The organism is Propionispira raffinosivorans DSM 20765, assembly GCF_000381065.1.
In the GTDB taxonomy this organism is placed as follows: domain Bacteria; phylum Bacillota; class Negativicutes; order Selenomonadales; family Selenomonadaceae; genus Propionispira; species Propionispira raffinosivorans.
The window spans coordinates 1-115,343 of sequence record NZ_KB905846.1 but is presented as its reverse complement, the minus strand read 5'-3'; the positions used below and the strand labels follow the sequence as shown (position 1 = coordinate 115,343).

Below are 115,343 nucleotides of genomic sequence, written 5' to 3'. Positions count from 1 at the left end.
GTAAAGATTTGACTGCTGTACAGAGTTTACAGACAGCCCAGAGAGCCATTGCAAGAGGAACCAAGCCGGATAATCTACAGGCACAGATTAGTCTTGCGCGGCACATTGAGACTATTACTGACAACGTTGGAGGCAGTATTGATGTAAGCATTAAAAACATTCGTGACACCCGGAAACGGGAGCAGAGTAAACACCATAGAGACTATATGAAAGGAGCCAAACCATGATAAATTTTTCAGACATCATCAATGTTCTGCCTCGTATGAAGTCGGGAACTGATTTGATAACAGCATTGGAAGTATTGCCTAAATATAATCCGGCAAGCTGTAATGCGGATGCTCCCGTCAGGCTTATGGCGTTATCGGATTTATACAGGTTGTATATTCCATCACAAATGTCGCTGGAAATCTATAGCAAATTGTATTTGGCTCTTTTGCGATCTATGCAGAAGAAGGGAACGAAGTTGGCAATACAGCAGCAGAATCAAAACTATAGAGCTATCATACAGCAGGAATATAGCGGCATCATGGGCGGCTCTGACAGCTTTACGATTATTGGAACATCTGGTATCGGTAAGAGTTCTGCTATCAGCAGATCCATTAACCTGATTACAGAGAATCGAGTAATTGAAGCTGATAATCCCTATACGCATGTCGTTCCGAGTGTGATTGTACAATGCCCCTTTGATTCGTCAGTAAAGGGTCTGTTATTGGAGGTTCTGCGTAAAGTTGATGAAGTTTTAGATAGTAAATACTATCAGAATGCTTTAAGGGCAAGAGCTACAACGGATATGCTTATTGGCTCTGTCAGTCAGGTTGCTCTTAATCATATCGGTATGCTGGTGGTGGATGAAATTCAAAATGTAGCTAACAGTAAAAATGGAAAAAACTTGATTGGGGCTTTGACACAGCTTATCAATAATAGTGGAATTAGTATCTGCATGGTCGGTACTCCTGAAAGTAGCAGGTTCTTTGAATCGGCGATGCAACTTGCACGACGTTCCGTGGGATTGCAGTATACGACTATGAGCAATGACAAATATTTTCAAGAGTTTTGCAAAGTCATGTTCAAGTATCAATATGTACAAAAAAGAACGGAAATAACGGATGGAATCCTTGCATGGCTTTATGAACATAGCGCAGGAATTACATCGGTTGTGGTAGCGTTGATTCATGATGCACAGGAAATCGCAATCTTGAATGGCAAAGAAATTTTGAATCTGGAATCTTTGAACGAAGCCTATCAACAGCGTTTATCTCTACTTCATGGCTATATTCAGCCGTCTATTTCGCAAGGTAAGCAGACTTCTAAAATCAAGAAAAAAACGCTTGTCCACACGGTTGGAAATGAAACTTCAGATGCTCGCATTAGTATTGCTGATTTGGTTGCTAAAGCCAAGAATGAAAATATGGATATTGTGCAGCTTTTAAAGTCCGATATGTCTGTAGTGGAGGTAGCGGTATGATAGCTTATTTCCCTGCTGCATATCCAGATGAGCTACTTTATAGCCAGTTGGCACGATACTACACGAAATCAGGATATATGGCTTACAGCTTTGCGGCTGAAGAATTGTTTTTATCAAAGACTGCACGCCCAGATATGGATTTTATCAATTGTTATACTCCTGCCGCAGTACAGGCCATAACAAGGAATATATCCATGGAAGCAGTCATTGAAAAACATACGATGTTCCCTTGCTATGGGCGATTTCTGCCGAGAGAACGCAGACAAAAAGCATTTCAATCATTGGTATCTATGTTGGGGAATTACTATAATCTCTTGTCGATACCTCAAAGCAAGAATGGCAAAGTTCGTTGTTTGTGCTACTGTCCGGCTTGTGCAGCTCATGATAGAGAACAATGTGGAGAAGCATATTGGCATCGGATACACCAGATAATAGGAATTCATGTTTGCCCAGTTCATCGGTGTTACTTGATGGATAGCGGTGTGATGATCAGTGGGAAAGCTACGCCCTTTTTAAAAACAGCAGAGGAAATGATACCACAATCGGAATCATGCGTATTTGCGGATCATGAAATCGAAATTCGTGTTGCCGCATATATGGTAGAGGTTTTTCAGGCTGATGTTGACATGGATTCATGTGTTACGGTTGGTGATTTTCTTCATTCCAAAATGGCTAATACCCAATATCGTTCTGTACGTGGAGAGCAGCGTAATATTGCACTCTTTCATGCAGATTTTACAGAGTATTATAGGAATTTGTCCCAAAACTGGTTTACGGAGTTATGGCAGATACAGAAGGTGCTGACGAATGATAGAGTGAACTTCTATGAAATCTGTCTCATGGCTATATTTCTTGGTGTTACCACTGATGAAATGGTACATATGGAACTGCCAGAGAAAACACAACAACAGCTTTTTGATGAAGCGATTTACAGACTTCATGAAAAGGGGGTGAAGTATCCGGCTATTGCGAAAACTCTCAGTGCTCCATATGTGATTGTTAAGGCTATCGGTGAACGGAGGTATGGAACTTATCATAAGCCAACTAAAGTATCACTCAAAAGCGGCGCGAAGCCTCAAAACTGGAATCACATTGATGAGAATACACTACCACTTGTAAAAGAAGCTATCAGCCAGCTACAGGGTGATGGAACAACCAGACCTAAAAAGATTACTACTTTTACTGTTGAGAAAATCTTGCATCTTTCCAGTAAGAAAATATCTTTATATCTGCCAAAATGCCTTGCTGAAATACATCGGCATGAGGAATCACAGGAGCAATATTGGGCTAGGGAAGTAGCTTGGGCTGCACATCAGGTAGAAGATACGAGTGATGATTTGACATGGCGCAAGGTAAGGGATTTAACGAATATGCGCCGTAGAGATTTTGAAGCTTGTCTGCCATATATTTCTGATTATGCGGACGGTGAGCTTGCTGAACAGATACTACACCTGCTGTAAATTATGCTTTTAAAGATCAAGGAATAAAAATTGAATATCATGCCAACACTTAGCTTTCTTACCCTAGGGAAACACTGATTTAACCGAACAAACAGGCAATTGCACCGAAACGCCGAAACATATGGGGAATAGGCAACTATGTGAGGCGTGGGGGAATAGGAGCTGGATAAACAGACGTCCTTTAGCGAGTGGGAATATGCCGGCAAGAAAAAGCAGACGCGTCGTGACCGGTTCTTACAGCAGATGGAGAGAAGGGTTCCCTGGCGTGAATGGGTAGCTCTCATCGAACCCCATTATCCGCAAGGCAAACGTGGCCGTCCGCCAATCGGATGTGAACGCATGCTGCGTCTTTATCTACTCCAGGTCTGGTATCACCTTTCGGATGAAGGGCTGGAAGACGCTGTTTACGACAGTCAGGCCCTGCGCCAGTTTAGCCGGATCGACTTATCCAGTGAGTCAGTGCCGGATGCAACAACATTACTGAAGTTCCGCCACCTTTTGGAAAGTCACCATCTGACAAAAAAGATGTTCACCCAGCTTAGCGGGAGTCTAAGTGATCAAGGTATGCTCATGAAAGAGGGCACCATCGTTGACGCGACCATCCTAGAGGCACCCAGCTCTACTAAGAATAAACAAAACTGCCGCGACGGCGAGATGCATCAAACGAAGAAAGGGAACGAATGGCAGCAAAGCCTAGTAGATAAGTGTAAAATTAGTTGATTATACTTGGTTTCTTTCGGAAATTGGTGGTCTAATCCTTCAATAAAATCGAATCGAGGGGACGGTTCTGTTGAGTAGAAGGAAATTGTGAGGTCATGGGGGCACGACTTATTCGTTTAAGTGACTTATTTTGTAAAAAAAATCGCCTTTACCAATGATACGCAGAATCGTATCACTTGTAACGGCGAATAATGGCCTGAATAAAGATCAGGTTATTTTTAAGAGGAAAATAAGGGGAATAGGGTATTGGTAAAAAATAAAAATAGATAGTTAGAAAGACTTAAGCTCTTGTATTGAGGCTTAAGTCTTTTTTGTTACAGTTGATTTTATCGATGTGTGTTCCTTTTTCATCGTAAGTACCTAACATTTTTCTTCGTTGCTAAAAAAATCAATAAGTTGAGATTGGAAACGTTTGGCAGTAGAAGTTAACTCCCGGTCCTTGTGAACAATTAGACCATGGGTAAAATTCATCTTAGGGCTGAACGGTAAAACCTTAAGTTCTCCGAATTTCAGTTCTTTTTTTATAGCTATTTCAGGAATCAGAGCAAAGCTTTTACCACAGCTTACAATCTGTTTAATCATTTCAAGACTTGCTAGTTCTAATGCATCTTTGACCTGAACTCCAGATTTTTTTAAAACTTCACTTGCTTTAGTATGATACAAGCAAGACGTTCCGCCACTGATAAAGATCTCCCCGTTTAGAACTTGAACACCTAAATCTTTAACCTCCAGGGCTAATCTTGGTGATGCAGTAAATACGATATTTTCCTCTATTAACGGATAAAAAAGAATTTCATGACGATCTGGATTTTGAGGAACTATTCCAAAGTCAACAGCAAAATCTAATACTCCATCCAGAATATCTTGATAAAATCCCGCTTCCACACGTAGCTTCACTTCAGGACACTCCTTGATGTATCGCTGCATAAACGGCAACATGCGGGTGAGAAAAAAAGATTCCTGCATTCTGACTCGAACAGTTCCATGTGGCTGATCCAGTGCATCCATGCTTTCCTGAATACAGTTGCTCAAATGGATGTATTGGTAAGCATATTTAGAGAGTTTTACTCCTGCCTCTGTGGGCTTAACCTCACGAGGAAGTCGATGAAATAATCTTTGACCGCAGATTTTTTCTAATAACTGAATGTGGGTAGTTATAGTCGATTGAACATAGCCTAACTTATCAGCCGCACGGCTAAAACTTTTTTCCTCCAGTACAGCTATGAATGCTTGAAAAAAACGTCCTTCTAATGGATCAATCATATCATTTTACTCCTTGGTATTGCAATTTAAAATACCTAGCATTCTATTCATTCGTTGGTCAAATATATATGCTTATGGTATTATAACAACATAACACGTCAAATGCAACTTTAATAGCAATGACATGTCAGGAAGGAGAGCATGTAGAGACGAAGCGAGGATTCAGATTGAGGCCCGGTTGCAAGAAGAATGAATCCTGAACTTGGATGCATTTCTAATCCCCTGAGGCTGCAGTAAAACGGCAGTAAACGAATATTAGGTAGAATTGTATTTGACGAGAATTAATACGATAGACGCTTTGTACATTGCTAGCCAAATTGTAGGAGCATTATTTATGCTTTGAAAGAGTTACAAAAATTATAGAGAGGATGAAAAAAATGAATATTAATTATCGTACGCAAAAGGTTGGAAATGTTGAAGTTTTTTACAGGGAAGCTGGTCCAAAAGACGCTCCGGTTATACTGCTTTTGCACGGATTTCCAACTTCAAGTCATATGTTCCGTGACTTAATCCCAAAGCTCGCGGATCGCTATCATGTGATCGCTCCTGATCTTCCGGGCTTTGGCAATACAGTGGCTCCGCTGCGTGGTGAATTTGATTATACGTTCGACAACCTGGCCAAAGTGATCGAGGAATTTACCGAAGCACTTGCCTTTGACCGTTATGTACTTTATGTTTTTGATTATGGCGCACCGATAGGTTATCGTCTAGCCATGGCTCATCCAGAGCGCGTGAAGGCAATTATCAGTCAAAACGGTAATGCATATATGGAAGGTTTTAGCGATGCATGGGGGTCTTGGGAAACCTATTGGCATTTACCAACGCCTGCTAATCGTGAAGCATGCCGTGATTCCTTGGCTCCGGAAACGATTCGCGACTTTCAGTATCTTCATGGAACTAAAGCCAGCTTGGTTTCCCCAGATGGATATACATTGGACACAGCATATCTGTCTCGTCCTGAAGCAGAAGAAATTCAACTCGACTTGATTCTTGACTACAGAACGAATGTTGAACGCTATCCCGCGTTTCAATCTTATTTTCGCGAGTATCAGCCTCCTTTCTTGGCAGTTTGGGGAAAGAATGATCCTGCATTTATTCCTGCTGGAGCCAAGGCTTATCAACGTGATATCCCTTCAACAGAAGTACATATGCTTGATACGGGGCATTTTGCACTTGAAACACATGCTGTGGAAATCAGTGAGTTGATTCGTAATTTTCTAAAAAGGATCTCGGTCACTGATGATAACTCTCAAGGTTGACGTTGATAATTGGCAGGGGAGTAGGGAGGATAATATTTACCCAAGTCATTTTTACTCATGATAGATTGTAAAATGAAGTTTCTTACATACCATTCGACGGAAGTTTCAAAATGAGCGAATACCGAATACCGAATACCGAATACCAAGCACCTCTAGTTCATAAAGCGTACACTATCCACCGAAAGCTACGATTAGTAAAGAAAGTGCTGTTGATCTAAATAGAATTGCCCATGATGAAAGCGGACCTGCAGAGAATCTTAAAGCAAGAATTGATATCCTTGCTATTGAGGGTACGATCGCTTCCGCTCGTATAGTTTTAGAAAATGTGTATGGCGCGAACTATACTGATTTTCAACATTTGCTTAAAATAGACGGTGAGTGGAAAATAATTTCAAAAATATACCATCAGCATTTCTAGAGTGAAATAAACATGGAATGGATAGCGCATTGTTTGCAGGATTTACAGCTTATACAATGTAGCAATCTTTTTCTGATGTTACTTCCTACGCGTAGCTAGGCGCATAATAGGGCATAAGATAATAGGCAGAAGGGTAAATAGAAGTAAGAAGGAATTCCCTGTATAAAGTTATAATTTACTATACCAAGGTTACTTCATGTAAGAAAAATCAAAAAAGATGTGAGGCGATTCATATGGATACAATAATACCACATATCGTAAATCGTAGAAGTATCAGATCCTATACATCGAAAAAAGTAAGCCCCAGTGATATTACTAAAATACTAATGGCTGCTAACTGGGCACCATCGGGAAATAATCTTCAACCGTGGAGATTTTCTGTCGTCATGAATGATGAGCAGCTACTCGAAAAGCTTGCCTTACTTACAGTCTACCATAGTTGGGTACAAACGGCTCCCTGCTTGATAGCAGTCTTTCTCGATAAAAAAGTAATCGATCCTAACATCCACGGTATTTATCTCAAACACGTGCAAGCCATAGGAGCGGCAATACAAAATATGTTGCTTGCAGCCCATGAGCTTGGTCTGGGAACTTGCTGGATTGGAGAGATCTTAAAAAAGGAAGAGCAGGTAAAAGAACTAGTAGGAACAACAGATGATTTAGAACTAATGGCTGTGATATCGGTTGGTTACCCAAATAAAACTACTACATCCAGAAGAAGAGATATTTTAGAGAGCATCGTAAGCTGGTTATAAAAGGATCAAACATGAAATGTCATGACGACGAGGTTATAGACATTAACAAATAAGATAGACAGTCCTGATTACATTATGAAGAAGTAGAAAAAGGTATTCAGTAACTACCCATCCATAAGTAGTCACTGATGTCCATTTTATGGTAAACGACCTGAAACTCCATTTCATGAATTTTATAAATAAGACAAGCACTTAAAAATTACAAGTAGCTGTTTATTGGATAGAAATTAGTGGGACAAAGAACCTGTCCCCGTGTTCCTAATTATGCCCATAGATTAAAAAATATGCAACCAGCCAGGAGAAAAATCCTGTGTTGGTTATTCTTATTAAGGAGATGACTACAATGAGCTTAATAACGGTCAACGAAAGGTGTATTAAATGTGGACTTTGCATTAAAGAATGCCCAGTAGATGTTCTACAGATGGGAGAAAAAGGGCCGGAAGAAGTGGCAAGCACCAATTGCAATGCCTGTGGACATTGTGTTGCAATATGTCCTAATTCTGCAATCGATAACGAGAAAGCACCACTGGCGCTACAAGTTGATGCCAATAATTTTCCTAAATTAAATCCGCACCAGGCAGAGCATTTTTTAAGATCTCGTCGTTCTATAAGAAATTATCATGACAAGCCTGTATCAAGAGAAATGTTATCAAAATTAGTGAATATCGCTAGACTAGCTCCTACTGTGTCTAATAGTCAGGGTATATCCTATGTTATCGTAGAAAATAAACAATTACTTGAAAAAGCTGCTGAAATAACTATTCAGATGGCAGAAAAATCCCCTGTAAGGCATTTAATAGAAGTAGCGATTATAGGTTACAGGGAAAAAGGACTTGATTCAGTTTTCCGTGGCGCACCAAATTTAATTATAGCTATTGCAGACAAGAATTTTCCATATGCTAAAAATAATGCTATTTCATGCTTAACCTATCTGGAGTTATTTGCCCCTTCATTAGGACTTGGAACCTGTTGGGCTGGTATTTTTGAACATTTTGCAGCTATCGAAAATTCACCGTTATCTGATTTATTCAATATTTCAGAAGAAAAAACGGTAGTTGGTGCAGTTATGGTTGGTTATCCTAAGTATAAATATATGAGATTAGTAGATAGAAATTCACTAGATGCTACATACATAATTTAACACAGTTTTTTCCTGAAGCAATACTCTGGGTTCGTAATTAATGCGATGAGTGCGATTAATCTATTGGAGCAAATGAGGCTCGTAGAATTGTTGCTAATTTATGGAAGTTTCGTCGTTATACCCAATACAGAGAACAGTCTCACAAGTAACGGTAAGTTTTTGGCTGAACATCATGAGTCACATGGTAGATCGTGATTATGAACCAGTGTACGACTAATCAGTATAACTTGCGTGCATCCAGTATAACGTTTACCTGATATCGATTCAAATATTATAGATGACTTCACCTGCAAATTAGGAACAAAGCAAAAACGCTCGACTCATCGACATAGGATTGTTGAATTTACAGACTATGAAGGAAAAATAATCCGGGTAATTACTAATTTATATACCGTGACAGCTGAAATGATCGCAGGAATTTATAAAGCCAGGTGGGGAGTGGAGCTGTTTTTTAGATGGATCAAGCAAAATCCAAACATTCCGAGACTGTTTGGCACGACAAAAAATGCCGTCTATAATCAATTATTTTCAGCCCTTTTGACTTATGTCTTATTACAGCATACGCATACTTGGGTTAATAAAAACATTAGAGAAAAGCCACTTTCTTTGCTTAGTTTTACGCGTAAAAATTTTGAGGGAAAACTGCCAGTTGAATGGCAAGTTGCCATTCAACATTTTTGTGACCGATTCTTGAGAGTTTACTCGCTCAATATGGACATTAATGGTTAATCAACACGCGTGACCGAAAATAGAGCTATCCACGCAAAAACGCCGCCTTAGTGGGACTATGAGCGACGTTTTTGCGTGGATAGCGGTACTTCGGGTCAACTTGGCTCGGGGTACATAAATCCGCCTGACAGGGCAGCTTATTTATTTTGATTCCTTGCTCCCCATTCGCATAATCCTTCCAAAACAGGCAAGAGCGTTTCTGCTTTAGCTGTCAAACGGTACTCAACTTTAGGAGGAATTTGAGGATACTCTTTTCGTTCTATTAAATCATCTGATGCCAGTTCTTTCAATTGTGAACTCAATATCTTAAAGGTAATCGAGCCAATTTGTCTTTTTAGGTCATTAAAGCGGACTGGCTGGTTTTCTGCCAAAAGGTATATGATAACCATTTTCCATTTACCGCCAATCACTGACAAGGTGTATCCAAAAGGTGTATCTTGGATATTTTTTACTTGACCCTTATATGCAGCCATTCCCATAATTGACACTATCCTTTCTAATAGTACCTATCAATAAAGTGTGTACTATTTTTTTATTTACTGTCTTGTTATACTAAATTTACCTTAAAGTAAAGGAGAGAGAAAATGACTAATATTAAAACTTATAATCATAATCTTTGGGATCATGGCATTTCCCAAGCCTACAGCGTGAACGGCACGATTTATGTTTCTGGGCAATTTTCCCATGATTCAGAGGGCGCATTTATTGGCGAAGGTGACATTGAAACGCAAACTCGCCAGACACTTAAAAATCTTGACCATGTATTAGCGGAGTTTGGTGTCACGAAATCCAACCTCGCTTATGTGGAAATTTATCTGGCAGATGCTGGGGAGCATTCGGATTCCGTTATTAAGCTGTTCAAGGGATACTTAGGGAAGCACCGGCCAGCGGGAACTCTTGTAGGAGTGCCGTATTTTGCTTTTCCGGCACAATTAATAGAAATAAGTGCTGTCGCATATACAGACTAATGTATAAAACAATCTCTATCTGGCTGTCAGGTAGGGATTGTTTTATATAGGAATATCGAAGAATTGCCTGTTTATGTAGAGAAATTATACTTTAAAACAGTTGAAAAAACAAGAATTTTCAAATAGCAGTGTATTTAACTTGTGATAATGGCTACCTATATATATGTTTAATGAAACCTTCTCGGTTGCTCCGATACCAATTGGCTTTCCGGCAGTTCCCTTTAATCGTACAAACAATAAATTTAGCCAGAGAGAAATCCGTACGTAGTATGCACGTGATAACATACATGATATTGTGAGCGCCGGGGTAGGCACCTATCAATCTCTGCAGCTTTGCATGGATTGATCAGGCTCTACGCGTAATGACGAAAAAGGAGGCATTCCTAACATAAACGCATGTTTAATGATGCTCTGTTTAAGGTATTAGTGATGTTTTCACCCTCTCAGGAAAAATTTAAAAAAGTTATCTCCGCGCCCGTATGTGAACTGTTTTACCGAAGGGCGGGCTTGTTTATTCCGCTATAAAAATAAATGTTTACTAAGCGAACTTCAGTGATTTAATCGTTTGACCCAATATGGTCTATCAAATGAGCTGTATCTGAAACGATATATTATTTACATAACACCATAAGAATCCTCATGCCTTAACTGGCATGGGGATTTTTTTCATATGAAGGGGGAAGAAAATGGTCTTGGTAGAATGACTGTATGTGTAAACGATATCATTATTAATCTTTTGCTAAAAGATTTCCTAAATCGTCTGTCGCATGAAGTGATTTTTCACTTCTGCGGCGGCTCCTTTTTTCGGAACAAAACACTTTGAAGTCATTTTTTATATTGAATGATAAAAAAAGGCGCACGAAAACAGCCCACCTATTAATTGGTTTTTCGTACATCTTTTCTTTTAGGCTGCGTTATTTATAGGGAATAGATACTGTCCTGATCGGCTAGACTGTATTTTATGATGCATTTTTCCTATATTATGTGCCATTGCCATCAACATACTTTCTACTAACGCATTTACTTTTCCCCGTCCAAGAAAACGCCTAAACTGTAGGTCGGCTTTGCCATTTGCAAAGGTTCCTTCCGACTGAATGATCCGATTCACCCGTAGTTCAATCCCTTTCTTTGACGTAATGCGTTCCAAATCTTCTGCCCGTTTCTGCTGGAAAATCTTTGAGATTTCAAAATGTTTAGTTCGTGTTTCTATGGGCGTCTTGCTGCGATTCCCATGAATGCACTGTGCTTTTAATGTGCAGTTGCTACAATTTTCACACGAATATTGCGTCTTCCATGTTTCATAGCCTGTTTGGGTTTTCTGTTTTCGTTCGCCACTTACGATGATTTTCTTACCAGTGGCACATACTTAAAATTTACACGTACTCTCAGACGATTAAAAGCCTGGGAGTTTTTTTTTCAAAAAAAAGCTGCCGTACGTTTTTGTAACGTGCGACAGCCCCTTTGTTGCGAGGTTGGAAAAGAAGGATGATTCATATAATTGTAGATTAAAAGATTCAAGGCTAATTGAACTTGAAAGAGAATTATAGGAAAAAGATAATTTCTTGATAGTAGATAAGTGGGATTTTGGAGCATGATCAGAACATAAAGTGATTTCATTAAGTAGGCAGTATAATGGTATCAACATGTTTTATAAGGGAATTATCCATTTGAATATCAAAGATTTTTTGTTGAATAGCTGGTAGAGATATTTCTTAATATTACGATTTTCTAAACATCCCCACTACAAGATGAATCCCTGTGCCGTGATGGCATGGGGATTCATTATGGTGTCATGCTAAGCATATATCGTTTCGGATACCATATGCTGCCCTTATAGATAGAGACAAAGCAATATATCATTGACAAAATTTGTTTTTCTGGTATGGTACATATATCACATTTTTTGTCCTTCGTTTAGAACTTTGTTCATGAGGATACTGAGAAGTTAGTAACGATAGGATAGTTCCATTTCCAGAATTCGTGATTTGTGAATTTACATATTATAGAATACAACATATCAAAGCAAACAATCAGAAACTATTTATGCGTATATTTGATCTATATGAATAAGCTCCTGTGCCAAAGCAACGGTTAGATGATAATGCAGAACTCACACAAGATGAAAAAAACTAAAGAAATTTATCTGATAGATAACTAAGCCATAAAAATTGGCGCGGACACTTTTAATAGTACGGAGAAAGCTAAACTCGAAACTTTGTGCGATAACCGCACAGCGATTTTAATCAACAATTTCTAAAGGAGAATAAAATGTATGTATTGGTTTCAACTAGTAAAAAGCCACTTTACCAACAACTCTACCAACAAATCCGTGATAAAATTCTAAGCGGTGAACTCCGCGAACAGGCAAAACTACCTTCATGCCGATACCTTGCGACTGAACTTCATGTTAGCAGAAATACAGTGGATACCGCCTACCAGCAACTCTTCTCTGAAGGTTATATCATTGGAAAAAGCCGTAGCGGATACTATGTAGAAACAATTCATAATACTAAATATTCTGTTTCTACAGAAGTTATTCCAGATTCGACTACCAACGAATTGCACTTGGGCAGAATGTTATACGATTTTCGATATGGCAATCTAAGCCAGCAGTCCTTTCCATTTGCGCAATGGCAACAATTAACCAATTGCTGTTTGAAACAATACAAGGAACCATTTCTAAACTACGGTGACTTGAGAGGCGAACCAGGATTACGCCGAGAACTGACAAAATATTTGCATGAATATCGGGATGTCCGATGTACACCAGATCAAATATTGATTACTTCTGGAACTACTCAATGCCTTATGTTTATTTGTCAGCTTCTCAAAGATGAAATAGACACCATAGCCATGGAGGACCCCGGTTTCTCCGCTGCTCACTCAGCTTTTACCAATCGCGGTTTTCATGTCCCGCTAGTTCCGGTAAATTATCACGGTCTCAATGTTAAAGCCTTACGGAACACCACTGCTAATGCTGTATATGTGACTCCCTCACATCAGTTTCCAACGGGACGAACTATGTCGATAGCCCGAAGATTACAGCTTATTGATTGGGCCTATGAACGGAATGCCCTGATTATTGAAGATGACTATAACTGTCATCTTCGTTATGATGTAAAACCAGCACCAGCTTTACAAGGACTAGCACCAGATAAAGTAATCTACATTGGCAGCTTTTCCAAAATACTTTCTCCCTCATTAAGAATTGCTTATATGGTATTGCCGAAAAACTTAGCATTGTCCTTACAGCAAAAAAACGAAAGTTTTTCTTGTTCAGTACCATTCATTATTCAAAAACCGCTAGAGCTTTTCTTACAGGAAAATCTTTTTGAAAGTCATTTGCGAAAAATACTTCGTCAGTTTAAGAAAAAAAGAGATATTTTATTACGTGCACTACAAAAGCACTTCGGCGAAACCATTACAGTGTCTGGAGAAAATGCCGGCATTCATGTTCTGTTAGATTTAAACCAACCGATATCTTCAGCAATTTTGATTGACAAGGCACGTAAGGTGGGCATATATCTTTCTAGCAACAATATCTGGATAGAATCTTCACCCAGTAAAGCTGGTCGCGTTCTCCTAGGCTATGGAAGCATAAAAGATGAGGATATTGATCCGGCCATTCGTTTATTGTGCCAAATTTGGCTTAAGTGAGGTGATGTAGTTTATCTCCCAACGAGAAATCACCTCTTCTGAGAGATCCTTTTCACCTTACGTTTCTTTACCCCTTAATAGCACGTCCTTTAACGAACAAAAATCTTTGCCAATGATTTACCTAAGACAGCAAAATATTGTTTTAACTAACTTTTAAATGTGTGCTGATTCATCTAATGTTTCCCCCTCACCTATTGATAGAAGGAGGCTATACCACGAAGTTGCTTACGCTATTCTCACTATCAAGTTACGAACTGTATTGAGCAAACAATTCTAGGGAGAACAGTAAATCCTGTTCTCCCTAGAATTACAAACTATTTATATAAGTTTGGTTTCATGATCATAGCTAATCTCTATCTAGAATAATGATTCAATAGCTGCGACTGGACATAGTTTGGCACACGGACCTATACCGACACAACGTTCAGGTTGAATCATGAATTGGTTTTGTCCTTCTACAACCGCACCAAATGGGCAAACCTTCATGCATTTACCACATTTGATACATTTAGCAGTAATTTTTCGATGCACAGGTAGTCCAACCAACCGTCTTTGTACGCTTTTCCAAGCTTCACCATATTCCAATATTTCACCAGCTTTAAAAAAAGCATCCCGTCCAGCTGTTTTATAGGCAATATGCATTGCTGCATCGTACCCAGCCGTAACGCCAGCTGCCGTGATAATCCGACCATTATCAATAAATCGCTCATCTTTTTTCAGCGTTATTGTAGGATCAATAGCTAATAAAGCATCAAAAGCAAGATGATGTGTTGTAGCCGATGACTCTTTAAGTAATCCTGCCTTTGCAAGTAATAAAGCTCCGCTACACACAGAGAAGGTAATCTCTGCATTTTTGCTCTGATTTTGTAGCCAATCAATTACATTTGGATTAGATAAAAGCGCCTCTGTTATTCGGCCGCCAGGAACAACTAATATATCAATCGCAGGACAATCGCTAAAATCATATTCAGCCTTAAACACTAATCCCCCCGCGCTAACATGTATATCTTTTTTAGTCTCGCTGACAGTAAAAACGTCATACATGGCATGTGGTGTCTGATATAGCGTGGTTTGCTTTTCAGGATGTCCGGAATCTACAGCAGTAAATACATCATAAGGTCCAATGAAATCGGTTGGCTCAACACCATCAAACAAAAATATGCCTACTTTCAAGAACAATTTATTGTTATCCATAACTTATAACCCCCAATTTTTATTATCCGTGCACGTGATAGTTATATTAAAGCATGTAAACTATCTTTCGTAAAAGGGCCAGATTTGAAAAAAGGAAAGAGGCCAGTCTTTGAAAGTCAATATCAGTGACTCATTACATCAATATTATGCAAATTCGTAAATAAACTGGCAACTCATAAGATGTCATACTACCTGCTTTAAATTTGTCCGCAATAGCAAAATTAAATCATATTGATATCCCAATACCTAAATAACTTCTATGATCGGCCATCTGTAAATGGGAGCAAGGGGTTAATTGATGTTTTAAGTGGACGTGGAGGAACACGGTTAACGGAAATGGTCTAAAACCCGTGCCATATTAAAAAAAGAATTTAATAGGATGTAATTGAGTCGCAAAATTTAAACACATTGTTTTTGCAGAGGTTCTTGACAACTCAAATCAATTGTGTATAATATCATTAGATGTAATAAATAGTTTTCTAGGGTTCCGCAGTTCGCTGGTCTGGTCCGAGAGAAAACGATAGTCTACGACTATAGCACGGAGGGATAAAAGCCCGGGAGAATAGTTGCTGCAATATGGCAGCTTATTTTCCCGGGCTTTCTTTGTCCGTATTTCGTTATTACTAAAGAAGGAGGCAAGGCTATATGAACAAAATTTGGATATCAGTTGTTATTGCCGCTTTTTTTGAAGTGGGCTGGGTAATCGGGCTGAAGCATGCGGATAGTGTCTTGGAATGGGGAGGAACATTAATCGCCATAATCATTAGCTTTTATCTGATGATTATGGCTGGGCGTGACCTTGCTGTTGGGACAGTATATGCTGTTTTCGTTGGACTTGGAACCGCGGGAACCGTACTGGCAGAGACTATATTGTTCAATGTACCTGTTATACCTGCTAAGAGTGCTTTGATTGTACTACTGTTAAGTAGCGTTATCAGTCTTAAGATGCTAAGTAATCAGAAAGATAAAACGGTGCTATAAGATGGATTGGTTATTCTTAATCATGGCAGGCATCTTTGAGATGATGGGGGTTACAATGATTAACAAGTTGCATAAAGATCACAACTGGAAGGCGTTTGTTCCGCTGTTCATCGGATTTTGCCTAAGTTTTTTATTTTTAGCACTTGCTATGAGGACATTGCCTATGGGAACAGCCTATGCAGTGTGGACTGGAATTGGAGCTTCGGGCGGAGCGATATTGGGGATGTTTGTATATGGTGAACCTAGGAATTTATCAAGAATTATTTCTATAGCCGTTTTGCTAGGCTCTGCTGTTGGTTTAAAGCTGATTGAATAAACACAAATATCTTAAGCCAACAAATGATTCATAGCGCATGGATGAAACCTATCTTAAAATCAAGGGAAAGGCATCTTTGTATCGTGCAATCGATTCTTGATATTAATAACAAAACTGTATCAATTATGTAAATTTAGGGGGAATGGCAATGAGTGGTTTCACATATAAAGAAATTTATGTTGAAGAGGGGAAAAGAGTGCTTGAGGTGAATGTGCTCCCAGAGAAGTATTGCAACTTCGACTGCATATTTTGTCCTATTGGAAGGTCAAAATATAAAGTGGATACCCAAAAATCATTTAATGAAATGGATCGTTCGATGCTTGAACTAGGACGTATGATAGAGAATAAAAAAGCAGAATTAATCTTTATTAACTCAAAAGGAGAATCATTAATAAATGATAAAATTGTTGATATTATTGAATTTATCAAAGGGAAAAGTTTACCTGTAAGGTTGCTTTCCAATGGATATTTATTAGGTAAAGATGAATATATAAAAATTGCTAATAAATGTGATGAGGTTATTGGAGAATTAAAAGTAATAACAGAAGAAGATTTTCAAACAGTGCAAAGACCGATTAGAGAATATACATTAGAAGAATATATTTCAAACATGATTTCATTTAATAAACAATATGAAGGAAAATTTATCTTTGAAATTACTATTATTAAGGACTATAACGATGATGATAAATCAGTCCGGCAGATCAAAAATATCATTAAAAAAATATCTCCTGATAAGATAATTATTACAAGAATGGAAGATGAAAGATTTAAGAAAAAACTTGGTATAACGGATGAAATATTTAAGAAAATCTCAAATATTCTTTTATGATATAAAATTTTCCATTGCAGAGTAAGGTGTTCTTCATTACTAGTTCCTGTAGCGACAATGCCATATTCGTCACAATAGCAGAGGCTTTGCCGGGAATATGAAGTAGCAGAAGAACAAATCAAAATGTCGGCAAGTATAGGGATACTTCTTTATCCGCAGCACGCTGATATGTTGGAAGATATTATGGAAAAGACTGATGTTGCTTTGTATGAAGCTAAGGAATCGGGTGAAAATTGCTGGCGTTTTTTCTAACTACCATTACTGCAAAAAGCAGAGGATGCGATGCGGATGATTCATGCGAATTTTGTTAAATTAATTATTGCTATGAGTCATACTTTAGATATGAGGATTGTTGTTGAGGGCGTTTAAAGAAAAGAACAGCTGGCAAAATTGGCAGAATGTCAGTGCGATTACATTCAAGGCTATATTTTTAGTAAAGCTGTTTCCGCAAAAGCGGCGATGAATTTATGTTTGCAAGGATAATGAGGGTTTTCTTTTTTAGACAAAAAAAGCGCACAGAACAATAATCTGTGCGATCTAATAGGGAATAGATTTTGAAACTTAGGAGTTGTAATACTTGAGATTAATCTGTGGAGGAGTAATCCCTACAAATAGAATACCTCAATTTTATGACAATTTTGTGACAAATTAAACGTATCGTTCTATGAAATTTCGTGGTGTAAATTTTTTTTGCAGTCACCACAATATCCGTAAAGTTCTAGTTTATGATCTGAAATAAAAAAATTTGTTTTTGATTCCAACGATTTTTCAAATTTTTCTAAAGGGCAATGATCAATATAAATAATTTTTTTGCAATTTAAGCAAATTAAATGGTGCTGATGAGATAATCGTTTGAGCTCAAAAACACTCGTTGTATTTTCAAGAAAGTTTGATTTTTGGATAATTTGTTTTTTTGTGAATAAATCTAAGATACGATAAATCGTCGATAAATTCATTGTATTATCTTCTTGGAGTACTTTTAGATATAGAGTATCCGCTGTTAATAGTTCGTTGCTCTGATTGAGAAGTTTCAAAAGTAAATTTCGTTGTTTGGTACTTTTGATGCCATGCTGGTTTAAAAATGCTTTGTATTCGAAACTTTCTTCTTCCATCAGAATCCCTCTTTTCGTTTGCAATCATACAGTTTATTTTAGCCATATTTTTGAAATTTAGCAAATGTATATTGAATGGAAAATGATGATTTTGCAAAAATAATACGAAAGCCAAAACTAAGACGGACATTATCGCAATAACTCCCCCTGGTGCAGCATCAATCCAATAGGAAATCGTAATACCACTTATTATATCAATGAAACTAAATAAAACACCAAAGAGTAATGTCGTTTTAAAACCTTTTCTAAGCTGCAGAGCAGTTGCAATGGGTAACGCAATTAGAGAACTAATGACTAAAATGCCTACGATTCGAATCGATACCGAAATTGTTGCAGCGACCAAAACTGCAAAGGTATAATTAATGAATTTGATATTGATGCCGGAAATTTTGGCACCTTCTTCATCAAAAATCATGAACATTAAAGAGTGGTATAGCCGAGAAATGATAATCAAAGATAGGATACTTAAAAGCAAAACTATATAAAAATCTTCTCGTGTAACAGTTAGGATACTGCCAAATAAAAAGGAATCGATATTTGCATGTACAAGACCGGAACTAATGAGTGTAATGGCAATTCCGACAGATAGCGATAAGATAACAACTAAAATTAATTCAGCATAATTTTTAAAATGTCGTCGTAAAATTTCAATCAATACGCCAAATATAGAAGTTAAACAAAATGCACTTAAAATAGGATGTATATGAACCATCAATCCGGCGGCTACACCAGCGAATGAGGCATGGGATAAGGTATCACCCATCATAGAATAGCGCTTTAATACAAGAAACATACCAATTAGAGGACATAAAATTGAGATTAAAATGGCAATCATAAAAGCGTTTTGCATAAAATTATATTGAAACATAATTTTCAACTCCTGTATTTTCAATGAGATATTCGCGAATGTAATCTTGTGGATTGCAGATATGACCAACTCCTTGTGCAATATGATATAAAAGGGTGGAGTTTTTAATCGCAGCTTTTAGATTATGCTCTACACAAATAACTGTAATTTTTTTTTCTTGGTTTAGATTTTTTATCAATTGATAAATTTCATTTTGACTTTTTATATCAACCCCATTTGAAGGCTCATCTAAGATCAATAAATCCGGGTTTCCCATGAGTGCACGGGCAATAAAAATTTTTTGGCATTGCCCGCCTGATAAAGTTCCGACGAGGGATTTTTTATAATCCTGCATTTTAACGAGAGCAAGACTATCATCAATGATTTTTTTACCAGGAATATGACGTGCTTTTTGATAGCACGTTAAAATTTCCTCAATTGTTATAGGAAATTGTGTATTGAGGCTCTCAAATCGCTGCGGCACATAGGCTGTTCTTGTGAATGTATTTTCTATATGACCACTAGTTGGTATGAGTAAGTTTAATAAAAGTTTGATGAAGGTGCTTTTTCCTGAACCATTTTCACCTAAAATTGAAATATAGGAGCCGTCTTGAATTGAAAAGTTTAAATTTTTCAATATATATGAGCTTTGCTCATATGAAAAATACATGTTTTTGATATGAATCATTATATCCTCCGTAAATTTGTCACTTGACATATTTTTAATATCATTATATCCTATTTTTAGATGCAAATGCAAACTATTCGCATCTGAAAATAAAAACTGGAGTGATATTATGAAAAAATCAGGTTTTTACTGTTTGTTGTTCATTCTTCTGCTGGGCATTTTTGCGGGCTGTGGAACACCGAAAAATTCGGAACCAACCAAACAGGAAGATAATGGAAAGATAAAAGTGATGGTTTCCTTTAATGCCATGCGAGAAATCGTGGAGGCAGTTGGTAAAGAGAAGGTAGAGGTACAGACGATTATACCCGATGGAACGGAACCACATGATTTTGAACCAAAAGCAAGTGATTTAGAAGGGTTACATAGTGCTAAAATCTTTGTTTACAATGGCTTTGATATGGAAAAATCATGGGTTGATAAAGCTTTAGAAGCTGCAGACAATAAAAATTTGATTGTGGTTGAAGCGGCAAAAGGAGCTGAACCACTGCCAGCGACTGGAGCGGAAGAAATTGAATCAGGTGCACAAAATGATCCTCATTTGTGGTTAAGTTTAAAAGGTGCTGAAATAGAAGCAAAAAATGTACAAGATGCTTTAATCAAGGCTGATCCAGCGAATAAAGATTTTTATGAAGCGAACTATAAAATCTTTTATGATCAACTTGAAACACTTTATCAAGAATATAATCAAAAGTTTCAATCTGTAGCAAATAAGAACTTTGTTACAGGACATGCTGCTTTTGCCTACCTGTCACGTGATTTTGGTTTAAAGCAAAACAGTGTTGAAGACGTTTTTGCTGAAGGTGAACCGAGTGCAAAAAAACTGAAAGAGTTAACAGATTATTGTAAGACAAATCATATTAAAACTATTTTTGTAGAAGATATGGTTAGTCCAAAAGTTTCAGAGACTTTAGCTAATGAAGTTGGAGCAAAAGCCGAAAAAATTTATACTCTGGAAAGTAAAGAAGATAACAAGGACTATCTTCAAAGTATGCGCGATAACTTGGAAAAAATATATCAGAGTTTAAAATAAAAAGTGCAATTTAGTGTTTAGAAGCAGACGAAGTTATATTGTAAGACGCTTCAAAATGGGTAAGATTTTATAGAAATGTTGAATTTTTTTGGAAGGCGGGAATTTATACGCCTTCCTTTTTGTTATGCAAAAAAATCATGGTGCCTATATTTTGCTTTTTTATATAAATTTAGTATAATTATCAAATAGTAATATTACTAATGAATAAAATAATTAAGAGGTGGCTTTTGAAATGAAAAATAAATATCTATTTTACGCAATGATGATAGTATTCTGCTTGTTTATTTTACCGTCTGTCGCAGATGCACAGCCGGAAACCCCTGACGTGCAATACGAAAAAGGAATTGTGCTTTCCGTTCAACCTATAGACCAAGATTCCTCTTCAAAAATGAAGTTTGGCAAACAAGAACTGATTAAGCTGCAAATAACCTCTGGTGTTGATACAGATCAGGAAATTACGATAGTCAATTATCAACCAGAACGGTCGGCATTCGGAGTCATGGAACTTCACGAAGGGGATCATCTTATTCTCGAAGCTGTAAATCAAATGGGTAAGCTAGAATATCATATCAGTGATTTTCAACGCGATAATTATATTTATTTGCTTATTGGGTTATTTGTTTTTTGTTTATTGATTTTCGGCAGAGCTATTGGATTCAAGTCGATCCTTGTTATTGGCTGTTCCTGTTTCTTAATTGTGGCGGTTTTTATTAATCAAATTTTAAAAGAAAATCACTGGGAAATTGGATTCATGGTTTTTTTGTTGTGTACAATTATTTCAATAATTTCTCAAACATTAATTAGTGGATGGAATAAGAAAACATTTGCTGCTATTTTAGGGACATTGGGCGGTGTTGCAATTGCGGGTATTTTAGCTAAAATATCAATTTATTTAATGCATTTAAATGGATTAGCAAATGAAGAAGCGATTATGTTGAAGGCAACCGCTCTCCCTAATGTGGATTTTCAAGGCATTTTATTTGCTGGAATGGTAATCGGTGCATTAGGTGCTGTAATGGATGTAGCAATATCAATATCGTCATCCATTCATGAAGTTAAACAACATTCAAATGAAATTCATTTTAAACCATTATTTAAGGCGGGGATGAATATAGGGCGTGATGTCATGGGAACCATGTCAAATACGTTGATTTTAGCTTACGTTGGCTCATCTTTACCTTTGATTTTATTATTATCCGTACAAAAAGATCTTTCTTTAATTAAAATCATGAATTTTAATTTAATTGCCACAGAAATAGTAAGAGCTTTGACAGGCAGTATAGGATTGGTTTGTGCTATTCCTTTGACCGCATGTATTTCTGCTTATTTATTTTGTGACAAACGCAAGAGCTCTAGAAAAAAACGCATTGTTAACTCGTAAAGCCATTTTCATAGATTGACAACATTTGTTATAAATTCAGCTTTCTTTCATAAACATTGGTTAATATAGCTATAGTTTAGGTCAATCAGTAATATTACTAAATAGGAGATGTATGCTTTAGTGGGGAAGTCTAAATGGAATTTTTATGTGATTTTTTTTGTGCTTATTTTAATTTGCATTATTTTAAAATTATTATTTTTTAGTCAGCAGGGCATTCCTGTTTTGAATTATCATCAAATCAATAATCAAGATCATAATGCTTTAACGTTAAGTACGACTGAATTTGCTGCACAAATGAAAGATTTAGCGGAAGAAGGATATACAACGATTACGCCAGATCAATTGTTGGATTATTTACAACAAGGAATGACACTTCCTGAAAAACCGGTTTTAATTACGTTCGATGATGGTTATAAAGATAACTATTTCAATGCATATCCTATCCTAAAACAATATAAATTTAATGCAACCATATTTCTGATTTCTAGTCTTGTAAATAAAGATCACTATCTTTCTTGGCAGGAAATTCAAGAAATGAAAAACAACAATATTCTTTTTGAAGGACATACTTTTAGTCATCCACATTTAAATCAAGTAAAAGATGAGAAAATATTACAACAAGAATTACTTGATTCAAAGGAAGATCTAGAAAAAAATTTAGGTTATAAAATTGATTGTTTAGCATATCCTTATGGTGACTATGATCAACATGTTATTTCTATGGTTCAAAAATATGGATACCGTGCCGCCTTTACGGTTCATTTAGGTTCTGATATGGACAAAGATAATCCGTACACATTAAATCGGGTTCCTATTTTTCAATCGCAGACGCATACTTTTCTGCGATTCTGGATTAGTTTACATTTTCCTGCCTTTATGAATTATATACAGACTGAAAAAGTCAATTTTTCGTTATTACACATATAAATTGCAGTATCTTATATATGTTTTTTGTAAGGAGAACTTTTTGATGAATCGCCGAAAATTTTTAATATATACGTTTTATATTTTTAGTTTTTTTTATTTGTTCCCAGAAATTATAGTTAGTAAGAAAAGCTTTGCTGGGGTAAGAAAAATAAATAACAAATCTCCTTTTATTAAAGAAACTTATCTTAAATTTGCCAGTCCTTTAGTGGATCGTTCTGAAACCAATATGATTATTATTCATCATATTGGCGGCACAGATCGTGATGTTTCTGCAGCGGAAGTGCATCAATGGCATCTGGATAATGGTTGGGCTGGTATTGGATATCATTATATTATTCGAAAAAACGGAACAATTGAGCGCGGCCGTCCACAAAATGCAATTGGTGCTCATTGTTATCACTATAATCGTACTTCTATAGGCATCAATTTGGTGGGCGATTTTGAAAAGTCTAAACCTACGGAGGAACAAATACAATCCGCTTTAGAATTAACCACATTTTTATGTAAAACTTATAATCTTAGTCCTACAAACAAAACAATCTTGGGGCATCGAGATCTTAGTTCAACATTATGTCCGGGGAAAAATCTTTATGCACAACTTGGTGCCTTTCGACAGCGTATTGTTGATTCTTTAGCGTGATGTGGAAATTTCACGTTTGGTAGTACATATTGCCCTGCAAGGGGAATCGCAGACGTGAATTTTGAAATTTACGCATAGACAGGAGACTATTTCATGTGGCAGTCATTGTTAAATTTTAAAATGATCTTTTTCAGTATTTTGATTGATGCTTTACCTTTCATTTTAATTAGTGTTATTGTTTCTTCTTTCTTACATAATTTTATTTCTGAAAAATTAATTCAAAAAATATTACCAGCTAATAAAATTTATAGTATTTTATTAGCCTGCTTTTTAGGTGCTATTTTTCCTATTTGTGACTGTGGAACGGTACCCATTGTTAAAAAACTTATACAAAAAGGTGTACCAGCTTATTCAGCGATTGCTTTTATGTTAGCTGCACCGATCATGAATCCTTTAACAATATTTTCTACTTTTTATGCATTTAATAGTTGGGAAATTGCTCTTGTGCGTGTTACGACTGCTTTATTTGTTGCTTATAATGCGTCATGGATTATAAGCAAAAGTTTTAAGCAAACAGTCCTGAAAAATGCGTTGACCATATCACAACACGATAGTTCATGTTGTTGTCATATGCATACAGTATTGCCGACAACTTTAATTGGTAAAGTTTTAGTTTTTGTTTATGATGCATCAAATGAGTTTTTTGAAATGGGAAGATTCCTAGTATTGGGGTCTTTTCTAAGTACGATTGCCCAACTCTGTATTCCGCATGCAACACTATTAAATATAGGACATAATCCATTTTTTCCCGTTATTGTGATGATCTTATTTGCATTTCTGATTTCTGTTTGTTCGTCTGCAGATGCTTTTATAGCAGCTTCGTTTATAAGTAGCTTTAGTACAGAAGCTCTTATAGCCTTTACAGTTTTTGGTCCTATGATTGATATAAAAAATACATTGATGTTATTACATACATTTCGTACAAAGTTTGTAGTTTTTTTAATTACTATAGTTTTTATTTTGACTTTTTTAGGAAGTTATATTATGACAAATTTATTTTAAAAAGGAGTTTTGTATGAAATGACATATCATGTAAAAGATAACTGTGTGAAAACTTTAATATTATTATGCATGGTAAGTCTTCTTTCTTGGATTATTATAATGAATCAAGTGATTTTTTATGTTCATCCACGTTTTACTATTTTACTACAAATATCAGATATAATATTATTTATTATGTTGCTTGCACAATGTATGCATTTACAAAATAGTCTAAACCAAAATATTTTACGTCAAGAAGATTCAAATATTAAAAGTTATCATGTTGAAAAAGAAAAGTATAAACTTTTTTTCTATTATGTAACTTTTATTTTTTCTTTAGCAGTTGCCTTATTTATCCCTAGCACGTCACTTGATTCAAAATTAATTGAAAATAAAGGGTTAAATAATACTATATCGGATAAAGTAAAAAGTGGTATGAGTGTCCCGATAGATAATTTTCAAGATACAAAATTTATTAAAATATCAGATAAAAATTATGTTGACATGATACAAAATTTATATTGCCATCCGGCAGATTATGTTGGTAAAAACGTAGAAATAACAGGATTTGCTTACATAGATCCAACGACACAACGTGTTTCTATTGCTCGTTATGTTATTAGTTGCTGTATTGTGGATGCTTCAGCAGTTGGATTGGCAATCGATTCAGATGATAAAAATAATATTGTTGCTGGACATTGGTATGAGATACAAGGGACAATCCATACACTTGTTTGCAAAAAAGATGCTTCTCCTGTGTTAAAAGTTACTTGGTCTAATGAAATCAAAAAACCTTTATTCACATATATATTCGTACAAACCACTTGAAAATTTTTGTGGAAAGGAAAGCAACCTTGTTTTTCCGCTCTACTTTATTTTCATAGTTATAGTGGTATCAAAATTAAAAGTTTTAATGATGAAAAAAGGATTTCCCCTATAGTCCTGTCGAAATAAATATCAGACTGTAACATAGTGGATTCTTAAGATCCAAGCCTTTAGTGTGTAATCTATTCGGTGTAAAAAAGTCAAATTAGTATGAGCACTGTTTGAAAAACATATGGGTGGTATTTATGGATAAACAGTTGTGAATTGTAAAATTTTCTTGTGCTACAGTTATTATAGATGGTTTTAGGAAAGCAGGTGAAGTATGAAAAAAATTCGTATTATCATTGCTGATGACCATGCCGTACTACGAGCCGGATTGAAGGCCTTATTGCATTGCTATTCAGAATTTGAAGTCATTGGAGAGGCAGGAACTGGTATTGAAGCGGTTAGCCTTGTTAGTAAGCTGGATCCAGATGTACTGATTTTAGATTTATCAATGCCGGACATGAATGGGTTTGAATGTATTAAGGAGCTTCGTTCTCAAAATTTGGCATGTTCAATTCTAGTTTTAACGATGTATGATGATGATGAATTTGTTAAAGAGGTCATGAGTTCTGGAGCAAATGGATATGTGTTAAAACGTTCAGCAGATACGGAGCTGATGGAAGCTATTAAAAGAATTTCTGACGGGAAAAAATATCTAAACGAAAGCATCTCACAAAAACTTATTGAGACACTGCTTAAAAAACCAAATAAAGAGTGTGATACCAAGGACCCTTATACGATGTTAAGTGGTCGCGAACGGGAAGTTTTGCGTTCTTTAGCACAGGGGTATACCAACACGGAAATTGCGGAAAAACTTTTTATAAGTCCCAAAACCGTTGACACGTATCGTTCCCGAATTATGAAAAAATTAAGTATTCGTAAAAAATCGGAGCTGGTAAATTACGCGATTAAATATAAAATGATGGGAACCTAGGCAGTTAAACATAAAACAACGCTCATTGATGAAATACATGGATGAGCGTTGTTTTATGTTTAATAGTTTCTTTGTAAGGAATTATCCTACAGGTTGAATAAGACAAATCCTTACACTTTTTTACAGGGTATACCGGATTTACGAGTTTGCAAATTCGTGTAAAAATGAGACTATAGATTTTATATAAGGAGCATAAATTATGCAAACATTATATATGCAGGAATTCCAGAAAATTGTTGGAGCAGAGAATGTCCTTACGGGGCAGGAAGACTTATTTTGTTATTCCTATGATGCTACACCTGGATATTCACATTTGCCAGAGGCTGTTATAATTCCAGAGAATGTTCAACAGGTATCTGCTATATTGAAGCTTGCTAATCAGCATGAAATTCCTGTTTACCCGCGGGGATCAGGGACTAATTTGAGTGCGGGCTGTGTACCATTAAAAGGTGGAATCGTGTTGCTGATGAATCGTTTTGACCACATTATCGATGTCGATTTGGAAAATCTTGTAGTGGTAACAGAACCGGGGGTAATTGTAGCTGATCTGAATAATCTAGCAGCTAAGCATGGATTGATTTATCCACCAGATCCAGGTACAGTTGCTACAGCGACACTTGGCGGTACGATTGCTGAAAATGCGGGTGGTCTACGGGGGTTGAAATATGGAGTTTCTAAGCATTATGTTATGGGGCTGGAAGTTGTCTTGGCGAATGGAGATATCTTGCATACGGGAGGGCGAAATGTTAAAGATGTTTCTGGCTATGATCTGACAAAATTGTTTACTGGTTCGGAAGGTACGTTAGGCGTTATCACGCAAGCAACTTTGAAATTAGTACCAGCACCGGAATGTAAAAAAAGCATTATGGCAGTATTTAAAAATTTAGATAATGCTGGAAAAACGGTAGCGGGAATTATTGCGGCTAAGATTACGCCAGCTACGTTGGAAATTATGGATAATGCTACGATTCGTACGGTAGAAGATTATGCCCATGTTGGGTTACCACTAGACGCTGAGGCGGTATTATTAATTGAAGTCGATGGTATGCCTGAAGTGGTGGCAAAAGAAGCCAATGAAGTTTTGCGTGTACTGAAAACCAATCATGCGGATGCTATTCAAGTGGCACAAAATGACGCAGAAAGAGATAAACTGTGGGCAGCACGCCGGGCAGCACTGCCTGCACTAGCGAAACTAAGACCAACTACTTATGTGGAAGATGCGACTGTTCCGAGAAGTAAGGTGCCTGAATTTTTGCGCGAAGTTAGTAGAATAGCAAAAGAATTTAACGTAACAATTGGTACGTTTGGGCATGCTGGAGACGGCAATATGCACCCGACGATTGTTTGCGATAGTCGTGATTTAAAAGAAATGGAATCTGTTAAAAAAGCAATGAATGAAATATTTTTGTCAGCCATTAAACTAGGTGGTACATTGAGTGGTGAACATGGAATTGGCTTGGGAAAATTGCCATGGATGGAGCAACAACATGGCAGTAAAGTTATGGATGCCATGAAATCTATTAAACGAGCACTCGATCCTAATCTTATTTTGAATCCTGGTAAATTAGTGGGTGAGTGTTAGAATGGACTATGTTGCAATAAAAGAGATACAAAATAAAGATCAACGGCTGCTTGCTGATATCCGTGATGCCTTGGCAAAGTGTATGAAATGTGGTAATTGCATGGCGGTGTGCCCAATTTACAAAGAAACTAAAAATGAAGCATCTGTAGCCAGAGGAAAATTATCACTCATTGAAGGAATATTAAGTGGTGAAAATGAAATTTCAGCAGATCTTGACCATATTTTGTCAAAATGTTTATGCTGTAAGGCCTGCGCGGCTAACTGCCCATGTGGAGTGAAGGCTGACGAGTTGATTATTCGTGGACGTCAAGCTGTCGTAAAGGCACGCGGACTTCATCCTGTAAAAAAACTAGTATTCAAATTGCTGTCAAATCGCAAACTGTTTGATATTGCATTAAAAGCAGCTGGTCTATTTGGTCCTTTGAGTTTTAAGCGACTTCCAAGAAAAATGGCTGCTGTTGCCAGGTTTCCTATGCCGGGTATTGATAAAAAAAGAATTACAGCACCGTTTGCTTCAGTTCCTTTACGAAGTCGGTATCCAGAGGTAGTAAAGGTCGCGAATGCTAGGCATAAGGTTGGCTTTTTTACAGGTTGTATGATTAATTATATTTACACGGATGTAGGAGATGCCGTAATCCATGTGCTAAATCATAATGATATTGAGGTTGTGATACCGTCAGCACAGCACTGTTGCGGTACACCGGTATATGTTTCAGGCGATAAAGAACTGGCAAAGAGTTTTGCAAGACATATTATTAATGTTTTTGAAAGTTATGATGTTGATTATGTTATCGCAGCGTGCGGATCTTGTGCAGAAGCTTTGAAAATAGAATATCTCCACATGTTTCAAGATGATCCAGTCATGTATAAACGGGCAAAGGTGTTGGCAGAAAAGACTTATGAAATTAGCGAATTTTTAGTTGACATTGTTCCATTTCGTCGAGATGATTTGGGACAAATTTTGCAAACGGTTACCATGCATGATCCTTGCCATATGGCAAGGGGGATTAAAGTGACAAAACAGCCGCGAGAAATTCTGCAGGCTATTCCAGGACTTACCTTCGTGGAAATGAAAGATGCTGATCGCTGTTGTGGATCGGGCGGTTCGTTTAGTGTGGCAAATTATCCATTATCACGTAAAATTAATGATAGAAAGATTAAAAACATTAAAGAATCTTCGGCAGAAATTGTGGCAACAAGCTGTGGTACTTGTCGGATGCATCTGGCTGATGGATTGGAACAAAATAAAGTATATATAGAGGCTGTACATGTTATTCAACTTTTGGATCAATCGTATCAGGCGGGAGAAATCTAAATATCCATATTATACCAAAAGAACGGTATCTGTAATCATCAGATACCGTTCTTTTGGTATAATATGGACAAACTCGTTTATAACGTAAGTGGTTTACGGTTTATTGGAACTTCTATTTTGAGGCAGGTTCCGTGATTTATCGTGGAGTGAATGGAAAAATCGCCATCTAATCCCGCAATACGTTCTTTCATTCCATACAAGCCAAGGCAGGCATGATTGCGATGCTTGTAAACCTTTTGGCTATGAAAGCCGATGCCATTATCAAAAATTGTAAAGGATAATACAGAGGTTTTCTTTACTAAACTGACCTGAACTTCTGTTGCCTCGGCATGCTTAATAATATTAGTTAGGGCTTCTTGTAAAATGCGATAGAGATTGATTTCTAATTCGGGAGAAAACCGTTGCCGCAATAACTGAGGGTCAATTTTCGCGGTTACTTTGATCTTATATTTTTTGGAATAATCCTCGATATATTTTTGTGTGGCACTCACTAAACCCAAATCATCAAGGACTACCGGACGAAGCTGTACTGCCAGGCGGTGAACCGCATCAAGCGTATTGACTGCCAAATCGCGCATTTGTAATAATTCGGCTTTTTTAGCCGGCGTTGTTTCTGCCAGGACTCTGAGACCAACGATAATAGATGTTAAGGCCTGGCTCGTTTCATCATGAAGTTCACGGGAAATTTTTCGCCGTTCTTCTTCTTGAATATTAATAATTTTTTTTATATAGTGCTGATGGAGGGCTTGTTTTTCTTGCAGTGCGTTCACTAGTTTTTCTTGACGGAGATTGGCATTAAGTGCAGCTTCAACAAAATGGGCGGCTAAACGAGCGTAAGACGCAGATTCTTCAGAATTTCCAGTAACACCAATCAAGCCGACACATTCACTTTCAAGCCAAATTGGGACGTTAAATCCGGTGCGTACGCCGGAAAAATGTTGCTGATCATGTTCTGTGACAGAAAACTCATGAGCTTGTCCTGAATTTAGCATTATAGTACTTGCTTCATGACGCTGTCCAATTCGTTCCTTGCTTAACGAAGCGATAATGATGCCCTTTTTATCGACAATATTGACATTTTTATTTAATTCTGCTGCAATAATGTCTACAAGGGATTGGGCGAATTTAGGGTCTAGAGGTTGTGTGTTCATTCTCGTATTATTCCTCCCAATAAATTTGATTCTACAAAGTATAAATTACGAACGACTTTTAATTTTCATCCATCCAGTTAAATATGTTGTCATATATTTTGCTTTGGACAGAATTGCTGCTAACGGTACTTTTAGTTTCTTTATTGATTGTAAGCATTAGATTATTATTGGCATCAAAAAAACGCACGTTTTTTGTTAGCAGGGTTTTATCTGTTCGATTGTAAATGTTATAGGAAGTGCAATAGTTAATTCTGAACCAGCTAGTAGTATCGTATTGATTTTTATAGGCATCAATTAATTCTTGCAGCAATGTTGATGATAATACAGTCTTCATTTTGACACCAATTATATTATCATCCTCATCTGTGGCAGTATCAACCATGGTAATGGCGGCGATAGAAGCTGTAGCAGCTGTAGTACCCGTAGTATCCGTAGTATCCGTAGTATCCGTAGTATTTGTAGCATCGTCATCAGCGGGATCGTCATCGATGTGTGTTGTTTCAATGGTATGCAGCGTATTTGTGTCAAAATAAAAAATAGCACCGTTATCTTTATAAGCAAATTGCCAGTTTGGTGGCAGTTTCATGGCAGATGCAACACTTGAAAATAGGACAAGTGCTAATACAACTCCAGTATAAAAAAATTTATGTTTCATGAATGATATGCTCCTTATCGTATAATACATTTTTAAACCCTGTGTTTATAAAAAAGACCGCATCAGATGGTGCTGATACAGTCTTTTGCTTAGAAAAATATATTATTTAATTATAGCATGTATTAGAAGATCCTGTAAATAAAAAAGAATCGCATGGACCAGCAAGCCAGTGCGATTCTTTTTAGGACTTTTATGAAAAAACTCAAATCACCAATGACTCTAAACATCAATGATTCTAATGCTTATTCTATACTATGATTGTGACAACTTTATGACAACTTTGTGATATGTAAATTTGTCTTTTAGCTGTTTATAGAAGATTGAAAATAAAATATGAGTTTAGACCGAATATTTTGTTTGGGAAAATGTCATTTAAATGAATTAAAATGGCCGCTGTCTAAATAGTTGAATAACTATTTAGACAGCGGCCATTTTTTTAGGTATTATTTGCAATAATAACGCCGAGGACGGTTCCTACGATGCCGGCAGTAATAACTTCACCTTCAGAGTGACCTTCGGATGGAGCTTCATAGTGATGATGACGATGATGTTCATATCGTGGTCCATCATCTCGATAATGAGCTTCCGAAACACCACCGGAAATACCAGCTATCATTAAGCTGCAAAGAGCAAGTGAAATAATTTTTTTTGTTGGATTTTTCATAAGAGAGTCCTCCTTACATTTTGATTTGTAAAATTTTCTCTAAACATAATATAAAGCTTTATTATTAGAAGTCCATTTGATTTGTCTTTGATTTTAATTTTATTTTATATAAAGTTGGTTCGCGATATTATGCAACACATAAAGCAATAGGGTAAAAATTTTTTGCAAAAAAGCATAATCTCTGGGAATATAAGACGGTTTAGGGTTTTATTAACTGGTGCAATAAATATAGTATTGATATACTATTAGTAGGGATTCATCCAGCATGATTTATGCTTGCATAATATTTTTGCAGGGGATTATTAGATGTATCTTAAACTCTAGTGTATTTTAAAGAAAAAGGGTGCCAAAATCAAAATAGTAGGAGGTAATAGTATGATAAACATTAACGACGTCAGTTTTCATATTGGGATAAAGACTAAAATAGTAGGGCTGGCAGTTTGTTTAGCTGTTGCCATGACCGCTGGGATCGGAACTCAGCCAACTTTTGCCAATGCAACGTATGCTCATGGGCTGAATACTGTAGAGAGAAATCATGATTTGTATGTAGATGACGTTCATCAAGCAATTTTGAATTCTACAGATGATTATAATCTTGATAGTATTAATGGAGATTGAGTAAGAAGTAAGGGGCAGTACAAGTAGATTCCATCTACTTGTACTGCCCCTTTTTGCTTTAGCAATTATGCGTTATTTTCTTTAATTGCTTTTTCAGCTTCTTCACGGGAAATTTTACCACGGGCAATAAGTTCTTCGTACCAAGCTTCGTGATGTGCTTTCGCATAGCGTATATGGATATTACCGGCTTTCATCCCGCGCATGGAATCGGGATTAGCAAACATCGCCAAATAAAAATGTCCAATAAATCCAACAAATGCTAATCCAGCGGCCGCACTATGTATTGGAATCATCCAGTACATAGTTTCTTTTGCTAAAGAAGCTCCGCCAAACCATAGTGCAAGTCCAGAAACAACAAGCACGATCCAAGCGAATATTTGCAGGACAGAATTTAATTTTTCTCCTGCATTATAGAAACCTTGTTTTGGCATTCCGTTTGGATGTAAACCAAGAGCTTCTAGTGGGAAATAAATGAAAAATTTAATATCATCAATACCGACATCAATAATTTGTTTTGCCCAGTGCTTCATACTTTTTGGTGCAAGAAAAAGTGATAATATTGGTGTTACGATAAAGAGCACAGCAAATGTGCGGTGCAGTATCTGGAAGGTATACGGACTCAAGATTGTATAGAAAAAGTGAAAATACTCACTATAAAGAGGCAATGCAGTTAAGTACAGCATAATAAATGCCAGTGCATTAAGCCAATGGCAGATAATAAATCCTTTTTCATGGCGGTGGACGTATTTATGATCAATCAGCATCCGATTTCCCTCCTTTTTCATTTTTGTGTTTTTTAGCAATTGCTTTTGTTAAAGCATAAGCACCAGCTGCACCGACAATAGCACCAACACCCATTAACTGACCAGCTGGGCGAATGATATCTTTCCAAAGATCGATAGCATCGTTTGTTTTTGGGTCTGCAGGTAAACCGTATATAGCTGGGCTGTCTGTTAAAATATACATCATGTGTGTTCCACCTACGCCATTCTTATCAACGCCGTAAAGCTGCGCATTGGGGAATGATCCTTTGATGTCATTTAAACGGGAATGGGCAAGGGTTATCATATCATCTTTTTTTCCAAAATCGATCGCTCTGGCGGTGCAAGTTTGCGCACAAGCTGGTGTCATTCCATTTTCAATACGGTCAGCACATAAATCGCATTTTGTGGATTTATGTGTTTGCTCATCGACTTTTGGTACATCAAATGGACAGTTATCAGCGCAGTAACCACAGCCAATGCACTTTTCTTTATCTAACACGACAGCACCGCTTTCGGTTTTACGTAAAGCATTTTGGGGACAACCCTTTGCACAGGCTGGATGGGCACAATGCATACATTGAAATTTGATAAAATCCCAATGAAACGTATCATTTTCAGTCCGTTCCGTCATTTTTATTAGATTGTATGTTTTAGGACTTAATCCTTTATGGGATTGGAAATTGCCATCGAAAGGCGTGCTTTCAGCAGGCAGATCTTTCCATTGTTTGCAAGCTACCATACAGGCACGACAGCCGGTACATCTGGAAACATCATGCAGCATTGCCATTTCTGTTGCCATGGATATCACTCCTCTAGTTAGAACCAATTCTTAAAAGAATATAGTTTCATTAATTTATTAATAAAGAACTTCCTTTTTTGCTGAAACCTTCTTTTTCAGCTAAGAGATCGAGATGAAGGGTTGCCCAGTCTGCTAAATAAATAGCCTCTTGGCCTTCTTTGATATACGTTTTGATATAGGTATGACAATCTTCACATACATCAATTCGCATATCAGGTTCGGCAGCTGTTTCATATAAGCGCAGCTGGTTTAACTCTTCGTTGCCGCAATAAGCGCAGCCAATGCGTTTGTAAGTCCAGCTACTGTGACAACTGCCACAAATGAGATGGCGCTGGTGCCCATCATTCGCCTGTTTTAACTGTGCTAAGACCGGCAATGATCCACAAACTGGACAGTAATTTCTTTCCCAGCCTTTTCCTTCAACCCAGAGTTTAATAGGAAGGGCATTTTGTGATATTACATGACTTATAGAAAGCCATATACTAAAATTGGTGAATTTTTCGTCCAATGAATTTTTTTCGCAAAAAGTATGGACTTGATTTGTTTCTTGACGCAGTACATAACCAAGAATTTCGGCAATACTGTTGTTTTCAGCATAAAACTGCACCGCTTTGCAGCTTTTTTGAAAGGCTGCAGGAACTTGTGTTTCGCTCAGAACTTTAGTTAATGTCAGAAGTACTTGTTCGACTGGGTTAACTAAAGCTTTTTGCAATTCTTCATTTTGCAAAACAGGAATCCCTTTACCGAACGTTTCTTTGTACAAGTCCAAATCCGGTAGCTGGAGCGGTTCAATTTCAATTTTTTCCAGAATTTGAATAATGGAAAGATTCATTTCACCAATATCTTTTAAGAAAGTGTGCTTTTCTAACCATTGTTTGGTAAGTTCGTATTTATTGTTGGTCATTTTATTCACCTTATTATGCTTTCTTGACATCAACGAGACAAGCTTTAAATTCCTGAATTTGCACATTCGGGTCCAGCGCATCAATCGTGATATAATTTGTGCTTGGACCTTTGCTCAAGCCTTTAAAGCCCCAGCCATATGGCATCCAGACCATGAAAGTTTCTACACCGTTTATCATAAGTGGTTTCGCACGGTCTGTGACCATTGCTTTTACTTTTATTTCACCGCGGGTTGAACGGACTTTGACATCAGTGCCGCTTTTTATTGAGAGTTGTGCGGCAAGTTTAACCGGAATTTCAATGAAGGGTTCTTTTACGAGTTCGTTGAGCCATGGTACATTTCTTGTCACAGCACCGCTGCACCAATGTTCTGCAATACCAGACGTACAGAGAACATAAGGGAATTCTTCTTTTGTACCGATCTTTTGGAGCTCAGGAACACGCGGATAGATAACGCATGGGTTATTTTTTACTTTTGCATGCAATGCATTTTCGGTCGGACTTTCGATTGGTTCATAGAACTCAGGAATTGGACCATCAACTGGTGTGTAGGAATGATCTCGTGTCTGCATGGTAGCGTCCAAATCTTTATGCTCAGCAGCAAATAAACGACCGACCCCTTCACTCGCCATTCTAAATGGTTTTTGTCCATTTGGTGTAGAAGGTCCATCAAGAATATTGGGTACATCTGGCACATCATAGCCATCCCATTTTTTAGCAGATTCATCCCACCATACTAATTTGCGTTTTTCATCATATGGTTTACCGTTCTTATCACAAGAGGCACGGTTATAGAGGATTCTCATATTATCTGGCCACGTATAGGCGAATTCTGGGAAGATTCCTAACTTACTCGGATCGGTTCCGCCACGACGTTTCGATTTGTTGATACCATTACCAAATACACCGGCATATAGCCAAAGTCCGGCACTGGTAGAGCCATCATCTTTCATCTCACCGATTTTGTTTAAAAGTTTACCGGTTTTTAAATCATAGCCATTTATTTCTTTTAAAACGGTTTCAGCCGTATCTTTTTCAGGATAATTCCAAGTCCATTTTTGGATGATCTGATCTTTTTCTTGTGTTGAATCTTTATAGAGTTCACGAATTTTCTTAAATAAATGATTGCATATTTCAATATCGGGTTTTGCATCGCCAGGTGGATTCGGACCGGCATAACGCCACTGAATCATGCGGCTCGAATTGATAAGTGTACCTTCACGTTCCAGATAAGAAGCAGCTGGCAGGAAGATAACCTCTGTTTTGATTTTGGAAGCATCACAGCCAGGTCTTTGCCAGAAAGCAGCTGTTTCTGTAACGAAGATATCTTGGACAATCAATGAATCCAAATTTGCTAAACCTTTATCAACAATGGATAAATTCGCATTGGTAACTTGTGGATTTTGACCCGTGATATACATGCATTTAACGATACCTTCAACGGCTTTTTCAAAAGAAACATACAGAGAATCATTATGATATCCGTTTCGTTTTGATAAAAGATCAAAGCCGAAATTGTTTTCTTTCGTGGCATTTTCACCGAGCCATGCTTTTAAGAGATTGACCAATGATTTCCTACCAACTGTGCCGTTATCTTTAGTCCATTCTTCCAGTGTAGCTGTTTTGTGGGTTGGATAAGAAAGATAACCCGGGAAATATTGATACATGATACCAAAATCTGTTGAGCCTTGAACGTTTGGTTGACCACGCATTGCATCAACCCCTGCACCGGAACGACCGATGTTTCCCATTAAGAGCTGTACGATCGTAAAGCAACGAATATTTTGTACGCCAACCGTATGCTGCGTCATACCAAGAGCATACATGATTACACCAGGCTGGTATTTCACGAGCATGTCAGCAACTTCTTTGATTTTCTCTGCCGGTGCACCGGATATATTAGAAGCCATTTCAAAGGTATAACGTTTGTAGAATTCCTTTAATTTGCTAAATACACTGTCAGGATGATTCAAATCTGTTGTTTTGAGTGGTTTACCAGCAGCATCGACTTGATAACCCCAGGTTTTTCTTTCATAACTATGATTTTTCCCATTAAAACCGGAGAAAATACCATCATCAAATTTGAAATCTTTGTTAATTAAATGGTATGCATTTGTATGCGTAAGCATAAATTCTTCATTATAGAATTTATTTTCCATGATGTAATTGATGATTGATCCCAAAAATGCAATATCCGTGCCAGGACGCACTTGAACATGAAGATCGGCAATTTTTGAAGTCCGTGTGAATCGTGTATCAACATGGATGATTTTGGCACCACGTTCTTTAGCCATCATAATACCTTTCATGCCCATGGGGTGGCATTCGGCAATATTACTGCCTTCAATCAAAACGAGCTGCGTATTGCGTAAATCCGTCCAACTGTTGGTCATGGCACCGCGTCCAAATCCGGCATTTAAAGCTGGTGGTGTTGCACTGTGACATACACGTGTTTGGTTATCAATAAAGGCAATACCTAACGCACGAGCCATTTTCACCAATAAATAACATTCTTCATTATTTACCTGCGAGCCCCCAATAAAGCCAATAGCATCCGTTCGATTTACTTTGTATTCCTTACCATCTATTGTTTCTTTTTCAGTCCAGTTTTCATCACGGGCTTTTTTCAAGCTTTTGGCTGAACGTTCAATCGCTTCATCCCAACTGATTTCTTCCCAGTGATCGCTGCCTGGTGCACGATATAAAGGCTTTTTTGGTCTTTGATCTGAATTTGGAATTGCTGCATAGCCAACACCTTTACTGCAAAGGCTGCCTTCGTTCACAATGTGATCGGTTGCACCTTCTAGGTTAATGAGTTTACCATCCCGAACATGTCCGATTACACCGCATCCACATGCACAGAAATGGCAAACAGATGTAAATTCTTTGGCTTTGGTCAATTTGAAATCTTCTGTCGCAGCTTTTACTTTAGGGATATCAAAACCAAAATCTGCAAAGACAAAACCGATGCCGGTCAGTCCAGCAGTTTTAATAAAATCCCTTCTGTTTATGTACATTTTATTGCCTCCTTATAACTGAAATATATATGAGTAAATTTCTCTGTTGAAGTATTTTAGACGTAAAATCATTCAACCAGAAAAGCTCTCCAAAGGGATGATATATTATTTGTGATTATCGTAATGATAAAAATTGTTAATGATAAAAACAACAAATAATAAAATCTAGCTATAATATACGTTGCGACTATATAAATGTCAATCTGTATCAACCTTGAAAAACAAAGAAGAGTTAATAGGAATTTTTAAGTTTTTATCCTTTGCAGTAAGACAGCATAAGCGATAAGGGGGTTTTTGGAAATTTCGTAAGGGGGATTTTTGTCATATTTTTTAAAATTATTTTTTAAAATACCTAATTTTAGGCTTTTGACAGTATTATTGCAGCATTATATGCATATGATATCATAATGAAAAACAATAAAGATGTTTCTTTATTCTAGTAAAATTTATATGCTATAATGAAGAATCGGTTTTAAAAGTAAGGAGTGCAAAAATGGAACAAGGACAAATAGAAGCAATACAGAAATATGAAGCAACTCAATTTAAAAATGGGCTGTTTACGAAAACGGATCAATGGATATCGGAAGAAATGCCATTAACGGTTTATTTAAATGGTAAAGAAACAACAACAATGCTTTGTTCCCCGGTTGATCAAAAATATTTGATCATTGGGTTTTTAGTTTCTGAGGGCATGATTCAACAACTTGAAGATATAAAAGAGTTGACAATCAATGAAGAAGACGGTCTGGTTTATGTGGAAGCCGATTTAGTTGAACGAAAAGCAACGGATGGATATTTGCGGCGTTGCTTAACGACTTGCTGCGGTCGCGGTCGTGCTGGGTTCTATTTTGCCAATGACCATCAAACGACACGTTATATAGATAGTGCGGTTAGGTTTCAGGCAGCGGATATCTTAAAATGTGCGGCAACGTTACTGGATGAAGTCTCGGCAACGCATAGCAAAACGTATGGCGTGCATAGCGGGGCGGTTGTGGAAAGGGGCAATTTAATTGTATATTCAGAAGATATAGGCAGGCATAATATCTTTGATAAACTATATGGTAAATGTTTAGAGCAGAATCTTACAATGGACGATAAAATGATTGTATTTAGTGGAAGAATTTCATCAGAAATCTTGATTAAGGTAAGTAAAATGGGGTTTCCATGTGTCATTGCAAAATCGGTACCGACAACGCTTGCTTTAGGGTTAGCGAAAGATTTAGGTATTACAATTATTGGGCGTGTACGAAATGATTCCTTTTATATCTACACACATCCGGAGCGAGTAGTTTTTTAATAAAAAAAGGTATAGGGAAAATCTTCTCGAAGAATATAAATTAGATATAAGTTTTCAATGCAATGAGGAGATGTTTATTTTATATGAGTATGGAAGTCAAGATTGTTAACACTGCTTTGCATAATGAGAGCAGCAATAAAACAGTGGGAAAGAACCAAACGGAAGATGCTCAGACTACGTCAACGGAAATGTTAAATGAAGATGATCAAATGATGTATGATGAGCTCGAACATGCGGGAGTAGATTTAGTTAAAACTCCCCTGTCGTGGCAGAAACAGCATGTTAAATCTTTAGCTTTCCCTCCTTTTACTGCACCGGCTGCTGTGAAAAGGACATGGGTTGCAAAAATGGATCAACTATCAGCTGATCAAAAAAAACAGATACAACATGACTCTTCGACTTTGTGGCTTAATGCACTTAGAACAAATCAGTCACTCGAAACAGATGTACAGAAAACTGGATTTTCTTATGATGAATTTATGACGAAAATGATTCATAATGCAGAAAAAGTATCACATACTCTTTCGGATGCTGGAAGTACCATTGGATTTTTGCGTGAGTTCAAAAAAACACTGCAGGCATGAACGAATAAATCTTACAGAAAAATAATGGAATTGGAATCATAAAGGGGATACGAAAAGCAAGAGTGCAGAGCTCTTTTGCTTTTCGTATCCCCTTTGTTTGTGGTGACAAGGCATTATATTTTGAAATAATAATTTTTATAATAAATGTAAATTAAAGACAAATCAAAAGAAATTCAAAGCTAAATCTAAAATAAATTAAAGAACTCTTTGTTATTATAGAATATATAGAAAAATATTGAATATTTCTATAGGTAAAGTTTTAAATTTAGCAAGAAAAGGTGATTTGTATGAATAAACGATATCAGTCAGTCAAACAATATACACAGCTCGAACAATTTTGCATGTATGCAAGTACTGTGAAAATGGGGGCAGCTCAGCTGAAAGAATTTTTAAAAAATGAAAATTCAGAAAACAAACTGGAAAATATTAAAAGAATCAAGGGCTTTTTTGATGACACCAATCGTTTCTATACAACATTTTATACATTGATCAATCAACTGATTGTAAGCTGTAAATACTTAAAACATACAGATTTTCGCTTATACAATTACAAGAATGTAGTATATAATATGGAAGAATTTATTCGCGGCTATAATGCAATGCATTCTTTTTTTAAAGAAAATGGTTTGGTCTTAGCGGATATTGTGGTATTTAGTCGTTTTTTTTCAACAAAAAAATATGATAATAGTGCATTTTTGTTTATAGGAATTACAGTAGCGGCGAATGGTGAACTTTTACTTGATCCCGAAAAGGTACAATCTGCATTGTTAAAAGATGGACATATCCTACATGTTTTACTTGGACGTACGGGGGTTTCAAATCAAATTCTCAATACTACTGTACAGATTCGCAATGAATCCGATCGTTTTTTATTAGCAATGCCAAAAGAAATTTGGCAAAAGCATGTCGGTCAGCCGATGACTGGAGCCATTTTGAATCTATCTGCCTAAAGAAAATATAGAAAATAGAATAAACTTCTTGATTTTCATTGTAATTTAGAACTAATAATTATTATCATTGATATTTCCATGGAAAGTGGTAAAATATGAATTAGATGAATAAGTAAATGTAAATTTTTGGCTGTTTACTTATATATATAATTTATAATACGAGGAGGAATTTCTATGGAAAAATCATTGGATAAAGTTTATAAACTTTTAATTGGTGGCGAATGGGTTGAAGCCGAGGGGGGAAAAACTTTTGAGGCAGTTTGTCCAGCTACTGGAGAAGTATTAGCCAGCTGTGCTTTAGCATCTAAGCAGGATGTTGATAAAGCAGTTAAAGCGGCCTGGAAAGCATTTTCCAGCTGGAAAAAGACAAGTCCAGCGGAAAGAGCAGCATTTTTGTTAAAAATTGCCGATTTAGTAGATGAAAATGCAGACCGTTTAGCGATGATTGAAACAATGGATAACGGGAAGCCGATTCGTGAAACACGCAATATTGATGTTCCTTTAGCAAGTGATCATTTTCGTTATTTTGCCAGCGCAATTCGAACGGAAGAAGGCGCAGCAACTTTAATCGATAAAGATACGCTGAGTATTATTTTGGATGAACCTATTGGTGTCGTCGGACAGATTGTCCCTTGGAATTTCCCGCTTGTAATGGCAGTCTGGAAGTTAGCACCAGCACTTGCCGCAGGTGATTGTTTAGTTATCAAGCCTTCGAGTGAAACTTCTTTAAGTGTTTTAGAATTGGCGAAATTAATGCAGCAAGTTTTGCCGCCAGGTGTTATTAATGTGATTACCGGTAAAGGTTCAACCGCAGGTAATTATATTTTACAGCATCCTGATATTAGAAAGTTGGCATTTACTGGATCAACCGAAGTGGGGTATGATGTGGCCGATGCAGCAGCGAAAAAATTAATTCCGGCTACTTTGGAGCTTGGTGGAAAATCGGCGAATATATTCTTTGATGATATGCCATGGGACAAAGCAGTCGAAGGTGTATGTATGGGGATTTTGTTTAATCAAGGGCAGGTTTGCTGTGCGGGATCACGCGTATATGTTCAGGATACGGTCTATGATAAATTTATGGAAGCTGTCAAAATAAAATTTGAGGCAGTAAAAGTTGGTTTACCTTGGGAAAAAGATACGATGATGGGCAGCCAAGTTAATCAGAAACAATTAGATAAAATTCTTGGTTATGTTGAAATTGCCGAAAAAGAAGGTGCTCGAATTTTGACTGGTGGTGCCAGAGCTAGCGGAGCTGGACTAGAAAAAGGTGCATTTATGCAGCCAACTATTTTGGCTGATGTGACGAATTCAATGCGTGTCGCACAGGAAGAAATTTTTGGACCAGTTGTATGTTTCTTGAAATTCCATACAGAAGAAGAAGTCATTGCTCTGGCGAATGATAGTGAGTTTGGTCTAGGCGGTGGTGTTTGGACTAAGGATATCAATCGGGCTTTTCGTGTGGCACAAGGCGTGGAAACTGGGCGTATGTGGGTTAATAACTATAATAATCTGCCAGCTCATGCTCCATTTGGCGGCTACAAGAAATCTGGTATTGGCCGAGAAACACATAAAATGATTTTGAAGAATTATTCGCAGACTAAAAATATTTTTATTAGTTTAAGTGAAGCACCATTAGGCTTATATTAAGTTTAGCGGCGAAACAATAGCGTTAGTATAAAATATCGTAGTGGGTGATCTAGCCAGACTATCATCTGCTGCGATATTTTTTTAGTTAATTTATATGACTTGAATTAAATAATTTTAATAAAATTATCGGATCGCTAATTTAAGCAAGTTATGGAATATAAATAGACAGAATAAACCAAAATTTATCTATACTATTTTATTTGAATACGGTACAATGTATACAGTATAAATTAAAAGCGTATATTGTATTTTTATTAAGACTATAATACAATATTCTTTGTGCTTAAAGCAAAGAAAGACGTCTGATGATATAAATATAGCTTTTCTTTGTATAGTTCGTATTGAGTATTCATAAAATGCTTAAACGTCGTTAGGGGGATTTTTTAGTATGGGACAGAGTAAGAAAAAAATGGGTCTGAGTACACAGATTCTTTTGGGTTTAGTTATTGGTGCCCTCTTTGGTTATTTCTTTCCTGAAATAGGTGCCAAAATGAAACCATTGGGTGATGCTTTTGTACGGATGATCAAAATGATTGTTGTGCCTTTGATTTTCAGTACATTGGTTATCGGGATTGCTGGAACAGGAGATTTTAAAAAGCTAGGTCGTTTAGGTGGTAAAGCCATTATTTGGTTTGAAGCAGCGACTACCGTTGCCCTTGCTGTCGGCTTGATTGTAGTAAATTTTGTTCAGCCGGGTATAGGTGTTGATATGCCGATTCCAGCAGATGCTAGTGCGCAAGCAGCTGCAACTGCAAAAAAAACAATTGATATGGGTGAATACCTTTTACATATTATCCCAACGAATATTGTTGATGCCTGTGCACGCAATGATATGTTACAAATAATTTTCTTTACTTGTTTTTTTGGTGTGGGTGTTGCTCATATTGGTAAAGATGGTGAAACTATTGTCAATATGTGCCGCAGTATTGCCGAAACCATGTTTAAAGTAACGCATTATGTTATGAAATTAGCGCCTATCGGTATTTTTGCAATGATTTCTTATACAGTAGGCAGTTTTGGTGTTGCGATGCTGATTCCACTCGGAAAATTAATTCTATCACTTGTTGGGGCTGCTATTATCTTTTTAGCTATTTTACTTACTTGTGCATCGTTTATTACAGGTATAAATTTCCTGCATGTAGTTACAGGCGTAAAAGAAGCCTTATTACTGGCTTTTTCGACTGCAAGCAGTGAAGCCGCCTTGCCGATTGCGATGCAGCGATTAGAACAACTAGGTGTGCCGAAAAATATTGTAACTTTTGTTATGCCGACTGGATATTCTTTTAATTTAGATGGGTCGACATTATATAGTTCTTTAACCGTTATTTTTATTGCGCAGATTTATGGAATTGAACTTTCCTTAGGTGAACAGCTACTCATGATGCTGACGTTGATGCTATCGACGAAAGGTATTGCTGGTGTTCCGGGAGCTGGGTTCATCGTTGTGGCAGCTACAGCAACTGCATTTGGTTTGCCAGCGGATGGCGTAGCAATTGTTCTTGGTGTAGATAGAATCTTAGATATGATTCGTACATTTTGTAATGTCTTTGGAAACTGTGTAGCAACTGTTGTAGTTGCTCATTGGGAAAAAGATTTAACCAAAGAAAGTTTTAACGAAGCTTATCAAAAGAATTTCAATAGTTAATATATATAAGTTGCATTAAAAAATTATAGCTAGCTTATTAGTTTGTCATATAAAATATTTAATGCAGAAAAATTTTTATAGAACAAAAAAACACGCTAAAAATCCAATCATGGATTTTTAGCGTGTTTTTTTGTTTTTTGTTATGTGTTATGAATCGGATTTTAAGATTCGTTCGAGCATTAAAAATTCTTCCATATCATTTAAAAACTGATATAAGATGCTGCGGTTTTCGAATTCTTGTCGATCTTTTGGCAAATCCATTTCGGTGAAGCTGTTGCGAAGTTTTGTGAGCTTTTCAAACTCTTTTTCAGCTGATTTATGTACTTGGATGGATTCAGCAACTTGTGTTGTAAAGGCGGCAATCAAAATGGTTTGTTTATAAGTTACGGATAATCGGACAAAATGTTTGCGCATTTTAAATAAACAAGCTGCCTGTTGCTGCCGGATATTCATATATTGCACATAGACATTGGTCGTAGAAGAAAAATGATTGTCGACATTTTTATTGGTTAGGATTTGTCCTTTTTTTATTTCAGCTTTCAACTGCTGAAATAACTCTTCTTCTTTGATTGAAACGAAACGATTACGTAATGAATCAGCCATGCCTAATAATATTTTACGCAGCAGTTGATCAATATAGATATTTTCTTTGCGAATTTCATTTTCAAAACTTGGCATGTATAAATTTAAAAATAGTGCAATGGATATCCCAATTCCCATTAAGGATAATTGATTCAATATAAAAGCAATACTAATGTTGTTTTCTATCAGTATATGTGTAATAAGGACAGAACTAACAACGATCCCTTCCTGAATATGCAGCTTCGCTGATAGGGGAATAAAAAACAGCAAGAAAAACCCAAAGACCCATGGAGCAAAACCAAACAAGAAAAATGAGATTACTGCTAGCAGCAATGCTAAAAAAAATGCAGCAATCATTTTCGAGGCAAATTGCCATGATTGTCTTCGGGTACTTTGCAGGCAAAGAATGGTAATGATTCCAGCTGCTGTAGCATAAGATAAATTCAGCGTCTGAGCAAAATAAATTGAAATGACTACGCCAATGACAGTTTTTAGGGTACGATAGCCAATGAAATTCATAAACTACCTCCATTCGCATATGATAATTTATTTTAACATAAATCTATAACAAATCAACTTTGTGTTCTATCTTTGAAAACAGATGTAGATGCATTGTGTTGATGGTAACTCGCTAGATTTTTAAAATCAAATTCATTTGGAAATTTTTTTCCAAAGGAGTTCGTCTAGATTTGTCAAATTACACAAGTACATGATGAAAGTATGGTCGTGTAATAGTATGAATGTATTTTCCGAATGATCGTGAATCTTGTATGGATTGAAATGTTTGGAGGGAAGCCTATGAAAAAAGTATTGATAGTGGACGATGCAGCTTTTGTTCGATTCGCAATGAAAAACATGTTGGAGAAAAATGGTTATGAAGTCGTCGGTGAAGCCCCAGATGGTTCAACGGCAATCTTGCAGTATAAAGAACTTCAACCTGATTTTGTGACAATGGATATTACAATGCCAGGGATGAATGGTATAGAAACATTGAAGGAAATTAAAAAATTTGATCCGAATGCTGTCATCGTAATGGTTTCAGCAATGGGACATGAAAATTTCGTCAAAGAAGCGGTACTAAATGGAGCAGTTTATTTTTTAGTTAAGCCGATTAAGGAGGAAAATTTAATTGAAGTATTGAGTAAAATCATTGAATCATAATTGAATACGAAGGGACTTGATGATGCTGTGGATTCTATGTTGGAAATGTTCATTTTTGAAACGAATCAGAATTTAGAACAATTGGAGCAAATTACGATTCAAAGTGAAAAAAATGGTGCTTTCAGCGGAGAAGAAATCAATGATATTTTTCGGATCATGCATACCATAAAAGGGTCTTCAGCTATGATGGAAGCCTTGGAAGTGACCGCACTGGCCCATGCCGTTGAAGATATATTTTTTTATGTACGCGAAAAAAAACCGGAAAAACTGGATTGTTCTATATTGACCGATCTTGTTTTAAATGCTGCTGATTTTATTAAGACGGAAATTGATAAAATGGAAGCTGGTGAAAAAACAGATGCGATTGCTGCAGATTTGATTGAGTCAACCAGTGCGTTTTTGCTGCAGTTAAAGCAAATAAATGGAGAACAACCAGTAAAAATAACTTTGCCGGTCAAACCAAAACCAATTCAGGCGTCAACTCAAAAGCTCAGTGCCTATATTGATTTAGATGAACCGGTGAATGTTTTTCAAGCTAAGATTACGTATAAAGATCATTGCGAAATGGAAAATATTCGAGCGTACACTTTGATTAATAACGTAAAAGGTATTGTTGGTGAACTGCATTATCTGCCGGATAATATTTTAGAAGATGATGAAAGTGCCAATATAATTCGTAAAAATGGCTTTAACATATGCTTTACCACCAGTAAAGAATATGATGAAATTAATGTTTTACTGAATCGAACTATATTTTTAAAAGAACTTGAGCTTGAACAATTAACGGATGTCACAGAATGCAGCTATTGGCCGAAAAAAGAAATGCTGCCGAAAAAAGTCTTACCAGAAAAAAGTATAGCCAAAGTGGAAGAGCGAGAAGTAAGTCATCCCAGTATGATTAGTGTCAATGTCACAAAATTGGATATTTTAATGGACCTGGTTGGTGAGCTCGTTATTTCTGAAGCGATGGTTACGGAAAACCCGGATTTGCAAGGATTGGACTTGGATAATTTTTATAAGGCGGCACGTCAACTCAAAAAAATCAGTAATGAGCTGCAAGACGGAGTTATGTCGATCCGGATGGTACCGCTTAGTGGAACGTTCCAGAAAATGAATCGGATTGTTCGTGATATGTCAAAGAAGCTTAATAAACAAGCCGAACTGGTTTTAATTGGTGAAGAAACAGAAGTGGATAAAAATGTAATCGAACATATTTCGGATCCTTTGATGCATTTGATTCGAAATTCGCTCGATCATGGAATCGAATTACCAGAAGAACGGGAGAAAGCAGGTAAGAACCCCGTCGGAAAAATTACCCTTGAAGCCAATAATGCCGGCAATGAAGTTATTATCAATATTGTAGATGATGGACAAGGTTTAAACAAAGAGAAAATTCTGAAAAAGGCGCGAGAAAATCAGCTGCTCTATAAAAATGAAAGTGACTTTACGGATAAAGAAATCTATTCTTTTATTTTTTCACCAGGTCTTTCTACAAATGAAAAAGTGACAGAATTTTCTGGTCGAGGCGTCGGTATGGATGTTGTTATGAAAAACATCAATGCGGTTGGTGGTAATATTATTGTGAATAGTGAACCGGGAAAAGGCAGTATGATTACTTTGAAAATTCCGCTCACTTTGGCAATTATTACTGGTATGACCATAAAGGTAGGACAGTCACGGTATACGATTCCGATTATGTCGATTCGTGAATCTTTTAAACCGTCACTGGATAATATTCTTGTCGATCCGAATGGCAATGAAATGATTATGGTACGGGGAAAGTGTTATTCTATTGTGCGGCTGCATCAGCTTTACCATATAGCAGGCGCCGCAACTGATTTTGACGATGGAGTTATGATCATGGTTGAGACCGAAAAAACGACAATTGGCCTTTTTGCCGATCAATTAATCGGACAGCAGCAAATTGTTGTGAAGCCGATCCCAGCTTATATTAAAAACATCAGTAAAACGCAGGGAATAACAGGATGTACCTTGCTTGGCGATGGAAGTATTAGTTTGATCCTTGATGCAGTGGGCATTGCAAATCGTGTTTAGTATGCTATGCATAGGCCAATAATGAAAAAGGAGATGAGTGTAGTGGCTGAAGAGGTAATGGAACTTGATGAAGATACACAAAAAGATAAATATTTGACTTTTTTTATTGGCAAAGAAATTTATGGAATCGATATCCGTTTAGTTACTGAGATTATTGGTATTCAGCCGATTACGGAAATCCCGGAAGTTCCGGCGTATGTGAAGGGAATTATCAATTTAAGGGGGAAGATCATTCCGGTTATGGATGTACGTTTGCGATTCAAGAAAGAATTTTTAGCATACAATGATCGGACCTGTGTTATTGTTATTGAAGCACGAGAAATTTCTTTAGGTTTGATTGTTGACGGGGTAGCTGAGGTGCTGCGGATCGGTGAAGAAAATATCGTACCACCACCGACCATTAGAGCAGCGCAGAATAAATATATCAAGGGCATTGGTAAGGCTGGTAATGAAGTCAATTTATTGCTTGATTGTGATAAGCTTTTAAGTGATCAGGATGAAGCGGCAATTATTGGTTTATAAAAATTGGAGGGATTAACGTGAAATGGTTTAAAGATATGAACGTAGGAAAAAAAGTAACAGGAGCTTTTTTAATTCTATCTTTTATCGTAACAATTCTCAGCGTTATGGTTGTCTATAATATTTATAAAATTGATAGCCGCTATAGTGATCTCTATTCTAATAATGGTCTGGCAACGGGCTATATTGGTGAAATGGGAATGTTTTTCAATGATTCCCGGACGATTTATTATAATATTCTTATTGAGAGTGATTATAATGTTATTACGCAAAATGTCACTCAATTAAAAGATGTTGATAATAAAATTAATGATGTATATAATCTATTGGTATCGAAAGCACAAACTGATCAAGACAAAGAAGAACTCAGACAGTTTAAAGATACGTTAGATAAATACCGAGCCCTTAGGCAGAGCAGTATTGATTTGGCACTGCAAAATAAAGATACCGAAGCCTTGGCGACGTTTCGTCAGGCGGGAGCAAAACAACTTTCGGAAGATATTAATAATCAATTGATAAATTTGTTTAAAACGATGGAAAGTACGGGTATTAAACAGTCAAATATGCTCACGGAACAATCGTATTTTATGATTTATACAATGCTGGCGGTAGCAATTGTCGTCATTATACTATCTTTGCTATTAGGAAATTTTATTGCCAGTTATATTCGTAAGGCCATTCATGCACTAATGGAAGCTGCAGAAAAAATCGCGAGTGGTGATTTGGATGTCAAAATACCGATTGACAGCCGTGATGAATTAGGGCAGCTGGCGCAGGCTTTTGACAAAATGTCAAACAATGTAAATACAGCCATGGAAAATATAAATGCTGCCTCGGAACAGGTAGCAGCGGGTTCAAAAAATGTTTCGGAAGCGAGTATTTCTTTATCCCAAGGAGCAACAGAACAAGCAAGTTCTGTCGAAGAATTATCTTCTTCATTGGAAGAAATTTCTGCACAAACAAAATTAAATGCCAATAATGCAGATAAAGCAAACTCACTGACTAATACAGCTAAAACAAATGCAGGGACTGGTAATGCATATATGCATGATATGCTGCGGGCCATGACGGAAATTAATGCTTCTTCAACAGGAATTTCCAAGATTATTAAAGTCATTGATGAAATTGCCTTTCAAACAAATATTCTAGCGCTAAATGCAGCCGTGGAAGCTGCGCGGGCCGGGCAGCATGGCAAGGGTTTTGCGGTAGTGGCAGAAGAGGTTCGTAATTTGGCAGCTCGTTCAGCCAAAGCAGCGAAGGAAACAACCGATATGATTGAAGGCTCGATTGGTAAGGTGAATGAAGGAACAAAAATTGCCAATCAAACGGCAGAAGCTTTAACACAAATTGTCCAGATTGTAACAGAAGTAGCCGAATTAGTAGAGAAAATTGCGAGTGCCTCAAATGAACAGAGTATTGCCCTCGAGCAAATCAATCAAGGCGTAATCCAAGTTTCTGAAGTCGTACAGTCCAATTCCTCGACCGCTGAGGAAAGTGCATCAGCCAGTGAACAGCTTAGTGCACAGGCTGAACTCTTGAAAGAAACCGTCAGCCAATTTAAATTGCGGGTGAATACACAGGCGAAACAAAATTTTTATTCAAATAAAGATGATTTTACGCAACCGCCAAGAACAGCAAAAGGCAAACATAGTAAAAAAGTTCCGAACCAGATTGCCTTGAGTGATGATGAGTTCGGTAAATATTAGATTCTGGGATAATGGCAGGTGGAACTTATGCTTTCTATGACGGATGCTGAATTTATTGAGTTAGCTGCCTATATTAAAAAGAAATTTGGTGTGAATCTAGGGCTGGAAAAAAGGAATTTAGTTCATGGTCGATTGCAAAAAATTATAAGTGAGCATGGATTTTTGACACTGCGGGAATATTATGAATATCTGTTAGCAGATATGTCTGGGGCAGCCAATATAGAATTGGTTAATGCGATTACGACAAATCATACTTTTTTTATGCGGGAGCCAAGTCACTTTGAGACTTTTTCACAACAGGTATTGCCTTTTTTGTATCAAACGATCCGGAATCGTGATTTAAGGGTGTGGTGTGCAGTCTGTTCAACGGGGGAGGAAGCTTATACCTTAGCGATGCTGATAGCTGATTTTTTTTCTGTGAAAAATCAGCTATGGGATACTAAATTATTGGCAACAGATATTTCCCTGCAAGCTCTCAGATTTGCCCAAAAAGGTATTTATTCAAAGGAAGAGGTCATAAATTTGCCAAGGAAATGGCAAACTATATACTTCAATGAATTTGAAGAGAATCATTATAAAATAAAAAATGAATTACAGGCACAGGTGATTTTCCGTCAATTTAATTTAATGGATGAGATTTTTCCTTTTAAGAAAAAGTTCCATACGATTTTTTGTCGGAATGTAATGATTTATTTTGATGATAAGACGCGTAGACGGTTAGTGGAGAAGTTTTATGAGTATTTGGAGCCGGGAGGATATCTGTTTATTGGTCATTCAGAGGTGATTGACCGCAATGCTACATTGTTTTCGTATGTTATGCCGTCTGTCTATAGAAAGGGATGATTTCTTTGTCTAAAATCAAAGTTTTGGTTGTTGATGATTCGTTGTTTTTTCGTGAGATGTTAGCACGAGGCTTAGCGGCGGATGCTCAAATTGAAATTGTAGCAACAGCTGCTGATCCTTTTGAGGCTAGGGACAAAATCCTGAAATATCATCCAGATGTCATGACTTTGGATATTGAAATGCCAAAAATGAATGGCATTGAATTTTTACGTAAGTTAATGCCGCAATATCCAATTCCGACCATTGTGATTAGTGCGGCTAATAATTGTGTGTTTGAGGCAATCAGTTTGGGCGCAATTGATTTCGTTAAAAAACCGGATGAACAATCCGCAATAGCACGCCGAGAATTTTTGGACGATTTAATTTTTAAAGTTAAAACGGCAGTAGCAGCTAAGATACAATCTATGAGTCCGATTGCACATCATGTGGTAAATAAAGATCATGCGATACGCTTGGAAACGCAGCTTATTGCGATAGGGGCTTCCACTGGTGGTACGGTGGCTTTGACGAATCTATTACTGTCTTTAGAGCCGCCGCTGCCTGGTATTGTGGTTGTACAACATATACCACCGATCTTTTCGGCTATGTTTGCCAAACGCTTGGATTTAGTTACGAAATTCCATGTGAAGGAAGCAGCTACGGGGGATCGAATTCTTCCCGGTGATGTATTAATTGCTCCAGGTGACCAGCAAATGAAAGTTAAAAAGATAGGATCAATTTATAAAATAGAATGTTCCTTTGGCGAAAAAGTGAATGGACATTGTCCTTCGGTAGATGTACTTTTTAATTCGGTGGCCAAGTTTGGTGATAGTGTGATTGGAATTATTATGACCGGAATGGGATTCGACGGCGCCAAGGGGCTGTTGTCCATGCGCAAGGCTGGAGCTCATACAATTGGACAAGATGAAAAAACATCGGTTGTATATGGAATGCCGAAAGTGGCTTTTAATATTGGTGCAGTGGAAACACAGCTGCCGCTTGATCAAATCGGCAAGAAAATTTGTTCCCTTATATAAAATACGATATCCATTATTGCATTACTGATTTTTATGACGTATAATAAAACAGTAAATAAAAGTGATGGGTGTTGCAGGATTAATGGATTTGCGTAAGACTGATATTTTTGCAAATTTAAAATGTTTGAGTACGACAAGAAATCATGTTCTTTCTAAATGGATTGAGCGAGGTTTTTTCCTGCCATTTTCCAAGCTTTACAATGTTTTATCTTGTGGTCCAACATATACTTCAATTTATCTGGAAATGTTGATTTCTAGTTTAAAGAATCGAGTATGGGGCAGAGGTAGGATTTGCCACGGTATAAGTTTGCCTGGTAATGAGGTTTTTGTTGTGAATAAGAATACTTTCATCTGTACAGATTATAATAGGTTCATTCCTTTGTATGTGTTTGCAGATCTATAATAAAACCCAGCCAATGCTGCAAAGCAGTATTGGCTGGGTTTTGCGTGTTTTTAAACAAAAACAGATTGTTTGCGGTTTGTATGAAACAAAGAAGCCATGAAGAAAATTTATGGCTGTTTCGTTGTTGCTTTTTAGTAGTTTCCTGTAATTTCAAATCTCATATGCTATATGCAATGTGAGGTTTTGAAATATATAGCATAATTAAATCAGTAGAGCATGATCTTTATATCGTATAGTGTGTTTTTACGAAGAAAGATTATCCAGATTTTAGGGGGAGGATTCATTTATGAAAGTGGCCATAGTTATGGGAAGCGATTCTGACTGGCCGATTTTAAAACCGGCAGCTGAACTGTTGAAACAGTTTGGCATCGAAACAGAGGTTGTTGTTGCTTCAGCGCATCGCACACCAAAGAAAGTGCAAGATTTGGTTACTTCAGCACCGGAACGTGGTGTTGGCGCGTTTATTTCAGCGGCAGGTGCAGCAGCACATTTAGGCGGTGTTATTGCTAGTTACACAATTTTACCTGTTATTGGCGTGCCAATTAATGCAACACCTTTAAATGGAATGGATGCATTGCTTAGTACAGTCCAAATGCCATCAGGCATTCCTGTCGCAACGATGGCTATCAATGGAGCAAAAAATGCAGCGATTTTCGCGGCGCAGATTTTTGCAGTGAGTGATCCTGAAATACAGAAAAAACTTATTGCATTCCGTGAAAAAATGGTAGAAGATGTAGAGAAAAAAGCGGCTAACGTCGCTGCTCAATTATAAGTAAAGTATAGTTTAATTTAAGTTTGAAAAAATTATTCAATAAAATGGAGGCTTATTCAAAAATGGAAAAAAAAGCGTTATATGAAGGTAAAGCAAAATTAATGTATGCAACAGAAAACCCTGATGAATTATTAGTATATTATAAAGATGATGCAACCGCTGGCAATGGTGCTAAAAAAGGAACCATTCTGGAAAAAGGTATCATGAATAATAAAATATCAGCATTTTTCTTTAATTTATTGACAAAAGAAGGCATTAAAAATCATTATATCAGTATGCCTAGTGACCGTGAAATGCTGGTAAAAAATCTTGACATTATTCCAGTTGAAGTTGTTATTCGTAATGTAGCAGCTGGCAGTTTGGCAACTCGTTTAGGTCTTGAAGAAGGAACGAAAATGTCACAACCGATTGTGGAACTTTATTATAAAAGTGATGAACTGAATGATCCAATGATCAATCATTTCCATATTAAAGCGATGGGGATTGCTTCGCAGGCAGAAATTGATGTTATTGAAGCAGCTGGCTTAAAAGTTAATGAAATCCTTGTAAAATACTTGGCAGCGAAAAAAATCGAATTGATTGATTTTAAACTTGAATTTGGCCGTCATAAAGGCGAAGTAATCTTAGGTGATGAAATTTCGCCGGATAACTGCCGCTTCTGGGATAGTGAAACACATGAAAAACTTGATAAAGACAGATTCCGTCGTGACCTTGGTAACGTGGAAGATGCCTATAAAGAAATTTTGCACAGGTTGACGGGAGAAGTTAGATAAATGATCGATATAGATGCAAACAAATGGAAGGAAGAATGTGGTGTCTTCGGCATATATTCACGTGAAGAAGACGTTGCGATGATGACGTATCTTGGCCTTTATGCGTTGCAGCATCGTGGACAGGAAAGTGCTGGTATTGCGATTACAGACGGAGCTTGGATGGATGTAACGCGTGGTATGGGGCTCGTCAATGAAGTGTTCAGGCATCAATTGCCTCACATGGATAATCAGTATATCGCAATTGGCCATGTAAGATATTCGACTACTGGTTCCAGTCTGCTTGCAAATACGCAGCCGCTTATTGTAAATTATTCTGGCGGTAAGATTAGTTTGGCACATAATGGAAATTTGACGAATGCCACAGCAATCAGAAAGCGCCTGGAAGAAGAAGGTACAATTTTTCAGACGTCCATTGACACGGAAGTTTTTGTGAATTTGATTGCCAGATCGCGTAAAGCTACTGTCGAGGAAAAAATAATGGACAGTCTCGGTCAGATTGAAGGAGCTTACTGCTTGACAATTATGACGGAAGATAAGTTGATTGGGGTGCGTGATCCACAAGGTTTTAGACCTTTATGTATCGGTAAAATGGGAGATACGTGGGTTCTTTCTTCTGAATCGTGTGCTTTAGATGTTGTTGGCGCTGAATTTGTGCGCGATGTAGAGCCTGGTGAAATGATCGTTATCGATGATAATGGACTTCGTTCTTATCAGTTTGCGGAAAAACAAAAACGTGCTTCTTGTATTTTTGAGTATATATATTTTGCTCGTCCAGACAGCGTTATTGATGGACAGAGTGTACATGATGCTCGCTTTATGATGGGCAGGGTTTTGGCTCGTGAAAGTGGTTTTAAAGGTGATATCGTAATCTCAGTTCCAGATTCAGGTACAACAGCTGCCACTGGGTTTGCTTATGAATCGGGTATCCAATTTACGGAAGGCCTTATTAAAAATCGTTATATCGGTCGTACATTTATTCAACCGACACAGCAAAAACGCGATACAGCCGTTCGACTTAAACTGAATGCGATTCGATCCGTTGTTGAAGGAAAATCTATCATTATGGTGGATGATTCGATTGTACGTGGTACAACAAGTGGTAAAATTGTTAAAATGTTGAGAAATGCTGGCGCGAGGGAAATTCATATGTGCATCAGTTCGCCGCCTATTGGCTATCCTTGCTACTACGGTATCGATACATCAATACGCAAGGAACTGATTGCTGCGACAAAATCCGTGGACGAAATTCGTGAATTTATTGGTGCAGACTCTTTACACTTTTTATCGATTGAAGGTTTAAAACAATGCGTGCCGAAGCTCAATTGTGATGACATGTGTTATGCTTGCTTCAATAGTTCCTATCCTGTTGATATGAAACAAGAACATACAGCAGATTCGGATAAATATGTATTTGAACAGCGTAAGAAAAAATAAATAGGATTTGCACATTATCCATAACAGTTCCTGTTATGGATAATGTGATTATTACAGTGGGAAAACAAAAAAATGCAAAATTTGGAGGAAATCATGGCTGAAGACAAACAAACAAAACTCACATATCGTGATGCTGGTGTTGATATTGATGCAGGAAATTATTCGGTTTCTTTAATTAAAGAGAGTGTGAAAGCTACATATCGTCCGGAAGTTTTAGGTGATTTAGGCGGTTTTGGCGGTTTATTTGCATTAAATATTTTGAAATATAAAGAACCTGTTTTGGTTTCGGGGACCGATGGTGTTGGGACGAAACTTCGCTTAGCATTTATGCTTGATAAGCACGATACGATTGGACAAGATGCGGTGGCGATGTGTGTCAATGATATTTTAGTGCAAGGCGCAGAACCTTTATATTTTCTCGATTATCTGGCGGTTGGCAAACTTGACCCTGAGCAAGTGGCAGCCGTTGTTAAAGGTGTAGCAGGAGCTTGCAAAGAATCCGGCTGTGCATTAATTGGTGGCGAAACAGCAGAAATGTCAGGTTTCTATCCAGTGGGTGAATACGATATTGCTGGTTTTGCCGTGGGGATTGTCGATAAGTCGAAAATAATCACTGGTGAAAATATTAAAGCAGGAAATGTCTTACTAGGGCTGCCTTCAAGCGGTATTCATTCGAATGGATATTCATTAGTTCGAAAAATCTGCTTTGATGTAAAAGGCTTTAAAGGTGATGAACATATCGAAGCTTTAAATTCGACAATTGGCGAAGAACTTTTACGTCCGACCAGACTTTATCCAAAAGTTTGTTTGCCGCTTATTGAGAATTTTAAAATAAATGGAATGGTTCATATTACAGGTGGTGGGTTCTATGATAATATTCCGCGCGTATTGCCAGAAAATTGTGGTGTTGAAATCGATGCTGCAGCTTGGCAAAGCCCGACTATTTTCAAACTTTTGCAACAGTGGGGTAATGTAGAGTGGAGAGAAATGTATCGTACCTTTAACATGGGAATCGGTATGGTACTTGTCGTTGATGCCGAAGAAGTTCCTAAAATCCAAGCCCATCTAAAAGCACAAAATGAAGAATGTTTTGTCATTGGACAAGTTACGACTGGTAAACAAGAAGTAACAATTAAAGGCGGCGTATTTAATGACTGAGTCAGTGCTGGGCGTTTTGGCATCCGGTCGTGGTACGAATTTACAATCGATTATGAATGCGATTGCAACAGGTCAAATCAAAGCGAAAATTGGTGTTGTCATTACTGATAAACCAGAAGCAAAAGCATTAGATCGAGCGCGGGAAGCGAATATTCAGGCGGTTTGTATTGATCGTAAAAAGTGCAGTTCTAAAGAAGACTTCGAACAAAAGCTGGTTGCTGCTTTACGCGAATACGGTGTCAATTTAGTTATTTTAGCAGGTTTTATGCGGCTTTTAAGTCCTTATTTCGTGCAGTCATTTAAAGATCGTATTTTAAATATTCACCCTTCGCTCTTACCAGCCTTTGGTGGAGCACATGCCCACCGTGATGTACTTGCCTATGGTGTTAAAGTTTCTGGCTGCACCATTCATTTTGTTGATGAGGGCATGGATAGTGGTCCGATTATTTTGCAGGAAAGTGTACCAGTGCTGCCCGGCGATACGGAAGATACCCTGGCGGCAAGGGTTTTGGAAAAAGAACATAGTTTATATCCGCGGGCGATTGCCTTATACCTTGATGGGAAGCTCATCGTAAATGGTCGTCAGGTCATTATTCAGTCTTAAGGTTTCTTACTAAAAAAGTAGAAGGTGGTTTTACTATGAAGATAAAACGTGCGCTGCTTAGCGTTTCCGATAAAACAGGTATTGTAGATTTTGCTAGAAAGCTCAATGAAGCTGGTGTGGAAATTATTTCAACTGGTGGTACGATGAAGGCAATCAAAGAAGCGGGTATTCCTGTTATGTATGTGAGTGATGTTACAGGTTTTCCTGAAATTATGGATGGCAGGGTCAAAACGTTGAACCCTTATATTCATGGTGGTATTTTAGCTGTTCGTGATAATGAAGAACATGTCAAAGCGATGCATGAACATAAAATTACTGGTATTGATATGGTTGTTGTAAATCTATATCCATTTCGCCAGACGATTGCGAAACCAAATGTAAGTCTAGCCGAAGCTGTGGAAAATATTGATATTGGCGGTCCGGCGATGATTCGTGCTGCAGCAAAAAATTTCAAGTTTGTTACGGTTGTCGTAAACCCGGATCGTTATACTGAAATTGCTGCTGATATTGCCAAAGATGGCGGTACGAGCGATGTGCTTAGAATGCAGCTCGCCCGGGAGGCATTTAATCATACAGCGAAGTATGATGCGTGTATCCAGGAATATCTGGCAAAACAGCTTGAAGGCTGATAAATTTTAGCAAAAAAATAAAGGCGCACTTATACAGGGTGCGTCTTTTTCGATAAGGAAGTGTATTTGTGCATATTTTAGTGATTGGCGGCGGCGGTCGCGAACATACATTAGTTTGGAAACTTTCACAAAGTGAACAGGTAGATAAGATTTATGCAATTCCAGGTAATCCTGGGATGATGCAGTTGGCGGAATGTATCGATACGATCGATATTATGGATAATGTTAGCTTGGTGGACTTTGCCAAAAAACAAAATATTGATTTGGTTGTTGTTGGGCCTGAAGTACCGCTTATAAATGGTGCTGTTGATGCTTTTGTGGCAGCTGGAATTAAGGCTTTTGGTCCAAATCAGGCAGCGGCTGAAATTGAAGGATCAAAATCTTTTTCGAAGAATTTGATGAAGAAATATGGTATTCCGACAGCAAAATATGAAGTGTTCACGGATGTTGAAAAAGCGCGGGCTTATATACAAAAAGAAGGTGCGCCGATTGTCATCAAAGCCGATGGTTTGGCTGCCGGTAAAGGTGTTATCGTTGCTGTTTCGTTAGAAGAAGCTTTGGCGGCTGTCAATGAAATTATGTGTGATCAAGCGTTTGGTAAGGCGGGAAGCCGTGTCGTTATTGAAGAATGTTTGATTGGAGAAGAAGCATCTTTACTTGCTTTTACCGATGGGGATACCATTGTACCAATGGTGTCTTCTCAAGATCATAAACGAGCTTATGACAATGATGAGGGACCTAATACGGGCGGTATGGGAGCTTATGCACCAGCGCCAGTCGTAACGGCTGCTATTTTAGATAAGGTTCAAAAAGAAGTTCTGGAACCGACAATTGCCGCAATGAAAGCGGAAGGCCGAAAATACATTGGTTGTTTGTATGCCGGGATCATGATTACAACTGCGGGTCCGAAAGTAATTGAATTTAATGCCCGTTTTGGTGACCCTGAAACACAAGTCGTACTGCCATTGCTCAAAAGTGATCTCGTAGATGTTATGCTGGCTTGTATTGAAGGCAGATTGAAAGCGACTAAAGTAGAGTGGTCTGATGAAAAAGCGGTTTGTGTTGTTATGGCAGCTGGGGGCTATCCGAAATCTTACAAAAAAGAGGATGTCATCTCTGGTCTCGCTGCAGCGCAAGCATCTGGCGCGTTTGTTTTCCATGCCGGCACTGCAAGCCAGGGGACGCAGATTGTAACCAACGGCGGACGGGTGCTTGGCGTTGTGGCAACAGCACCTGATATCAAAGATGCTGTTGCTAAAGCTTATTTGGGAGTAAGTAAAATTGATTTTGCCAATAAACACTATCGCACAGATATTGCTTATCGGGCCTTAAATCGTCTACAATAAAATACTAAGATTTTTCACGACAAAGAGATTTTTTCTTTGTCGTGTTTTTTTGTAGCAATTCTCCTTTTTTCGAGATAGGATAAGCGGCTGTAGATGTGTTATAATGGAAACTAAAGATTAATTATAATACTTAGATAAATTATGCTGATAAACTATATATAATAAGGTTTCTTGATCCATATAGTTTGATAATAAAAGGAGTAGATTAAATGACATTAGAAATAAATAAAAGCTATCATGGTTTCCGCTTGCTTACTGTGAAAAAAATCAAAGAAGTAGCTTCAACCACTTATCAATTTGAGCATGAAAAAAGCGGCGCCAGACTTTTGTTTTTAGAAAATAAAGATGACAATAAAGTCTTTTCGATTACATTCCGTACACCACCAACCGATGACACCGGTGTGGCTCACATCGTTGAACATTCAACACTTTGTGGTTCGCGTAAGTTTCCAATGAAAGAACCTTTTGTTGAACTTGTCAAAGGTTCACTTAATACGTATTTAAATGCCATGACTTTTCCGGATAAGACGATGTATCCAGTGGCTAGTCGCAACGATAAAGATTTCCAGAACCTCATGGATGTATATTTAGATGCTGTCTTTTTCCCAGCGATGTATACACAACCAGAGATTCTTATGCAAGAAGGCTGGCACTATGAAATCGAAAAACCAGAAGATGAACTTACCTATAGCGGTGTTGTTTATAATGAAATGAAAGGCGCGTTGTCTTCTGCCGAATCGCTGTTGGATAAAGAAATACTGACATCGCTGTTTCCTAATACGACCTATGGTTTTGAATCTGGTGGCGATCCTGAAGCCATTCCGGATTTGACACAGGAAATGTTTATTGATTTTCATAACAAATATTACCATCCAACCAATAGTTATATTTATTTATATGGTGATATGGATATTTTAGCAAAACTAGCATTTTTGGATCAAAACTATTTGAATTCATTTGATCGTATTGCCATACCATCGAAGATTGAAGAACAAACATTGTTTACAAAACCACAAAAAATTACGAAAGAATACCCGATTGCCTCGACAGAACAAACGCAGGATAAAACGTTTTTGAGCTTAAATGCGATTGTTGGAAAAGCAACCGATGCTGAGGAAATGCTGGCACTTGAAATATTAGAACATGCATTACTTAAAACGCAGGCAGCACCACTTAAAAAAGCATTGATTGATGCAAAATTAGGGAAAGATGTATTGTCTTCGTTTGAAGATAGTCTTCTTCAACCTGTTTTTAGTATCATTGTAAGTGGTTCCGATGAAAAGAAAGCCGATGAATTTCAAAAGATAATTCAAACTTCACTGCAAAAACTTGTTAAAGATGGCATTGATCGCGAACTTTTGGAAGCGTCCATCAATCTTTTAGAATTTAAATTACGTGAAGCAGATTTTGGACAATTCCCGACAGGTCTGATTTATGATATAAAACTTATGAATAGCTGGCTTTATGATGGGGATCCAACAATGTTCTTATATTATGAAGCGGCCTTGCAAAAAATGAAAGATGGCCTAAAAAGTCATTACTTTGAAAATATTATTCAGACTCGTTTGCTGGATAATCCACATAAAACAATCGTCGTTTTGAAACCAAACCAGCGGATGGCCGAGGAAAAAGAAGTGGAGCTGACAAAGATCTTGGCGCAGGCAAAAGAAAAAATGTCAGATGCTGAACTGGCGGCAATCATTTCTTTAACGGCTAAACTTAAAGAACGTCAAGAAACACCAGATACGCCGGAGGCATTGGCAACGATTCCACTTTTAGAGTTGAAAGATATCAAAAAAGAAACAGAAGCTTTGATTCAGGAAAAAAGAGTAGAGGATGGAACCGATATTTTGTTTCATGCCGTAACAACGAATCAGATTGCTTATTTAAATCTTTATTTTGATGCTTCTGCTATTCCAGAAGCATTGCTGCCATATGCGTTTCTTTTGTCAGAACTTTTGGGGAAGGTTTCGACGCAAAAACATGACTACAGCTCTTTAGCGAATACATTGAATCTGCATACCGGCGGAATTAGCTATGATATATCTGCTTATACCAAAAATGCAAAACCGGATTCGTTAGTGCCAAAATTCAAGGTCCAAGCGAAATCTCTGGTGACAAAATTGCCTAAACTTTGTGAACTGTTGACAGAAGTGATTATGAGCAGTACGTTTGATGACGAAAAAAGGATCAGAGAATTGATTGATCAATGTAAGGCAACGATGGAAATGTATATGATTAAAGCAGCTCAGCAGCTTGTAGCAGGGCGATTGGCGTCTTATTTTTCACCAGCTGCAGCCTATAATGAAAAAGGCATGCTGTCATTTTACGACTTTATTGTAGATTTTGATAAAAATTTTGCGGATCGCTACAGCCAAATGAAAGAAAAATTTGCCGAGCTTCAACCGATAATTTTCAATAAACAAAATTTACTGGTCAGTGTTACTTTGGAAGAGGAAAACTATCCGGCATTTACACAAGCGTTCAAGCAGGTACAATCTGCTCTTAGCATAGCAAACTATCCGCAGCAAACATACGCTTTTGCTATCGATAAGAAAAACGAAGGGTTCATGACTTCCAGTAAGGTACAATACGTGAGTAAGGGTGCTAACTTCATTAAGCTTGGCTATGAATTTACGGGAAGCATGCGTGTAATGGAAACAATTTTGCGTTACGACTATTTTTGGAATCGTATTCGCGTCCAAGGCGGTGCATATGGAGCCTTTACGCAATTTAGACGCAATGGGAATATGATGTTTGGTTCGTATCGAGATCCGAATCTGGCTGAAACGATTACAGTTTTTGATGAAACCGTCGCTTATTTACAGGCATTTGCCATCAGCGAACGTGAAATGCTCAAATATATTATTGGTACGATGAGTACGCTGGATACACCGCTTACGCCAAAAATGAAGGGTGAACTTGCGGCCGAATGTTACATCCATGGTGTCACTGAACTCGATTTGCAGCGTGAACGCGACGAAATATTAGCAACTGACCAAAAAGCTATTGCGGCTTTGGGAACTTTAGTAAAGGCTTGTATGCAGCAAAACAATTTATGTGTCCTGGGCAGTGAAACCAAAATTAAAGAAAATGAAACAGTATTTGGTCAGCTAAAAACTATTTTTGATTGAGGTGCGCCGCTTTCTGAAATTAAAAAGAAGGCGGCTAATCCCTTTGTTTGTATATGTTCCATGTACATTTGTTTTATTTTTATCGATGAGACAGCGTATTGACTAAACCGAATTGACTTTCGTGAAGGGGCATGTAATAATAAAATTTAGATGCAATTAAGGAGGTTATCATATTGAAGGATTTCGTATTTAAGGGTGCAGGGGTTGCAATTGTAACACCATTTAATGAAGCTGGTATAAACTTTAAAGAGCTTGCACGTTTAATTGATTTCAATATCGACAATGGAACACAGGCAATTGTTATTACGGGAACGACTGGCGAATCGGCGACGATGAGCGATGAAGAACATAAAGAAGCGATTAAATTTACCGTTGATCATGTGAATGGTAGAGTCGCAGTTATTGCCGGAACGGGTTCGAATGATACGGCTTATGCGCTGCAGCTGTCAAAATATGCGCAAAGCGTTGGTGCTGATGCATTATTGATTGTTACACCATATTATAATAAGGCTACACAAAAAGGTTTAATCAAACATTTTACATATATTGCGGATAATGTTAATATACCAATTATTCTCTACAATGTACCGTCTAGAACGGGCGTTAACATTCAAGCACAAACGTATGTAGAACTCGCGAAACATCCGCGTATCGTTGCTGTCAAAGAAGCAAGCGGCGACCTATCGGCTATTTTAAAGATTCGGGAAGTCTGCGGCGATTCGCTGGCGATCTATTCTGGCAATGATGATCAGATTGTACCAATCTTATCCATTGGCGGTAAAGGTGTTATATCTGTATTGTCAAATATTGCGCCAAAAGATACACAAGCAATCTGCCAGTTGTATTTTGATGGAAAAGTGGAAGAATCTGCTGCGTTGCAGACGAAATACATGGATTTGATACATGGCTTATTTATTGAAGTAAATCCAATTCCAGTCAAGACAGCGCTGCGCTTAATGGATTATCAAGTAGGACCTTTGCGTATGCCTCTATGTGATATGGAAGAAGCCAATTTGGCGGTACTCAAAACCGCACTGAAAAATCATGGCTTAATAAAATAGAGTTTTTGTGTGTTTGAAAACGGATACTCTTTCGGGTATCCGTTTTGTTCTGTACGGATGCAGGTTTATATAATAAATTGATTGACAGGAGCAACTTGATTTTCTATAATTAAATCTATTGCAGAAGCAGTCATTATTAGGAAGTAGAAACGTTTAGATGCAGATTACATCTAACAGGAGGTCTTTTCTTTGGAAGTTGACATCAGTAAAAAAGTAAGTTATATGATAAAATTTGGAGCTATTGGTATTTTGACTTTAGCTGTTTTATGTAGTGTCGGCATCTGGGCATGGCAAAAAAACAATGCTTATTTGACCGTGAAAGATGCCAGTGTAACGAGTGCTTTGGTCAATACAAAAACCAATGCAGCAGGAACGATTGAAGAAATTTTGGTTCAAGATGGAGAACAAGTAAAAGCCGGGCAGGTTCTTGCTAAAATAAAAATCAAAATAACGGATGATCAGATTGCTCAGCTTGAACAAACTCTGGAAACAGCAAAAAAACATTATACCCAAGTCCTTGCTGGTACGACAACATCCGAACAAGTGAACGCTGGCGGTGGAGAGATGCATGTTGACACAGCAGGTGCACAGGCGGAAGTGGATCGTGCGGCACGGGCGAAAGATCGGATGGCACAGCTTTTTGCAATTGGTGCCGTAAGCGCTGTGCAAAATGAACAGGCGCAAGCTGCTTATCAAGAAGCGGTTGCAGCTCTTGGATCTATGGGGGCTGGAACAGGTTCTTCCTCTTCGGTTTCTTATCAAAGCTTAGTTGTACCGAGCAGTCCCGAGGCGGTTAAAGCAGCCCAGCTTCAAGTGACCCAAGCGCAGGCTGCCTTGGAAACAGCCAAAAAGGATAAAGATTCAACAGAAATTATGGCTCCGGTTGATGGAACGGTTTATTTGACAGATTTGCAGGTGGGGGCTGATGTTGCAGCTGGACAGACAATTCTCAATATCGGCAATGCGAATAATATGTGGGTTGAAATGCATATTGATCTTCAACAAAAAGATAAGATTCGTCTAGGACAGTTTGTTACGTATATAATTGAAGGTCAGACGCAAATGCAAGGAACTATTTTTGAAATTATTGATCCGACTGAAGCAAGTGGTGCCTCGGCGGAGGCAACTGAAGATCAACCGGAAGATCAGTCAATTGTAGCGAAAATTTCTTTGCCAGCTGATTTGGATATTACCCTAAAACAAGGAACGGCAGCAACTGTTAAAGTTGCCTTAAAGTAAAAATGAAAGCGGTCAGCCCAGTGCACAAAAATATTTGTTGCATGGGGCTGACCGCTTAAATTTTGACTGTTCAGATTCATTTTTGCGTGCTATAATAAAAATATAACAGTTTCACAAGGTAAAGAGATAAAGAAGGAAAATGTTAAATATATAAGTTGTATTAAATATTTTATATGGCAGGCCTAATAGGCTAGATACAATTTCTTTAATGCAACTTATATAATTCAGTGAACTCAATAATGTAAGGAGTGTTTTTTATGACGGCAAATCCAAAGTTAAAAGATGCTTTGAATAATCAGCTTTGTAAAGCGGTTCTCTTGCTCGATAATGTTGAAGAATGTTACCAGTTTTTTGAAGACATCTGTACAATTAGTGAAATCAAAGCTTTGGCACAGCGACTCGAAGTTGCTCGTATGCTCAAATATGGGCATACGTATGATGACATCGTCGAGCGTACGGGAGCGAGTACTGCTACTATCAGTCGCGTGAAGCGGTGTTTGAATTATGGTGCAGATGGTTATAAAGTGATTTTAGATAAATTGGAAGAAAAGGAATAGGAGCGCACTCATGCACAAAAATGAATTTATGTTAGAAATACCTTACGGAACAAGAGATCTTTTACCAAAAGAAGCAGCGAAAAAACGCGAAATTGAAGCCGCCTTAGCTGGCACTTTTTATAAATGGGGTTATGATGAAATTGTTACTCCGACAATTGAATATCTTGATACATTGACGATTGGCAATGGTCGTAGTCTTGAACCGCATATGTTCAAATTTTTTGATAAGAGTAACCGCACCCTTGCTCTGCGGCATGAGATGACGACACCGATTGCACGGGTGGCCGCGAGCCGTTTAAAAGATGAAAAGCTGCCATTAAAACTTTCTTATATCAGTAGTGTATATCGCTATGAGCAGGCACAGACGGGAAGGCAATGTGAATTTTATCAAGCTGGCGTTGAACTTATGGGAATACCAAATGCGACGGCTGATGCTGAGGTTATTGCACTGGCGGTTGAAGGACTGCGCCAAGCGGGCTTAACAGATTTTCAAATTTGTCTAGGGCAGGTTGAATTTATCAATGGTATTATGGAACAGGTGAAGCTCAGTCCGGAAAAACAAGATGAAATTCGTTATATGATGGAAAAAAGAGATTTAGTAGGTCTCGGTACTGTCATTGATCAAACGGATTTATCACAAAACTCAAAGGATATTTTAAAGAAAATACCTGTTTTACATGGTAAGACCGAAATGTTGAAACAAGCGTATAATATGGTTGTCAATGAACAAAGCAAACGTGCGCTTGATAATCTTACAGAAATTTATAATTTATTAAAAGTTTATGGTGTTGAATCCTATGTAAGTTTTGATTTAGGGGTAATTCGTGATTTTGCTTATTATACAGGAATGGTTTTCGAAGCGTATACACCGGGATTAGGTTTCCCGCTATGTGGTGGCGGCCGCTATGACCATATGTTATCTGATTTTGGCAATGCTTGTCCGGCAACTGGTTTTGCACTAGGAATTGAGCGAATCATGCTGGCAATCGATCGTCAGGGGTTAACGGAGAAAAACAGCCAAAAACAATTTTATGTTGCCTATGAAGAAGGAAATGTTAAAAAGGCAATCAAGCGAGTTAATGAATTGCGCAACCAGGGGAATACTGCTGAATTGGCACTGCTGGGGCAAAGTGAAAAAGAAGCGAGAACCTATCAACTTGACAAAAACTATGTAGAATTAGTTTATATCGTATAAGATGATGTTTAACGTAAGAATCAAACAATTTATTGCCGCTGTTACTGCTGAAATTGTGCCAGCGGATCAAACGTTTATCGATAAATGGTTATCAGGCCCAGAACAAAAATTGTTTTGGGCAATGAGCCTGTCAGATCAGTGCCACTGCCTGCAAGTTGCTTATACCGCAATCAAACTGGCTAAACAGGCAGATTTTGCGGTCAATCAAAACCTGCTGATTCGCTGCGCTTTACTGCATGATGTGGGCAAAATTTTCGGTGATATGAGTACGATTGATAAAATCCTGACGGTATTAGCGTATAAGATATTTCCTGATTTTGCAAAAAAATGGGGGCGGTACGGCAAAGGAAGTTCATTGGATAATCTTCGACATGCTTTTTATATTTATTTATATCATGCAGAACGCAGTCGTGATCAATTGCTTTCGCTGGGGCTGATTGAACTGGCAGAAATTGTTGCTGAACATCATAAAGCTCCGACGGAAAATGATCCGCCGGAGCTTTTATTGCTTCGAAAGGCTGATGATTTAAATTAATAGCCTTTCTGTTTATCGATAATATTGAGCATATCTGCCTGATGTAAAAAACGATTTAAATTTTCGGTAAAAATCTTTAAAGCACGATCAATATAATAGGGTGATTGTGCAGCAATATGCGGTGTAATGAAAATATTTGGCATATCCCAAAGCGGTGAGCTTTCTGGCAGTGGTTCTTCAGCGAATACATCCAGTGCCGCACCTTTAATGGTATCGCTATTGAGGGCGGCAATCAAATCCGGTTCGTTAACGATTGCTCCACGAGCTACATTAATGAAATAGGCCGTCTTTTTCATTTTCTGAAAAGTTTTTAAGGTAAATAAATTTGTCGTTTCCGGTGTTAGTGGCAAAGTAACTACGACAAAATCAGCTTCAGCTAAAATAAGTGGTAATTCTTCAGGTGTATAGAGATGATCAACAAACAATTCTGTCGTTGGTGTCTGCTTTGTCGCAAGGACTCTCATGCCCATGTTTTTGACTCGTTTGGCAATTTCACGACCAATGCTGCCAAGTCCAATAATTGCAATGGATTTTTCATACATTTCATCGACTTGGCGGATATGTTTCCATTGTTTTGCTTTTTGTTGATCATACGCTATGGTTATGCCGCGCGTAAAATTAAGCATCATACCTAGGACATGTTCAGCAATTGGGATACCATGGATGCCGCGGGCGTTGGTTAAAAGAATATTCGTATTCATAAATTCCGGTGTAAGCATATTGTCGACACCGGAGCTGAGTGCTTGGACCCATTTTAAGCGTGGTGCTTTTTCTAGTAAGGGAGTAAGATCGAAGAGTCCCCAAGCAAGCAAGATATCCGTTTCTTCTATATACTGGACTGCTTCAGCGGCTTTGCAGATACGTATATTTACATCTTTATCAACAGCATGAATTGTGGCAATTTGATCGTCAGTGAGTCGTTGCAGGCTTAATACATTAAATGACATATAAAATTCTCTCCTTTGTTACCAAAAAGCTTTTCTAAGATGCCAGTCTTGTTAGTATACGTTAAAATTAGCACTTTATATCTATTCTACGTCTTAGGTGAAAACCCTGTAAAATATATTGACTAATTAAAATTTTGATGCTAATATAGTAACATATTATTACTTTAAACAACTAAAGAAATAAAACATCGGAGGCTATTTTATGACTTCAAGTGATATGGAATATTTAACAATTGCATTACCCAAAGGGAAATTATTTTCAATTTCGGCCGAGCTGCTTGCTAAGATCGGTTATACTGCAGAAAATTTACATGAGAAGTCAAGAAAACTTGTCATTACAAATGAAGAAAAAAAGATTAAATTTATTATAACAAAAACAGCAGATGTGCCGACGTATGTTGAATATGGTGCAGCGGATATTGGTATTATTGGTAAAGATGTCCTGATGGAAGAGGAAAAAGATGTTTATGAGTTGCTTGATTTAAAATTTGGCAGATGTCATTTGATGATGGCAGTGCCGAAAGATGCTAAGCGGGCTAAATTAACAGATTATATGCACACCAGAGTTGCAACGAAATTTCCTAAAACGGCGGAACATTTTTTTAATAGCAAAGGAATGCAGATGGAATTCATTAAACTCAATGGGTCAATTGAGTTAGGTCCAATTGTTGGTTTGTCCGAAAGTATTGTCGATATTGTTGAAACAGGTACAACGCTTAAAGAAAATAATTTAGAAGAAATTGCTTATATTGCGGATGCTACGGCGAGGCTCATTGCCAATCGTGTTAGTTTTAAAATGAAATTCAATCGCATTAATCAAATGGTAGAAGATTTACGCCAAATACTAGAAAGCGGTGAAGCAAAATGAAAATTGTCCGCGCAAAAGAACTTGGCATAGAACAAATAAAACAAATGTTGATGAAACCAGCCTTTGATGAGGTTGTGCTAAATCCAAAGATTCAGGAAAAAAATAAAATCTTGTTTGGTCAGGATTTAACCGCATCGCAGGTTGTTGATAAAATCGTACAGGCTGTGCGTGAAGACGGTGATGCAGCCGCTATGAAATATACAAAACTGATTGATGGTGTTGATTTTTCCCCATCTGACTTTCTAGTGACAGCAGAAGAATATGCAGCGGCAGATAAAGAAGCGGATCCAGCGGTTGTGGACTCACTAAAAAAAGCGGCGGCTAATGTACGGTCCTATCATATGGAACAAAAACCAAAATCTTGGATGACGTATCGGGAGCATGGTTCGATTTTGGGACAGGCATTGATTCCACTTGATCGGGTCGGGATTTATGTACCAGGGGGAACGGCTTCGTATCCTTCTTCTGTGATTATGAATGCGGTTCCAGCTGCGGTAGCAGGTGTTGGAGAAATCATCATGATGGTGCCGCCGGCCCTGGATGGCAAGATCAATCCTTATGTTTTAATTGCGGCTCGTGAAGCCGGTGTTACGAAGATTTTTAAAATCGGTGGGGCACAAGCAATTGCCGCGATGGCTTTTGGTACACAATCCATTCCCCGTGTCGATAAAATTACCGGTCCGGGAAATATATTCGTTACATTGGCCAAAAAAGCAGTATACGGACATTGCGATATTGATATGCTGGCAGGACCAAGTGAAATACTTATTGTAGCGGATAAAACAGCGGATCCGGTCTATACAGCAGCAGATATGCTCAGCCAGGCTGAACATGACACGCTGGCTTCCAGCATCGTGATTACTGATAGTGAAGAACTGGCAAAGCAGGTACAAAAGGAACTTGAACTGCAGCTGGCAAATTTGCCAAGGCAGGAGATTGCCAGAGCTTCATTAGATAAAAATGGTTTGATTGTGATTGCTGAAACTTTAACGCAGGCTATGGAACTTGCTAATGTGTCAGCACCGGAACACATGGAGATTTTAACGGCGCAGCCCTTTGAACTTTTACCTTATGTAAGGCATGCGGGGGCGGTTTTTCTTGGACCTTATTCGCCAGAACCATTGGGAGATTATTTTGCCGGACCAAATCATGTATTACCAACGGGGGGCACGGCACGATTTTATTCGGTGCTGAATGTAGAAACTTTTATGAAACGAACGAGTATTATTTCCTATACGCAGCCAGCGCTTATGGCCGTACAGGATGATATTATTCGTTTAGCCAAAGCAGAAGGGCTTGATGCCCATGCGAACGCAATTCGATTGAGAGGGATGAAGTAATTGTTGAAATATAGAGAGGGTCTTGCTGATCTACCAACGTATGATACAGCAGAAGAAGACTGGAATATAAAAATAAATGCGAATGAATGCAATATGAATTTGCCGCCGATTGTAGAAGATCGGGTTATGGGGCGATTATCACGACTGGAATTTAATCGCTATCCAAACACGGAAATGGATGACTTGAAAGAACAAATTGCCGCAAATTTTGCTTTGCAGACCGAAAATATTCTCATTGGTAATGGTTCGAGCGAAATACTGGAAAAATTGTTTTTCGCCTTTGGTGGGAAAAATCGCAAAATTGTTTATCCGCAGCCATCTTTTTCGATGTATGGTATTTATGCAAAATATAGTGAGTCGATTGGGGTCCCGGTGGAACTTGAAGAAGATTATTCACTGGATGCCGAAAAATTTATTACGGCGGTTAAAAGTTCCAAGGCGGCATTGGCAGTGATTTGTACGCCAAATAATCCAACTGGAAATGTGGTTCCGTTAGGGACGATTGAATATATCGCGCAAAACATCACTTGTCCGTTTGTCATTGATGAAGCTTATGTGGAATTTTATGGTGAATCGGCAGCGGGGGTGCTTTCTAAATATCCGCAGCTGCTTGTTGCCAGAACTTTTTCAAAGGCGTACGGTCTTGCAGCGGCAAGAGTTGGTTACATGCTGGCAGCAAAAGAAATTACGGCAATGATTGATAAAGCATGTATGCCATATCATGTTAATGTATTATCACTTGTTACGGCTGATATTGTATATCAAATGCGGCATGAATTTGTTCCGCGTATCCAAATATTTATCGCCGAACGAAAACGAATGATCAAGCAGCTCAAAACATTGCCAGCGCTAACCGTTTATCCATCCGAAACCAACTTTATTTTAATAAAATATGATAAAGCGGTTGAACTCAATGCGTATTTGGAAAATATTCGGATTGGTGTGCGTAGTTTTGGCAATGCACCAAGGCTCACCAATTGTCTGCGTATCACAATTGGCCGCCGGGAAGAAAATGATGCATGGTTCAAAGCGCTAAAAGACTTTATGGAAAGGGTTTGATTTTCGATGCGTGAGGCAAAAATTGTTCGACAAACATCAGAAACAGATATTCAGGTCAAATTCAATGCCGACGGTGAAGGCGTAGCCGATATTGATACTGGTATTGGTTTTTTTGATCATATGCTGATTCTATTTAGTAAACATGGTTTGTTTGATACGTTGATAAAGTGTGATGGTGATTTAGCCGTAGATGGTCATCACACTGTCGAAGATATTGGATTAGCTTTAGGGCAGGCTGTAAAAGCGGCTCTTGGCGATAAAGCAGGGATTGTGCGGTATGGGACTAGCTTTGTACCCATGGATGAAACGCTGGCACAGGTTTCACTCGATATAAGCGGTCGCCCTTATCTGGTTTACGATGCGGGCGAAATGGCACCGATGATTGGACAATATGACAGCCAATTGACGGAAGAATTTTTGCGGGCCTTTAGTATGCAGTCCGGAATTACTCTGCATGTAAAAATAGTATATGGCAGCAATTCACATCATAAAGTGGAAGCGATTTTTAAAGCTTTAGGTCAAGCCTTGGGTCAGGCCGTCCAGAAAAATCCGCGGATTCATGGTGTGATGTCGACAAAAGGAACACTTTAAGCTAATGGAGGGTTGAACTATGATAGCGATCATCGATTATGGGGTCGGAAATTTATTTAGCGTAGAAAAAGCGTTCGTCAAGCTCGGCGCCGACGTAATTGTGACAAGTGATGCCGAAGAAATAGCAAAAGCTGATAAAATAGTTTTACCAGGCGTTGGGGCATTTGGTGACTGTATGCAAAATCTGATTGAGTCAGGTCTGATTCCGACGATTCTAGATGCTGTTGCTACTGGTAAACCATTTTTAGGGATTTGTGTTGGTTTGCAGATCTTGTTTGAGGGCAGTGAAGAATCACCAGGTATAGCGGGACTGGGCATTATTAAAGGTATGGTTAAAAAAATTTATGCGCCGGCACTTAAAATTCCTCATATGGGATGGAATTCTTTGGAACTTGCCGCGGCCTCACCCCTTTTTCACTCTTTACCAAAGTCACCTTATGTTTATTTTGTGCATAGCTATTATGCAGTTCCCGAAGACCCTTCGGTTATCACCGCGATTACCGAGTATGGTCAGCAGGTAACCGCAGCTGTGGCACAAAAAAATATCCAGGCCACGCAGTTTCATCCGGAAAAATCCGGTGATATTGGACTTTTGATCTTAAAAAATTTTATTAAAAGCGTATAATATAGATAAGTTGCATTCAATATTCTATATATTTTTTAGCAGGAGGATACGAAATAATGATTATTTTCCCCGCAATTGATATTCGTAATGGAAAATGTGTTAGGCTGACCAAAGGTGATTTCAACCAGGAAACAATTTTTGCCGATCAACCGGAAGTTATGGCGAAACAGTGGGCTGATAAAGGTGCTGAATTTTTGCATGTTGTTGATTTGGATGGTGCATTGGCTGGAAAAACAATGAATGCAACGGCAATTGAAGCGATTTTGCAAACGGTGAACATACCAATCCAGTTAGGTGGGGGAATTCGCACCTTGGAAAATATTGAAATGCTTTTGGAGATGGGTATTGCGAGAGTGATCTTAGGTTCAATTGCTGTACGCAGTCCTGAACTTGTGAAAGCAGCCTGTGCGAAATTTGGTTCAAAAATTGTTGTTGGCATTGATGCCAAAGCTGGTATTGTGGCAGTAGACGGTTGGGGCGTATCTGGTAATGTTGAAGCAGTTAAACTGGCCGTGGAAATGGCACAAGTCGGAGTTGAACGGATTATATACACGGATATTTCGCGTGATGGAACGCTGTCGGGTGTTAATGTAGAAGCAACGGCTAAACTCGCAAAAGCCAGTGGACTTAAAGTGATTGCTTCAGGCGGGGTCAGCTCAATGGCGGATATCCGCCAGGTAAAAGCAGCTGGTAAAGATGGTGTAGAAGGTGTCATTGTCGGCAAAGCTATTTATACCAATTCCTTGGTATTAGAAGATGCTTTAGCTTTTGCAAAGGAGGAATAGTATGTACACAAAGCGAATTATTCCATGTCTTGACGTAAAAGATGGTCGTGTTGTTAAAGGTACGAATTTTGTGGGACTGCGCGATGCTGGAGATCCCGTAGAACTTGCTTCGATTTATGATAAAGAAGGTGCGGATGAACTTGTGTTCTTGGATATTACGGCTTCGAATGAAGAACGTAATACGATGGTGCAGGTTGCCTCAAGCTGTGCGTCGCAGGTTTTTATTCCATTTACGGTTGGCGGGGGAATCCGTTCGACGCAAGATATGCGCAAAATGCTCAAAGCCGGAGCTGATAAAGTTTCGTTAAATACAGCTGCTATTAAAAACCCGGAACTCATTCACCAAGGGGCTGAAAAATTTGGCAGTCAATGTATTGTTTTAGCTGTTGATGCACGCAAGTCGGGTGAAAATAAATGGGAAGTTTACATTAATGGTGGACGTACGCCAACGGGTCTTGATTGTATTGAATGGATTAAGCAAGCCGTTTCTTTGGGGGCGGGAGAAATTTTATTGACGAGTATGGATAAAGACGGCACAAAAGATGGGTATGATATTGCTTTAACACGAGCTGTTTCAGAAGCTGTTAATGTACCAGTTATTGCTTCGGGCGGCGCTGGTGAAATGGAACATTTTTACGAAGTGCTTACAGCCGGAAAAGCAGATGCTGTGCTTGCCGCATCAGTTTTTCATTATGGGCAATTTACGGTAAGACAAGTGAAAGAGTATTTAAAATCACGTGGCGTGGAGGTAAGGCTATAATGGATATGAATAAGGTTAAATTTGATCAAAATGGACTTGTTCCAGCAATCGTTCAAGAAGAAAATGGACAAGTTCTGATGCTTGCTTATATGAATAAAGAATCTCTGGAAAAAACAATTGCCACAGGCTTTACATGTTTTTTCAGTCGTAGTCGGCAAAGTTTATGGAAAAAAGGTGAAACATCTGGTAATGTGCAGCGTGTGAAAGAAATTTCATATGACTGCGATGGTGATACGCTTTTAGTGCGGGTTCATCAGACGGGTGTTGCTTGTCATACCGGTACGTATGCTTGCTTTAGCGGGCGCAGTCTTACGGATACGGGCGCCAAAGTTGCTGTTTTAGAAGGCGAAGCTGCTGTTGAGCGTTCACTGGCAGAAGTTCTCAATGATTTATATGCTGTCATCAAGGATCGTCAGATCAACCCCGTAAAAGGATCTTATACAAATTATCTGTTTGAAAAAGGACAGGATAAAATTTTGAAAAAGATCGGTGAAGAAGCAGCGGAAACGATCATTGCATCGAAAAACATGGATAAGGAAGAAATCCTTTATGAAATGGGTGATCTTTGGTATCATTGTTTAGTGCTGTTGGCTTTTCACAATATTTCACCAGATGAATTGTTCGGTGAACTGCTGAATCGTCGTAATGGTGGTAAATACCATAGATTTGAGGATAAAGAAAACTAAGGAGTCGTACATGGAACAATCAATTGGCAGAGAATATATGAAACAATCGACTTGTGCAAACTGTGGCGATTGTGCTCGCGATAAAAAATTAATACCGCCGCCTTTGCAGCTGCCCTATGCAGAGGATTCAAGTATTATAAAATTGCCGGAACCAGATATGCTGGCAGATCAGGAAATAAATTTTCTTGAATTAATCGAGCTTCGGACGAGTGTCCGCCAGTATCATGAAACACCATTGACGTTGGCCGAATTGTCTTATTTGTTGTGGTGCACCCAAGGTGTTAAAATGGCTATGCCGCAAGGTACCAGCATTCGAAATGTTCCGTCAGCGGGAGCCCGGCATGCACTGGAAACCTATCTTTATATTAATCGCGTAGACGGTGTGTCGCCAGGGTTATATCGCTTTTTGGCACTCGAACATGCGCTTTTGCTGGTTCAGTCAGGCGAAGAATTGAATGCGGTCATGGTGCCTGCTTTTAAAAATCAAAAAATGGTAAAAACTTGTGCTGTGACTTTTATTTGGCTGGCGGTTTTAGAACGAATGGCTTATGCGTACGGTCAGCGTGCCTATCGATATATCCATCTTGATGCAGGCCATGTTTGTCAGAATCTGTATCTAGCAGCGCGGACGATCAATAGCGGCGTTTGTGCGATCGGGGCATTTGACGATGAACGCTTAAATGCCGTTCTTGGTGTAGATGGTGAAAGTCAGTTTGCCATTTATGCAGCAACGGTTGGTAAATAAAATAGTCGAAAAAAGGTTGTTCTGCTTAACAGGAACAACCTTTTTTCAATTATTTTTTAAAAAGATTGAAAAAAGGTTGTTTATAGTCTATAGTAGTAATGCTAAGATAGTTTTAAATAAGAATTTTACTATTTTAAGTATCGTGTAGATGTACTATTGGTTTTAGTCTATCGCTGGAGTGAGGGTAAAAACGTGAATAGAAGTGTGTGGAAAATAAGATTTTTACGTTTGGCAATTCGGATACAAAAACTGTTTCGTAAAAATGCAGTTTTTATGGTATTGTTTTTTTTATTTAACTATACAACGCTGGCTTGGTCTTTGGTGAATGCTGATAAGATCGAAGTGATGATAGGGTATGGATTTAGCTTATTTTTGGGTGTAACGTTCGTGACAGCATTACTGCAAATCTTCCGTAATCCTCTACTGAAAAACATTATGAAGATCGTTTTAGTTGTTGGCAGCGGCATTCCGTTTATGATTGAATTTGTGGCTATGTATAATTATAAAGCTTTAATTGGGGCGGGGATTGTTAACTCTTTGCTCGAAACCAATTCGCGTGAGGCACTCGAATTTTGTAATATGTATTTTGGTGCAGCAGAAATCATTGGAGGGGTTTTCTTAATTGGGCTGTTTACTGCGATCAAAAAATATAAGCTTATTTCACGTTTGCACTTTAGTCGACGTGTGCAGCGAAAAATTATTTTTGGTATTTTGGGTGTTAGTTTAGTTTATACAGTGCGAATGTTTGTTGTTTATACAGATTTTTTCTATAGTGAACCGCTGCTGCCAATGCAAAGAGCCTATGCTTCAGCGGAAGTTGCTTATAAAAATATGGAGGCTTATCATACATTGACGTCTAAACTCAATACGGATATCGCAATAACGGAAAATAAAAGTAAAATTAGAAATATTGTGTTTATTCTAGGCGAGTCCACTAATCGGAATCACATGCATCTTTATGGCTATAATGTCCCTAATACACCGAATTTGGATGCATTGAAAGCCAAAAATGAACTTAGTGTCTTTACGGATTGTGTGAGTCCCCATTCGACAACCATAGCTGTTTTAAGCAAATTGTTTACATTTTGTGATTATGAATCGGATAAAGACTGGTATGAATATAATAATTTAATTGATGTTATGAATGCAGCCGGGTATAAGACGTTTTGGCTGTCTAATCAGGAAAGTTCCGGGGTTTGGGGTAATGTAGCTCAGATCTATGCGGAACACAGTACGAAACATGAATTTACAAGAATTCGTGATTCACGGGAAGATTATGGGATTGTTGATGGTGAACTGTTTCCACTAGTAGATCGGGCTGTACAGGAAAAAGCCGATAAAAATTTCTATGTAATTCATCTTATGGGTGGACATGGTCTCTACTATAATCGCTTTCCGTATAGTTTTTCTAAATTTACGAAAGACGATATCAAACTCAATATACCAAATGAGAAGAAAGAAGTTATCGCCCAATATGATAATGCTCTCTACTACAATGATTATATTGTAAGCGGAATTATTGACAAATTTCGCGATGACGAAACAATTGTGATTTATGTGCCGGATCATAGTGAAGCAATTTACGATGAAACAGGTGGATTTACCGGACATATTGAAGAAAATCCAACGCGTCAGATGATCGAAATTCCTGTTATTATGTGGGCTTCGGACAAATTTAAGACGAATTATCCTGATAAGTGGGCACAAATTCAGGCGGCTGTCAATAGACCTTATATGACGGACGATATGATCCATACCGTGCTTGAAATTGCCGACATCAAGACACCAGAATTCGATCCAACGAAAAGTATCATTGATGAACAATTTGATACCACTCGTAAACGAATTTTTGGCGGCAAGGACTATGATGCAGAAATCAAAACAGGAAAAGTTCAAGAAGAATAGAGTTTATACAAAATGCCAGAAGGTTTATCCTTCTGGCATTTTGTGCGGGAAGCTTAAATGTCTCCATACATATAGGCAGCATAGATCTCTTTCATTTGATTACGATTTTTGCTTTCCGGCCAAAGTTCTCCCAATGAACTTTGGCGCATACCCGCAGCAAGATGTTCATACAGCCTAGGGTTGTCATGGCTGAGCTTTACGATAAGCTCTTTGACATCTTGCCTGGTCGTATGTCCATCTAGTGGGCAAGGTGAAGGTACGGGCTTGAAACCGTGAATGGAAATGGTATCGCGAATTTCTTGTTCACGAAAATAGATAAGCGGTCGAATCACGGTCAGATCCGTGCGGCTAAGATATGTATTTGGCGAAAAGGTTTTTAATTGCCCCGAATAAAATAGACTCATGAGAAATGTTTCCACAGCATCATCGTTATGATGGGCATAGGCAATTTTATTATAATTATTCTCTTTGGCAAAGCGATTTATCGCACCACGGCGAAAAAACGCACATGTAAAGCACGGATCTTTGCCAGCTTGATCTTTTATGGTTTGAGCAATGTCGACCGCATGGGTGTAATATGGAATCGAAAGTTCCTGGCAAAAAGCGGCAATACGGGTTGTATCGAAAGTTTCCGTAAACATCGGATTAATGGTGAGTGCACCAAGGGTGAATTTTTTTTTCAAGCGTTTTTGCATGCAAGCTAAGGCGTACGTTAAAAAAATACTGTCTTTGCCGCCGGATAGACCAATTAAAATATGATCATTTTCTTTGATGAGATTAAACTCAACAATAGCACGCATCAAACGGCTGAAATGGGCTTGGGGTAAATTTAGTTTCATACTGCACCTCGAATTAATTAAAGATTATGGATGTATTATAACGCAAATTAAGAAAAATATACACTAACCTCTTTTCTAAGTAGGGGGATTTGTCGTATAATATTAAATAGATACTAAAACATTCCTATTTTGTGAATGTAGAAATATAAATACTTGGAGGTATTCGATGAAAGCAACAAAGCCTATTTATATAATCGGGCATCGTAATCCAGACACGGACTCCGTTTGCGCAGCAATTGGTTATGCACATTTAAAAAAAGCATTGGGAGAAAATGTGGTCTCGGCACGAGCTGGAAAAATAAATGCTGAAACGAAATTTGTTTTAGAGCATTTTAATGTTCCAAGTCCAATGCTGCTTACAGATTTATATCCACGAGTAAAGGATATTGCGCTTAATTGTCGGACGGTTGTAAAAGCAACGGACAGTTTGAGAAAATTAGGTGCACTTATGCGGGAGTATTCTTTAAAGTCCGTACCGGTTGTTGATGAAACACAAAAAATTGTGGGGATTGTAACGGTAAGTGACTTAGCCAAACGATATTTTACGGAACTCAATATGCAGAATTTGGCCGAATCCGGGATTACATTTCGCTCGATTATTGATGTTGTTGATGGCGATGTAATTATTAGCGGTGATGCTGGACAAATGGTTAAGGGAAATGTGCGGATTGCAGCAGGCAGCCTGAAAACAATTCAAAAAATCATAAAGGCACACGATATTGTTCTCATTGGTGATCGTAGTGATGATACAATCCTTGAGTGTGTCAAACAGGGCATTGCTGGTCTTATTGTAACAGGGAACGGTCGTGTTGCCGCTGATGCGATTGAAGAAGCCGAAAAAAGACATATGTTTATCATTAGTTCACCCTATGATACATATACTTGTGCCAGACTGATCAATCAGTGTGTGCCAGTTAGTAAAATCATGCAAAAAGACGTGACGACTTTTAAACCGATGGATATGCTTAGCGATATCAAAGGCTTAATGGAATCAACCAACTATCGAAATTATCCAGTCGTCGAAAATGACTGTTTGTTAGGTGTTGTAAGCCGTGATCAACTGATGCTTCCTGAACGGGAACGGGTTATTTTAGTCGATCATAATGAACGTGGCCAAGCCATTGAAGGTATTGAGGAAGCACAAGTTATTGAAATTATCGATCACCATCGTTTGGGTAATATTCAAACGAGTGAACCGATTTTTACTCGTCAGGAACCTGTGGGTTCGACTTCAACAATTATAGCCAATATGCATTGGCATCGCAATATTGAGATGCCAAAAGAAATTGCGGGAGTTCTTGTCTCGGCGATTCTATCCGATACGGTCTTATTTAAATCACCAACGTGTACACCTTATGATAGACAAACTGCGGAAAAATTAGCAGCTATTGCCGGTATCGATATTCAGGAATATGGTATGGCAATGCTGAAAGCTGGTTCTGGTATTGGGGATATGACACCCATGGAAATAGCGAAAAACGATTTGAAAGAATTTCAGATTGGGCAATTCCGCATGATTGTCAGCCAGTTGTCAGTTATGGATACAGACGCGGTGATGGCAATGAAAACGGATTTATTGAGCAGTATGGATCTGATTTGCAAAAAAGAAGGGTATGATATGAGCCTTGTCATGATTACCGACATTATTAAAGAAGGCACATATCTTCTGTTTGCTGGCGATCCTAAGACTTTGATCGGTGAAGCCTTTAAGAAAAATGCCAGTGACAGCGTGCTTTATCTTCCAGGCGTTATGTCGCGCAAAAAACAAATCATTCCACCTTTATCAGAAGCTGTAAAACGATATAAAGCATAAGTTATGTGAATTATAAACATGTAAATTTGAGAAGACTTAACCTCTGCTGGCTTTTGTCAGTAGAGGTTAAGTCTTCCTTATAAAAGAATTTTAAAAGCAATATAGTTTTTAATTTAGTGGAGGAAAAAATTGGATATTTTTGAAGGCTTAAATCCGGCGCAGGTTGCGGCGGTAGAACATACAACGGGACCATTACTGATTATGGCAGGTGCTGGTTCGGGAAAAACGAAAGTATTAACCTGTAAAATAGCCAATTTACTGGCGCAGGGAGTGGCACCATATAATATTTTGGCGATTACATTCACGAATAAAGCCGCAACGGAAATGCGGGAACGCGTGGATCGGATGATTGGACCCAAAGCGAAAGATGTATGGCTTAGTACATTCCATGCTTTTTGTGCGCGCTTTTTGCGTCGTGAAATTGAAGCATTAGAAGGATATAAGCATAATTTTGTTATTTACGATTCAAGCGATTCACAAACAGTTATCAAGACTTGTTTACGTGAATTAAATCTTGATGAAAAACAATATACACCAAATAGCATTCAGGCAGCAATTTCAAATGCCAAAAATACATTGCAAGGACCACGGGCGTTTGAACAATCGGCAGATAATTTCTTTAAGGAAAAAGTGTCAGATGTCTATAAACTGTATCAGAAAAAATTACGAACGAACAATGCGCTTGATTTCGATGACTTATTGATGATCACGGTTGTGCTTCTTGAAGAACATCAAGATATTTGTGCCAAGTATCAGGCTCGTTTTAAATATATTATGGTGGATGAGTATCAAGATACAAATGGTGCCCAGTATCAGCTGACGAAATTATTAGCTGCACAGCATCATAATCTGTGTGTGGTCGGTGATGCGGATCAGTCGATTTATGGCTGGCGTGGTGCGGATATTCGCAACATTATGGATTTTGAAAAAGATTATCCAGAAGTGCAGACAATCAAATTGGAGCAAAATTATCGTTCAACCAAAACGATTTTGGCTGCGGCGAATGCCGTTATTGAAAACAACATTGATCGTAAACCAAAAGAACTTTGGACGGAAAATGCTGGCGGCGAAAAGATCACGTCTTATTTAGCGAATGATGAACGTGATGAAGCCCAGTTTATCGCAACAACCGTTATGAAACAAAAAACAATTTTCAATTCATCCTTTGGTGATATTGCAATTTTATATCGTACCAATGCGCAATCGCGCGTACTCGAGGAAGGGTTCATGCGGGCGGGCATTCCTTATACGATGGTTGGCGGTTTGAAGTTTTATGATCGCAAGGAAATCAAAGATATCCATGCCTACTTACGAGTGATCTTTAATCCAGCGGATACGGTAAGCTTGATGAGGATCATCAATGTGCCAAAACGTGGTTTAGGTGATGCTACAATTGCCAAAATGAATGAATTTGCAGCTATGAATGATATGACTTTATTCGATGTTGTATCAAATCCAGCACAGGTTCCGGGGCTTACAGCGCGCGTAAAAAAACCACTTGAACTTTTTGCTGAGTTTGTTTTTAAAATGATGGCCTATCAAGATAATCTTTCGGTACATGATCTTATTGATCGTGTTATGAATGAATCGGGCTATATTGCAGAATTGGAATCAGAAAAGAAACCAGAAAATGAAACGCGGCTGGAAAACTTGAAGGAGCTTTTGAGTGTGGCCAAAGACTTTGAAAAAGGCGATGAAATTCCTAATTTAGAGAATTTCCTGAGTCAGGTTGCCTTGGTGTCTGATATTGATAATGCGAATTTAGAAGAGGATCGTGTTACGTTTATGACACTTCATTCAGCGAAAGGTCTAGAATTCCCGATTGTGTTTATTGCTGGGATGGAAGAGGGACTGTTCCCACATTCGCGAACACTGATGAATGAATCGGAATTAGAAGAAGAACGCCGGGCTTGTTATGTAGGGATTACTCGAGCTGAGCGTAAACTGTATTTAACAAATGCGCGCGGTCGGATGATTTATGGTCATACCGTATCATATCCACAGTCACGTTTCTTAAGTGAAATTCCAGAAGAATATATGGAACGACTTGTCGTTCGTCAAAATGCCTACGGTTTTGCAAACTCCAGTGTCGTTCAGCAGCGTGGCTATGGCAGTGCCTTTCGGCCATCCGTTCAAATGCAGCAAGCATCGGGTCATGGTACGATTACGACACCAGTTATGCAGCAAACAGGCACGGCCATCCGCCCCGATACCAATGTTAATTGGCATGTAGGCGATAAAGCAAAACATGGTAAATGGGGGACCGGTACGGTTGTATCGGTGCGCGGCAGTGGAGAAGAAGTGGAACTTAAGATTGCGTTTCCGGGACAAGGAATTAAAGGACTTATGCAAAAATATGCGCCGATTTCCAAAGAATAGAATCAGTTGGAACCGCATGGTTTTGTTTAAGGGGGATTGCTGATGAATCGTAAAGAGCAAATACAAACATTAAAAGAAAAAATTTTTTACCATAATAAGCGTTATTATGATAATGATGATCCACAAATCACGGATTTTGAATATGACCAGTTAATGTCTTCACTCAGGCAGCTGGAGCAGGAATCCCCAGAACTTTTGACCAAGGATTCGCCCTCGCAAACGGTTGGTGGGGCGGCAAAACGGACTGCGGGTGTTTTAGTCAAGCATGATGTACCAATGCTTAGTTTACAAGATGTTTTTGCCAAGGAAGATGTGGTTCAATTTGTTGAAGCGATCCAAGCGGAATTTACGAATCCAGAGTTTGTGGTAGAGCAGAAGATTGATGGCCTTTCGCTGGCACTTCGTTATGAAGCAGGTCAGCTGAACGTTGCTGTTACCCGTGGTGATGGCATTGTCCAGGGCGAAGATGTCACGGAAAATGCGAAAGTTATTAAAGATGTGAAAAAAAAGCTTAAAGAAGCCGTGCCGTATTTGGAAATCCGTGGAGAAGTCTATATGTCAAAGCAGGCCTTTGCTGAAGTCAATGAGGCGCAGGAACTGCTCGGTAAAAAACTGTTTGCGAATCCCCGCAATTGTGCCGCCGGCACACTGCGGCAACTTGATAGTAAAATCACGAAGGAACGAAATCTTTCGTTGTTTATATTTAATGTACAGGCGGCCAAAGGCATTGTCTTTAAGACACATACACAGGCTTATGATTTTCTCAAAAAACAGGGGATTAAGGTTATTGCCGATTATAGAATATGCAAAACAGTTGATGAAGTCTGGGCTGCGATTGAACAAATTGGCGAAAAACGTGGTGATTTGCCATATGATATTGATGGTGCTGTAGTTAAACTCAATGATTTAGCACAACGGGATCAACTAGGCACGACATCGAAAGTGCCAAAATGGGCAATTGCTTATAAATATCCACCAGAAGAAAAAGACACAAAATTATTGGATATTGAATTGTCCGTTGGCAGAACGGGACGAATTACGCCAACCGCAATCTTTGAACCAGTGAGGTTATGCGGTACCAGTGTAGAACGGGCGACGCTGCATAATCAGGATTTTATTAATGAATTAGATATTCGTATCGGCGATACGGTCCGGGTTTATAAATCGGGTGAAATCATTCCGAAAATCCGTACGGTAATCAAAGAGAAACGTCCGCTAGGAACAAAACCGTTTGTCATTCAACCGATTTGCCCGATTTGTGGTTCTCCGGCTGTAAGGGAAGAAAATAGTGCAGATATGAAATGCACCGGGGTCAATTGTCCGGCACAACTTGAGCGGCATATTGTCAATTTCGTCAGCCGGGATGCGATGGATATCAAAGGGTTTGGTATCGCTTATGTTAAAGAGCTTATTGCACAAGGCTATATCAAAACGGTTGCGGATATTTATCGACTCAAAGACTATAAAGATGAGCTGATTGAAAAAGGGATTATCGGTAAAGAAAAAAATACGAACAAATTGTTGGAAATCATTGAGCAGTCTAAGACCAATGAACCGCAGCGACTCATGACAGGACTGGGCATTGCTAATGTTGGGAAGGCGGCAGGTCGTGAATTGATGAGGCACTTCAAGGATATTCAACTATTAGCGAAGGCGGATATAGAAGCCATTAAAGAGGTACGCGATATTGGTGAAGTCAGTGCACAAGCTATTTTTGATTATTTTTCGAATGCAGAAAATCAATTGGTTCTTGAGGCTCTGGCGGCAGCCGGTGTTAATATGCAAGCACATGCTGTCGATGGCGGCGATGACCGGCTTGCTGGACAGACTTTTGTTATTACGGGAACGCTGCCGACCTTAAGCCGCGATGAAGCTGCCAAACTTATTTATCTTCATGGCGGCAGAGTTTCCGGGAGTGTTTCGAAAAAAACAGACTTTGTATTAGCAGGGGAATCTGCAGGCAGTAAGCTAATAAAAGCACAGGACTTAGGTATAACAATTTTACAAGAAGAAGACCTGCTAAAGATGGTGGAATGATTCTCAAATTAATAGAACATTTCGCTTTGTCGTGCTATAATGATATTTAGTTTGGTTTATAGATATGCATTAAATATTTTATAGGGCATCGTCAGGAATGGGGTATAGGGCGCCGTGGCGTTACGTAGGAAGCAAACGATGCCTTATATCCCATTCCTGGCAGACTGATAGACTCGATGCAATTTCTTTAATGCATGATATATAATATAAATGATTAAAATGGAAAGCAGCTAAAATTGAAAGTAAAGCAGCGCAAAAGGACGAAGTGGTTCTTTTGGAAATAATCTCGCGGCTTGACTTTCAGTTTTTAACTTTTCGTTAATTTTATAAATGGATGGTGAAATAATGAAAGTTACAGCTAAAGATGTTGAGAGTGTAGCGATATTATCGCGTCTTGAACTTAAAGAAACAGATATGGAAAAATACACGAAACATTTAAACGCATTTCTTGAGTATGCGGATGTGATGACTAGCTTGAATACCGATGGCGTAAAACCGACGGATCATGTACTTCCTTTGCAGAATGTTTTCCGTGAAGATGTGGTTAAACCTTCATTGGATCGTGAATTAGCCCTTTCCAATGCACCGCAGCGTGAAGATGGCTATTTTAAAGTACCAAAAATTCTGGAAGATTAAGCAAAGAGCAGGAGGAAAAAACGTGAGATTATTTGATAAACCAGCACATGTTTTACATGATATGCTTGTGAATAAAGAAATTACAGCAGTGGAACTTCTCAATGATGTCTTTTTACGTATAGATGAAGTGGAAGATCAGGTTAAAGCTTATTTAACCCAGACCCGTAAAACGGCTCTTGAACAGGCCCAGCTTGTGGATGCGAAAATTGCTAAAGGCGAAACGATTGGTTTTCTGGAAGGAATTCCTGGCGCCATTAAAGATAATATTTGCACAATGGGTGTGAAAACAACCTGTGCTTCGAAAATGCTGGAACATTTTGTACCGCCTTATAATGCAACGGTAGTGGAAAAACTGCAGAAACAAAATCCGGTTATTTTAGGAAAAACGAATATGGATGAATTTGCCATGGGTGGTTCAACCGAAAATTCAGCGTATTTTCCAACCCATAATCCTTGGAATCTTGATTGCGTTCCGGGTGGTTCGAGCGGTGGTTCAGCAGCGGCTGTAGCAGCTGGAACGGCTATCTGGTCAATTGGTTCGGATACGGGTGGTTCCATACGTCAACCGGCTTCTTTTTGTGGTGTAGTTGGCATAAAACCAACCTATGGTCGTGTATCACGTTATGGACTGGTTGCTTTTGCATCTTCGTTGGATCAAATTGGTCCTTTGACACGTGACGTAACAGACTGCGCACATTTACTTAATATCCTTTGTGGTTATGATGCAAAAGATTCTACTTCCATCAATGCAGAGGTGCCAGATTTTACAAAATCCTTAGTTAAGGATATCAAAGGACTCAAAATTGGTCTGCCAAAAGAATACTTTGTAAAAGGGATGGACGCAGATGTTGAACGTGCTATTCGCACGGCTATTAAAAAGCTTGAATCTCTTGGGGCTGAAGTAGTTGAAGTATCGATGCCGCATACAGATTATGCAATTTCAACGTATTATTTATTAGCACCGGCCGAAGCCAGCTCCAATTTAGCCCGTTATGACGGCGTAAGCTATGGTGAACGTGTTGATGGTATCGATATTGTTGATATGATGAATAAAACTCGCAGTGCAAAATTTGGTGAAGAAGTCAAACGCCGTATTATGATTGGCAGTTATGCCTTGAGTGCTGGTTATTATGATGCCTATTATGTAAAAGCGTTAAAGGTCCGTACCTTAGTAAAACAAGATTTTGATGAAGCTTTTGAAAAAGTTGATCTTATCGTAGCACCAACTGCACCAACACCAGCTTATAAAATTGGTGAAATGAATAGTGATCCACTCAAGATGTATTTGCAGGATATTTGTACGATTCCGCTCAATCTGGCAGGACTTCCTGGCATCTCGATTCCTTGTGGTTTTACAAATACAAAAATGCCGGTTGGCCTTCAGCTCATCGGTAAACCGCTTGATGAAGCAACCATTATCCGTGCTGCTTATACATATGAACAAAGCAATGAATTTCATAATAGTATTGCACCACTTGGGGAGGATAAAAAATGAGTTACGAAACAGTCATTGGGCTTGAAATCCATAGTGAATTAAAAACAAATACAAAAATATTCTGCGGTTGTGCCACTACGTTTGGGGCTGAACAAAATACGAATGTCTGTCCTGTATGTCTCGGACTTCCTGGGGTATTGCCGGTTATAAATAAAAGGGTTGTTGAATTTGCGATTAAGGCGGGTATTGCTTTAAATTGCAAAATTAATAATTTTAGTAAATTCGATCGGAAAAATTACTATTATCCAGATTTGCCAAAAAACTTTCAGACTTCACAGTTTGATTTACCGATTGCTGAATTTGGTTATGTCGATATTGAAGTGGATGGCAAAGTGAAACGGATTCGCATTACGCGTATTCATATGGAAGAAGACGCTGGAAAACTGGTTCATTCCGGTACTACCATTAAAGATTCTGCTTCCTCAAATGTGGATTACAATCGTACAGGTGTACCATTGATTGAAATTGTTTCAGAACCAGATATATCAAGTCCAGCAGAAGCAAGAGCTTATATGGAAAAAGTGAAATCTGTTTTGGAATATCTTGATGTTTCCAATTGTAAAATGGAGGAAGGAAATCTTCGTGCCGATGTCAATGTATCACTGCGTAAAGTTGGTGCAACGGAACTTGGTACAAAAGCAGAAATGAAGAACCTGAACTCCTTCAAGATGATTGAAAATGCGTTAGCATATGAAATTGAACGTCAGGAAGAAATTCTCGATGATGGTGGTCACATTGTCCAAGAAACCAGAACTTGGGATGATGCCAAGGGGATTACACTTTCCATGCGTACAAAAGAAGCAGCGCAGGATTATCGGTATTTACCAGAGCCGGATCTTTTGCCAATTATTACAACGGATGAAGAAATTGAAGAATATCGACGCGGTTTACCAGAACTTCCCGATGCCCGCAAAGAACGTTTCATGGAAAAATTTGATCTTTCTTCGTATGATGCACTTGTACTTACGACTTCTCGTCAAATGGCCGATTATTTTGATGCGGCACTGCGAAATGGTGCTGATGCAAAACTCGTTGCCAATTGGATCATGGGAGATCTTTCGAAACATCTCAACTTGGAAAACAAAGATATCTCGGAAAGTTTAGTAACCGCGGAAAATCTTGCGGCAATGGTGACTTTGATTAGTAAGGGAACAATTTCCTCGAAAATTGCTAAAACTGTTTTTGAACAAATGTGGAAAACAGGCGATGATCCTGAAAAAATCGTTAAAGAAAAAGGACTTGTCCAGATTACGGATACAAAAGCGATTGAAGAAATCGTGGATGCTGTGATTGCAGCCAATCCAAAACCGGTTGAAGATTATAAGAGCGGCAATGCAAAATCAATCGGATTTTTAGTAGGACAGGTCATGAAACAAAGTAAGGGGAAAGCAAATCCTGGTGTTGTTAATGACCTCTTAAAAGGGAAATTGGACGCATAAGAAATTTCATAAAAAAATAAGGCTGCACATCATATGCAGCCTTATTTTTTTAGAGAGAGGTATATATTTTGAAATTTATTTTACTGCCATTCATTGCCTGGCTGGCTGCCGGGTTTTTGAAATTCAGTATTCATTATCTGCGGTGCGGTGAGATGAAATTTAGTGAAATCATTGGCTATGGTGGTTTTCCAAGTACGCATACTTCTATTTTAGCCTCAGCCGTATTTTCACTGGGACTTTATCAAGGGTTTTTCACTCCCCTTTTTTCTTTTGGTCTTGCTAGTTTGATGGTTTGTATGATTGATGCACAGGGGCTTAGACGCCATGTGGGGCGGCAGGCTGTTACGGTCAACAAGCTGGATAAAACAGCAAACTTGCAAGAACGTATGGGGCATACCTGGTTTGAACTTAGCGGCGGATTGATTGTTGGCATGATCGTTGCTGGTTTGTTTTACCTTATATAAAACAATAAAAACGTATTTTAGGGCAAGTTTCTCGGAAGAAGAATAAACCAAATGGATTTGGGTTAGTTTACGTTATTTTTAACATTATAGGAGTGACTAACTATGAAAAAAGGTTTTTTTTATCAAACAGCACTGGGAACTTTTTATATTGCCGAAGAATATGCCGCGATTACTGATATGAAATTTGTAACCGCAACGATTGAAAATGAAGATGAGATTGTCGAAACACTGCTTATTCGGGAAGCTTTTATGCAGCTAAAAGAATATCTAAACGGTTTGCGCCAGCTATTTACATTGCCGCTTAGACCACAGGGAACTGTTTTTCAAAATGAAGTCTGGCAGATTTTAAAGACGATACCGTATGGTGAAACTCGCTCTTATGGCCAAATTGCCACAGCAATCTGCAATCCGCATGCCAGTCAAGCCGTGGCAATGGCCAACAATAAAAACCCCATATTATTTTATATTCCGTCGCATCGTTTAATTGCGGCGAATGGAAGCTTGAATGGCTATACGGGTGGGGCAGCCATGAAAAAATATTTATTAGAATTGGAGCAGCTGCATAAAAATAAATAAAGTAAAAGCAGGAAAACATAATAAATTTGACGAAATGGATAATAATGTTTTCGAGTATAAAGAAAGATGAGGTACGTTTTATGCAGTACAAGGCGGTTATTTTTGATTTGGATGGGACTTTAATAGACTCTCTGGCAGACCTGGCCGACAGCGCCAATATAATGCTTACTGAATATGGTTACCCGACACATGAAGTGAAAGACTATCGATTGATGGTAGGCAATGGTTCCCGAATGCTTATGAAACGCTGTTTACCAAAAGAGACTTCAGAAAAATTTATTGATGAAGCTTTGGCAAAATATAAAAAAATATATGAAAGCCGTTTCTTGGAAAAAACAAGATCATATGATGGAATTTTAGAATTGCTTAAAGAATTAAAGGCTGATGCAATACCTTTGGCTATTTGTACAAATAAACATAATAAAGCGGCACACACAATTGTTGAAGTTTTATTTGAAAAGCAGACATTTGATTATTTAATTGGTGAACGGGAAGGAATTCCTCGTAAACCCGATCCGACGGCAGTACTCGAAATAGCACAGGACATGAAGATTCGTCCTGAGGAAATTGTCTACATAGGTGATTCCATGATTGATATGGAGACAGCTTTAAATGCCAATATGCTGCCAGTAGGAGTTTTATGGGGATTTCGTGATCAAAAAGAACTTGAAGAAAATGGTGCAAAAGTTCTTTTAGAACATCCAGCAGAACTTTTAGAAAAAGTTGAGTTTGTTAAAAATTAAATGATTGAATTTTTAAGATGACGAAGTAAACGATATTGTCTGTGGATGGTCGAATTTGTTTATTAGTTTACTTAAAAAAATACATAAAAAAGGAGCTTTGCATTTTGCAGAGCTCCTTTGTGCTTATTCTTTTTTATTGTCATTTTTGGGGTCCGTTGTTTTTGAAAATGCTTTTTTTAATTCGTTGACGCCGTTGCCTAAGGCTTTACCAAGCTCTGGTAATTTACCTGGACCGAAAATAATTAAGGCGATAAACGCAATAATTAATAATTCTGGAATGCCAATACCAAACATTATATCCTCCCATAAATTACATGTTGTCTTTATTACATTGTATCATAAACGAAGAGAATAAACAGCTGTTAATTCTCTTCGTTTATGCTTATGATTTGTCGAAAACGAAAGGATTATATTTCATGATGTGGTTGCAGGCTTGGCTGCCAGTAGGGACTTTGTTTCATTTGCTTCATTTTACGGAAATAACTGATTGTGACGAGTAACATGGCGCCAGCCCAGGAAATTGGATTGGAATAACAAATTCCCAAAAAACCGAACATATTGGTAATGTACAGCGCAGAAAAACAGCGAAGGACCAATTCGATGATACAAGCAATAAAAGGAATTCTTGCATCGCCCATACCTTGCAATGTATTGCGGAAGATAAATAATTGACCGAGGAAAAAGTAGCAGGTTGAACTAATCATTAGGTAGGTTTTCGCAATAGATAAGACTTCGGGTCCGGCATTACTGATAAAAATTGCAATGAGTGTTTCACCAAAATTATAGATTATAAACCCCATAAAAAGACTAATTGCAATTGAAATACCAGAACAGCTTAAAACTCCTTGGCGAATACGATCCAATTTGCGGGCACCGTAATTTTGGGCTGTATACGTTGCCATGGCAATCCCAAATGATAACATCGGCTGCGTAGCAATTTGTTCAATTCGAATGGCGGAGGTGAAAGCGGCTATGGTATTGGGACCGAAGCTGTTGCAGACACTTTGTATAATGAAAATACCAATGGCAATAATGGAAAACTGTAAAGCCATGGGCAGTGCGAGCCTTAGATGCTGTAGAGCAAAAGCGTAGTCAACTTTCCAGTCCTCGCGTTTTAACTGCAAAATCGGAAATTTCTTCATAATATAAATGATGCAGCATAGCGACGAAATAGCTTGGGCGATGATTACGGCAATAGCCGATCCGGCAATGCCCATACCAAATACGCAGATAAAAAGTATCGCCAGAACAATATTGATTAACGTTGAAAAAATTAAAAAATAAAGCGGCGTTTTACTATCGCCTAAGGCACGGATAATGCTTGATAAGAGATTATACGCCATCATGGAAATCAAGCCGTAAATTATGATGCTGATATAATCATAAGCGCCCTGAATCAGAACAGCAGGTACGTTCATTACAGCGAGTAAGGGTTTCAAACAAAGAATACTGAAAATAGTTACAACAATCGTTGCCAGTAAACTGATGAGTATAGATACCGTTACCGAACGGCGGACGCCAGATTCATCTTTTGCCCCGAATTTTTGGGCTGTAATAACGGTGAGTCCGCCAGTCAGACCATTACTTAATGTTAAAAGAAAAAAGAAAATTGGTGATGCTGCACCGACCGAAGCTAAAGCATTCACACCGATTGTCCGACCAACGATGATAATGTCAGCTATATTATATAATTGTTGAAAAACATTTCCAATAAGTAAAGGTATGGAAAATGCTAAAATTAATTTAATCGGATTCCCGATTGTCATGTCACGAATCATCTATAAAAACTCCTTTTTTATGTATAGGATTACGATAGTCGAAAATAAAATATTTAGCAATAGTTTTCTAAAAAAAGATTCATTTATCGTGCATATATTTATTGGTCAGAGGGCTAGACATTAGCTGTGATTATACTTTATAATAGAAACTATTAAGATAAGATCGATATGGTAAAAAGTGAATATGCTCCGTGCGAAAATATCTAAGGGCAGGACCTATGATATTGAGCCTGAATAATTCTTTGGATTATTCGCGGGGTAATGAGAGAAATTTCATTGCCTTCCATAGTTGAGAAGGAGAAAAAAAGATCGTTTTACGTAGCAGGAGTCTGCGTGAAGGCTGTTTTTCTATGCTCAATTGTGTAGAATAGCAGCCTTTTTGTTTATTTCTGGTTTATGAGAGGACGAATAGAATGAAAGTCATTAATACAATTGATGCTTGTGGGCAGGTACTTTGCCATGATATTACGCAGATTATCAAAGATGTAACGAAAGATGTACGCTTTAAAAAAGGTCATGTGGTTCAGGAGGCAGATATCCCAGTGTTGCTTTCTTTAGGCAAAGACCATCTTTATATATGGGAGAAAACCGAAATGATGCTCCATGAAAATGAAGCAGCTGAAATTTTACGGCAGATTTGTCAAAATGACAATATGAGACCCTCTAAAGTTAAAGAAGGTAAGATTGAGCTCATGGCAGCTTGTGATGGTATATTGAAGATTGATGTGGAACGTTTGAATAAAATCAACGATCTCGATGAAATTATCATTGCTTCCAGGCATAATAATACTCCCGTGAAACAAGGGGATAAATTAGTGGGAACTCGAGTCATACCGTTGGTTATCGATCGAGATAAAATGCAGCAGGCACAAACAATCGCTGGTGATAAACCGATTTTGCAGCTGCTTCCCTATAAAAAATGGAAAGTCGGTGTTGTAACGACAGGTAACGAGGTTTTTCATCATCGAATCAAAGATACATTTACGCCTGTTATTGAGCAAAAACTGGTTCAATATGGTTTGAAAATGGATGGACATCGGATTGTTAATGATGAATCTGTCAACATTACACAGGCGATTAGAGAATTGATTGCCGACGGTATGGAAATGATTATTTGCACGGGCGGAATGAGTGTTTATCCGGATGATATGACACCAGCAGCCATTCGTGATACGGGCGCTCAGATTGTAACCTATGGTGTGCCGGTTTTGCCTGGGGCGATGTTTTTGTTAGCCTATTATAATGGTAATGTGCCGATAATGGGCTTGCCGGGCTGCGTTATGTATGCGAAAATAACGATTTTTGATCTGGTCTTTCCGCGAATTGTGGCCGGTGAAAAAATTAAAAAATCAGAACTGACAGGTCTTGGCCATGGCGGTTTGTGTTTAGAATGTGATGTTTGTACCTATCCGGCTTGTAGTTTTTGCAAAGGGGTGTAGTTGATGGTTGGTGTAGAAGTAGAGCAGGCGATTGATCTTTTGCTGCAAGAAGCAGCGGCTGTACAAACCGTAGAAATGGTGTCTCTACTTGATGCTTTGCAGCGTGTTTGTGCCGAAGATATTCTTGCTCCTATGGACAATCCACCCTTTGATCGGTCACCGCTTGATGGTTATACTTTTCAGGCAGCCGATACGGATAAGGTATTACCGGGTCAAGCGGCAACTTTTAAAATCATTGGCGAAGTTTGTGCCGGACAAACTTTTTCGGGAAAAGTAGAGTCTGGACAAGCCGTGAATATTATGACAGGTGGTAAAATGCCAGTCGGCTGTGATTGTGTAGTGCGCCAGGAGAATGTAACCGTCGCAAACGGGATTTTATCGGTGTCAACCCATATGTCCCAGCATGAAAATTATTGTTTTAAGGGCGAAGATATTAAGAAAAATAGCTGTCTTATAAAAAAAGGCACGATTCTTTGTGCGGCTCATATTGGTACATTAGCCAGCATGGGATATGCACAGATTAAGGTCTATAAAAAAATGAAAGTGGCCTTATGCAGCACGGGTGATGAACTAGTTGACGTTGGTGGGACTTTACCTGAGGGGAAAATTTATAATAGTAATTTATATATCTTATCGGCAAGGCTCAGGGAGCTTGGACTGGAGCCTTTGATATTGGGAATTGCCGATGATGATGAGGCAGCGGTAGCGGCCTTGATCGAAGAACATAGCAAAACTGTGGATTTATTTTTGACAACAGGCGGCGTTTCGGTCGGTAAAAAAGATATCATGCATGCTGTTATTCAAAAACTACAGGCTAGACGTTTATTTTGGCGTGTTTCGATGAAACCGGGTACGCCGATTTTATCGTATGTGCATAACGATACATTGTGTATCGCTTTGTCGGGAAATCCTTTCGCGGCACTTGCGACTTTTGAACTTTTGGTTAGACCGGTGCTGGCTAAGATCAGTCGTAATTCGAATATGCAGTACAAAAGACAAAAGGCTGTTTTGCAGGATGATTTTATAAAAGAAAGCCAGGGGCGGAGATTTATCAGAGCCCATTATGAAGATGCTGAAGTTCGCCTGCCTGCGAAGAACCATTCATCGGGGTCCTTGTTTTCGGCAGTGGGCTGTAATGCGATGATTGATATACCAGGCGGCACCCCGTATTTAAAAAGTGGGATGTCGGTTGATGTTATCATATTATAAGGAGTATAGAAAAGTATGAGTGGATTAACACATTTCGATCAGGCTGGCAAAGCTATTATGGTCGATGTCAGTGAAAAACAAAATACAGCAAGGGTTGCAACCGCACAAGGTAAAATTGTAGTGAATGAAGCGGTTTATACGGCGATTTGTGATGGCAGTGTCAAAAAAGGGGATGTGCTTGGTGTTGCCCGCATCGCTGGAATCATGGCGGCAAAACGCACGAGCGAATTGATTCCAATGTGTCATCCGCTATTGATTACAAAATGTTTGGTGGATTTTAAAATGCTGCCCGAGCAGTCGGCAATAGAAGCCAGCGCAACGGTTAAAGTGAACGGACAGACCGGTGTAGAGATGGAAGCACTGACCGCGGTTAATGTGACGCTGCTAACGATTTATGATATGTGTAAGGCGTTGGATAAAACAATGCAGCTGCAAGACATTTGTTTAGTCCAAAAATCCGGTGGTAAAAGCGGGGAATTTGTAAATCCGAATTTATAAGCACACTGGATGGTAAGTTTGAGGTGAAATCATGTTAGATCAATATAAACGTAAAATAGATTATATGAGAATTTCCGTAACGGACCGCTGCAATCTGCGCTGTCGTTATTGTATGCCGGCAGATGGTATCGAGCAGATGGCTTGTAAGGATTTACTTTCCTATGAAGAGATTCTTCGCTTATGTCGGATTTTTGCGCAGCTCGGTATAAAGAAAATCAAGTTGACAGGAGGAGAACCCTTGGTGCGTTTGGGGATTTGCCATTTAATTCAACAAATTAAACAAATCAACGGTATTGAACAAGTGACGATTACCACCAATGGTGTATTGCTGCCTCAGATGGCCGAAGAACTGATTAAGACGGGTATTGATGGAATTAATATCAGTTTGGATACATTGCAGCGTGATAAATTTTTAGAATTGACTCGGCGGGACCAATTAGCGGATGTATTAGCCGGCATTGAACGGTTGATGGAACTCGGCTATAAGAATATCAAGATCAATTGTGTGCCAATTATGGAAATAAATGGCAATCAAATTGCGGGAATCGTCGGACTGGCTAAAAAGTATCCGCTTGTCGTGCGATTCATTGAATTGATGCCAATTGGCAATATAACAGGGTATACGGCCATTCACCGTGATTTCATTATGGAAACTTTGCAAAATCGTTATGGCGAATTGGTCCCTTATCAGAGCTCGCTTGGCAATGGTCCGGCAAGTTATTTCTCGCTGCCGAAATTTAAAGGAAAAATTGGTTTTATTGATGCGATCCATCACAAATTTTGTGAGGCATGCAATCGGGTGCGATTGACCTCCAATGGATTTATGAAGTTATGCCTGCAATATAATGTTGGCGTTGATTTGAAAGAAATGCTGCGCAGTGATGCCGATGATGCTTATGTAAAGCAGGTCATCAAAAAAAATATTTACAAAAAACCGCTGGAACATCATTTTTATGACGAAAGTGTTGCACAAATACGAGATGAACGCAATATGTTCCAAGTTGGTGGTTAAGATAGAGGAGCGATACAAAATGGGCAATGTAATGGCAGTATGTAAGAGTGAAAAAAAAGGTACACAAAAACAAAATATTGGTACCGGTTTTTTTAAAGTAGATCATGGTCTGGTGGGGGATGCTCATGCCGGAAACTGGCATCGTCAGGTGAGCCTGTTATCATTTGATAAAATAGAAGATTTTCGTGCTAAAGGTGCCGAGGTCGGTCACGGTGCTTTTGGGGAAAATCTTGTTGTGGCAGGTATCGATTTTAAAACATTGCCCATTGGCACACATTTGCGCTGCAATGAAGTTGAAATGGAAGTTACGCAAATCGGTAAAGAATGCCATTCACATTGTGAAATATACAAAGTAATGGGCGATTGTATTATGCCGCGGGAAGGCATCTTTGCAAAAATCTTGCATGAAGGTGAAATAACAGTTGGCGATACGTTACAGGTCGTTGAAGAATAGGAGGATCTTTTTATGTTTGAAGCGGCTATTATTACAGCCAGTGACAAAGGATCTAAAGGAGAGCGAGAAGATGTCAGTGGGCAGACAATCCGTGAAATCCTTATGGCGGCTGGCTACAAAATCCATAGTCAGAGCATTTTACCGGATGAAAAAGATGTATTGGCAGACAAAATGCGGGAGCTTATCAAACAGGATGTTGCCTTGATCTTAACAACGGGCGGAACGGGATTTTCGCAGCGTGACGTTACGCCGGAGGCAACGCTCGCGGTCATTGAACGGCATGTACCCGGTATTCCGGAAGCGATGCGCTATTTGAGCCTTCAGATAACGAAACGGGCGATGCTGAGCCGCGCTGTTGCGGGAATTTGTCAAAATACCTTACTTGTAAATTTGCCGGGAAGTCCGAAAGCGGTCAAAGAATGTTTGGGCTTTGTTTTACCGGAAATTGAGCATGGACTCAAAATTTTACGCGGTGAAGCAAGTGAATGTGCCAGAGTCTAAATAAAGTCGGTGCAATCACTCGATTTTAAAAGGAGGGCTGCTTATGGAGCTGGGGCTTATTATTCTGGCTGGTGGCAAAAGTTCGCGGATGGGGCGCAATAAAACTTGGTTAAACTGGCAGGGGCAAACTTTTTTAGAAAATATGATTCATAAAGCAAAAGACTATGGTTTTACGGATATCATTGTCGTTGCAAATGATGCGGCTGAACAATATAAAACGCTGCCCATCAAATTGACTAAGGATGTTTATGCTGACTGTGGACCTCTGGGTGGAATCCATGCCGGCCTGAGCTTCGGCAGCTTGTCCTATTACGTAGTGGTCTCATGTGACATGCCATTACTGGACTTTCACTTCGTAGAGGGACTTGCAGCCTATGCGGATGGAATAAATCAGGCAATCGTGCCGCTTACCAAAGAGCATCAACAACCTTTAGCTGCTATTTACCATCGAGATTGTGTTCCCGTCATTGTTCAACTCCTCGAACGAGGTAAACGGAAAATCGATTTGTTATTGCAAAACGTCGAAACGAAACGGGTACCGCTGTATGATTTTTCGCGAAGCTTTTTCAATGTGAATACACCGGAAGAACTGGTTATTGCCAAAGCCAAAGCCATGAATGGAAAACGCCGCATACCGATTGTTTCGATTGTTGCCGGTACCTCCGGCTCGGGTAAAACCACTTTTATAACGAAGCTTCTTCCGCTATTGAAACAAATGGGACTGCGCACGGCTGTTCTTAAAAGTGATGGACATGGTTTTGATCTCGATCATGAGGGCAAAGATACCTGGCAATTTAGTCAGGCTGGTGCCGAGGTGGTAGCGATTGTTTCACCGCAGCAATATGCAATTATTGCGAAGACACAAGAAAAAAAGAGTTTACTAGAAGTAGCCGCTAAAATCGATGCTGTGGATTTAATCTTGATTGAAAGTCGACACCATGGAGTCTTTCCTATACTAGAAATTTTTCGGGGCGATATCCATACTGAGTTGATTACGCCAAGGGAAGATTTAGCAGCGATTCTTACCAATCAGTTTCAGGCAGATACAAACATTAAGATATTACCACTCGACGAACCAGAAAAAACAGCGCTGTTTATTCAAAAATTGCTTTAAATAAAAATATATTTAGTGTAAATGAATCGGCTTTATCTCAGAATATCAGGGCAGAGGGCAGGCAATATAAAACTAAATTCATTTAAAAGGCAAAACCTTCATTTACAAGCTATCCAAAACAAGATATAATAAAAAGTAGACAGCGTTTCGTTATTCATATGGAACGTACCTGATGCGTGAATAAAGCGTGGCGACGGCCGCGCTTTTTATATTTATAAAGGCGCAAGAATGGAGTAAAAATTTTGAAAAAAGAAATACCAGTAAACAGAGGGAAAAAATATACAATTGATATCGTAAGTATGGGGCATAGCTGTGAAGGTGTCGGAAAATATGAAGATTTTACTGTTTTTGTGCCATATGCTTTGATCGGTGAAACCGTAGAAGTCGTAATTACTGAAGTGAAAAAAAGTTATGCCAAAGGAAATATCAAAAAGATAATTACGGCAAGTCCTCAGCGTGTGGCGGCAAAATGTGCGATTTATGATGCATGTGGTGGCTGTCAAATCCAGCACATTGATTATCAGGGACAACTTGATATAAAACATCAGCAGGTTGTAGACGCTTTGAAACATATTGGTAAGCAGTCGGAAATTTTGATCCATCCAACTTTAGGTGCGGAAAATCCTTGGAATTATCGCAATAAAATGCAATTTCCAATCGGTAAAAAAGATGATAAAGTTATTGTCGGTTGTTTTGCTCAAGGCTCACATACAATTGTTGATACCAAAAACTGCCTGATTCAAGATGAAGCAAACAATAAAATTGCTAATGTAGTTCGGGATATCATAAAAGAACTTGATATTAGTGTTTATGATGAAACGTTGCAAAAAGGTGTTTTGCGCCATGTAGTCGGCAGAGTAGGTACTGCCAGTGGTGAAGTTATGGTCGTACTCGTTATTACAACGAAAGTACTGCCAAAAGCAGATCAGTTTGTTAAACTTTTGGAAAAACGCATACCAAATCTGGTAAGTGTTATGCAAAACAGCAATCCAAATGATACCAATGTGGTTCTTGGAGAGCAGACGAAAAAACTTTGGGGCAAAGCAACCATTACGGACAAAATCGGTGATTTTGATTTCATGATTTCGGCGCGCTCATTTTTCCAGGTAAATACCAAGCAGGCCGAAGTTCTTTATAATAAAACATTAGAATATGCGAAGCTTACAGGTGTGGAAACCGTTCTTGATGCATATTGTGGTACAGGTACCATTACTCTCTTTTTAGCAAAACATGCGAAAAAAGTAATTGGTATTGAAATCGTTGCGCAGGCAATTCGTGATGCGAATAAAAATGCGAAAAACAATAACATTGACAATGTTAAATTCATTGTTGGTGATGCAACTGTCTTAATGCCTGATCTGCATAAAAGAGGCGTAACTCCAGACGTTATTGTAGTCGATCCACCTCGTGTGGGTTGCGAACAAAATGTACTGGAAATCTTCGCTCAGATGAATCCAGATCGTATTGTCTATGTTTCCTGTAACCCAGCCTCACTCGCTCGCGACGTGGCTATTTTAGATGAACTTGGTTATAAGGCAGTAGAAGTACAGCCGGTAGACATGTTTGCCCAGACGAGTCATGTGGAGAGTATTACGTTGCTACAACGAAAAATACCCGAAAATCCTTGATTTTCCGTACTTCCAGCCACATTTTCGCTTTAAGAAAAATAAGGATGGAGAGCTCAAAAAAGTGATTGAAGAGTTCATAAAAGTGGAAGTACGGTTACATCTGGTGTGAGTAGACACGTTAATTTTTATTAGGAGCAAGTGGATTAATTATTCTACAATAGCATAAGTGTTTAGTTTTAGACGTTTGATATTTGATAATATTGAACGTCTATTTTTTTATCCGTTTTTAGCGAAGGAGGAACAGAAAATGTTAAGGCAGGGCATGATTGAACGATTTAGAAAGGCTGCTCCAATGATTAGGAAACTTGTTGATGATTTGGCATGGATTCAGAACGAATTCAATCCGGAGAATGCAACAGAAGAGGAACGTACTTATGTGAAACATTTGCTGAGCTTAGGCAGTAATGCTTTCGATGAAAGCGATTGGCGTTTAAAGCAGATGTTTGCAGCTATAGGAAAGAAAGGGCGATTAGTCCGAAATTCAGCAGGTCGGTTCGAAATGGAAGGCACAGATATTGAATTCGCGTGTGGAAGCGGTTGTGAGGTTTATGTACCATATTTCTCGGATGAAGAAGAATGGATGACCTGGCTTCCAACGTCTATTGAATATAGTGAGGATTACTATTTTACGGAACGTCCAGATATGAAGATGGAAGATACGTTAGTAAGGATCAAGGGTAGATAAAAATGGGTATGAAAAAAGCGCTATCAGTTGGCCGCTGATAGCGCTTGACGTGAAAATTTGTTATAAACAAATCTCATTCTCTAAGATTAATTATAGCAGATTTTCGCTTGATTTGTATAGAAAAATTAAGCGAAAGGACTTGAAAAATTTATGAAAATATTTTCGTTCATCAACAAAAAAGGCGGCGTTGGCAAAACAACGATTACCGTTAATATGGCGTATGCCATAGCAGAAAGCTGTGATTTAAGAGTTTTGGTCATAGATAATGACGATCAAGGCAATGACTCGCAGTTCTTTGATGCAGATCCGGAAAAATCATTGGCAGATATCCTGTTAGGCAAGTCAGATATTCAGGAAGTTATCCAGCCTACGCGGTATCCCCAAATTGACATTGTTGCCAGCGGTGCCGCTTTACTGGATGCCAATGTGGCCGTCATAAAGGATGAAGAGATTGTGCAGCAAACCATTTTAAAAGAATCATTAAAACAGGTTGCTGAAAATTATGATGTTTGTCTTATTGATAATCCTCCGACAATTAATGCCTCTGTCATCAATGCCTTGGTAGCCAGTGATGAAGTTATTATTGTGACAACACCGGATATTTATGGCATTCGCGGCGTTTCGCAGATGGTCGACTATATAGAAGCAATTAAGGAATATAATACTGCACTACGATTTCGTGGCTGCCTTCTTAATAAATTTTCTTCTACCCCACATGGGTTCCGTTGCATTGATCTATTAGGAAGTCAATTCCCCTTATTTAGGACAAGAATTCGTTATACAAAAGACAAGCTGGAAGCGTCGGCAGAAGAAAGAAAATCTATTTTCGAGTATTCGCCCAATTGTGGCTTTGCACGGGATCTTGTGCAGTTTTTAAAAGAACTTTTAGCGGGGGAATGAAACGATGAAAAAACAGTCAGTAAGTTTAATTGCAAAGCTTTTAAATAAAAATTCTCAACCGGTGCAAGGCAGCAGTAGAAATGAGCTCCAAGCTACGGAAAAAATTATCATGCGAGACGTTCATGAACTAGTGCCAAATCCTAAAAATGAAATGTACAGTCTGGATAATATTGAAGAGCTGGCAATGATGATTCAGCTTACCCATAATATAGAGCCAATTATTTTAACGACGATGGATGATGGCAGATTTATGATTACCAGCGGCCATCGCCGCCGCTTGGCCCAGCTTTACCGCTTGGAGCAAGGTATGACAGATAATCAAATGGTCCCGACTATTACACGAGAAATTATCAATGATTTTGAGGATGCCATAACGGACGACGAAATGGAAACGCTAAATATCGTATTTCCGAATAAAGGGCAGCGCAGGAATCTAACTCCTTCGCAGGAAGCCGATGAAATTGCATTGATTAAGCCAATTATCAAGAAACTTTATGATTATCAGAAGGCGGCAGGAAATATTGACGGTAAGTTTCGGCCTTATTTTGCTAATATCCTTGGCATTTCGGAGACTTCCTTGCAGCGTAAAGAGGCCATACGGAAGGTTTCAGATGAAGTTAAAGTCGAGGTTGATGCAGGAAATATTACGGCTACAGCTGCAGCAGAATTGGCAAGTATGGATACTGAAGAGCAAAATTCGGTGCTTGAAGCAATTAAAGACCGGGGCGAAGACGTTACGGTGCAGGCGGTAAAAGAGGAAAAGAAAAAAGTCGTTGTGTCTAAAAATGACTTTACTCCTGTTGTAAAAGAGAGTCCAACAGAATGTGAATTAGAGGATGAAGGTCAGACAAAATTGTTTGGCCAAACGCAAAAAAACGATGCAGATAAAAATATAGCTGCAAAAATTTGGCTTCAGCAGGAGATTGCTGAGAAATTAAAAGACGCTGAACAACGGCTTTCCGTAGAAACTGCTGATAAAACAGAAGAAGAGTGTCAGGAGTGGCAGGCACGTGTCAAGGTTATAAAAGAGGTCTTGGACTATTTAGATGAATCTCATTGCCCGGAACGGTGCAAAGAATGTTGTGATGATTGTGATCGGCCCTGTGAGCATTCGAAAAACTTTCAAGTCGCAAATACCATGAATAATTAATGATCTGCAGTTGGGGGAGAGAAGAAAATGAGTAAATTATTGATCAATGAGTTTCCTTTGATGTGCCTGCCCAGCCTTGCAGTAAAAATCGGCTTGAATGAAGCGCTTTTTATACAGCAACTGCATTATTGGGTGGATCGCAGTAAAAATATTATCGATGGTCGGCAATGGGTATATAACACCATGGCGGACTGGTCAAAGCAATTTCCGTTTTGGTCGCAGAAGACTTTATCACGAACAATTTCAAATTTAGAAAAGCAAAAATTGGTTATATCTGGTAATTATAATCAAAAAGGATATGATCGCACAAAGTGGTACACGATTGATTATGTTGCGCTGGAACGGGTAGAGAAAGAGCAGCCGGAAGATCATGAAAAATCGGAGCCAGATGTATCCGGAAAAAATGATGATTTTGTTGATGACCAGTTCATAGGGACAAATTGTCCTCGTAAAGAAAATCAAGGGGTTACGGGTACTTTGGGCGATGATTCTGTTAGTGACCGATCCATAGAGACAAAATGTCCACATGAGGAAGATCAAGGGTCTGCAGATACTATGGGAGGTGCTTCCGTTAGTGACCAGTCCATAGGGACAAATTGTCCTTGTGAGGAAATTCAAGGCTTGCCGGGTTCTTTGGCGGAGAATGCCCAAAATGATTGTTTCATAGGGACAAGTTGTCCAAATCCATCCGGTCATTTTGTCCCTATGGAATCGGACAATCTGTCCTCACCAATACCAGAGAATAACAACAGAGAATTCTCAGAAAAAACAACAACAGACAGGAATGAGGAAACTGTTGTTGGAGATATGGTTAACATAAAATATTCACTGGATCGCTTACTTTTTGTAATGCCAAGCTATGGTATTATGCTTGCTACTGCAAAGAAATTTATTGCTGAATACGGTCTTGAGGCAGTTGAACAGCAATGGGAACTTTTGAAAAGGGCATTGCAAAAAGGGAAGATAAATAATCCTGCAGGTTGGCTGCATATGGCGTTGCGGGAAGGATATGTTGATGCTCCAGCTGCGTTTAAACAGCTTCAGGAGGAAAAGAAAGCTGCTATGCGAGAAAAAATGGCGGAGATAGAACGGCAACAAATAGTTGCTCTGGAACGAGAAGCAGAAGAGGAAGCAAATCAATTTGAAATTCCTGAAAATAGTCCATTTCACGCTTTTCTTGCAAAATATAAAAAAGAGTAGGATGAAAAGAGTCCGGTGTGAATGCCTGGAATTCAAGGTGTCCATTATGGACACCTTGACTGACTGTAGTCAAATTTAATCTTGGGGTAGGTGGGGGGCCAGCGTTGCCGTATAAAAACGACCGATTTTGCCCCTGCTTCTTAGGATACGTCGATTCGTTTGGGGGTCCATAATGGACACACGATTCGGTTTGTAATGATTTTTTATGGGGAAAATCAATGTGCTGGTCAAGGATGTGGATTGAATGAGGGTGGAGTTTATTGAAAATGGGAGAAGAATTATATCGACCAATCGCGGTGTATTCAAGGATAATGAGCTCATTTGGTATGATAATGCCTATGTTTTGAGTTTGAAATTTGATGAGGAAAAGGTCGAAATTGTGATAAAAAAAGATACCAAAAGCAGGAGGTGAAGTGCGATGAAGGCGGAAAAACCGATGGAAGATTACGGAATGGAACTAAATGAACAAGTGCTGACTGAGGAAGAGCAAGAGGAATTGGCGCAGGAATCCGATGAGGAAAACGCAAAACGTTAGGGGGTGAGGATATGGCGTTACCAGAGCATGTGCAAGAGCAGCGGAATGCTCTTGTGGAAAAAGTAATAAAAGATATTGAGGCAGGAAAGCCGTTCTTTTGGGATTCTGAGCACTTTGGCAGACCAGCGCATAATATGGCGCTTGGTGCATCCTATCGTGGGCTTAACCGTATGCGACTGATGATTGCAGTGGAGGACAAAGGTTATACAGATAGTCGTTGGTGCACCTATAAGCAGGCGCAGGAAAAAGGTTGGCAGGTCAAAAAAGGCGAAAAGGGAACGCATATTGAATGGTGGTCGAAATCCATTTCCGTCAAGGAATTAAATCCAGAAACGGGCGAAGAAGAGAAAAAACTTAAAGAGTTGGATCGTCCCATGGTTAAATTCTATACAGTATTCAATGCACAGCAAATGGAAGGGGTTCCGCCAGAGCATCGGTTGACCATTGATGAGAATGAGAAAAATAGATATATGGAAAATATGCTGAAAAACAGTGAGGCAAAAATTTTCTTTGATCAGAGCAATCGAAATTTTTATAGCCCTACGACAGATGAAATCCATGTATTGCCGCGAGAAATATTTAAGACCCTGGACGGCTTTTATGCGACTTGTGCGCATGAAATTGCCCATAGTACCGGACATTCTACCCGGATGAACCGGGATATGTTCAATTTTGAAAAAAGTGAATATGCCAAAGAAGAACTAAGGGCCGAGCTTGCCTCTACGTTTTTGCAGCAGGAATATGGGATTAAATTTGATGAAAAGCATTATGAGAATCATGCTGCATATTTGCAGTCTTGGGCCAAAGTTTTAAAAGATGATCCCAATGAATTGTATAGGGCAGCTTCTAAGGCACAAGAAATGACCGATTACATTGAGAAGAACATGCTATTGAAAGGACTTGAACAAGTGGCGCCAAAAACGTTGGAAAATGGTAAGGAAGTACTGGTTAGTAAAGAGGTCAAGGAAACGACAAAGGTATCACCGTTTCAGGAGATTGCGGATCGGGCAATGGAGAAGAAAAATCGACAGCAACGGAAACAAAAATTGCAAGTTTCGTTAAAGGATAAGCCAAAACAGACAGAATTGGCACGATGATGTAAGGGGGCCCATAATGGACACCTTTTGAATTTGAAGGGAGAAAATCGTTATGGAAAAAGATTTATGGCAGATGATAGATGAAGCCGATGCGCAGAATTATGGTAATCTTGGCAGTCAACTAAAACGGGATATGGAAAAAAGTGTACAGGCTAGGATTGATAAGTCCCCGGAAACCGTGTGCCGTGATATAAGTAAGGCCTCTGACAATTTGTATGAAAAGATGGATCAGTTTTCGCAGGCTGAGCAGGATTATGTACCATCGCCAGAAACTTGGTTGGAATATGAACCGAAACATGAGGCTATCAAGGAAAATTTGCAGAATTTACAGGCTGTGCAGGAAAACGCAAATTCTGAGAAAGACGTTATGGCTACTTCGGATAAAACGGTAGATTCTTTTCAACAGGCGAGTGTTTTTCTACAAATGGAATATGAAAAACTTATAGAGCGTGAGTGGCAGGTTCAGCGAGAAATGGAACAAATCAAAAATATTATTGAGCAGATACAGGAACAGACAAAAGGTAGTTCGCCAGAAAAAATGCAGAAATTAGTGGCTAGTAGCAAAAAGTTTGTTTCTGATATAGAAAATCTCCGCGCGGATATTCGTTGGCAAAAGCCGGTCATTGCGACTGCTTTATGGAAAGAGGCGCGAGAGCAGGTGAAACAAGTTTATACTGGTATTCAGGAAATGCCAGATAAAATAAAAACTGCAGTTCAAGATAAGGCCTATAGCATGGTAGATCAGGCTGTTCAAAAAACTTCTTCCATTTTTCATAAAGGTACTCAATATTTGCAGTTGAAGAAAGAAAGCATTTTAAATCTTTCACCACTGGAAAAGAAACGTCAGGCTGTAGAAAGAGGAACACAGGAAGAAAACCAAACAGTAGAGCAGCACCAAGTGGTTCAGCGTATATCTGAGCTAGTGAAGGGAAAAAGATTGCCATCCATTCAGGATAAGGATTTTGATAATAAAATTAGTATTAAAAAACCAAGAAAAGTGCTTTTTCGTGTTGAATCTAAAGCAAATATGCGTAATCAGGAACATGAACGGGAAAGATCTATCTGATTAACGTTTTATACAAACTAAAAGGATCTGTCGCATTTAATGTGATAGATCTTTTTAGGTTGTATAAAATTAAATGTTTTATGGTGGTATAATATTACAGTAAAAAGATTTAGGAAGTGATTATATTGAATATAGAAAATTATATTGAAATGCAATACCGCGAATTGCAATCGGATATTAATATTGAGTATCAAGACTTATATCATAATATTGAACATAACAAATTGAAAGGAATTCTTTCAACATTACATAGTATTTTTATTTCTACATATAAGGCAATGAATGATAGACTTCCTACAAATGAATATACAGCGCATTTTTTGGCTGCTCCTAGTAGAGAACTGTTGCGTGCCATTGATATTTCTACTGGTTTGCAAAGAACTTTAAAAGATAGTAAATTTGCATTTGATTTTGATTCATATTATGCAGACCTGATTGAGAAATCACAAAAATTTCTTAAAGGGAGTGGAGGAAGTGAAATTCCTTCGCATATGGAAAAAGTTGAACTGTATTATAGTTTGCCAATTTTTACTCTTGTAGATTCTGTAACCGTAGAAAGGTCTAGTGATGTAAAAACATTTTCATTACGGTTAGTTGGAGAGGGATCGTATGCAAAAGTATTTAAATATCAAGATCCATTTTATCAAACCTGGTTTGTTTTAAAACGTGCTAAGAAAGAGTTGAATGATAAAGAGGTGGCAAGATTTAAACAAGAATTTGAAGAAATGCAAAGGTTGAATTCTCCATATATAGTCAAGGTTTATCGTTATGACGAAATAGCCAATGAATATATTATGGAATTTATGGACTGTACATTAGAAAGATATATCAAGCAAAATAATAATAAGTTAGATATAGTGCAACGTAAGGGTATTGTAAATCAAGTATTGCGTGCGTTTCAATATATTCACTTAAAAGAGCGATTGCACAGGGATATTAGTCATAATAATATTTTATTAAAATTATATGATGATGTTCCTGTTGTTAAGATTGCTGATTTTGGCTTAGTCAAACGTCCTGATAGCACATTAACAACAGCTGGTACTGAATTTAAAGGTTCGTTTAATGATCCAACATTACGACTAGAAGGTTTTCAGAATTATAGCATGGTTCATGAAACCTATGCTTTAACATTGTTGGTTTATTTTATTATGACAGGCAAATTAAATACAGGCGAAATAAAAAATACCTCTCTTAGAGAATTTGTTAAAAAGGGAATGTTTCCTGATAAAGAAAAGCGATATCAATCCGTTGGTGAAATGACGGATTTTTTTCGAACACTAAATTATATTGGATAATTTATAAAAATAGGAAAGGAATCTGTAAATATGTTCGTAAAACAGTTTCATATGATTTATGCTCTACAGAATGGAAATCTGGTACATATATCAAATGTTTCTAATGGGTTAAAATGTGAATGTTTCTGTCCGGCTTGTAATGGAAAATTGATCGCCAAAAAAGGAAAAGTTATGATGCATCATTTTGCACATTATGACTCAGAAGAATGTAAATATGGATATGAAACATCATGGCATTTAGCAGCAAAACAAATGATAATGGAACATAAAAAAATTATGATTCCAGCTGTCTATCTTAATTTTCCAGGAAGCGGTAGGGAAAGAATATTGCTTTCGAAAGCAAAGGAAATCAAGGTTGATCAAGTGCTTTTAGAGCAGCGGCAGGAAAGTATTATTCCAGATGTTGTTTTGATTAGTGATCAGAAAAAAATATATGTAGAAATTTATGTTACACATGCTGTTGATACAGATAAGACATTGAAAATAAAAAATAGTGGAATATCAACAATAGAAATAGACTTAAGTGCTTATAAGCAAAGTTTAGAAAAAGAGGATTTGGGAAAAATTATCTTCGAAGATTCAGAACAGAAAAAATGGATTTACAATAGCTTTGAAAAAGAATGTCTACAAAAGTTTATAAGCGTAGCTAAGCCTATGCCAATTATTTCTCGTGGATATACTGAACATGTAGATTATTGTCCAATGAGCAGACGGAAATGGCATGGCAAGCCATATGCTAATTTTATAGATGATTGTTGTGGGTGTGAATTTTGTATCTCTGCAGCAGAAGATAAGATTTTTTGCTCAGCAGAAGCTGGGATAGCGGAGATGGAAGATTTTCGAAAAAATATGGAAGAGCGAAAGCTGTTTTATATGAATAAAGCTGACGATGAAAGATATGATTGTTTTTCAAAGAGAATTTGCCCCAATTGTGGAGGGAAACTTGTAGAGCGTATGGGGAGATATGGAGAGTTTTGGGGCTGTGACAATTATCCGCATTGTAGATTTACAGTAAATATTGATAAAGAGACAGGTGAAATTATCATAAAATCATGATTAACAAATTTTCAAAGTCTTGTTACGTAGGATATTGATTTTACTAAGTAGGAGGAATGTATATGTTGCTTTTAGATGTTCCTTATGGGGAAAAAGATACTGTAAAGGCTTTAGGTGCTAAATGGAATCCTGAAATAAAACGCTGGTATGTAAAGAATCGTTCTGATTATTATAAGTTTTTAAAATGGATTCTTAACAAAACTAATAATGGAGAAATAGAATTTCTTTGTGATTATATATACATTGTGGAAAGTAAACAAATCTGCTATAAATGTCGGCAGGAAACTCCTGTTATTTGCTTTGGTGTAGAACGCTCTTTTTGCCTTGATTACGAAAGTTATTATGACGAAGATAATAACTTACTTAATCAAAGTGAGACTGAATCAGTTGAATTTGATAATGAAATTCATATAATGCCTGCATTTTCTCCAATTCCAGAAAGTTTATTAAAGTATTTGGAGCAACATTTTCATTATCATATGGGTTATTCAAATTTTCGTGGGTGTAGTTATCTGGCGAATCATTGCCATCGTTGTGGTAAACTTCAGGGAAATCATTTCTTATTTGATGAGCCGGAGAGTCCTTTTTATATTGATTCTGCAAAAGCTGCAGCACAATTAAAGCTATACCAAATCTTTCTGCCTTATGATTTACCAGTATATGCAGAAATTACCTTTGGTTCTGAAGATATGTATATAAAAAAATGTGCTCCAATTTATCGTTTAGATATTCATACCAATAAAGTAGAATTAGAATCAGAACCTGTAATTTCTTTAGATGAAATTCTTAACCTCTCTTCAGGTACATATTTCTCTATAAAATAAATTATGTTTATATAAAAAATATAGAGATCACTTCCAAGGATAGTATAGTTTGGATCTGTGGAAGTGGTCTCTATCTATAAAAAAAGTTTTTTAAAAATTTATTTAATACGACATAGCCCAAGCCCCAATGGTAAAATAAAGTAAAGGCAATATTAATTATTTAATTATTAATAATTTTAGGAGCGCAATAATGATTAATCTTAAAATACTTCCTGCACAATATGGTGATTGCTTTTTATTATCAGTAAAAGATGATGGTAGGACATTCAATGTATTAATAGATGGTGGACTAGGAATAACATATGAAAAATTTTTGAGGAATGAGTTGAGAAGTATTGCAACTCAAAATCAAAAAATTGATTTAATGATATGCACACATATTGATGCGGACCATATTAATGGGTTAATTGCATTTTTAAGAGAAAATAACATTAAAAAATTTATAGATGTTGAAAATATATGGTTTAATGGTTTTGAGCAAATTGTAAATAGGTTTTATTTAGATTCAAAAAACATACCGTTAAAAGATGATGTAACAATAATAGATGAAATAAATAGAAAAGGTTATGAAGATGAATTTGCTAAGAAGGAAGACGTTGGCCCAGTTGAAGGAGTAGCTTTTTCAAGCCTAATTGAATATGGAAGATACAATCAAAACATAGTTTCATCAGGAGGGCCAATTACTAATCGATTAGGTGTGATAAATGTTTCTGAAAATATCAAAATTAACATTATTAGTCCATGTCCAGAAACCTTATGCGAATTAGAAAAAGAATGGCTTAATGAATTAGCAGCAAAAGGCTTTCAATTTAGCATTGCTAACAAAACAAAAATGGTTTCCTCATTTGAGTTTTTGATTTCTAGAATAAAAAGGTATTATGAAAAAAATAGAATCGATATTTCTGCAATGGATTGCTTAGAAAATTATAAAAGTGATTTAGAAAAAGTTGATACATCAATTGTAAATAATAGTTCAATTGTATTTGTCTTAGAAGCATACGGAAAAAAACTATTGTTTATGGGAGATTCAGTGGTTAAAGAAGAAAATGAATGTAAAATTATTCAAAGCTTACTAAAAGCATACGGAAACGACGTAATATTTGATCTTATAAAATTGCCACATCATGGGAGTTGCTATAATATTAGTAATGATTTTATAGAATGTATAAAATCAAAAGAATACATTGTTTCGTCAAATTCTGAAAAATTTGGGCATCCAGATATGGATGTTATTGCTAATATCATTTTAAAAAGTAAAGTGATTGATAAAATAATGACGTTTAATTATCCAGTTAAGCAAGCGAATTTTATTTTAAATGAAAGTTGGAAGCAGAAATATAGATACAAAACTATTTTTGGAACTGGAACTAATATTATTGAGAGGAAGTATTAAAACATGAAACTTGATATATCTGAATTTACAGGGAAAATTACTGAAAATGAAGTGTTTGTTGGTTCAGGTTTTTTGATAGATGCAAAATGCTTTATTACTGCAAGACATAACTTAATAAGTCCACTTCAAGATGAAGTGGACGAAAAATGGGTATCCGTTGATATTGGTCGTGGAAAAACAGTTAGGGGAAAGACGCTAAATCTAAAACAAGCTTATGAGAAAAATATCGATTGCGTTTTTATTTGTCTAGAAGATGAAGTGTTAGATACTACTTTTACTAAAATAGTAATTCCAACGTCCGCTACTGTTGGCTTAAATTACGCTATTTATGGATATCCTAAAGAACGTGTTGAAGGCATAGAAATAAAGGGTACAGTAGCTTCGGATGCGGAAGCAAGAAGTATAGATTTTGTGTTAAATGTTGATAAGATCGATAAACTACAGAGCTATAAAGGTTTATCTGGAGCACCAATAGTAATCAATGGATTTATTGTAGGGATAGTTTTGCAACAAGAAACAAGTGAACAGTTATATGGTATTTCCTTCAAACGAATAAAAGAAAGCTTTCCTAAATTTGTACAAACAACTGAAGAAAAAGAGCTTAAGAAAGTTACTTTTGCAAAAAATATAAGTTTAGAAGAGAAACTCAATTTTAATTTTTTTCAAACGCATATTGAAGAAGCTACCAGAATTGCAGGTCCACGCTATACTAAAGAGTTAACTATTGAAAATAAAACACTCAATGATTTAATGATATTTTCCCAAGAAAAAATGATAATAGATAATTTTAAGGCATTAATTGAAAAACTAGAAGAGTATCCTAAAAGATTAGCCGCGTGTTTTGAAGAAGAGCGTTACACAAAGGCAATGTTATTTAGCCAAGAATCATATATGGCGATAGAAGGCTCGAAAAAATTTATTAGAGAATCATTAGGACAGTTTCGTAAAATTGTACAAGAGGGTATTTCGTTTGAAGCGGCCAGCTTTTTTGAGAATTTAGATACAGTGATAAATGATTTAATTAAAGAACTAGAGAGTGTTTTTGCAAGAGAAGTTGAAATTTTTGAATCTAAAAATGGTGTTGGTACTTATAATAATCAAAATTGGCGTGGATGGATGGCGGCATATCAATGTGAATTTCCTTGTGCTAACTTGGACACAATAAAAGAAATGATCGTTATATTGAAGAAAGTAATAGAATCTTTTCGAACAAATCCAGTAAAACTATATTTTTCAAATAACCTATTGCTTTCTGGAAAAGGGGGGATAGGGAAAACTCATAGTATGTGTGATTTAGTTTGGCATAATATACAAGAAGGAACACCAAGTTTACTGTTTTTTGGGCAATATTTCAAAAATATGTCCCCTGAAGAAACCATTTTGGAGAAGCTTTCATTGAAAGAGGTTAATTTTGATGAATTGTTGTACTATCTGGATTTAGTAGGCGATAGATTGGGAACCCCGATAATTATATGCATAGACGCATTGAATGAGACTACAGACAAAACTTACTGGAATAGCTATTTAAACTCCTTGATAGAAGATATAAAAAAATATAAAAATATAAAACTCATCATCACATGTAGAACAATTTATTTGTCTGAAGTATTAAGTGAAGAAATTATTAGTAAGTTTGTACAAATAGAACATACCGGATTTGTAGGTGTGGAGTCTCAGGCCATTGAGGCGTTTTTCAAATATTATGATTTAAAGATACCATCAGCGGATAAAATGCAGGTAGAGTATACAAATCCACTATTCTTAAAATTATATTGTGAAACATTAGTTGATACAAAAGAAGCCGAACAAGTTTTAGACATTGATGGATTTGGAGATTTAATAGAGCGATTTTTAAGAGTTAAAAATGAAAAAATCTCCAAAAAATTTTCAGATTATATTTCTCCTAGAGAAAATATAATTTTGGGATGCATTGATATAATAGGAAAGAATATGTATAGAGAAAAAACAAATGCATTAAGCTGGAGTAAAATTAAAGAATCAATTACATGTGAACTTCAAAATAAAGGTATAACCGATAGTAGTTTGTCGAAGCAATTATTAGATGAACTTATCGCTGAACATATACTTAAGGAAAGTAGCGGTATAGATAATACAATTTCTTTTTCATTTGAACGTTTTTATGACTATGTTATAGCAAAGAATATTTTTGATAGAAATCATGAAGAAGTGTTAGAAGAAATTGAAAATTTATTCAAAAACTTAGCAAATTATAGAGGTGTACTAGAGATTGTAGCAATTCTTTATAAAGAGAAATACGATAAGGAATTGGAAACATTTTTTAGAGAAGGAGCAGAGGAAAGAAAGAAAATTTGGTTAAAATCATTAGCGTGGCGAAAATCAAAACATATAGATATTACTGTGAAAGAAACGGTGTTGAACATATTATTATATCAAGCAGAATTCGCAAAAGATGCCTTGATGACAATGCTTGAACTTTCTTTAAAAAAGAATATTTCTATAAATGCAGATTGTTTACATGGATTACTGCAACAGCAGCAAATGGTTCATCGAGATTTATTTTTAGGATATGTTATGTTAAAAGCTCATGAGAAACATACTATAATTAATAGGTTACTTAAAAATGCTATATATATTGAGAATGCAAAGGTTGAGGTTGATATTGTAAAAATGTGGGAATTGGCTTTGGGCTGGTTTACTTGCTTAAATGATATTTATACAAGAGATTTAGCTAGTAAAGGACTAGTAAATCTTTTAAAAATATATCCAGAAACTATATTTTATTTGATAGATAGTTTTTCAAAAGTGAATGATGAGTATATTCAAGAACGAATCTGGGGAGCTATTAATGCATCACTTATCCTAAATAATAATAAGGAAAAACTTGTTGAAGTAACGCAATATATTTATAAGAATTTTGTTCAACCTAAAAATTTTCCTGTTAACGTAATGATAAGAGATTATCTGAGAAATATAGGAGAGTTTGCTCAATATAAGAGTTGTTTAGAATATAATATTAATGAATTTAGGCCGCCATATGAAAGCTCGAAGGTCAAAAAAATGAGCAGTAATTATATAAAGCGTATTAAAGAAAGATATCCTCGATTATATTGGAATTGCACAAAAAGTGATTTTGCAATATATACTATTCCAGAATATGTAGGAGATTATGGTTTTAGCAAAGAAGAAATAGGGAATATGATTTATAATGAAATAATTGAAATAGGGTATTCGAAAAAGCATGAAGAATTGGATGGATATATTGATTACACCTATGGGGCTCTTCGGAATAGGGATGGAAGTGTTGAAAGAATTGGTAAAAAATATCAAAAAATTGCATTGTATAGAGTTTTAGGAAGCATAATTGATAATTATGAATTTAAATCTCGACATAGATACGATGATGAACCGGAAATAATACCTAAAGAACAGGGCAATGGTTTAAGAAAAATAGATTTAAGTTGTATACCGTACACTGAGGATGGGGAGTTCGTAGGAACAGAATTTAAATATGATTTTAGGAGAACAAACAAACTATCATATATGGATTGGTTTTCTAAAGATGATATAAAAAATGAAATAAAAACAGTTATGGAAACAGAGTTTAACAATCAAAAATACTTATTGTTAAAAGGCTATTTTAGCACTTCTTTCAGTGAAAACGTATTAGAAAAATATCCGATGAGAGAAGTTTGGATGCATGTATATAGTTTTCTAGTAAAAAATGAGGATTTAGCAGAAATCAAAAAATGGATAAAAGAAGATGTCCCAAATAGTGAATGGTTATCTCATGGAGACTCTAGTTTTTATGAAGGGTGGGTTGCTGAATATCCATGGTCAGCCTCTTATGTAAATGTTTTAGATTATTATGATGAGGCTCATGGTGGTTTTGGAAGTAATAAAATCCCTGTGAAAATAATTCCAACAGTAAACGATTATAACAATGAAAAAGACTCGCCGTTTCTTCCGTTTGATATTGGAGGTCGACTTTTATTGCCCTGCCGAAAATTTTTTGATGATTTGCAGTTGGTTTGGGATGGTAAAAATCAATTTTTAAGCCAATTAGAATCTGCATTTATTAATGGAAAAAACAAAGGGGGAGATTTATTTATTAATCAAGAAATTTTAGATAAGTATCTTAACCAACATGGACTATCATTAATATGGGTGACGAGAGGAGAAAAGCAAGTTATTACAGGAAATTCAAACTTTGAAGGTAGGGCAGAATTTAGCGAAAGTTATGTTTATGAAGAAAATAGCATTGTCGAAAATCACTACTATGTTGATATTCTTAAGCCACATTGCTAAAAATCGTACTTAAGTGAATATTTCGCTCAGATGAGTCCACTAAAACGGCGGGCATGAGGCCAACTTGGTGGGCAAAACAAGGCCAGGTTCACGCAGATAGGGCCACATCACAGCAAATCATTGGCAGACGGTAGTTTTCAATAAGTGGCTTTACTTGCTAAAGCGCTATAAGGCCATTACCCCTTAACTATTGCTTTTCCAGAGTAAGGAAGGAGTATGCATGCGATAGCGTGAATGCTCCTTCCTTACTCTGGAAATCATACTTTGAGGGGGCGTATTTTATCTTACTCTTGCAGCCTTTTCTCTTTCTCATGGAGTCCCTACCTTCAATAATAATCTTGTAGGAGTTGTAGATAATTCGATCATGAAAAGGAACGGTCTGGTATGTCAACACTTTATTAGACAGTTATTTTGAGGTGTGCACATTTGTAGTCTATTGGGCTTAAATAGCCTAATGTTGAATGAATTCTTTTGCTGTTAAACCAATGGACGTAGCATTTTAGTTTTTGATTTAATTCACCAAGATTTTCAAAGTGATAATTACGAACAAATTCTGTCTTAATAATTTTGAACGTAGCTTCGGCTACGGCATTGTCATAGGGG

104 protein-coding genes, 3 pseudogenes and 2 riboswitches (1 of these 109 running past the window's edge) are annotated in these 115,343 nt (G+C 37.9%); of the genes and pseudogenes, 87 read left to right on the top strand and 20 right to left on the bottom strand.

Annotated elements, in window-relative coordinates; all coding sequences use genetic code 11:
- From F606_RS0108340 to F606_RS20800, 4 genes and pseudogenes are all read left to right on the top strand, one after another.
- Positions 1–227, top strand: the final stretch of a protein-coding gene (locus F606_RS0108340) for a TnsB C-terminal domain-containing protein (protein ID WP_019553428.1). It extends 1,600 nt beyond the left edge of the window; only the last 227 of its 1,827 coding nucleotides appear in the window; the start codon falls outside the window, past its left edge; the stop codon is at positions 225–227.
- Entirely contained in the window at positions 224–1,465 is a 1,242-nt protein-coding gene (locus tag F606_RS0108335; protein ID WP_019553427.1) for an AAA family ATPase, read from the top strand. Before F606_RS0108340 ends, F606_RS0108335 begins: the two co-directional genes overlap by 4 nt.
- The gene (locus F606_RS0108330; RefSeq protein ID WP_019553426.1) at positions 1,462–2,925 is read left to right on the top strand and encodes a TniQ family protein; all 1,464 of its coding nucleotides are present in this window, start codon (positions 1,462–1,464) and stop codon (positions 2,923–2,925) included. Before F606_RS0108335 ends, F606_RS0108330 begins: the two co-directional genes overlap by 4 nt.
- Positions 2,926–3,087: 162 nt before the next feature.
- Positions 3,088–3,609: pseudogene (locus tag F606_RS20800) on the top strand (IS5 family transposase); the annotation flags it as partial.
- Between the two features lie 396 nt (positions 3,610–4,005).
- Here the strand turns inward: F606_RS20800 and F606_RS0108320 are convergent.
- A complete protein-coding gene (locus F606_RS0108320) occupies positions 4,006–4,908 on the bottom strand; it encodes a LysR family transcriptional regulator (protein ID WP_019553424.1) in 903 nt (300 codons plus the stop codon).
- A gap of 368 nt (positions 4,909–5,276) precedes the next feature.
- Here F606_RS0108320 and F606_RS0108315 point away from each other — a divergent pair, with 368 nt between their 5' ends.
- From F606_RS0108315 to F606_RS20795, 5 genes are all read left to right on the top strand, one after another.
- Complete coding sequence (locus F606_RS0108315) at positions 5,277–6,167, top strand: alpha/beta fold hydrolase (protein ID WP_211210045.1); 891 nt, start codon at positions 5,277–5,279, stop codon at positions 6,165–6,167.
- Positions 6,168–6,357: 190 nt separating this feature from the next.
- Positions 6,358–6,585, top strand: a complete 228-nt coding sequence (locus tag F606_RS23950; protein WP_083923976.1) for a nuclear transport factor 2 family protein — start codon at positions 6,358–6,360, stop codon at positions 6,583–6,585.
- A 233-nt stretch (positions 6,586–6,818) separates the two neighbouring features.
- A complete protein-coding gene (locus tag F606_RS0108310; protein ID WP_019553422.1) occupies positions 6,819–7,340 on the top strand; it encodes a nitroreductase family protein in 522 nt (173 codons plus the stop codon).
- A gap of 343 nt (positions 7,341–7,683) precedes the next feature.
- Complete coding sequence (locus tag F606_RS0108305) at positions 7,684–8,481, top strand: nitroreductase family protein (protein ID WP_026329310.1); 798 nt, start codon at positions 7,684–7,686, stop codon at positions 8,479–8,481.
- 258 nt (positions 8,482–8,739) lie between these two features.
- A complete protein-coding gene (locus F606_RS20795; RefSeq protein WP_083923974.1) occupies positions 8,740–9,210 on the top strand; it encodes a transposase in 471 nt (156 codons plus the stop codon).
- A 137-nt stretch (positions 9,211–9,347) separates the two neighbouring features.
- Here F606_RS20795 and F606_RS0108295 read toward each other — a convergent pair whose 3' ends face one another.
- Positions 9,348–9,689: a winged helix-turn-helix transcriptional regulator gene (locus tag F606_RS0108295; RefSeq protein WP_019553419.1), complete on the bottom strand. Its 342-nt coding sequence runs from the start codon at positions 9,687–9,689 to the stop codon at positions 9,348–9,350.
- Between the two features lie 105 nt (positions 9,690–9,794).
- On the opposite strand from F606_RS0108295, the gene F606_RS0108290 reads away from it, so the two are divergent.
- Entirely contained in the window at positions 9,795–10,178 is a 384-nt protein-coding gene (locus tag F606_RS0108290; protein ID WP_019553418.1) for a RidA family protein, read from the top strand.
- A 904-nt stretch (positions 10,179–11,082) separates the two neighbouring features.
- Here the strand turns inward: F606_RS0108290 and F606_RS22955 are convergent.
- A pseudogene (locus F606_RS22955) lies at positions 11,083–11,544 on the bottom strand (transposase); the annotation flags it as partial.
- Positions 11,545–12,446: 902 nt separating this feature from the next.
- Here F606_RS22955 and pdxR point away from each other — a divergent pair.
- Positions 12,447–13,835, top strand: coding sequence for a MocR-like pyridoxine biosynthesis transcription factor PdxR (gene pdxR, locus F606_RS0108275; RefSeq protein ID WP_019553416.1), 1,389 nt, complete (start codon positions 12,447–12,449; stop codon positions 13,833–13,835).
- Positions 13,836–14,192: 357 nt separating this feature from the next.
- On the opposite strand, the gene F606_RS20790 is transcribed toward pdxR, so the two are convergent.
- Positions 14,193–15,029: a DJ-1/PfpI family protein gene (locus F606_RS20790; RefSeq protein WP_019553415.1), complete on the bottom strand. Its 837-nt coding sequence runs from the start codon at positions 15,027–15,029 to the stop codon at positions 14,193–14,195.
- 468 nt (positions 15,030–15,497) lie between these two features.
- Positions 15,498–15,592, top strand: a riboswitch (guanidine-I (ykkC/yxkD leader).
- Between the two features lie 82 nt (positions 15,593–15,674).
- Between F606_RS20790 and F606_RS0108265 the strand changes: the two genes are divergently transcribed.
- From F606_RS0108265 to F606_RS22685, 4 genes and pseudogenes are all read left to right on the top strand, one after another.
- Positions 15,675–16,010 carry a DMT family transporter gene (locus F606_RS0108265; protein WP_019553414.1) on the top strand — a complete coding sequence of 112 codons (336 nt, stop codon included), beginning with the start codon at positions 15,675–15,677 and terminating at the stop codon, positions 16,008–16,010.
- Between the two features lies 1 nt (position 16,011).
- The gene (locus F606_RS0108260) at positions 16,012–16,326 is read left to right on the top strand and encodes a DMT family transporter (RefSeq protein ID WP_019553413.1); all 315 of its coding nucleotides are present in this window, start codon (positions 16,012–16,014) and stop codon (positions 16,324–16,326) included.
- Between the two features lie 148 nt (positions 16,327–16,474).
- Positions 16,475–17,158 carry a radical SAM protein gene (locus tag F606_RS0108255; protein WP_019553412.1) on the top strand — a complete coding sequence of 228 codons (684 nt, stop codon included), beginning with the start codon at positions 16,475–16,477 and terminating at the stop codon, positions 17,156–17,158.
- A 99-nt stretch (positions 17,159–17,257) separates the two neighbouring features.
- A pseudogene (locus tag F606_RS22685) lies at positions 17,258–17,410 on the top strand (diguanylate cyclase domain-containing protein); the annotation flags it as partial.
- Positions 17,411–17,820: 410 nt separating this feature from the next.
- On the opposite strand, the gene F606_RS0108240 reads toward F606_RS22685, so the two are convergent.
- Genes F606_RS0108240 through F606_RS0108230 form a run of 3 tightly spaced genes read right to left on the bottom strand, consistent with a single transcriptional unit; the run spans position 17,821 to position 19,805 of the window.
- The gene (locus F606_RS0108240) at positions 17,821–18,192 is read right to left on the bottom strand and encodes a Fur family transcriptional regulator (protein WP_211210044.1); all 372 of its coding nucleotides are present in this window, start codon (positions 18,190–18,192) and stop codon (positions 17,821–17,823) included.
- Complete coding sequence (locus F606_RS20785; RefSeq protein ID WP_019553409.1) at positions 18,119–19,138, bottom strand: metal ABC transporter permease; 1,020 nt, start codon at positions 19,136–19,138, stop codon at positions 18,119–18,121. The genes F606_RS0108240 and F606_RS20785 overlap by 74 nt, the downstream gene beginning before the upstream one ends.
- Positions 19,125–19,805 carry a metal ABC transporter ATP-binding protein gene (locus F606_RS0108230; protein ID WP_019553408.1) on the bottom strand — a complete coding sequence of 227 codons (681 nt, stop codon included), beginning with the start codon at positions 19,803–19,805 and terminating at the stop codon, positions 19,125–19,127. Before F606_RS0108230 ends, F606_RS20785 begins: the two co-directional genes overlap by 14 nt.
- Positions 19,806–19,914: 109 nt before the next feature.
- On the opposite strand from F606_RS0108230, the gene F606_RS0108225 reads away from it, so the two are divergent.
- The 9 genes from F606_RS0108225 (at position 19,915) to F606_RS0108185 (ending at position 29,465) form a co-directional block, all read left to right on the top strand.
- A complete protein-coding gene (locus tag F606_RS0108225; RefSeq protein ID WP_019553407.1) occupies positions 19,915–20,835 on the top strand; it encodes a metal ABC transporter solute-binding protein, Zn/Mn family in 921 nt (306 codons plus the stop codon).
- 232 nt (positions 20,836–21,067) lie between these two features.
- Positions 21,068–22,216, top strand: a complete 1,149-nt coding sequence (locus F606_RS0108220; RefSeq protein WP_019553406.1) for a YibE/F family protein — start codon at positions 21,068–21,070, stop codon at positions 22,214–22,216.
- Positions 22,217–22,336: 120 nt separating this feature from the next.
- Positions 22,337–23,143, top strand: a complete 807-nt coding sequence (locus F606_RS0108215) for a polysaccharide deacetylase family protein (protein ID WP_019553405.1) — start codon at positions 22,337–22,339, stop codon at positions 23,141–23,143.
- Positions 23,144–23,186: 43 nt separating this feature from the next.
- Positions 23,187–23,783 carry a peptidoglycan recognition protein family protein gene (locus F606_RS0108210; protein ID WP_019553404.1) on the top strand — a complete coding sequence of 199 codons (597 nt, stop codon included), beginning with the start codon at positions 23,187–23,189 and terminating at the stop codon, positions 23,781–23,783.
- Positions 23,784–23,888: 105 nt separating this feature from the next.
- Complete coding sequence (locus tag F606_RS0108205) at positions 23,889–24,785, top strand: permease (RefSeq protein ID WP_169558422.1); 897 nt, start codon at positions 23,889–23,891, stop codon at positions 24,783–24,785.
- Positions 24,786–24,803: 18 nt separating this feature from the next.
- Positions 24,804–25,592: a TIGR03943 family putative permease subunit gene (locus F606_RS0108200; protein WP_019553402.1), complete on the top strand. Its 789-nt coding sequence runs from the start codon at positions 24,804–24,806 to the stop codon at positions 25,590–25,592.
- Positions 25,593–25,911: 319 nt separating this feature from the next.
- Complete coding sequence (locus F606_RS0108195) at positions 25,912–26,568, top strand: response regulator (RefSeq protein ID WP_019553401.1); 657 nt, start codon at positions 25,912–25,914, stop codon at positions 26,566–26,568.
- Positions 26,569–26,767: 199 nt separating this feature from the next.
- Positions 26,768–28,150 carry an FAD-binding oxidoreductase gene (locus F606_RS0108190; RefSeq protein ID WP_019553400.1) on the top strand — a complete coding sequence of 461 codons (1,383 nt, stop codon included), beginning with the start codon at positions 26,768–26,770 and terminating at the stop codon, positions 28,148–28,150.
- Between the two features lies 1 nt (position 28,151).
- Positions 28,152–29,465 (top strand): (Fe-S)-binding protein, encoded by a 1,314-nt coding sequence (locus tag F606_RS0108185; RefSeq protein ID WP_019553399.1) that lies wholly within the window; start codon positions 28,152–28,154, stop codon positions 29,463–29,465.
- A gap of 77 nt (positions 29,466–29,542) precedes the next feature.
- Here F606_RS0108185 and F606_RS0108180 read toward each other — a convergent pair whose 3' ends face one another.
- The 3 genes from F606_RS0108180 to F606_RS0108170 all read right to left on the bottom strand — a co-directional run bounded on the left by F606_RS0108180 (position 29,543) and on the right by F606_RS0108170 (position 31,935).
- Positions 29,543–30,616, bottom strand: coding sequence for a sugar diacid recognition domain-containing protein (locus tag F606_RS0108180; RefSeq protein WP_019553398.1), 1,074 nt, complete (start codon positions 30,614–30,616; stop codon positions 29,543–29,545).
- A gap of 58 nt (positions 30,617–30,674) precedes the next feature.
- Positions 30,675–31,271, bottom strand: a complete 597-nt coding sequence (locus tag F606_RS0108175; RefSeq protein WP_019553397.1) for a hypothetical protein — start codon at positions 31,269–31,271, stop codon at positions 30,675–30,677.
- 436 nt (positions 31,272–31,707) lie between these two features.
- A complete protein-coding gene (locus F606_RS0108170) occupies positions 31,708–31,935 on the bottom strand; it encodes a hypothetical protein (RefSeq protein ID WP_019553396.1) in 228 nt (75 codons plus the stop codon).
- A gap of 375 nt (positions 31,936–32,310) precedes the next feature.
- On the opposite strand from F606_RS0108170, the gene F606_RS0108165 reads away from it, so the two are divergent.
- On the top strand, positions 32,311–32,553 hold the full coding sequence (locus F606_RS0108165; RefSeq protein WP_019553395.1) for a hypothetical protein: 243 nt from the start codon (positions 32,311–32,313) through the stop codon (positions 32,551–32,553).
- Between the two features lie 65 nt (positions 32,554–32,618).
- On the opposite strand, the gene F606_RS0108160 is transcribed toward F606_RS0108165, so the two are convergent.
- From F606_RS0108160 to fdnG, 4 genes are read right to left on the bottom strand one after another with little or no spacing between them, the layout of a single operon-like run.
- Complete coding sequence (locus F606_RS0108160; RefSeq protein ID WP_019553394.1) at positions 32,619–33,317, bottom strand: formate dehydrogenase subunit gamma; 699 nt, start codon at positions 33,315–33,317, stop codon at positions 32,619–32,621.
- A complete protein-coding gene (locus F606_RS0108155) occupies positions 33,307–34,116 on the bottom strand; it encodes a 4Fe-4S dicluster domain-containing protein (protein ID WP_019553393.1) in 810 nt (269 codons plus the stop codon). The genes F606_RS0108160 and F606_RS0108155 overlap by 11 nt, the downstream gene beginning before the upstream one ends.
- Positions 34,117–34,165: 49 nt before the next feature.
- Positions 34,166–35,020: a formate dehydrogenase accessory protein FdhE gene (locus F606_RS22270; RefSeq protein WP_019553392.1), complete on the bottom strand. Its 855-nt coding sequence runs from the start codon at positions 35,018–35,020 to the stop codon at positions 34,166–34,168.
- Positions 35,021–35,033: 13 nt separating this feature from the next.
- Entirely contained in the window at positions 35,034–38,036 is a 3,003-nt protein-coding gene (gene fdnG, locus F606_RS0108145; RefSeq protein WP_019553391.1) for a formate dehydrogenase-N subunit alpha, read from the bottom strand.
- Between the two features lie 493 nt (positions 38,037–38,529).
- Between fdnG and fdhD the strand changes: the two genes are divergently transcribed.
- From fdhD to F606_RS0108120, 5 genes are all read left to right on the top strand, one after another.
- The gene (fdhD, locus tag F606_RS0108140) at positions 38,530–39,333 is read left to right on the top strand and encodes a formate dehydrogenase accessory sulfurtransferase FdhD (protein ID WP_019553390.1); all 804 of its coding nucleotides are present in this window, start codon (positions 38,530–38,532) and stop codon (positions 39,331–39,333) included.
- An 83-nt stretch (positions 39,334–39,416) separates the two neighbouring features.
- Complete coding sequence (locus F606_RS0108135; protein WP_019553389.1) at positions 39,417–39,917, top strand: hypothetical protein; 501 nt, start codon at positions 39,417–39,419, stop codon at positions 39,915–39,917.
- Positions 39,918–40,204: 287 nt separating this feature from the next.
- Positions 40,205–40,867 carry a hypothetical protein gene (locus tag F606_RS0108130; protein WP_019553388.1) on the top strand — a complete coding sequence of 221 codons (663 nt, stop codon included), beginning with the start codon at positions 40,205–40,207 and terminating at the stop codon, positions 40,865–40,867.
- Between the two features lie 174 nt (positions 40,868–41,041).
- The gene (locus F606_RS0108125) at positions 41,042–42,517 is read left to right on the top strand and encodes an aldehyde dehydrogenase family protein (protein WP_019553387.1); all 1,476 of its coding nucleotides are present in this window, start codon (positions 41,042–41,044) and stop codon (positions 42,515–42,517) included.
- 388 nt (positions 42,518–42,905) lie between these two features.
- Positions 42,906–44,162: a dicarboxylate/amino acid:cation symporter gene (locus tag F606_RS0108120; protein WP_019553386.1), complete on the top strand. Its 1,257-nt coding sequence runs from the start codon at positions 42,906–42,908 to the stop codon at positions 44,160–44,162.
- Positions 44,163–44,309: 147 nt separating this feature from the next.
- Here the strand turns inward: F606_RS0108120 and F606_RS0108115 are convergent, their stop codons facing one another.
- Positions 44,310–45,263, bottom strand: coding sequence for an aromatic acid exporter family protein (locus F606_RS0108115; RefSeq protein WP_019553385.1), 954 nt, complete (start codon positions 45,261–45,263; stop codon positions 44,310–44,312).
- A gap of 279 nt (positions 45,264–45,542) precedes the next feature.
- On the opposite strand from F606_RS0108115, the gene F606_RS0108110 reads away from it, so the two are divergent.
- The 19 genes from F606_RS0108110 (at position 45,543) to F606_RS0108015 (ending at position 66,884) form a co-directional block, all read left to right on the top strand.
- Positions 45,543–45,905, top strand: a complete 363-nt coding sequence (locus F606_RS0108110) for a response regulator (protein WP_019553384.1) — start codon at positions 45,543–45,545, stop codon at positions 45,903–45,905.
- Positions 45,906–47,960 (top strand): chemotaxis protein CheA, encoded by a 2,055-nt coding sequence (locus tag F606_RS0108105; RefSeq protein WP_019553383.1) that lies wholly within the window; start codon positions 45,906–45,908, stop codon positions 47,958–47,960.
- Between the two features lie 33 nt (positions 47,961–47,993).
- A complete protein-coding gene (locus tag F606_RS0108100) occupies positions 47,994–48,482 on the top strand; it encodes a chemotaxis protein CheW (protein ID WP_026329304.1) in 489 nt (162 codons plus the stop codon).
- A 17-nt stretch (positions 48,483–48,499) separates the two neighbouring features.
- The gene (locus F606_RS0108095) at positions 48,500–50,185 is read left to right on the top strand and encodes a methyl-accepting chemotaxis protein (RefSeq protein ID WP_019553381.1); all 1,686 of its coding nucleotides are present in this window, start codon (positions 48,500–48,502) and stop codon (positions 50,183–50,185) included.
- A 27-nt stretch (positions 50,186–50,212) separates the two neighbouring features.
- Positions 50,213–51,028, top strand: coding sequence for a CheR family methyltransferase (locus tag F606_RS0108090; protein ID WP_019553380.1), 816 nt, complete (start codon positions 50,213–50,215; stop codon positions 51,026–51,028).
- 5 nt (positions 51,029–51,033) lie between these two features.
- A complete protein-coding gene (locus F606_RS0108085; protein WP_019553379.1) occupies positions 51,034–52,044 on the top strand; it encodes a protein-glutamate methylesterase/protein-glutamine glutaminase in 1,011 nt (336 codons plus the stop codon).
- 689 nt (positions 52,045–52,733) lie between these two features.
- Positions 52,734–53,219, top strand: coding sequence for a 5-(carboxyamino)imidazole ribonucleotide mutase (purE, locus tag F606_RS0108075; protein ID WP_019553377.1), 486 nt, complete (start codon positions 52,734–52,736; stop codon positions 53,217–53,219).
- Between the two features lie 62 nt (positions 53,220–53,281).
- Positions 53,282–53,992, top strand: coding sequence for a phosphoribosylaminoimidazolesuccinocarboxamide synthase (purC, locus tag F606_RS0108070; RefSeq protein WP_019553376.1), 711 nt, complete (start codon positions 53,282–53,284; stop codon positions 53,990–53,992).
- Positions 53,993–55,426: an amidophosphoribosyltransferase gene (purF, locus tag F606_RS0108065; protein WP_019553375.1), complete on the top strand. Its 1,434-nt coding sequence runs from the start codon at positions 53,993–53,995 to the stop codon at positions 55,424–55,426.
- A gap of 93 nt (positions 55,427–55,519) precedes the next feature.
- Positions 55,520–56,584 carry a phosphoribosylformylglycinamidine cyclo-ligase gene (gene purM / locus F606_RS0108060; protein WP_019553374.1) on the top strand — a complete coding sequence of 355 codons (1,065 nt, stop codon included), beginning with the start codon at positions 55,520–55,522 and terminating at the stop codon, positions 56,582–56,584.
- Positions 56,577–57,188 (top strand): phosphoribosylglycinamide formyltransferase, encoded by a 612-nt coding sequence (gene purN / locus F606_RS0108055; RefSeq protein WP_019553373.1) that lies wholly within the window; start codon positions 56,577–56,579, stop codon positions 57,186–57,188. Before purM ends, purN begins: the two co-directional genes overlap by 8 nt.
- A 35-nt stretch (positions 57,189–57,223) precedes the next feature.
- A complete protein-coding gene (locus tag F606_RS0108050; protein WP_019553372.1) occupies positions 57,224–57,817 on the top strand; it encodes an IMP cyclohydrolase in 594 nt (197 codons plus the stop codon).
- Positions 57,818–57,885: 68 nt separating this feature from the next.
- Complete coding sequence (gene purD / locus F606_RS0108045; RefSeq protein WP_019553371.1) at positions 57,886–59,163, top strand: phosphoribosylamine--glycine ligase; 1,278 nt, start codon at positions 57,886–57,888, stop codon at positions 59,161–59,163.
- Positions 59,164–59,372: 209 nt separating this feature from the next.
- Complete coding sequence (locus tag F606_RS0108040; RefSeq protein WP_019553370.1) at positions 59,373–62,297, top strand: insulinase family protein; 2,925 nt, start codon at positions 59,373–59,375, stop codon at positions 62,295–62,297.
- Between the two features lie 173 nt (positions 62,298–62,470).
- Positions 62,471–63,358, top strand: coding sequence for a 4-hydroxy-tetrahydrodipicolinate synthase (gene dapA, locus F606_RS0108035; protein WP_019553369.1), 888 nt, complete (start codon positions 62,471–62,473; stop codon positions 63,356–63,358).
- Positions 63,359–63,547: 189 nt separating this feature from the next.
- A complete protein-coding gene (locus F606_RS0108030) occupies positions 63,548–64,597 on the top strand; it encodes an HlyD family secretion protein (RefSeq protein WP_019553368.1) in 1,050 nt (349 codons plus the stop codon).
- 257 nt (positions 64,598–64,854) lie between these two features.
- The gene (locus F606_RS0108025) at positions 64,855–65,154 is read left to right on the top strand and encodes a YerC/YecD family TrpR-related protein (RefSeq protein WP_019553367.1); all 300 of its coding nucleotides are present in this window, start codon (positions 64,855–64,857) and stop codon (positions 65,152–65,154) included.
- A gap of 10 nt (positions 65,155–65,164) precedes the next feature.
- The gene (gene hisZ / locus F606_RS0108020) at positions 65,165–66,349 is read left to right on the top strand and encodes an ATP phosphoribosyltransferase regulatory subunit (RefSeq protein WP_019553366.1); all 1,185 of its coding nucleotides are present in this window, start codon (positions 65,165–65,167) and stop codon (positions 66,347–66,349) included.
- Position 66,350: 1 nt separating this feature from the next.
- Positions 66,351–66,884 (top strand): HD domain-containing protein, encoded by a 534-nt coding sequence (locus F606_RS0108015; protein ID WP_245542100.1) that lies wholly within the window; start codon positions 66,351–66,353, stop codon positions 66,882–66,884.
- Here F606_RS0108015 and F606_RS0108010 read toward each other — a convergent pair.
- On the bottom strand, positions 66,881–67,831 hold the full coding sequence (locus tag F606_RS0108010; protein ID WP_019553364.1) for a D-2-hydroxyacid dehydrogenase: 951 nt from the start codon (positions 67,829–67,831) through the stop codon (positions 66,881–66,883). The genes F606_RS0108015 and F606_RS0108010 overlap by 4 nt on opposite strands.
- 202 nt (positions 67,832–68,033) lie before the next feature.
- Between F606_RS0108010 and hisG the strand changes: the two genes are divergently transcribed.
- The 10 genes from hisG to F606_RS0107960 all read left to right on the top strand — a co-directional run bounded on the left by hisG (position 68,034) and on the right by F606_RS0107960 (position 77,195).
- Positions 68,034–68,699: an ATP phosphoribosyltransferase gene (hisG, locus tag F606_RS0108005; protein ID WP_019553363.1), complete on the top strand. Its 666-nt coding sequence runs from the start codon at positions 68,034–68,036 to the stop codon at positions 68,697–68,699.
- On the top strand, positions 68,696–70,039 hold the full coding sequence (hisD, locus tag F606_RS0108000) for a histidinol dehydrogenase (protein WP_019553362.1): 1,344 nt from the start codon (positions 68,696–68,698) through the stop codon (positions 70,037–70,039). The genes hisG and hisD overlap by 4 nt, the downstream gene beginning before the upstream one ends.
- A complete protein-coding gene (gene hisC, locus F606_RS0107995) occupies positions 70,040–71,098 on the top strand; it encodes a histidinol-phosphate transaminase (protein WP_019553361.1) in 1,059 nt (352 codons plus the stop codon).
- Positions 71,099–71,104: 6 nt separating this feature from the next.
- Positions 71,105–71,689 (top strand): imidazoleglycerol-phosphate dehydratase HisB, encoded by a 585-nt coding sequence (gene hisB / locus F606_RS0107990; protein WP_019553360.1) that lies wholly within the window; start codon positions 71,105–71,107, stop codon positions 71,687–71,689.
- 19 nt (positions 71,690–71,708) lie between these two features.
- Complete coding sequence (hisH, locus tag F606_RS0107985) at positions 71,709–72,314, top strand: imidazole glycerol phosphate synthase subunit HisH (RefSeq protein ID WP_019553359.1); 606 nt, start codon at positions 71,709–71,711, stop codon at positions 72,312–72,314.
- A 56-nt stretch (positions 72,315–72,370) separates the two neighbouring features.
- Complete coding sequence (gene hisA / locus F606_RS0107980) at positions 72,371–73,099, top strand: 1-(5-phosphoribosyl)-5-[(5-phosphoribosylamino)methylideneamino]imidazole-4-carboxamide isomerase (protein ID WP_019553358.1); 729 nt, start codon at positions 72,371–72,373, stop codon at positions 73,097–73,099.
- A 1-nt stretch (position 73,100) separates the two neighbouring features.
- Positions 73,101–73,859, top strand: coding sequence for an imidazole glycerol phosphate synthase subunit HisF (hisF, locus tag F606_RS0107975; protein ID WP_019553357.1), 759 nt, complete (start codon positions 73,101–73,103; stop codon positions 73,857–73,859).
- Entirely contained in the window at positions 73,859–74,545 is a 687-nt protein-coding gene (hisIE, locus tag F606_RS0107970; RefSeq protein WP_019553356.1) for a bifunctional phosphoribosyl-AMP cyclohydrolase/phosphoribosyl-ATP diphosphatase HisIE, read from the top strand. The genes hisF and hisIE overlap by 1 nt, the downstream gene beginning before the upstream one ends.
- Positions 74,546–74,555: 10 nt before the next feature.
- Positions 74,556–75,290 carry a SagB/ThcOx family dehydrogenase gene (locus F606_RS0107965; protein ID WP_019553355.1) on the top strand — a complete coding sequence of 245 codons (735 nt, stop codon included), beginning with the start codon at positions 74,556–74,558 and terminating at the stop codon, positions 75,288–75,290.
- 192 nt (positions 75,291–75,482) lie between these two features.
- Positions 75,483–77,195 (top strand): phosphoethanolamine transferase family protein, encoded by a 1,713-nt coding sequence (locus F606_RS0107960; protein ID WP_019553354.1) that lies wholly within the window; start codon positions 75,483–75,485, stop codon positions 77,193–77,195.
- A 53-nt stretch (positions 77,196–77,248) separates the two neighbouring features.
- Here the strand turns inward: F606_RS0107960 and F606_RS0107955 are convergent, their stop codons facing one another.
- On the bottom strand, positions 77,249–78,034 hold the full coding sequence (locus F606_RS0107955; protein ID WP_019553353.1) for a tRNA lysidine(34) synthetase: 786 nt from the start codon (positions 78,032–78,034) through the stop codon (positions 77,249–77,251).
- 166 nt (positions 78,035–78,200) lie between these two features.
- On the opposite strand from F606_RS0107955, the gene F606_RS0107950 reads away from it, so the two are divergent.
- The 9 genes from F606_RS0107950 to F606_RS0107910 all read left to right on the top strand — a co-directional run bounded on the left by F606_RS0107950 (position 78,201) and on the right by F606_RS0107910 (position 89,616).
- Positions 78,201–79,847 (top strand): putative manganese-dependent inorganic diphosphatase, encoded by a 1,647-nt coding sequence (locus F606_RS0107950; protein ID WP_019553352.1) that lies wholly within the window; start codon positions 78,201–78,203, stop codon positions 79,845–79,847.
- Between the two features lie 129 nt (positions 79,848–79,976).
- On the top strand, positions 79,977–82,226 hold the full coding sequence (pcrA, locus tag F606_RS0107945) for a DNA helicase PcrA (protein ID WP_019553351.1): 2,250 nt from the start codon (positions 79,977–79,979) through the stop codon (positions 82,224–82,226).
- Between the two features lie 42 nt (positions 82,227–82,268).
- Complete coding sequence (ligA, locus tag F606_RS0107940) at positions 82,269–84,263, top strand: NAD-dependent DNA ligase LigA (protein WP_019553350.1); 1,995 nt, start codon at positions 82,269–82,271, stop codon at positions 84,261–84,263.
- Between the two features lie 345 nt (positions 84,264–84,608).
- The gene (gene gatC, locus F606_RS0107935; RefSeq protein WP_019553349.1) at positions 84,609–84,899 is read left to right on the top strand and encodes an Asp-tRNA(Asn)/Glu-tRNA(Gln) amidotransferase subunit GatC; all 291 of its coding nucleotides are present in this window, start codon (positions 84,609–84,611) and stop codon (positions 84,897–84,899) included.
- A gap of 22 nt (positions 84,900–84,921) precedes the next feature.
- Positions 84,922–86,394, top strand: a complete 1,473-nt coding sequence (gene gatA / locus F606_RS0107930; RefSeq protein ID WP_019553348.1) for an Asp-tRNA(Asn)/Glu-tRNA(Gln) amidotransferase subunit GatA — start codon at positions 84,922–84,924, stop codon at positions 86,392–86,394.
- Positions 86,391–87,833 (top strand): Asp-tRNA(Asn)/Glu-tRNA(Gln) amidotransferase subunit GatB, encoded by a 1,443-nt coding sequence (gatB, locus tag F606_RS0107925; RefSeq protein WP_019553347.1) that lies wholly within the window; start codon positions 86,391–86,393, stop codon positions 87,831–87,833. Before gatA ends, gatB begins: the two co-directional genes overlap by 4 nt.
- A 68-nt stretch (positions 87,834–87,901) precedes the next feature.
- Positions 87,902–88,297 carry a divergent PAP2 family protein gene (locus F606_RS0107920; RefSeq protein WP_019553346.1) on the top strand — a complete coding sequence of 132 codons (396 nt, stop codon included), beginning with the start codon at positions 87,902–87,904 and terminating at the stop codon, positions 88,295–88,297.
- 102 nt (positions 88,298–88,399) lie between these two features.
- Positions 88,400–88,873 (top strand): methylated-DNA--[protein]-cysteine S-methyltransferase, encoded by a 474-nt coding sequence (locus F606_RS0107915; RefSeq protein ID WP_019553345.1) that lies wholly within the window; start codon positions 88,400–88,402, stop codon positions 88,871–88,873.
- Positions 88,874–88,953: 80 nt separating this feature from the next.
- Positions 88,954–89,616 (top strand): HAD family hydrolase, encoded by a 663-nt coding sequence (locus F606_RS0107910; protein WP_019553344.1) that lies wholly within the window; start codon positions 88,954–88,956, stop codon positions 89,614–89,616.
- A gap of 123 nt (positions 89,617–89,739) precedes the next feature.
- On the opposite strand, the gene tatA is transcribed toward F606_RS0107910, so the two are convergent.
- Positions 89,740–89,910, bottom strand: coding sequence for a twin-arginine translocase TatA/TatE family subunit (tatA, locus tag F606_RS0107905; RefSeq protein ID WP_019553343.1), 171 nt, complete (start codon positions 89,908–89,910; stop codon positions 89,740–89,742).
- Positions 89,911–90,023: 113 nt separating this feature from the next.
- On the bottom strand, positions 90,024–91,394 hold the full coding sequence (locus F606_RS0107900) for an MATE family efflux transporter (protein WP_019553342.1): 1,371 nt from the start codon (positions 91,392–91,394) through the stop codon (positions 90,024–90,026).
- 175 nt (positions 91,395–91,569) lie between these two features.
- A riboswitch (molybdenum cofactor riboswitch) is annotated at positions 91,570–91,710 on the top strand.
- 97 nt (positions 91,711–91,807) lie between these two features.
- Between F606_RS0107900 and F606_RS0107895 the strand changes: the two genes are divergently transcribed.
- The 19 genes from F606_RS0107895 (at position 91,808) to F606_RS0107795 (ending at position 114,740) form a co-directional block, all read left to right on the top strand.
- On the top strand, positions 91,808–92,833 hold the full coding sequence (locus tag F606_RS0107895) for a molybdopterin-binding protein (protein WP_019553341.1): 1,026 nt from the start codon (positions 91,808–91,810) through the stop codon (positions 92,831–92,833).
- 3 nt (positions 92,834–92,836) lie between these two features.
- Entirely contained in the window at positions 92,837–94,042 is a 1,206-nt protein-coding gene (locus F606_RS0107890; RefSeq protein ID WP_019553340.1) for a molybdopterin molybdotransferase MoeA, read from the top strand.
- 15 nt (positions 94,043–94,057) lie between these two features.
- Positions 94,058–94,540 (top strand): cyclic pyranopterin monophosphate synthase MoaC, encoded by a 483-nt coding sequence (gene moaC, locus F606_RS0107885; RefSeq protein WP_019553339.1) that lies wholly within the window; start codon positions 94,058–94,060, stop codon positions 94,538–94,540.
- 31 nt (positions 94,541–94,571) lie between these two features.
- Complete coding sequence (gene moaA / locus F606_RS0107880; RefSeq protein ID WP_019553338.1) at positions 94,572–95,552, top strand: GTP 3',8-cyclase MoaA; 981 nt, start codon at positions 94,572–94,574, stop codon at positions 95,550–95,552.
- A gap of 19 nt (positions 95,553–95,571) precedes the next feature.
- On the top strand, positions 95,572–96,006 hold the full coding sequence (locus F606_RS23945; protein WP_019553337.1) for an MOSC domain-containing protein: 435 nt from the start codon (positions 95,572–95,574) through the stop codon (positions 96,004–96,006).
- Between the two features lie 12 nt (positions 96,007–96,018).
- On the top strand, positions 96,019–96,507 hold the full coding sequence (locus F606_RS23940) for a MogA/MoaB family molybdenum cofactor biosynthesis protein (RefSeq protein ID WP_019553336.1): 489 nt from the start codon (positions 96,019–96,021) through the stop codon (positions 96,505–96,507).
- Positions 96,508–96,550: 43 nt separating this feature from the next.
- Positions 96,551–97,621 (top strand): molybdopterin-guanine dinucleotide biosynthesis protein B, encoded by a 1,071-nt coding sequence (gene mobB, locus F606_RS20775; protein ID WP_019553335.1) that lies wholly within the window; start codon positions 96,551–96,553, stop codon positions 97,619–97,621.
- Positions 97,622–97,863: 242 nt separating this feature from the next.
- On the top strand, positions 97,864–99,249 hold the full coding sequence (gene rlmD, locus F606_RS0107860; protein WP_019553334.1) for a 23S rRNA (uracil(1939)-C(5))-methyltransferase RlmD: 1,386 nt from the start codon (positions 97,864–97,866) through the stop codon (positions 99,247–99,249).
- A 166-nt stretch (positions 99,250–99,415) separates the two neighbouring features.
- On the top strand, positions 99,416–99,934 hold the full coding sequence (locus F606_RS0107855; RefSeq protein WP_245542099.1) for a DUF5348 domain-containing protein: 519 nt from the start codon (positions 99,416–99,418) through the stop codon (positions 99,932–99,934).
- Positions 99,935–100,084: 150 nt separating this feature from the next.
- Positions 100,085–100,834 (top strand): ParA family protein, encoded by a 750-nt coding sequence (locus F606_RS0107850; RefSeq protein ID WP_019553332.1) that lies wholly within the window; start codon positions 100,085–100,087, stop codon positions 100,832–100,834.
- 4 nt (positions 100,835–100,838) lie between these two features.
- Positions 100,839–101,984 carry a ParB/RepB/Spo0J family partition protein gene (locus F606_RS0107845; RefSeq protein WP_019553331.1) on the top strand — a complete coding sequence of 382 codons (1,146 nt, stop codon included), beginning with the start codon at positions 100,839–100,841 and terminating at the stop codon, positions 101,982–101,984.
- A gap of 27 nt (positions 101,985–102,011) precedes the next feature.
- The gene (locus F606_RS22265) at positions 102,012–103,184 is read left to right on the top strand and encodes a hypothetical protein (protein WP_019553330.1); all 1,173 of its coding nucleotides are present in this window, start codon (positions 102,012–102,014) and stop codon (positions 103,182–103,184) included.
- Positions 103,185–103,730: 546 nt separating this feature from the next.
- Positions 103,731–104,816 (top strand): ArdC family protein, encoded by a 1,086-nt coding sequence (locus tag F606_RS20765; protein WP_019553327.1) that lies wholly within the window; start codon positions 103,731–103,733, stop codon positions 104,814–104,816.
- Between the two features lie 52 nt (positions 104,817–104,868).
- Positions 104,869–105,882, top strand: coding sequence for a hypothetical protein (locus tag F606_RS0107820; RefSeq protein ID WP_019553326.1), 1,014 nt, complete (start codon positions 104,869–104,871; stop codon positions 105,880–105,882).
- Between the two features lie 125 nt (positions 105,883–106,007).
- On the top strand, positions 106,008–107,180 hold the full coding sequence (locus F606_RS0107815) for a serine/threonine protein kinase (protein ID WP_019553325.1): 1,173 nt from the start codon (positions 106,008–106,010) through the stop codon (positions 107,178–107,180).
- 30 nt (positions 107,181–107,210) lie between these two features.
- The gene (locus tag F606_RS23160) at positions 107,211–108,236 is read left to right on the top strand and encodes a topoisomerase DNA-binding C4 zinc finger domain-containing protein (protein WP_019553324.1); all 1,026 of its coding nucleotides are present in this window, start codon (positions 107,211–107,213) and stop codon (positions 108,234–108,236) included.
- A gap of 62 nt (positions 108,237–108,298) precedes the next feature.
- Positions 108,299–109,060: a DUF5710 domain-containing protein gene (locus F606_RS22260; RefSeq protein ID WP_019553323.1), complete on the top strand. Its 762-nt coding sequence runs from the start codon at positions 108,299–108,301 to the stop codon at positions 109,058–109,060.
- 190 nt (positions 109,061–109,250) lie between these two features.
- The gene (locus F606_RS0107800) at positions 109,251–110,453 is read left to right on the top strand and encodes an MBL fold metallo-hydrolase (RefSeq protein WP_019553322.1); all 1,203 of its coding nucleotides are present in this window, start codon (positions 109,251–109,253) and stop codon (positions 110,451–110,453) included.
- A 3-nt stretch (positions 110,454–110,456) separates the two neighbouring features.
- A complete protein-coding gene (locus F606_RS0107795) occupies positions 110,457–114,740 on the top strand; it encodes a S1 family serine peptidase (protein WP_019553321.1) in 4,284 nt (1,427 codons plus the stop codon).
- 398 nt (positions 114,741–115,138) lie between these two features.
- Here the strand turns inward: F606_RS0107795 and F606_RS0107790 are convergent.
- Positions 115,139–115,343: IS3 family transposase (locus F606_RS0107790; RefSeq protein ID WP_019553320.1), on the bottom strand; the 205-nt coding region annotated here is incomplete at its 5' end.

What these genes read in the sequence shown, in the direction of transcription:
- F606_RS0107900 (WP_019553342.1), bottom strand. Translation starts at nt 91,394, where the DNA reads ATGATTCGTGACATGACAATCGGGAATCCGATTAAATTAATTTTAGCA.
- F606_RS0108135 (WP_019553389.1), top strand. Translation starts at nt 39,417, where the DNA reads ATGAGTATGGAAGTCAAGATTGTTAACACTGCTTTGCATAATGAGAGC.
- F606_RS23940 (WP_019553336.1), top strand. Translation starts at nt 96,019, where the DNA reads ATGTTTGAAGCGGCTATTATTACAGCCAGTGACAAAGGATCTAAAGGA.
- F606_RS0107895 (WP_019553341.1), top strand. Translation starts at nt 91,808, where the DNA reads ATGAAAGTCATTAATACAATTGATGCTTGTGGGCAGGTACTTTGCCAT.
- F606_RS0107910 (WP_019553344.1), top strand. Translation starts at nt 88,954, where the DNA reads ATGCAGTACAAGGCGGTTATTTTTGATTTGGATGGGACTTTAATAGAC.
- purF (WP_019553375.1), top strand. Translation starts at nt 53,993, where the DNA reads ATGATCGATATAGATGCAAACAAATGGAAGGAAGAATGTGGTGTCTTC.
- F606_RS0108165 (WP_019553395.1), top strand. Translation starts at nt 32,311, where the DNA reads ATGATAAACATTAACGACGTCAGTTTTCATATTGGGATAAAGACTAAA.
- F606_RS0108175 (WP_019553397.1), bottom strand. Translation starts at nt 31,271, where the DNA reads ATGAAACATAAATTTTTTTATACTGGAGTTGTATTAGCACTTGTCCTA.
- hisA (WP_019553358.1), top strand. Translation starts at nt 72,371, where the DNA reads ATGATTATTTTCCCCGCAATTGATATTCGTAATGGAAAATGTGTTAGG.
- hisB (WP_019553360.1), top strand. Translation starts at nt 71,105, where the DNA reads ATGCGTGAGGCAAAAATTGTTCGACAAACATCAGAAACAGATATTCAG.
- gatB (WP_019553347.1), top strand. Translation starts at nt 86,391, where the DNA reads ATGAGTTACGAAACAGTCATTGGGCTTGAAATCCATAGTGAATTAAAA.
- F606_RS0108120 (WP_019553386.1), top strand. Translation starts at nt 42,906, where the DNA reads ATGGGACAGAGTAAGAAAAAAATGGGTCTGAGTACACAGATTCTTTTG.
- F606_RS0108225 (WP_019553407.1), top strand. Translation starts at nt 19,915, where the DNA reads ATGAAAAAATCAGGTTTTTACTGTTTGTTGTTCATTCTTCTGCTGGGC.
- F606_RS0108265 (WP_019553414.1), top strand. Translation starts at nt 15,675, where the DNA reads ATGAACAAAATTTGGATATCAGTTGTTATTGCCGCTTTTTTTGAAGTG.
- F606_RS23160 (WP_019553324.1), top strand. Translation starts at nt 107,211, where the DNA reads ATGTTCGTAAAACAGTTTCATATGATTTATGCTCTACAGAATGGAAAT.
- fdnG (WP_019553391.1), bottom strand. Translation starts at nt 38,036, where the DNA reads ATGTACATAAACAGAAGGGATTTTATTAAAACTGCTGGACTGACCGGC.
- F606_RS0108125 (WP_019553387.1), top strand. Translation starts at nt 41,042, where the DNA reads ATGGAAAAATCATTGGATAAAGTTTATAAACTTTTAATTGGTGGCGAA.
- F606_RS22265 (WP_019553330.1), top strand. Translation starts at nt 102,012, where the DNA reads ATGAGTAAATTATTGATCAATGAGTTTCCTTTGATGTGCCTGCCCAGC.
- purN (WP_019553373.1), top strand. Translation starts at nt 56,577, where the DNA reads ATGACTGAGTCAGTGCTGGGCGTTTTGGCATCCGGTCGTGGTACGAAT.
- F606_RS0108110 (WP_019553384.1), top strand. Translation starts at nt 45,543, where the DNA reads ATGAAAAAAGTATTGATAGTGGACGATGCAGCTTTTGTTCGATTCGCA.
- F606_RS0108115 (WP_019553385.1), bottom strand. Translation starts at nt 45,263, where the DNA reads ATGAATTTCATTGGCTATCGTACCCTAAAAACTGTCATTGGCGTAGTC.
- hisIE (WP_019553356.1), top strand. Translation starts at nt 73,859, where the DNA reads ATGGATATGAATAAGGTTAAATTTGATCAAAATGGACTTGTTCCAGCA.
- F606_RS0107955 (WP_019553353.1), bottom strand. Translation starts at nt 78,034, where the DNA reads ATGAAACTAAATTTACCCCAAGCCCATTTCAGCCGTTTGATGCGTGCT.
- F606_RS22270 (WP_019553392.1), bottom strand. Translation starts at nt 35,020, where the DNA reads ATGACCAACAATAAATACGAACTTACCAAACAATGGTTAGAAAAGCAC.
- hisD (WP_019553362.1), top strand. Translation starts at nt 68,696, where the DNA reads ATGAAAATTGTCCGCGCAAAAGAACTTGGCATAGAACAAATAAAACAA.
- F606_RS0108260 (WP_019553413.1), top strand. Translation starts at nt 16,012, where the DNA reads ATGGATTGGTTATTCTTAATCATGGCAGGCATCTTTGAGATGATGGGG.
- F606_RS0108315 (WP_211210045.1), top strand. Translation starts at nt 5,277, where the DNA reads ATGAAAAAAATGAATATTAATTATCGTACGCAAAAGGTTGGAAATGTT.
- F606_RS0108130 (WP_019553388.1), top strand. Translation starts at nt 40,205, where the DNA reads ATGAATAAACGATATCAGTCAGTCAAACAATATACACAGCTCGAACAA.
- F606_RS0108025 (WP_019553367.1), top strand. Translation starts at nt 64,855, where the DNA reads ATGACGGCAAATCCAAAGTTAAAAGATGCTTTGAATAATCAGCTTTGT.
- F606_RS0108295 (WP_019553419.1), bottom strand. Translation starts at nt 9,689, where the DNA reads ATGGGAATGGCTGCATATAAGGGTCAAGTAAAAAATATCCAAGATACA.
- F606_RS20765 (WP_019553327.1), top strand. Translation starts at nt 103,731, where the DNA reads ATGGCGTTACCAGAGCATGTGCAAGAGCAGCGGAATGCTCTTGTGGAA.
- F606_RS0107915 (WP_019553345.1), top strand. Translation starts at nt 88,400, where the DNA reads ATGAAAAAAGGTTTTTTTTATCAAACAGCACTGGGAACTTTTTATATT.
- F606_RS0108015 (WP_245542100.1), top strand. Translation starts at nt 66,351, where the DNA reads ATGATGTTTAACGTAAGAATCAAACAATTTATTGCCGCTGTTACTGCT.
- F606_RS0107845 (WP_019553331.1), top strand. Translation starts at nt 100,839, where the DNA reads ATGAAAAAACAGTCAGTAAGTTTAATTGCAAAGCTTTTAAATAAAAAT.
- F606_RS0108210 (WP_019553404.1), top strand. Translation starts at nt 23,187, where the DNA reads ATGAATCGCCGAAAATTTTTAATATATACGTTTTATATTTTTAGTTTT.
- F606_RS0108090 (WP_019553380.1), top strand. Translation starts at nt 50,213, where the DNA reads ATGCTTTCTATGACGGATGCTGAATTTATTGAGTTAGCTGCCTATATT.
- moaA (WP_019553338.1), top strand. Translation starts at nt 94,572, where the DNA reads ATGTTAGATCAATATAAACGTAAAATAGATTATATGAGAATTTCCGTA.
- F606_RS23945 (WP_019553337.1), top strand. Translation starts at nt 95,572, where the DNA reads ATGGGCAATGTAATGGCAGTATGTAAGAGTGAAAAAAAAGGTACACAA.
- F606_RS0107795 (WP_019553321.1), top strand. Translation starts at nt 110,457, where the DNA reads ATGAAACTTGATATATCTGAATTTACAGGGAAAATTACTGAAAATGAA.
- F606_RS0108195 (WP_019553401.1), top strand. Translation starts at nt 25,912, where the DNA reads ATGAAAAAAATTCGTATTATCATTGCTGATGACCATGCCGTACTACGA.
- F606_RS0108290 (WP_019553418.1), top strand. Translation starts at nt 9,795, where the DNA reads ATGACTAATATTAAAACTTATAATCATAATCTTTGGGATCATGGCATT.
- purE (WP_019553377.1), top strand. Translation starts at nt 52,734, where the DNA reads ATGAAAGTGGCCATAGTTATGGGAAGCGATTCTGACTGGCCGATTTTA.
- F606_RS0108320 (WP_019553424.1), bottom strand. Translation starts at nt 4,908, where the DNA reads ATGATTGATCCATTAGAAGGACGTTTTTTTCAAGCATTCATAGCTGTA.
- tatA (WP_019553343.1), bottom strand. Translation starts at nt 89,910, where the DNA reads ATGTTTGGTATTGGCATTCCAGAATTATTAATTATTGCGTTTATCGCC.
- F606_RS20790 (WP_019553415.1), bottom strand. Translation starts at nt 15,029, where the DNA reads ATGGATAACAATAAATTGTTCTTGAAAGTAGGCATATTTTTGTTTGAT.
- fdhD (WP_019553390.1), top strand. Translation starts at nt 38,530, where the DNA reads ATGGAACAAGGACAAATAGAAGCAATACAGAAATATGAAGCAACTCAA.
- F606_RS0108230 (WP_019553408.1), bottom strand. Translation starts at nt 19,805, where the DNA reads ATGATTCATATCAAAAACATGTATTTTTCATATGAGCAAAGCTCATAT.
- F606_RS0108160 (WP_019553394.1), bottom strand. Translation starts at nt 33,317, where the DNA reads ATGCTGATTGATCATAAATACGTCCACCGCCATGAAAAAGGATTTATT.
- F606_RS0108220 (WP_019553406.1), top strand. Translation starts at nt 21,068, where the DNA reads ATGAAAAATAAATATCTATTTTACGCAATGATGATAGTATTCTGCTTG.
- F606_RS0108185 (WP_019553399.1), top strand. Translation starts at nt 28,152, where the DNA reads ATGGACTATGTTGCAATAAAAGAGATACAAAATAAAGATCAACGGCTG.
- F606_RS0108200 (WP_019553402.1), top strand. Translation starts at nt 24,804, where the DNA reads ATGACATATCATGTAAAAGATAACTGTGTGAAAACTTTAATATTATTA.
- F606_RS0108305 (WP_026329310.1), top strand. Translation starts at nt 7,684, where the DNA reads ATGAGCTTAATAACGGTCAACGAAAGGTGTATTAAATGTGGACTTTGC.
- hisH (WP_019553359.1), top strand. Translation starts at nt 71,709, where the DNA reads ATGATAGCGATCATCGATTATGGGGTCGGAAATTTATTTAGCGTAGAA.
- hisG (WP_019553363.1), top strand. Translation starts at nt 68,034, where the DNA reads ATGACTTCAAGTGATATGGAATATTTAACAATTGCATTACCCAAAGGG.
- F606_RS0107850 (WP_019553332.1), top strand. Translation starts at nt 100,085, where the DNA reads ATGAAAATATTTTCGTTCATCAACAAAAAAGGCGGCGTTGGCAAAACA.
- F606_RS0107800 (WP_019553322.1), top strand. Translation starts at nt 109,251, where the DNA reads ATGATTAATCTTAAAATACTTCCTGCACAATATGGTGATTGCTTTTTA.
- F606_RS0108335 (WP_019553427.1), top strand. Translation starts at nt 224, where the DNA reads ATGATAAATTTTTCAGACATCATCAATGTTCTGCCTCGTATGAAGTCG.
- pdxR (WP_019553416.1), top strand. Translation starts at nt 12,447, where the DNA reads ATGTATGTATTGGTTTCAACTAGTAAAAAGCCACTTTACCAACAACTC.
- gatC (WP_019553349.1), top strand. Translation starts at nt 84,609, where the DNA reads ATGAAAGTTACAGCTAAAGATGTTGAGAGTGTAGCGATATTATCGCGT.
- F606_RS0108190 (WP_019553400.1), top strand. Translation starts at nt 26,768, where the DNA reads ATGCAAACATTATATATGCAGGAATTCCAGAAAATTGTTGGAGCAGAG.
- hisZ (WP_019553366.1), top strand. Translation starts at nt 65,165, where the DNA reads ATGCACAAAAATGAATTTATGTTAGAAATACCTTACGGAACAAGAGAT.
- mobB (WP_019553335.1), top strand. Translation starts at nt 96,551, where the DNA reads ATGGAGCTGGGGCTTATTATTCTGGCTGGTGGCAAAAGTTCGCGGATG.
- F606_RS22260 (WP_019553323.1), top strand. Translation starts at nt 108,299, where the DNA reads ATGTTGCTTTTAGATGTTCCTTATGGGGAAAAAGATACTGTAAAGGCT.
- F606_RS0108170 (WP_019553396.1), bottom strand. Translation starts at nt 31,935, where the DNA reads ATGAAAAATCCAACAAAAAAAATTATTTCACTTGCTCTTTGCAGCTTA.
- F606_RS0107890 (WP_019553340.1), top strand. Translation starts at nt 92,837, where the DNA reads ATGGTTGGTGTAGAAGTAGAGCAGGCGATTGATCTTTTGCTGCAAGAA.
- F606_RS0108050 (WP_019553372.1), top strand. Translation starts at nt 57,224, where the DNA reads ATGAAGATAAAACGTGCGCTGCTTAGCGTTTCCGATAAAACAGGTATT.
- purC (WP_019553376.1), top strand. Translation starts at nt 53,282, where the DNA reads ATGGAAAAAAAAGCGTTATATGAAGGTAAAGCAAAATTAATGTATGCA.
- F606_RS0108100 (WP_026329304.1), top strand. Translation starts at nt 47,994, where the DNA reads ATGAGTGTAGTGGCTGAAGAGGTAATGGAACTTGATGAAGATACACAA.
- F606_RS0107965 (WP_019553355.1), top strand. Translation starts at nt 74,556, where the DNA reads ATGGAACAATCAATTGGCAGAGAATATATGAAACAATCGACTTGTGCA.
- purM (WP_019553374.1), top strand. Translation starts at nt 55,520, where the DNA reads ATGGCTGAAGACAAACAAACAAAACTCACATATCGTGATGCTGGTGTT.
- F606_RS0108010 (WP_019553364.1), bottom strand. Translation starts at nt 67,831, where the DNA reads ATGTCATTTAATGTATTAAGCCTGCAACGACTCACTGACGATCAAATT.
- F606_RS0107820 (WP_019553326.1), top strand. Translation starts at nt 104,869, where the DNA reads ATGGAAAAAGATTTATGGCAGATGATAGATGAAGCCGATGCGCAGAAT.
- F606_RS0107950 (WP_019553352.1), top strand. Translation starts at nt 78,201, where the DNA reads ATGAAAGCAACAAAGCCTATTTATATAATCGGGCATCGTAATCCAGAC.
- F606_RS0108155 (WP_019553393.1), bottom strand. Translation starts at nt 34,116, where the DNA reads ATGGCAACAGAAATGGCAATGCTGCATGATGTTTCCAGATGTACCGGC.
- ligA (WP_019553350.1), top strand. Translation starts at nt 82,269, where the DNA reads ATGAATCGTAAAGAGCAAATACAAACATTAAAAGAAAAAATTTTTTAC.
- F606_RS0108180 (WP_019553398.1), bottom strand. Translation starts at nt 30,616, where the DNA reads ATGAACACACAACCTCTAGACCCTAAATTCGCCCAATCCCTTGTAGAC.
- hisF (WP_019553357.1), top strand. Translation starts at nt 73,101, where the DNA reads ATGTACACAAAGCGAATTATTCCATGTCTTGACGTAAAAGATGGTCGT.
- moaC (WP_019553339.1), top strand. Translation starts at nt 94,058, where the DNA reads ATGAGTGGATTAACACATTTCGATCAGGCTGGCAAAGCTATTATGGTC.
- F606_RS20785 (WP_019553409.1), bottom strand. Translation starts at nt 19,138, where the DNA reads ATGTTTCAATATAATTTTATGCAAAACGCTTTTATGATTGCCATTTTA.
- F606_RS0108330 (WP_019553426.1), top strand. Translation starts at nt 1,462, where the DNA reads ATGATAGCTTATTTCCCTGCTGCATATCCAGATGAGCTACTTTATAGC.
- F606_RS0108255 (WP_019553412.1), top strand. Translation starts at nt 16,475, where the DNA reads ATGAGTGGTTTCACATATAAAGAAATTTATGTTGAAGAGGGGAAAAGA.
- F606_RS0108040 (WP_019553370.1), top strand. Translation starts at nt 59,373, where the DNA reads ATGACATTAGAAATAAATAAAAGCTATCATGGTTTCCGCTTGCTTACT.
- F606_RS0108310 (WP_019553422.1), top strand. Translation starts at nt 6,819, where the DNA reads ATGGATACAATAATACCACATATCGTAAATCGTAGAAGTATCAGATCC.